The 115,343-nt window shown below is 27.5% G+C and carries 111 protein-coding genes and 1 riboswitch (2 of these 112 cut by a window edge); of the genes, 74 read left to right on the top strand and 37 right to left on the bottom strand.

Annotated features, from left to right (window positions below; translation table 11 throughout):
* The 3 genes in view from AELL_RS09105 to AELL_RS09095 are tightly spaced (at most 3 nt apart) and all read right to left on the bottom strand, a layout consistent with a single transcriptional unit that may run on beyond the window.
* Positions 1 to 708, bottom strand: partial view of an efflux RND transporter permease subunit gene (locus tag AELL_RS09105; RefSeq protein ID WP_118917644.1) — the 5' portion only. It extends 1,779 nt beyond the left edge of the window; only the first 708 of its 2,487 coding nucleotides appear in the window; its start codon is at positions 706 to 708; its stop codon lies beyond the left edge, outside the window.
* Between the two features lies 1 nt (position 709).
* On the bottom strand, positions 710 to 1,297 hold the full coding sequence (locus AELL_RS09100) for a Tgt2/MlaC family protein (protein ID WP_118917643.1): 588 nt from the start codon (positions 1,295 to 1,297) through the stop codon (positions 710 to 712).
* Between the two features lie 3 nt (positions 1,298 to 1,300).
* Entirely contained in the window at positions 1,301 to 2,032 is a 732-nt protein-coding gene (locus tag AELL_RS09095) for an MlaA family lipoprotein (RefSeq protein ID WP_118917642.1), read from the bottom strand.
* A 172-nt stretch (positions 2,033 to 2,204) separates the two neighbouring features.
* Between AELL_RS09095 and AELL_RS09090 the strand changes: the two genes are divergently transcribed.
* Positions 2,205 to 2,915, top strand: a complete 711-nt coding sequence (locus tag AELL_RS09090) for a YebC/PmpR family DNA-binding transcriptional regulator (protein WP_118917641.1) — start codon at positions 2,205 to 2,207, stop codon at positions 2,913 to 2,915.
* A gap of 22 nt (positions 2,916 to 2,937) precedes the next feature.
* Here the strand turns inward: AELL_RS09090 and AELL_RS09085 are convergent, their stop codons facing one another.
* From AELL_RS09085 to def, 8 genes are all read right to left on the bottom strand, one after another.
* Positions 2,938 to 3,762, bottom strand: a complete 825-nt coding sequence (locus tag AELL_RS09085) for a M48 family metallopeptidase (RefSeq protein WP_118917640.1) — start codon at positions 3,760 to 3,762, stop codon at positions 2,938 to 2,940.
* 3 nt (positions 3,763 to 3,765) lie between these two features.
* Positions 3,766 to 5,892, bottom strand: a complete 2,127-nt coding sequence (locus AELL_RS09080) for an alpha/beta fold hydrolase (protein WP_118917639.1) — start codon at positions 5,890 to 5,892, stop codon at positions 3,766 to 3,768.
* Complete coding sequence (locus tag AELL_RS09075) at positions 5,889 to 8,249, bottom strand: acyl-CoA dehydrogenase (RefSeq protein WP_118917638.1); 2,361 nt, start codon at positions 8,247 to 8,249, stop codon at positions 5,889 to 5,891. Before AELL_RS09075 ends, AELL_RS09080 begins: the two co-directional genes overlap by 4 nt.
* Positions 8,237 to 10,342 carry a 3-hydroxyacyl-CoA dehydrogenase NAD-binding domain-containing protein gene (locus AELL_RS09070; RefSeq protein ID WP_118917637.1) on the bottom strand — a complete coding sequence of 702 codons (2,106 nt, stop codon included), beginning with the start codon at positions 10,340 to 10,342 and terminating at the stop codon, positions 8,237 to 8,239. The genes AELL_RS09075 and AELL_RS09070 overlap by 13 nt, the downstream gene beginning before the upstream one ends.
* A 1-nt stretch (position 10,343) precedes the next feature.
* On the bottom strand, positions 10,344 to 11,618 hold the full coding sequence (locus AELL_RS09065) for a thiolase family protein (RefSeq protein WP_118917636.1): 1,275 nt from the start codon (positions 11,616 to 11,618) through the stop codon (positions 10,344 to 10,346).
* A gap of 8 nt (positions 11,619 to 11,626) precedes the next feature.
* Entirely contained in the window at positions 11,627 to 13,357 is a 1,731-nt protein-coding gene (locus AELL_RS09060; RefSeq protein ID WP_118917635.1) for an AMP-dependent synthetase/ligase, read from the bottom strand.
* A gap of 151 nt (positions 13,358 to 13,508) precedes the next feature.
* A complete protein-coding gene (locus AELL_RS09055; protein ID WP_118917634.1) occupies positions 13,509 to 13,688 on the bottom strand; it encodes a DUF6726 family protein in 180 nt (59 codons plus the stop codon).
* Positions 13,689 to 13,726: 38 nt separating this feature from the next.
* Positions 13,727 to 14,254, bottom strand: a complete 528-nt coding sequence (def, locus tag AELL_RS09050; protein WP_226805974.1) for a peptide deformylase — start codon at positions 14,252 to 14,254, stop codon at positions 13,727 to 13,729.
* 125 nt (positions 14,255 to 14,379) lie between these two features.
* Here def and AELL_RS09045 point away from each other — a divergent pair, with 125 nt between their 5' ends.
* Positions 14,380 to 15,375, top strand: coding sequence for a GGDEF domain-containing protein (locus AELL_RS09045; RefSeq protein WP_118917633.1), 996 nt, complete (start codon positions 14,380 to 14,382; stop codon positions 15,373 to 15,375).
* Here AELL_RS09045 and AELL_RS09040 read toward each other — a convergent pair.
* Positions 15,365 to 15,805 carry a thioesterase domain-containing protein gene (locus AELL_RS09040; RefSeq protein ID WP_118917632.1) on the bottom strand — a complete coding sequence of 147 codons (441 nt, stop codon included), beginning with the start codon at positions 15,803 to 15,805 and terminating at the stop codon, positions 15,365 to 15,367. The genes AELL_RS09045 and AELL_RS09040 overlap by 11 nt on opposite strands.
* Before the next feature lie 309 nt (positions 15,806 to 16,114).
* On the opposite strand from AELL_RS09040, the gene AELL_RS09035 reads away from it, so the two are divergent.
* The 15 genes from AELL_RS09035 (at position 16,115) to AELL_RS08965 (ending at position 36,078) form a co-directional block, all read left to right on the top strand.
* The gene (locus AELL_RS09035) at positions 16,115 to 18,691 is read left to right on the top strand and encodes a bifunctional aconitate hydratase 2/2-methylisocitrate dehydratase (RefSeq protein ID WP_118917631.1); all 2,577 of its coding nucleotides are present in this window, start codon (positions 16,115 to 16,117) and stop codon (positions 18,689 to 18,691) included.
* 114 nt (positions 18,692 to 18,805) lie between these two features.
* Positions 18,806 to 19,378, top strand: coding sequence for a class I SAM-dependent methyltransferase (locus AELL_RS09030; protein ID WP_118917630.1), 573 nt, complete (start codon positions 18,806 to 18,808; stop codon positions 19,376 to 19,378).
* Positions 19,379 to 19,467: 89 nt separating this feature from the next.
* Positions 19,468 to 20,061 carry a TetR/AcrR family transcriptional regulator gene (locus AELL_RS09025; RefSeq protein WP_118917629.1) on the top strand — a complete coding sequence of 198 codons (594 nt, stop codon included), beginning with the start codon at positions 19,468 to 19,470 and terminating at the stop codon, positions 20,059 to 20,061.
* Positions 20,051 to 20,944 (top strand): NADH-quinone oxidoreductase subunit B family protein, encoded by an 894-nt coding sequence (locus tag AELL_RS09020; protein ID WP_226805973.1) that lies wholly within the window; start codon positions 20,051 to 20,053, stop codon positions 20,942 to 20,944. The genes AELL_RS09025 and AELL_RS09020 overlap by 11 nt, the downstream gene beginning before the upstream one ends.
* A 2-nt stretch (positions 20,945 to 20,946) precedes the next feature.
* Positions 20,947 to 22,302: a nickel-dependent hydrogenase large subunit gene (locus AELL_RS09015; protein WP_118917628.1), complete on the top strand. Its 1,356-nt coding sequence runs from the start codon at positions 20,947 to 20,949 to the stop codon at positions 22,300 to 22,302.
* Positions 22,303 to 22,557: 255 nt separating this feature from the next.
* Positions 22,558 to 23,793, top strand: a complete 1,236-nt coding sequence (locus tag AELL_RS09010) for a hydrogenase small subunit (RefSeq protein WP_118917627.1) — start codon at positions 22,558 to 22,560, stop codon at positions 23,791 to 23,793.
* Positions 23,793 to 25,535: a nickel-dependent hydrogenase large subunit gene (locus AELL_RS09005; protein WP_118917626.1), complete on the top strand. Its 1,743-nt coding sequence runs from the start codon at positions 23,793 to 23,795 to the stop codon at positions 25,533 to 25,535. Before AELL_RS09010 ends, AELL_RS09005 begins: the two co-directional genes overlap by 1 nt.
* A 19-nt stretch (positions 25,536 to 25,554) precedes the next feature.
* Positions 25,555 to 26,232 (top strand): cytochrome b/b6 domain-containing protein, encoded by a 678-nt coding sequence (locus AELL_RS09000; RefSeq protein ID WP_118918642.1) that lies wholly within the window; start codon positions 25,555 to 25,557, stop codon positions 26,230 to 26,232.
* Positions 26,233 to 26,317: 85 nt separating this feature from the next.
* On the top strand, positions 26,318 to 26,908 hold the full coding sequence (locus AELL_RS08995; protein WP_118917625.1) for a HyaD/HybD family hydrogenase maturation endopeptidase: 591 nt from the start codon (positions 26,318 to 26,320) through the stop codon (positions 26,906 to 26,908).
* On the top strand, positions 26,892 to 28,424 hold the full coding sequence (locus tag AELL_RS08990) for a Kae1-like domain-containing protein (RefSeq protein ID WP_118917624.1): 1,533 nt from the start codon (positions 26,892 to 26,894) through the stop codon (positions 28,422 to 28,424). Before AELL_RS08995 ends, AELL_RS08990 begins: the two co-directional genes overlap by 17 nt.
* An 80-nt stretch (positions 28,425 to 28,504) precedes the next feature.
* Positions 28,505 to 29,386: a VIT1/CCC1 transporter family protein gene (locus tag AELL_RS08985; RefSeq protein ID WP_118917623.1), complete on the top strand. Its 882-nt coding sequence runs from the start codon at positions 28,505 to 28,507 to the stop codon at positions 29,384 to 29,386.
* Between the two features lie 137 nt (positions 29,387 to 29,523).
* Positions 29,524 to 30,924, top strand: a complete 1,401-nt coding sequence (locus AELL_RS08980) for a hypothetical protein (RefSeq protein ID WP_118917622.1) — start codon at positions 29,524 to 29,526, stop codon at positions 30,922 to 30,924.
* Between the two features lie 33 nt (positions 30,925 to 30,957).
* Positions 30,958 to 33,204, top strand: coding sequence for a carbamoyltransferase HypF (gene hypF / locus AELL_RS08975; protein WP_118917621.1), 2,247 nt, complete (start codon positions 30,958 to 30,960; stop codon positions 33,202 to 33,204).
* Between the two features lie 313 nt (positions 33,205 to 33,517).
* Positions 33,518 to 33,916 carry a hypothetical protein gene (locus tag AELL_RS08970; RefSeq protein WP_118917620.1) on the top strand — a complete coding sequence of 133 codons (399 nt, stop codon included), beginning with the start codon at positions 33,518 to 33,520 and terminating at the stop codon, positions 33,914 to 33,916.
* A gap of 65 nt (positions 33,917 to 33,981) precedes the next feature.
* Positions 33,982 to 36,078 (top strand): molybdopterin oxidoreductase family protein, encoded by a 2,097-nt coding sequence (locus AELL_RS08965; RefSeq protein WP_118917619.1) that lies wholly within the window; start codon positions 33,982 to 33,984, stop codon positions 36,076 to 36,078.
* A gap of 33 nt (positions 36,079 to 36,111) precedes the next feature.
* Here AELL_RS08965 and AELL_RS08960 read toward each other — a convergent pair whose 3' ends face one another.
* Entirely contained in the window at positions 36,112 to 36,507 is a 396-nt protein-coding gene (locus tag AELL_RS08960; protein WP_118917618.1) for a DUF3010 family protein, read from the bottom strand.
* Between the two features lie 151 nt (positions 36,508 to 36,658).
* On the opposite strand from AELL_RS08960, the gene AELL_RS08955 reads away from it, so the two are divergent.
* Genes AELL_RS08955 through AELL_RS08930 form a run of 6 tightly spaced genes read left to right on the top strand, consistent with a single transcriptional unit; the run spans position 36,659 to position 41,585 of the window.
* Positions 36,659 to 37,504 carry a universal stress protein gene (locus AELL_RS08955; protein WP_118917617.1) on the top strand — a complete coding sequence of 282 codons (846 nt, stop codon included), beginning with the start codon at positions 36,659 to 36,661 and terminating at the stop codon, positions 37,502 to 37,504.
* The gene (locus tag AELL_RS08950) at positions 37,501 to 37,848 is read left to right on the top strand and encodes a P-II family nitrogen regulator (protein ID WP_118917616.1); all 348 of its coding nucleotides are present in this window, start codon (positions 37,501 to 37,503) and stop codon (positions 37,846 to 37,848) included. The genes AELL_RS08955 and AELL_RS08950 overlap by 4 nt, the downstream gene beginning before the upstream one ends.
* A gap of 9 nt (positions 37,849 to 37,857) precedes the next feature.
* Positions 37,858 to 38,244, top strand: a complete 387-nt coding sequence (locus AELL_RS08945; protein WP_118917615.1) for a CBS domain-containing protein — start codon at positions 37,858 to 37,860, stop codon at positions 38,242 to 38,244.
* 3 nt (positions 38,245 to 38,247) lie between these two features.
* The gene (locus AELL_RS08940) at positions 38,248 to 39,729 is read left to right on the top strand and encodes a DUF1538 domain-containing protein (protein ID WP_118917614.1); all 1,482 of its coding nucleotides are present in this window, start codon (positions 38,248 to 38,250) and stop codon (positions 39,727 to 39,729) included.
* An 11-nt stretch (positions 39,730 to 39,740) separates the two neighbouring features.
* A complete protein-coding gene (locus AELL_RS08935; protein WP_118917613.1) occupies positions 39,741 to 41,195 on the top strand; it encodes a potassium/proton antiporter in 1,455 nt (484 codons plus the stop codon).
* A 42-nt stretch (positions 41,196 to 41,237) separates the two neighbouring features.
* Entirely contained in the window at positions 41,238 to 41,585 is a 348-nt protein-coding gene (locus AELL_RS08930; RefSeq protein ID WP_118917612.1) for a cupin domain-containing protein, read from the top strand.
* Positions 41,586 to 41,600: 15 nt separating this feature from the next.
* Here AELL_RS08930 and AELL_RS08925 read toward each other — a convergent pair whose 3' ends face one another.
* The 3 genes from AELL_RS08925 to AELL_RS08915 all read right to left on the bottom strand — a co-directional run bounded on the left by AELL_RS08925 (position 41,601) and on the right by AELL_RS08915 (position 42,490).
* Entirely contained in the window at positions 41,601 to 41,954 is a 354-nt protein-coding gene (locus AELL_RS08925) for a hypothetical protein (protein ID WP_118917611.1), read from the bottom strand.
* An 82-nt stretch (positions 41,955 to 42,036) separates the two neighbouring features.
* A complete protein-coding gene (locus tag AELL_RS08920; RefSeq protein WP_118917610.1) occupies positions 42,037 to 42,288 on the bottom strand; it encodes a hypothetical protein in 252 nt (83 codons plus the stop codon).
* Between the two features lie 10 nt (positions 42,289 to 42,298).
* Complete coding sequence (locus tag AELL_RS08915) at positions 42,299 to 42,490, bottom strand: hypothetical protein (protein ID WP_118917609.1); 192 nt, start codon at positions 42,488 to 42,490, stop codon at positions 42,299 to 42,301.
* A 138-nt stretch (positions 42,491 to 42,628) separates the two neighbouring features.
* Here AELL_RS08915 and thiI point away from each other — a divergent pair, with 138 nt between their 5' ends.
* Genes thiI through AELL_RS08900 form a run of 3 tightly spaced genes read left to right on the top strand, consistent with a single transcriptional unit; the run spans position 42,629 to position 46,395 of the window.
* Entirely contained in the window at positions 42,629 to 44,107 is a 1,479-nt protein-coding gene (thiI, locus tag AELL_RS08910) for a tRNA uracil 4-sulfurtransferase ThiI (RefSeq protein WP_118917608.1), read from the top strand.
* Positions 44,107 to 44,499, top strand: a complete 393-nt coding sequence (locus tag AELL_RS08905) for a DUF3465 domain-containing protein (RefSeq protein ID WP_118917607.1) — start codon at positions 44,107 to 44,109, stop codon at positions 44,497 to 44,499. The genes thiI and AELL_RS08905 overlap by 1 nt, the downstream gene beginning before the upstream one ends.
* 42 nt (positions 44,500 to 44,541) lie before the next feature.
* Entirely contained in the window at positions 44,542 to 46,395 is a 1,854-nt protein-coding gene (locus tag AELL_RS08900; RefSeq protein ID WP_118917606.1) for a hypothetical protein, read from the top strand.
* Positions 46,396 to 46,426: 31 nt separating this feature from the next.
* Here AELL_RS08900 and AELL_RS08895 read toward each other — a convergent pair whose 3' ends face one another.
* Complete coding sequence (locus AELL_RS08895; protein ID WP_118917605.1) at positions 46,427 to 46,891, bottom strand: DUF420 domain-containing protein; 465 nt, start codon at positions 46,889 to 46,891, stop codon at positions 46,427 to 46,429.
* The gene (locus AELL_RS08890) at positions 46,892 to 47,194 is read right to left on the bottom strand and encodes a DUF3817 domain-containing protein (RefSeq protein WP_118917604.1); all 303 of its coding nucleotides are present in this window, start codon (positions 47,192 to 47,194) and stop codon (positions 46,892 to 46,894) included. It abuts the gene before it with no gap.
* 82 nt (positions 47,195 to 47,276) lie between these two features.
* Here AELL_RS08890 and AELL_RS08885 point away from each other — a divergent pair, with 82 nt between their 5' ends.
* Positions 47,277 to 48,785 (top strand): B12-binding domain-containing radical SAM protein, encoded by a 1,509-nt coding sequence (locus AELL_RS08885; RefSeq protein ID WP_118917603.1) that lies wholly within the window; start codon positions 47,277 to 47,279, stop codon positions 48,783 to 48,785.
* On the top strand, positions 48,786 to 49,487 hold the full coding sequence (locus AELL_RS08880) for a DUF481 domain-containing protein (RefSeq protein ID WP_118917602.1): 702 nt from the start codon (positions 48,786 to 48,788) through the stop codon (positions 49,485 to 49,487).
* An 82-nt stretch (positions 49,488 to 49,569) separates the two neighbouring features.
* Here AELL_RS08880 and AELL_RS08875 read toward each other — a convergent pair whose 3' ends face one another.
* Positions 49,570 to 50,670, bottom strand: coding sequence for a DUF808 family protein (locus AELL_RS08875; RefSeq protein WP_118917601.1), 1,101 nt, complete (start codon positions 50,668 to 50,670; stop codon positions 49,570 to 49,572).
* A gap of 177 nt (positions 50,671 to 50,847) precedes the next feature.
* A riboswitch (guanidine-I (ykkC/yxkD leader) is annotated at positions 50,848 to 50,946 on the top strand.
* A 40-nt stretch (positions 50,947 to 50,986) separates the two neighbouring features.
* On the opposite strand from AELL_RS08875, the gene AELL_RS08870 reads away from it, so the two are divergent.
* From AELL_RS08870 to AELL_RS08800, 15 genes are all read left to right on the top strand, one after another.
* Complete coding sequence (locus AELL_RS08870) at positions 50,987 to 52,063, top strand: putative urea ABC transporter substrate-binding protein (protein ID WP_118917600.1); 1,077 nt, start codon at positions 50,987 to 50,989, stop codon at positions 52,061 to 52,063.
* A gap of 16 nt (positions 52,064 to 52,079) precedes the next feature.
* Complete coding sequence (locus AELL_RS08865; protein ID WP_118917599.1) at positions 52,080 to 52,892, top strand: ABC transporter permease; 813 nt, start codon at positions 52,080 to 52,082, stop codon at positions 52,890 to 52,892.
* Between the two features lie 2 nt (positions 52,893 to 52,894).
* Positions 52,895 to 53,635 carry an ABC transporter ATP-binding protein gene (locus AELL_RS08860; protein ID WP_118917598.1) on the top strand — a complete coding sequence of 247 codons (741 nt, stop codon included), beginning with the start codon at positions 52,895 to 52,897 and terminating at the stop codon, positions 53,633 to 53,635.
* Between the two features lie 97 nt (positions 53,636 to 53,732).
* A complete protein-coding gene (locus tag AELL_RS08855) occupies positions 53,733 to 54,455 on the top strand; it encodes an urea amidolyase associated protein UAAP1 (protein WP_192941188.1) in 723 nt (240 codons plus the stop codon).
* A gap of 10 nt (positions 54,456 to 54,465) precedes the next feature.
* Positions 54,466 to 55,083 (top strand): urea amidolyase associated protein UAAP2, encoded by a 618-nt coding sequence (locus AELL_RS08850; RefSeq protein WP_118917597.1) that lies wholly within the window; start codon positions 54,466 to 54,468, stop codon positions 55,081 to 55,083.
* A 102-nt stretch (positions 55,084 to 55,185) separates the two neighbouring features.
* Positions 55,186 to 58,782, top strand: coding sequence for an urea carboxylase (uca, locus tag AELL_RS08845; RefSeq protein WP_118917596.1), 3,597 nt, complete (start codon positions 55,186 to 55,188; stop codon positions 58,780 to 58,782).
* Positions 58,779 to 60,107, top strand: a complete 1,329-nt coding sequence (gene atzF, locus AELL_RS08840; protein WP_118917595.1) for an allophanate hydrolase — start codon at positions 58,779 to 58,781, stop codon at positions 60,105 to 60,107. Before uca ends, atzF begins: the two co-directional genes overlap by 4 nt.
* Before the next feature lies 1 nt (position 60,108).
* Entirely contained in the window at positions 60,109 to 60,510 is a 402-nt protein-coding gene (locus AELL_RS08835; RefSeq protein ID WP_118917594.1) for an allophanate hydrolase-related protein, read from the top strand.
* Positions 60,492 to 60,818 (top strand): DMT family transporter, encoded by a 327-nt coding sequence (locus AELL_RS08830; RefSeq protein ID WP_020848122.1) that lies wholly within the window; start codon positions 60,492 to 60,494, stop codon positions 60,816 to 60,818. The genes AELL_RS08835 and AELL_RS08830 overlap by 19 nt, the downstream gene beginning before the upstream one ends.
* A gap of 60 nt (positions 60,819 to 60,878) precedes the next feature.
* The gene (locus tag AELL_RS08825) at positions 60,879 to 62,114 is read left to right on the top strand and encodes a BaiN/RdsA family NAD(P)/FAD-dependent oxidoreductase (protein ID WP_118917593.1); all 1,236 of its coding nucleotides are present in this window, start codon (positions 60,879 to 60,881) and stop codon (positions 62,112 to 62,114) included.
* A gap of 71 nt (positions 62,115 to 62,185) precedes the next feature.
* Positions 62,186 to 64,015: a type I restriction-modification system subunit M gene (locus AELL_RS08820; protein ID WP_118917592.1), complete on the top strand. Its 1,830-nt coding sequence runs from the start codon at positions 62,186 to 62,188 to the stop codon at positions 64,013 to 64,015.
* Entirely contained in the window at positions 64,015 to 65,340 is a 1,326-nt protein-coding gene (locus tag AELL_RS08815) for a restriction endonuclease subunit S (protein ID WP_118917591.1), read from the top strand. The genes AELL_RS08820 and AELL_RS08815 overlap by 1 nt, the downstream gene beginning before the upstream one ends.
* A gap of 17 nt (positions 65,341 to 65,357) precedes the next feature.
* Positions 65,358 to 66,386: a PDDEXK nuclease domain-containing protein gene (locus tag AELL_RS08810; RefSeq protein ID WP_118917590.1), complete on the top strand. Its 1,029-nt coding sequence runs from the start codon at positions 65,358 to 65,360 to the stop codon at positions 66,384 to 66,386.
* A gap of 3 nt (positions 66,387 to 66,389) precedes the next feature.
* Positions 66,390 to 69,359 (top strand): type I restriction endonuclease subunit R, encoded by a 2,970-nt coding sequence (locus AELL_RS08805; RefSeq protein WP_118917589.1) that lies wholly within the window; start codon positions 66,390 to 66,392, stop codon positions 69,357 to 69,359.
* A 16-nt stretch (positions 69,360 to 69,375) separates the two neighbouring features.
* Positions 69,376 to 70,161 carry a lipase family protein gene (locus AELL_RS08800; protein ID WP_192941187.1) on the top strand — a complete coding sequence of 262 codons (786 nt, stop codon included), beginning with the start codon at positions 69,376 to 69,378 and terminating at the stop codon, positions 70,159 to 70,161.
* 9 nt (positions 70,162 to 70,170) lie between these two features.
* Here the strand turns inward: AELL_RS08800 and AELL_RS08795 are convergent, their stop codons facing one another.
* Together AELL_RS08795 and AELL_RS08790 are read right to left on the bottom strand one after the other, a co-directional pair.
* Complete coding sequence (locus AELL_RS08795; RefSeq protein ID WP_118917587.1) at positions 70,171 to 72,156, bottom strand: methyl-accepting chemotaxis protein; 1,986 nt, start codon at positions 72,154 to 72,156, stop codon at positions 70,171 to 70,173.
* Positions 72,157 to 72,277: 121 nt separating this feature from the next.
* Positions 72,278 to 72,922 (bottom strand): hypothetical protein, encoded by a 645-nt coding sequence (locus AELL_RS08790; protein ID WP_118917586.1) that lies wholly within the window; start codon positions 72,920 to 72,922, stop codon positions 72,278 to 72,280.
* A gap of 91 nt (positions 72,923 to 73,013) precedes the next feature.
* Between AELL_RS08790 and AELL_RS08785 the strand changes: the two genes are divergently transcribed.
* From AELL_RS08785 to AELL_RS08710, 15 genes are all read left to right on the top strand, one after another.
* On the top strand, positions 73,014 to 73,406 hold the full coding sequence (locus AELL_RS08785) for a NifB/NifX family molybdenum-iron cluster-binding protein (protein WP_118917585.1): 393 nt from the start codon (positions 73,014 to 73,016) through the stop codon (positions 73,404 to 73,406).
* A 120-nt stretch (positions 73,407 to 73,526) separates the two neighbouring features.
* The gene (gene hypB, locus AELL_RS08780; protein WP_118917584.1) at positions 73,527 to 74,345 is read left to right on the top strand and encodes a hydrogenase nickel incorporation protein HypB; all 819 of its coding nucleotides are present in this window, start codon (positions 73,527 to 73,529) and stop codon (positions 74,343 to 74,345) included.
* A gap of 123 nt (positions 74,346 to 74,468) precedes the next feature.
* Positions 74,469 to 74,750 carry a HypC/HybG/HupF family hydrogenase formation chaperone gene (locus tag AELL_RS08775; protein ID WP_118917583.1) on the top strand — a complete coding sequence of 94 codons (282 nt, stop codon included), beginning with the start codon at positions 74,469 to 74,471 and terminating at the stop codon, positions 74,748 to 74,750.
* An 11-nt stretch (positions 74,751 to 74,761) separates the two neighbouring features.
* The gene (gene hypD / locus AELL_RS08770) at positions 74,762 to 75,886 is read left to right on the top strand and encodes a hydrogenase formation protein HypD (protein ID WP_118917582.1); all 1,125 of its coding nucleotides are present in this window, start codon (positions 74,762 to 74,764) and stop codon (positions 75,884 to 75,886) included.
* A gap of 9 nt (positions 75,887 to 75,895) precedes the next feature.
* Positions 75,896 to 76,252, top strand: coding sequence for a nucleotide pyrophosphohydrolase (locus AELL_RS08765; RefSeq protein ID WP_118917581.1), 357 nt, complete (start codon positions 75,896 to 75,898; stop codon positions 76,250 to 76,252).
* Positions 76,253 to 77,251 (top strand): hydrogenase expression/formation protein HypE, encoded by a 999-nt coding sequence (hypE, locus tag AELL_RS08760; RefSeq protein ID WP_118917580.1) that lies wholly within the window; start codon positions 76,253 to 76,255, stop codon positions 77,249 to 77,251.
* A 43-nt stretch (positions 77,252 to 77,294) separates the two neighbouring features.
* Positions 77,295 to 77,636 carry a hydrogenase/urease nickel incorporation protein HypA gene (gene hypA / locus AELL_RS08755; RefSeq protein WP_118917579.1) on the top strand — a complete coding sequence of 114 codons (342 nt, stop codon included), beginning with the start codon at positions 77,295 to 77,297 and terminating at the stop codon, positions 77,634 to 77,636.
* A 92-nt stretch (positions 77,637 to 77,728) separates the two neighbouring features.
* On the top strand, positions 77,729 to 79,033 hold the full coding sequence (locus AELL_RS08750; RefSeq protein WP_118917578.1) for a sensor domain-containing diguanylate cyclase: 1,305 nt from the start codon (positions 77,729 to 77,731) through the stop codon (positions 79,031 to 79,033).
* A gap of 82 nt (positions 79,034 to 79,115) precedes the next feature.
* A complete protein-coding gene (locus AELL_RS08745; protein ID WP_118917577.1) occupies positions 79,116 to 79,529 on the top strand; it encodes a TerB family tellurite resistance protein in 414 nt (137 codons plus the stop codon).
* 50 nt (positions 79,530 to 79,579) lie between these two features.
* A complete protein-coding gene (locus tag AELL_RS08740; protein WP_118917576.1) occupies positions 79,580 to 79,780 on the top strand; it encodes a hypothetical protein in 201 nt (66 codons plus the stop codon).
* Positions 79,773 to 79,982: a hypothetical protein gene (locus AELL_RS08735; protein WP_118917575.1), complete on the top strand. Its 210-nt coding sequence runs from the start codon at positions 79,773 to 79,775 to the stop codon at positions 79,980 to 79,982. The genes AELL_RS08740 and AELL_RS08735 overlap by 8 nt, the downstream gene beginning before the upstream one ends.
* A gap of 430 nt (positions 79,983 to 80,412) precedes the next feature.
* Positions 80,413 to 82,260, top strand: coding sequence for a primosomal protein N' (locus AELL_RS08725; RefSeq protein WP_118917574.1), 1,848 nt, complete (start codon positions 80,413 to 80,415; stop codon positions 82,258 to 82,260).
* Positions 82,261 to 82,318: 58 nt separating this feature from the next.
* Positions 82,319 to 83,506, top strand: a complete 1,188-nt coding sequence (locus AELL_RS08720; protein WP_118917573.1) for a tetrahydrodipicolinate N-succinyltransferase N-terminal domain-containing protein — start codon at positions 82,319 to 82,321, stop codon at positions 83,504 to 83,506.
* A gap of 120 nt (positions 83,507 to 83,626) precedes the next feature.
* Positions 83,627 to 85,228 carry an oleate hydratase gene (locus tag AELL_RS08715; protein WP_192941186.1) on the top strand — a complete coding sequence of 534 codons (1,602 nt, stop codon included), beginning with the start codon at positions 83,627 to 83,629 and terminating at the stop codon, positions 85,226 to 85,228.
* 94 nt (positions 85,229 to 85,322) lie between these two features.
* On the top strand, positions 85,323 to 87,110 hold the full coding sequence (locus AELL_RS08710) for an ABC-F family ATP-binding cassette domain-containing protein (RefSeq protein WP_118917572.1): 1,788 nt from the start codon (positions 85,323 to 85,325) through the stop codon (positions 87,108 to 87,110).
* On the opposite strand, the gene AELL_RS08705 is transcribed toward AELL_RS08710, so the two are convergent.
* The 8 genes from AELL_RS08705 to AELL_RS08670 form a co-directional block, all read right to left on the bottom strand.
* Positions 87,107 to 87,916: a DUF234 domain-containing protein gene (locus tag AELL_RS08705; protein WP_226805972.1), complete on the bottom strand. Its 810-nt coding sequence runs from the start codon at positions 87,914 to 87,916 to the stop codon at positions 87,107 to 87,109. The two genes, AELL_RS08710 and AELL_RS08705, sit on opposite strands and share 4 nt — an antisense overlap.
* Before the next feature lie 81 nt (positions 87,917 to 87,997).
* Entirely contained in the window at positions 87,998 to 88,447 is a 450-nt protein-coding gene (locus AELL_RS08700; protein WP_118917570.1) for a YaiI/YqxD family protein, read from the bottom strand.
* Complete coding sequence (locus AELL_RS08695; protein ID WP_118917569.1) at positions 88,444 to 89,760, bottom strand: murein hydrolase activator EnvC family protein; 1,317 nt, start codon at positions 89,758 to 89,760, stop codon at positions 88,444 to 88,446. Before AELL_RS08695 ends, AELL_RS08700 begins: the two co-directional genes overlap by 4 nt.
* On the bottom strand, positions 89,753 to 90,571 hold the full coding sequence (locus AELL_RS08690) for an FtsX-like permease family protein (RefSeq protein WP_118917568.1): 819 nt from the start codon (positions 90,569 to 90,571) through the stop codon (positions 89,753 to 89,755). Before AELL_RS08690 ends, AELL_RS08695 begins: the two co-directional genes overlap by 8 nt.
* Entirely contained in the window at positions 90,558 to 91,220 is a 663-nt protein-coding gene (locus AELL_RS08685; RefSeq protein ID WP_118917567.1) for a cell division ATP-binding protein FtsE, read from the bottom strand. Before AELL_RS08685 ends, AELL_RS08690 begins: the two co-directional genes overlap by 14 nt.
* Positions 91,217 to 92,410, bottom strand: coding sequence for a tRNA (guanosine(46)-N7)-methyltransferase TrmB (trmB, locus tag AELL_RS08680; protein WP_118917566.1), 1,194 nt, complete (start codon positions 92,408 to 92,410; stop codon positions 91,217 to 91,219). Before trmB ends, AELL_RS08685 begins: the two co-directional genes overlap by 4 nt.
* Positions 92,411 to 92,424: 14 nt before the next feature.
* Positions 92,425 to 93,705, bottom strand: a complete 1,281-nt coding sequence (locus AELL_RS08675; protein WP_226805971.1) for a fibronectin type III domain-containing protein — start codon at positions 93,703 to 93,705, stop codon at positions 92,425 to 92,427.
* Entirely contained in the window at positions 93,653 to 94,639 is a 987-nt protein-coding gene (locus AELL_RS08670; protein WP_118917565.1) for an RluA family pseudouridine synthase, read from the bottom strand. Before AELL_RS08670 ends, AELL_RS08675 begins: the two co-directional genes overlap by 53 nt.
* Before the next feature lie 19 nt (positions 94,640 to 94,658).
* Between AELL_RS08670 and AELL_RS08665 the strand changes: the two genes are divergently transcribed.
* Positions 94,659 to 95,765 (top strand): FtsW/RodA/SpoVE family cell cycle protein, encoded by a 1,107-nt coding sequence (locus AELL_RS08665; RefSeq protein ID WP_118917564.1) that lies wholly within the window; start codon positions 94,659 to 94,661, stop codon positions 95,763 to 95,765.
* A 25-nt stretch (positions 95,766 to 95,790) separates the two neighbouring features.
* Here the strand turns inward: AELL_RS08665 and AELL_RS08660 are convergent, their stop codons facing one another.
* Together AELL_RS08660 and AELL_RS08655 are read right to left on the bottom strand one after the other, a co-directional pair.
* A complete protein-coding gene (locus AELL_RS08660; protein WP_118917563.1) occupies positions 95,791 to 96,492 on the bottom strand; it encodes a hypothetical protein in 702 nt (233 codons plus the stop codon).
* Between the two features lie 8 nt (positions 96,493 to 96,500).
* Positions 96,501 to 97,268 (bottom strand): energy transducer TonB, encoded by a 768-nt coding sequence (locus AELL_RS08655; protein WP_118917562.1) that lies wholly within the window; start codon positions 97,266 to 97,268, stop codon positions 96,501 to 96,503.
* 51 nt (positions 97,269 to 97,319) lie between these two features.
* On the opposite strand from AELL_RS08655, the gene hemL reads away from it, so the two are divergent.
* From hemL to AELL_RS08635, 4 genes are read left to right on the top strand one after another with little or no spacing between them, the layout of a single operon-like run.
* Entirely contained in the window at positions 97,320 to 98,603 is a 1,284-nt protein-coding gene (gene hemL, locus AELL_RS08650; protein ID WP_118917561.1) for a glutamate-1-semialdehyde 2,1-aminomutase, read from the top strand.
* A 42-nt stretch (positions 98,604 to 98,645) separates the two neighbouring features.
* A complete protein-coding gene (ppnP, locus tag AELL_RS08645) occupies positions 98,646 to 98,963 on the top strand; it encodes a pyrimidine/purine nucleoside phosphorylase (RefSeq protein ID WP_118917560.1) in 318 nt (105 codons plus the stop codon).
* Positions 98,964 to 99,275, top strand: a complete 312-nt coding sequence (locus AELL_RS08640) for an AtpZ/AtpI family protein (protein WP_118917559.1) — start codon at positions 98,964 to 98,966, stop codon at positions 99,273 to 99,275. It abuts the gene before it with no gap.
* On the top strand, positions 99,259 to 99,810 hold the full coding sequence (locus AELL_RS08635; RefSeq protein ID WP_226805970.1) for a hypothetical protein: 552 nt from the start codon (positions 99,259 to 99,261) through the stop codon (positions 99,808 to 99,810). The genes AELL_RS08640 and AELL_RS08635 overlap by 17 nt, the downstream gene beginning before the upstream one ends.
* 8 nt (positions 99,811 to 99,818) lie before the next feature.
* On the opposite strand, the gene AELL_RS08630 is transcribed toward AELL_RS08635, so the two are convergent.
* Complete coding sequence (locus tag AELL_RS08630; RefSeq protein ID WP_118917557.1) at positions 99,819 to 100,499, bottom strand: hypothetical protein; 681 nt, start codon at positions 100,497 to 100,499, stop codon at positions 99,819 to 99,821.
* A gap of 4 nt (positions 100,500 to 100,503) precedes the next feature.
* A complete protein-coding gene (rpoD, locus tag AELL_RS08625) occupies positions 100,504 to 102,390 on the bottom strand; it encodes an RNA polymerase sigma factor RpoD (protein ID WP_118917556.1) in 1,887 nt (628 codons plus the stop codon).
* Between the two features lie 176 nt (positions 102,391 to 102,566).
* Between rpoD and AELL_RS08620 the strand changes: the two genes are divergently transcribed.
* The 3 genes from AELL_RS08620 to AELL_RS08610 are packed head-to-tail and all read left to right on the top strand — an operon-like array spanning position 102,567 to position 105,107.
* Positions 102,567 to 103,067, top strand: coding sequence for a 3-isopropylmalate dehydratase small subunit (locus AELL_RS08620; protein WP_118917555.1), 501 nt, complete (start codon positions 102,567 to 102,569; stop codon positions 103,065 to 103,067).
* Positions 103,067 to 104,134, top strand: coding sequence for a 3-isopropylmalate dehydrogenase (gene leuB, locus AELL_RS08615; protein ID WP_118917554.1), 1,068 nt, complete (start codon positions 103,067 to 103,069; stop codon positions 104,132 to 104,134). The genes AELL_RS08620 and leuB overlap by 1 nt, the downstream gene beginning before the upstream one ends.
* A gap of 43 nt (positions 104,135 to 104,177) precedes the next feature.
* Positions 104,178 to 105,107, top strand: coding sequence for a DHHA1 domain-containing protein (locus AELL_RS08610; protein WP_118917553.1), 930 nt, complete (start codon positions 104,178 to 104,180; stop codon positions 105,105 to 105,107).
* Between the two features lie 9 nt (positions 105,108 to 105,116).
* Here AELL_RS08610 and AELL_RS08605 read toward each other — a convergent pair whose 3' ends face one another.
* Complete coding sequence (locus tag AELL_RS08605; protein ID WP_228255502.1) at positions 105,117 to 105,479, bottom strand: HIT family protein; 363 nt, start codon at positions 105,477 to 105,479, stop codon at positions 105,117 to 105,119.
* A gap of 262 nt (positions 105,480 to 105,741) precedes the next feature.
* On the opposite strand from AELL_RS08605, the gene rpmJ reads away from it, so the two are divergent.
* From rpmJ to guaB, 8 genes are all read left to right on the top strand, one after another.
* The gene (gene rpmJ, locus AELL_RS08600) at positions 105,742 to 105,855 is read left to right on the top strand and encodes a 50S ribosomal protein L36 (protein ID WP_014474483.1); all 114 of its coding nucleotides are present in this window, start codon (positions 105,742 to 105,744) and stop codon (positions 105,853 to 105,855) included.
* 5 nt (positions 105,856 to 105,860) lie between these two features.
* On the top strand, positions 105,861 to 106,229 hold the full coding sequence (rpsM, locus tag AELL_RS08595; protein WP_118917551.1) for a 30S ribosomal protein S13: 369 nt from the start codon (positions 105,861 to 105,863) through the stop codon (positions 106,227 to 106,229).
* 10 nt (positions 106,230 to 106,239) lie between these two features.
* Positions 106,240 to 106,632, top strand: a complete 393-nt coding sequence (gene rpsK, locus AELL_RS08590) for a 30S ribosomal protein S11 (protein WP_014474481.1) — start codon at positions 106,240 to 106,242, stop codon at positions 106,630 to 106,632.
* A gap of 10 nt (positions 106,633 to 106,642) precedes the next feature.
* Positions 106,643 to 107,269 (top strand): 30S ribosomal protein S4, encoded by a 627-nt coding sequence (rpsD, locus tag AELL_RS08585; RefSeq protein WP_118917550.1) that lies wholly within the window; start codon positions 106,643 to 106,645, stop codon positions 107,267 to 107,269.
* Positions 107,270 to 107,286: 17 nt separating this feature from the next.
* Positions 107,287 to 108,285, top strand: coding sequence for a DNA-directed RNA polymerase subunit alpha (locus tag AELL_RS08580; RefSeq protein WP_118917549.1), 999 nt, complete (start codon positions 107,287 to 107,289; stop codon positions 108,283 to 108,285).
* A gap of 13 nt (positions 108,286 to 108,298) precedes the next feature.
* Positions 108,299 to 108,649, top strand: coding sequence for a 50S ribosomal protein L17 (gene rplQ / locus AELL_RS08575; protein WP_118917548.1), 351 nt, complete (start codon positions 108,299 to 108,301; stop codon positions 108,647 to 108,649).
* 145 nt (positions 108,650 to 108,794) lie between these two features.
* Positions 108,795 to 110,156 carry an Asp-tRNA(Asn)/Glu-tRNA(Gln) amidotransferase subunit GatA gene (gatA, locus tag AELL_RS08570; protein ID WP_164967255.1) on the top strand — a complete coding sequence of 454 codons (1,362 nt, stop codon included), beginning with the start codon at positions 108,795 to 108,797 and terminating at the stop codon, positions 110,154 to 110,156.
* A gap of 20 nt (positions 110,157 to 110,176) precedes the next feature.
* Entirely contained in the window at positions 110,177 to 111,622 is a 1,446-nt protein-coding gene (gene guaB / locus AELL_RS08565; RefSeq protein ID WP_118917547.1) for an IMP dehydrogenase, read from the top strand.
* A gap of 27 nt (positions 111,623 to 111,649) precedes the next feature.
* Here the strand turns inward: guaB and AELL_RS08560 are convergent, their stop codons facing one another.
* The 3 genes in view from AELL_RS08560 to AELL_RS08550 are tightly spaced (at most 59 nt apart) and all read right to left on the bottom strand, a layout consistent with a single transcriptional unit that may run on beyond the window.
* Positions 111,650 to 112,069, bottom strand: coding sequence for an FKBP-type peptidyl-prolyl cis-trans isomerase (locus tag AELL_RS08560; RefSeq protein WP_118917546.1), 420 nt, complete (start codon positions 112,067 to 112,069; stop codon positions 111,650 to 111,652).
* 8 nt (positions 112,070 to 112,077) lie between these two features.
* Positions 112,078 to 112,572, bottom strand: a complete 495-nt coding sequence (locus AELL_RS08555; RefSeq protein ID WP_118917545.1) for a type II toxin-antitoxin system antitoxin SocA domain-containing protein — start codon at positions 112,570 to 112,572, stop codon at positions 112,078 to 112,080.
* A gap of 59 nt (positions 112,573 to 112,631) precedes the next feature.
* Positions 112,632 to 115,343 carry the 3' portion of an ABC transporter substrate-binding protein gene (locus tag AELL_RS08550; protein ID WP_118917544.1) on the bottom strand. It continues 507 nt past the right edge of the window, so 2,712 of the gene's 3,219 nt are visible here — the last part of the coding sequence; its start codon lies beyond the right edge, outside the window; its stop codon occupies positions 112,632 to 112,634.

Genomic DNA, 115,343 nt, shown 5'->3' with positions numbered 1-115,343 from the left:
TTCACCTTGATAGCTTTTGATAATATCTCTTATATTTTCAATCTCTTGGGCTTCTTGAATTCTTAAAATATCTCTATACTCTTTAAACTCTAAAATGGCTTTTTTTAACTCATCTTTTTCTTCTTTAGAGATAGTTTTATCTTTTTCTTTTTTTAATAATGCATTTCTTTTTTCTAAAAGTTCAAAATATTTTGTATCAGTTTTTAGATTTAAAATGATTGCAGTTGTTTTAAAATCACTACTTACAAGTGAGTTTGAATATAAAGGTGAGTGTAATAATTCATTTTTAACTAGATTTGTATCAAACTCTTTTGTTTCAAGGGAATCAACTCCTTCAACTAAATCAGAAATTGGTCTTATTGGAGATTGAAGTAAAGGTACATTTAAAATAGAAGTGATACTTTCAACATTTTGTACTTTTAAAAAATCATTAGATATATTTTTTATAGTTTCTAAACTTTTCTGAGATAATAGTTCTTCATTTTTTGGAGAAAAAGTAACTACTAAAAAATCAGAATTATCATAAGTTTTATTTACTTCTCTAAAAAATTGTAAATCTTTGTCATCTTCTAAAAGTAAAGTTTCAGCGGATGCATCTATTTCAAGCTTTGTGGCATAATATCCCAAAGTTGAAACAAATAACATCAAAAGTGTAAGAACAATTAATGGATACTTTAGGATTAAAGTATCATATATTTTTTTTAACATATTATTTTTCTAATAAAGCTAACATTTCATCAAATGTTTTTTCTTTTAATAACCCTGAAAATTGTTGTCTATAAGTTTGAATGATACTAACTCCAACTAAATCAACATCATAAATTAACCACTCTTCATTATCTTTAGATTTATTATAAAAATTATAATTTATTTTATAAATTCCATCTTTTCCTAAAAGTTCAGTTTCTAGCTGTAATCTTGTGTTATTGTGTGGTTTTAATCCAATAATTTTTACTTTTTGGTCATTATAAAGTTCAAGTTTTTCAATATATGATTTTTTTAATTTATTTTCAAAAACTTTTGTAAATTGTTTTTGTTTTTCAGGTGTTAATGTACTCCAAGTCTCTTTCCCTAAAGCAATTTTTGCCATTAATTCATAATCAAAAACATCATCAATAATTTTGATAATTTCATCACCTTTTTGTGCAAAAGTTTTGTCTTTTTTTTCTAAAATTTGTAAAACATTATCGATTCTTTTTGTCATTTCTTGTTGAATTTCATCTTGTTTTAGCGCATTTGCATGGGAAAATGTAACAAGTGTTAATAATAAAACTTTTGTAAAAAATTTTTTAATCATTTTTTATTCCTCTATTTGTCTTTTTCTTGCTTGTGAATAAATATCTCTTAAGAATGGATATAAATCTAAAGCATCTTTTTTTATTGTTTCATATTGGTCTGGATTTAATGATGTATTATTTACTACATCAAATGTTTTGATACCAAACTCTTCTAAATAGTTATTTGGAATTTTATACTCCATAGTATTTTCTCCTAATGTACTAATTGGAGAAAGAATATTATCACCAGCTAAACCAACCATATCTCTAAGATTTGATGGACCAAGAAGTGGTAAAACTACAGGAATTCCCTCTCCAACTCCATAAAATCCTAATGTTTGTCCAAAGTCTTCTTTGTGAGCTTTAATATTTAGTTCTGATGTTGCTAAATCCATAAATCCACCAAGTCCCCAAAGAGTATTTATTAAAAATCTTTCTAACTCTTCCAGTGAATTTTTAAATTTTAGTTGTAATAAATTGTTTGTAAATCTTACAGGAAACATTATATTATTGAAAAAATTATCTATTCCTGTTCTTGCTGTTTCAGGTACAACATAAGCATATCCTTTAGAAACAGGAACTACGATATTTAGAAAAACTTTATCATTAAAAGTCGTCATTAATCTATTGTATCCACTTAGTGGGTCAAATACTTCTTGTGGTTTATTTGAAAATTCTGAGTCAAAATCTTCATAAAAATCTTCGTTGGCATAACTTAAAATTGCAAATAGTAATATAAAAATAATTTTTTTCAAACTGATTCCTTTTTATAGTGAATAGGAATTATATTGAAATTTTGTGGAAATAATCTTTAAACATTATTTTCCTTTGAATAATAGTTTCTATTTTGACCATTTATTTATAAACATATTATTACAAACCTGCTATAATCTGCGAAAAATTTTGAAAAATAAATTGGGAGTGATTATGGGAAGAGCCTTTGAATATAGAAAAGCGGCTAAAATGAAAAGATGGGGAAATATGTCAAGAGTTTTCCCAAAACTAGCACGTGCTATTGAAGTAGCAGCAAAAACAGGAGTTCCAGATCCAGAAATGAACTCAGCACTTAGGACAGCAATTTTAAATGCAAAAGCTGAAAATATGCCAAAAGCAAATATTGATGCAGCTATTAAAAGAGCAAGTGGTAAAGATGCAGCAAACTTCTCTGAAGTAAATTTTGAAGGAAAAGGTCCTCACGGAGTTTTAATATTTGTTGAGACTGCAACTGATAACAATACAAGAACAGTTGCAAATATTAAAATGTATTTTAATAAAACTGGTGGACAAGTAGTTCCAACTGGTTCTTTAGAATTTTTCTTTGATAGAAAAGCAATTTTTGAATTTGCAAAACCAACAAATATGGAACTTGAAGAGTTAGAATTAGAACTTATTGATGCTGGACTTGAAGAGATTGAAGAAGAAGATGGTGTTGTTTTAGCTTATGCAAATTATACAGATTTTGGAAATATGAATAATAAGTTTGAAGAACTTGGAATTGCTTTAACTAAAGCTGAATTAAAAAGAATTCCAAATAACCCTCAAGAGTTTACAGAAGCTCAACAAGAAGATATTGGTAAATTAATTGAAAAGCTTGAAGATGATGATGATGTTCAAGCTGTTTATACAAATATCGCTTAATTAAATAGAGAAATTTCTCTATTTAATATAACTTTTCTCCTAATAAATTATTTACATTTTCTTTAGTTGGACTACTTTTTTGAAGCATAGTTGGATTATTTTTCATTTTTAAAATTAGTGCTTTAATGTCATTTATTCTTGTAGTTGAACTTGGATGAGTTGAAAAAAACTCTATGGTTTCATTTTTCCCTTGAGACATATTATCCCAAAATTTTAAAGCTTCATTAAGATCATATCCTGCTTGTGCCATTAAGTATATTCCAATTTCATCAGCTTCACTCTCTTGCATTCTTCCATAAGGAAGCATAACTCCAACTTGTGAACCAATTCCATAAGTTTGATTAAATAAGTTTTGATATTGAGGTGCTGTAACTCCTAATGCAATATTTCCAACAACTCCAATTCCTTGTTGAACCATAGAAGCACTCATTCTTTCAGCTCCATGACGAGCAAGAGCATGGGCAATTTCATGGGAAATTACAGTAGCTAATTGGTCATCATTTTTAGCAACTTTTAGAATTCCTGTATAAACAACAACTTTTCCACCAGGTAAACAAAAAGCATTTTGGCTATCATTTTCGACTAAATTAAATTCCCAGTTAAAATCATCTCTATTTGCTACTTTTGCTATTCTTTGACCAATATTGTTAATTCTATTAGCATCTTTTGTTCCAACAATAACTTTTGAAGTTGAAAGGGCATCTTTGTACGATTTTTCTCCTAAAGCTAACTCTTCTTTTTGTGATACAAATATCATTTGAGACCTATTTGTATATGGAGTTTTAGCTGTACAACCAACGATGAGTAAAGTAGTTAAACTAAATAAAAAAGTTTTTTGTAGTTTCATTTTTTATCCTTGTTTTATAAAATTTAAAATATAGGCAAATAATTCATTTCTATTTTTGTCTGTAACAATTACATGATTTTTTGCTTCAATCAAATGTAGAGTTTTATATCTTGATTGAATACTTTCGAAAATTTCATGGGCAGAACTTGGATTTACAACTGGGTCATCTTTTCCTTGAATTATCAAAATAGGTTTTTTTATTTTTGGTAAAATTTTTTTTATTTTATTCATTAATAAACTTAATTGTTCAATTGAATCAATATAGTGTTTATGGTAGTTTATATGGGGATTTTCAGGAAAATTATCAACATACTCTTTTGTATATTTATCTTCATGAAAAACCTTTACAATATCATTCCAAAATGAAATAGCAGGAAGTAAGGTTTTTATTCTCATATCATTTAGATGAAGAGCAGCATTTATACAAACTATACTTACAAACTCTTTATACTGTTTTTTTGTACTTAAAAGAGCCAGTAATCCACCTGTTGAAAAACCTATTATATAAACTTTTTTATATTGTAAAGAGGCTATTGTAATAGACCTTGAAACAGATTTATACCAATCTTGCCATGTTTTTGTTTTTAAATCTTCTGGAACTGTTCCATGACCTGCTAATCTTGGAGTTTGTACATTAAAATTGTTCTCATTTAAAAAAAGTGCTAATTCTTCCATCTCTTTTGGAGCTGAAGAAAAACCATGAATAGCAACTACACAACTAGAAGACTCTTTTTCTTCAAAATATTTACTTTTTCCAATATCTTTTGAAGCTAAATCTTTACTATTTTTAAATTTTTCGCAACTCTCTTCATATTCTTTATCCTCTTCATATTTAAGAATTTCAACAAGTTCTTTTATGTTTTCTTCTTCTTTGTTTGAAACAAGATTTTTTACAATATTGACACATTTTTCATGAACTAAAATTTCATTTAAAATTACTTTTAAAATATTTTTTATTCTGATTGTTTGATGGGTGAAATTATTTAAAAGATTTTTTTTATTGATAATATATTTATAACAATTAATATCATCAATTTGTAAAATTTTATCATTTATTGCAACTTCCAAAATATTGTAAAAAGCTTTGAATTTTTCATAAGAGATTAAATTTATTAAATCTTTATTTATATCATTATCATAAAAGATATTTTTTTCTTTTATTTTAAAAATTGTTATATAAATTAATCTTTTGAAATACTCTATTTCAATCTCTTTTTTTGGGAATAAAAAAAGAATCAAAACAAAAATATGGTCAAAATTTACAGTTAAAGATTCATAAATTTTATCCATAAAATTATGAGTAATTTCATATCTTAGTTTATTTATAATCTCTTCTTTTGGTAGATTTTTTTTGTAAAGTTTTTCTAAAATATTTTTTGTTGAAATTGGTTCTAAAATTCTAATAGTAATTTTTGAGTTTAATACGATGTTACTCTCTATTTCTATCTCTTCTTTGAAATGATTTCCCATATCTTCTAAAAGTTTATTGGTCATATCAACTAAAAAGTTTTTCCCATTTCTAATATTTGAATAACTGATATTTATTGGAACAATCATTGTTTCATTTTTATTAATATCAGTGCATTTATTTATAAAATACTCTTTGCTAAACTCTTCATAATTTTCAAGCTCTTTATCAAAATATTTTTGTCTAAAAAATTGAGAAAGTAGAGCAAAAACAGCAGCTCCTGTATGAACTCTTTGACAAGTTCCATCAATTTTTACACAAAAATTTTTGTCAATTTTTGAGATATCTTTTGATTTTACCATTATTCCTTCTGGAAAAATCATCCAATCTTTACATGAAGTTATTAAATCTCCAATAATATGTTCATTTCTATTTGGAGCACTTGTTTTTAATGCTCCAAGATTTTCTAAAAAATCTCCAAAAAAACTTTTAAACAAAGAATCAGCAGCAATAACTCCTACTTTTTTATTTGTAATATTGTATAAAGTATAAGGAACAAGCATTGCTTCTGTTCTTGTAAAATGATTTGCAACAAACATTTTTGGATTGTTTTTTGGGATATTTTCTATCCCAATTACTTCAATATTTGCATCTAAAATTTTTTGAAGTAAACTTAAAACATAACCATTTGTATTTATTAACAAATCATTTTTATCTATCATCTTAAAGCCTTATATTCCTTTGCATCAAATGAATCAACACTGATTATTTCTTGTTTTAAAGCATGAGCTTCAAGCATTTTTTCTATCTCTTCTTTCGATAAAAGATTTTTTTCTAAAAGTTCTTTTGTCATATTCTCTGGACTATCTTTTTTAATAGTTTCATTTTTAATTGCATCTTTTAAAATTTTAAATGAATTTTCACACTCTTTATTTAATTTTACAGCAAGTTGCAGTTTTGCTAATCTATCATTTTCATCTTTTGAGATAAACAAAGATGAAGTTAATTTTTGTAAATAATCTTGATTTGATAGATTTTTTACAATTTTTGCATTTAGTTTATCTTTTGCTTTAATTGAAAAAGGATTTATTTTTACTATTGGAAGTAAATAATCTAAATATCCAATATTTGTGATTATCTCTTCCCTTGCTATTTGAATTTCATTAAAACAATAGTTACAAATATAATCAACTAAAAGTTCATCTTCTTCATTTGGATTAACTTCAAATTCTCTCAAAGTCGCAGTTATCAAATAACAATTTGATAAAATATCTCCAAATCTTGCACTTATATTTTCTCTTTTTTTCAAAGATGGTCCTAAAATTCCTAAAGCAACATTTGTCAAAAGTGTAAATTCAGCACTAACCCAAGAGAGTTTTTGTTTATATCTTTGGAAATTTCCTTTTTGACAAGAGATTTGTCCTCTTGTAAGATAATATGCCAATGACTTACAAAATGCACTATATACCAAACCTACATGAGAAAAAAATACTTTATCAAAGGCTTCTACATTATTGCTATTTAAAGCCTCTATTTGTTTATAAATATATGGATGAGATTTGATTAATCCTTGACCAAATTGCATTAGATTTCTTGTTAAAATATTTGCACCTTCAACTGTTATTGAAATAGGTAAGGCAAAATAAGCGTGAGCTAAAAGGTTGTTTTCTCCTCTAATAATTGCACTTCCTCCTAAAACATCCATTGAGTCATTTATAACAGTTCTGAATTTTTCAGTTGCATGATATTTCATAATTGAGTTTATAACACCTGGTTTTACCCCATCATCAATAGCATCTAAAGTGTAGTTTCTTGAAGCATTTAACATATACGTAAAGGCTGCAATTTTTGCAATTTTTTCTTCTATCCCTTCAAAATGATTGATACTAAGTCCAAATTGTTCTCTAAGTTGAGAGTATGAAGCTACAACATTTAAAGCTAATTTACTTCCACCAAGACTAACACTTGGCAACGAAATTCCACGTCCTATAGATAAAGATTCAACAAGCATTTGCCAACCTTTTCCAATACCAGAAGTTTCACCTATGATATTTTCCATATTTATGATTACATCTTTTCCATAAAGTGGAGAGTTTACAAATGGAATTCCAAGTGGGTCATGTCTTTTTGAGTTATTTATACCTTCTAGTTTTGAATCAAAAACAGCAAAAGTAATACCTAAATCTTCATTCTCTCCAAGTAAATGTTCAGGGTCTTTCAAAACAAAAGCAAGACCAATTAAAGTTGCTACATTTCCTAAAGTTATATATCTTTTTTCAAAGTTTAATCTGATTTTTATTTCACCATTTTCATCTTTAAAAATCACACCATTTGAAGTAATAGAAGTAGCATCACTTCCGGCATTTGGTTCTGTTAAACCAAAACAAGGTACAAGTTTTCCATTTGCTAAATCTTTTAGATATTTCTCTTTTTGATTTATTGTTCCATGTTTTAGTATTAACTCAGCAGGTCCAAGTGAATTTGGCACCATAATTGTAATTGCTAAAACTTGTGACCTTGAAACTAATTTTTCTATTACTTTAGAGTGAGCAGTGGCAGAAAATCCAAGTCCTTCATACTCTTTTGGAATAATCATTCCAAAGAATTTTTTCTCTTTTATAAATTGCCAAACTTGTGGGCTTAAATCTCTATTTTGAAAAATCTCCCAATCTGTTGTCATATTACAAAGTTCATTTACTTCATTGTCCAAAAAGTTTTGTTCTTCTTGTGTTAAAGTAGTAACTTTTTGTGCATTTATAGCTTTAAAATTTACTTCTGCTTTAAAAAAATCAGCTTCAACCCAGTTTGTTCCAGCTTGAAGTGCTGCTTGTTCTGTTTGTGATATTTTTGGCAATAAACCATTTTTATTTATAAAATTTACAAGCTTTGAACTTATTAGTTTTATTCTAACTGATGGTGATAAAAAAACAAAAGCTAAAAGGGCAAAAATAACCCAAAATAGTGTTCCTACTTCAAAAAATATAACACTATAAAGTCCAACAGCTATAAAATAACTATAAAGTGGAAAGGAAAAAAATCCAAAACCTAAAACAATCAATAATAAAACTAATGCTTCCATAAACTCTCTCCTGTTTCAAAATCTTCATACTCTTCAACTAATTTAACTAAAAGATTTGAAGGTTTAAATCTCTCTCCATACTCTTTTTCAAATTTTCTTAAAGATTCTAAGATATTTTTTAGTCCAATTTCATTTGCATAACTTAATAATCCACCTTTATGTGCAGGGAAACCAGTTCCTGTAATCATTGCAAAATCGATAATTGAAGCATCAGTTACAATATTTTCTTCTAAACATCTACTAGCTTCATTTATCATAATATAAAGGCATCTTTCAAGAATCTCTTTTTCTTCAAAAATTCTACTATTGTTTTCTAGCATAGACGTAACATGAACGTTTGAATATTTATCTTTTGATTCATATTCATAAAAACCAGCTTTTGTTTTTACACCTAAAAGATTTTTTTCATACATTTTTTCTATGATTGAAGAAATAGGCATTCTACTTCCATAGGCTTCATTTAAAATTGTTGCAACTTTATATCCTATATCAATTCCAACTGTATCAGCTAAAGTAAATGGACCCATTGGCATTCCAAAATCTTTCATTATTGAATCAATTCTTTCAATTTTTGAACCCTCTTCAAGTATAAAAGCAGCTTCATTTAAGTATGGAAGTAAAATTCTATTTACTATAAATCCAGCACAATCTTTTACAACAATAGGTGTTTTCCCACAACTAATTAGCATTTCACAAACTTTGTTTATAGTCTCTTTTGAAGTATGTTTTGTAGGGATTATTTCAACAAGTGGCATTAAATTTACAGGATTAAAAAAGTGAACACCTAAGAAGTTTTCTTTATTTTTTATTTCACTTCCTAATTTTTCTATTGAAATTGACGAAGTATTTGTGGCAATAATTGTATTTTCATTTATAATTTTTTCTAGTTCTTTATAAGTCTCTTTTTTTGTTTTTTCATCTTCAATAATTGCTTCAATTATAAAATCAAAATTTCTAAATCCTACAAATTTATCAGTATAAGAGATTTTATTTAGTTTAAAATCGACTTGATTTTTTGTCATACTTCTTGATTTTATAGAGTAATCATAAATCTTTGCTACATCTTTTAAAATCTCGTGAGCTTGGCTTAAATCTCTTAGTTTGATTCTTACATCTTTTAGATATTTTGAGAATAGATAAATAATTCCTTTTCCCATAACTCCATTTCCAAAAACAACAGCATTTGAAATAGGATTTGAAGTTTTTTCATAGTTTTTATTTAGTTTCTCAAATAAGAAAAAGAGTTTTATCATATTTTTTGACTCTTTTGTAACAGCCAATTTTGAGAACTCTTTTGCTTCAATTTTTATTGAATCTTCTAACTCTTTATTTATAGTTGCTTTTATAACCTCAAGGGCAATATAAGGAGCTTTGAAATCTTGATTTACTTTCGCTTCTAAATTTTTATAAGCTTTTCTAAATATAAACTCATTAAATGGTGCATAATTTAAAAGATTAAAAGAGACTTTTTTTTCAAAAGTTCCATAAATAGCTTTTTTTACAAAATCTTCTAACATAAACTCTTTTTGTGCATCATCAAAAATTGTATCAGCAAGATTTATTTTATAAGCTTTTTTTGCATCAATTGTTTTTCCACTTAGAATTAAATCTAAAGCGTTTATTAAACCTATGATTTTAGGAGCTCTAATTGTTCCCGCAAATCCTGGGAAAATTCCTAATTTTACCTCTGGAAAGGCTATTTTTGTTTTTGGATTTGTAGTAATTATTCTATATTTACAAGCAAGGGCAAGTTCAAGTCCACCACCCATACAAGCACCATTTATATAAGCAATCGTAGGAATTTGTAAGTTTTCAAGTTTATTAAAAATTTCATGAACTTCCATCAAAGCTTCATAAACCTCTTTTTCATCTTTTAGTTTTTCAATCTCTTTTATATCAGCACCAGCTATAAAAATATCTTTTTTAGCACTATCAATTACTAAAGCTTTTATTGAAGAGTCTTCTTTTATTTGATTTAATTTTTCATCAAACTCTTTTAAGATTTCAAATGATAATTTATTTACCTTTTCATCTTTTAAATCAAAAACTAAAGTTGCAACATTTTGTTTGATTTCTAAATTTATATTACTCATTTTATATCTCCAATAAAAAAGATGCACCTTGTCCACCACCAATACATAGTGTTGCAAGTGCTAATTTATCGTCTCTTCTTCTTAATTCTTTTAACGCTGTTAAAACAATTCTAGCTCCACTCATCCCAACTGGATGTCCAAGGGCAATTGCTCCTCCATTTACATTTAAAATCTCTTCATTTATTTCTCCAAGAGCATTAGAATTGAAGGTTTTTTTACAAAAATCATTTGAAGCAAAAGCTTTTTGATTTGCTATTATTTGTGCTGCAAAGGCTTCATTCATCTCGATTAAATCTATATCTTTTAAAGAAACAGAAGTTTTATCAAATAGTTTTTTTGTAGCATAAACTGGACCTAATCCCATTCTATGTGCGTCAAGTCCTGCATAAGCATAATCTTTTATAAATCCAAGTGGTTCAAGATTTAACTCTTTTGCCTTTGATTCACTACAAACTATCAAACTACAAGCCCCATCTGAAACTTGAGAAGAGTTTCCTGCTGTTACAGTTCCACTTAATTTATCAAATATTGGGTTTAATTTTTCAAGTGCTTGGATATTTTGATTAAACCTAATTCCATCATCACTTGATAAAGAGGAGTTTTTTGTCATAATTGGATGAATTTCATCTTTAAATATTCCACTTTCAGTTGCTTTTTGAGCCTTTTGGTGAGATTTTAAAGCATATTCATCTTGGGCAGCTCTGCTTATTTTAAACTCATTTGCTAAGTTTTCAGCAGTTATTCCCATGATTTTTCCTGAAATTGGGTCTGTTAATCCTGAAAGTAAACCAATTGTAGGTTTTAAAAAACTAGGTCTAAATGAACTTAATAATTTTAATTTTTCAATAATAGATTTTGAATAGGAAAATTTTGTTATCAGATTTCTTAATTCATCGCTGTATAGTAGGGGAATATTACTCATAGATTCCATTCCACCAACTAAATATAAACTTCCTTGGTTTGAATGGATTTTTTCAATAGCACTTGAAATAGCTTGCATTCCTGAAGCACAATTTCTATGAACAGTATATGCAGGTGTATTTTGAGGAAAACCAGTTTTTATTGCCATAACTCTTGCGATATTTGCAGCATTTGCAGGTTGGGCAACATTTCCCATAATCACTTCATCAAACTCTTCATAATTAAGGTTATTTCTAAGAATTAACTCTTTTGAAATAATCGCTCCTAAATTATCAGCAGTAACATCATTTAGTTTTCCATTTGCTTTTGCTATTGGACTTCTAAGTCCATCTATTATGGCTATTCTTTCTTTCATTTTTGCTCCTAATACATACTATTTATAAGGTTTGCGTATTTTTGTTCTATCTTATTTCTTGCTATTTTTAAAGAGGGAGTTAACTCTCCTGTTTCAATAGAAATATCATTTGTAATAATTCTATAATCAACCACTCTTTCCCATTGATTCAAGCTTTTATTTAGTTTTTTTATGTAATTTGAAATATCTTCAATAATATCACTTCTTTTATAATACTCTTCTATTGTTAAGTTATTATTTACTTTTTTAGCAAGATTATATTTCTCTTTATCCACAAAAAGTAGGGCAGTTGTATATTTTCTATTTTGTGCAATAATAACTGCAAACTCTATATATCTATTTTTAGAGAGTTGATGTTCAATATCTATTGCATTTACATACTCTCCTGTTGAAGTTTTAAATATCTCTTTTACTCTACTTGTTATGTATAAATATCCCTCTTCATCCAAAAAAGCAACATCTCCTGTGTGTAACCAACCATCTTTATCAATAGTTTTTGCTGTTAATTCCTCTTGATTTAAGTAACCTTTCATAAGTGAAGGACCACTTACAAGTAACTCTTTATTTTCACCAATTTTTACTTTTGCACTTGGAATTACTTTCCCACAAGAACCAACTTTGTTTGCATTTGGGTAATTTGTTGAAATAACTGGTGAAAACTCTGTTAAACCATATCCTTGATAAACGGGAACTCCAATATTTACAAAAAATATTGCTATCTCTTTTGATAAAGGAGCCCCACCACTTACAAGTTTTTCAACCCTAGAACCAAATATTTCTCTAAATTTTGAATAAACCAATTTGTCATAAATCTTAAATAAAAAAGAACTTTTATCCAAGTTCTCTTTTAGGGCATAAGAAAATGCCAAAGAAGCGATGATTTTACTAAAAAAAGGTTTTTCTAAAATTTGAGTTTTTATTTTGTTAAATATCTTTTCAAGAAGTCTTGGAACAACTGTCATAATCGTTGGTTTTACAACTTTCATAAGATTTGCTACATTTAAAATATCATCTACAAAATAGATACTAATTCCACGACTTAGATAATAACTCATAACAGTTCGTTCAAAAATATGTGCTAAAGGAAGAAGAGAAAGTGCAACTTGACTTTGTGGTAAATCTATTAGTTTATTTATATCTTGAAGTTGTGAAACTATATTTTTATGTGTAAGCATAACTCCTTTTGGAGTTCCTGTATTTCCACTTGTATAGATAATAGAAAAGATTTCCTCTTCTTCTGCTTTGTGAGGAATAAATCCTTTTGAATCACAAATTTGTTGACCAATAACTAAAATCTCATCATAATTATAAAAATTTGGCTCTTTTATACAAAAGTTATGAGTAATAAAAGTTAGATGGGAGTTTTTTTCTTCTATATCTTTTAGTCTTTCTTGGGAGTCTATAAACATATATTTCATAGCTGAATCATTTATTTCAAAGTTAAGATTTTCAGTAGAAATATTTGCAAAAATAGGAACACTAATAGCTCCAACTTCATGAATAGCAAAATCAAAAATAAGCCAAAAAGGAGAAGATTTAGCAAAAATCCCAACCGTATCACCTTTTTGAATTCCCATATCCTTTAGTGCAAGACTTAGGCAAATAACTTTGTTTTTAAAGGTAGTTGTTGAAATGTTTTTGTAAGTTCCATTTGAAAGATAGTTTAAAAAATATTCATTATCTAAATTACAAATATGAGTGAAAAGCTCATTGTATGTTTTAAAGTTATAGTTTTCCACTGTATATCCTTTTTTCAAATATACAGTTTATTCTATAATGTTTATTATAATAATAGCTTAAAAAATAATTTTTTGAGAAGAATTATAACTCAATTGAGTTATTTTTTAACTAATAAAAACAGAAAACTTTAAAGTTTTTCTGTAATTATCTCTAAAAAGGAATAGCCGTATCTATTGCATCACCAACATCTGTAACAGAACCACCAATAGGGTCAGGTGTAACAACTTCTAACACAGCTCCTGATACTCTAAAAGGTAATGCTAAAGCATCACCAACTATACATCCATTAAATGTTAGAGCTATAATTATTCCAACAATATATTTAACCATAAACTATCCTATTCAAATTTTGTGAAATTGTAGCAAAATTATATTGTTTTAAAATAAACTTCTTCACTAATAATATCTTTATTTGTTTCAACTCTATCAATATAAACAAACCCTATTAAATGGTCATATTCGTGTTGAAAAATTCTTGCTATAAAATCTTTGAAAACAATAGTTTTTTTCTCATTTTCTAAAGTTTTGTATTTTACTTCTATTTTATTATATCTTGGAACTTTTGCTCTAATTCCTGGAATACTTAAACATCCTTCCCAATCTTTATTTTTACCTTTTGAAGTTTTTATGATTTTTGGATTTATTAAAACTAAATCTTTCATTATTGGGGCATTTGGATATCTACTATTTGGTTTTGAAGAGATAATCATAATTTGTTTAGAAATAGAAATTTGAGGAGCAGCAAGACCAACACCATTTGATTTTTTAAGGGTTTCAAGCATAAGTGAAACTATCTTTTTTGTCTCTTCACTTTTTACATCTTTTACTTTTTTAGCTTTTTTTCTTAAAACTTTTTCACCCAATTTTGCAATTTTTGTTTCAGTTATAATTGACATTTTTTTACCTTTATATTAAAAAAATAATATTTTATTAAATCTTATTTAATTAGATATATTATATATTACGCAACAATAGAAATTAGTGAAATTAAAATAATTTTCTAATATTTCAAAGGAAAAAGATGGATGAAATTGTAAATTATGAAACATTAGCTATTAAAACAGCAATTTTAGAAAAGGAAGTAAAATTTAATGACTCTTTTTTAAAAAAATTGTTTGATATTATTCCTAGCCCAATGTTTTATAAAGATAAAAATGGAGTTTATCAACACTGTAATGATGCTTTTTCAAAACTAATTCTTGGTATTTCTAAAGAAGAGATAATAGGAAAAACACTTTATGATTTAACTCATGTTATTCCCAAAGAGAATGCAGATATCTATTATGAAAAAGATAGAGAACTTTTTTTAGTACAAAAAGACCAATTTTATGAGGGAAAAGTAAAATGTGCAGATGGGAAAACAAGAGAGTATCAATTTTATAAATCATCATTTGTTCTTGATGGTGAAATAATAGGATTAGTTGGGTTAATGCTTGATGTAAGTGATTATAAAAAAGCTTTACGAGAACTTGATGAAAAAAACAGATTATTAAGTGAAATATCAATTACAGATTCTTTAACAGGTTTGTATAATAGACGATATTTTCAAGATATTTTAGAAGAAAAAGTTAATTCTTCGATTCGATATAATCATTCATTTTGTTTTGCAATAATCGATATAGATTTTTTCAAAGATTATAATGACTCTTTTGGACATTATAAAGGTGATTTAGTTTTAGAACAATTAGGAAAAGTTTTCAAAGAGAGTTTTTTAAGAACTACTGATTATGTTTTTAGAATAGGTGGAGAAGAATTTGCAATACTATTTGATGTTATTGATTTTAATGATGCAATTTTAATAATGGAAAATTTGAGAAAAAAAGTTGAAGATTTAAAAATAAAAGCTTCTTCAAATTCATCATATGAATATTTAACAATTTCTGTAGGTTTAGGAAATATAAAAGAGTTAAAAAAAGATGTAAATCCATCTATTCTTTACCATGAAGTGGACAAACTTTTATATAAATCAAAAAATGAAAATAGAAACAAAGTTACCGTAGCGGATATTATATTTTAATTACATAATATCCTATAAAATCTACACATACTTCATCATCTTCAATTATTTGTGATTTTATTTTTATTGAAGCACTTTTTTTTGTAAGAAGTTTATCTTTTAATATTTCTAATTCTTCTTTTGAAGGTTTTGTTGTAAAACAAACAATATCTTTAGTTACTGGTTTTTTATAAGAGTGTTCATTTTTTATAACAACAATATTATTACTAGTAAAACCTAATTCTTTTGAAATTAAGTAGCAAATACTCCAAGCAGAAATAATTGTCATTGTTGCTAAACTTCCTCCAAAAGCAGTTCCTTTATCATTTATATTTACATCAAGTGGGGCAGTTGTAATTAACTTATTTTCATTATAATCTAAAATTTTTAAGTTCATATATTTAGTTAATGGTATCTCTTTATGTAGCTTTTGTTCAAGTTCTTTTATCATTTTTTTATTATTTTCCTAGCTTAATCTGATGATAAAAATATACAAAAAAACAATTGAACAAATAATAAAAACAATGTACAATTTTTGTACATAAGAATAGAGGGTATAATTTAAACTTATTTTAATAAAAAAGCTTAAAAAGATGATTTTTAGAATATTTAAAATTAATTTAAAATAAATATAAAGATTTAGTGTAACTTTTGTTTACATAAATAAAAACTTGTACAATTCTTTCCAAAAATTGTACATACTTATTTTTTTCTTTGTGATATAATATATCAACTTTCTAAAATCAAGAGGAGATAATATATGAGTTTATTAGCAAACTATAAAGCACATTCACAAGAGAGACTTAATGAAGGTGGATTACCTGCATTACCTTTAACTGCTGAGCAAGTTGCTGAATTAGTAGAATTATTAAAAGCTAATCCAGTTGTTGAAGCTGAATATGCATTAGATTTATTCAAAAATAAAATCAATCCAGGTGTTGATGATGCTGCTTATGTAAAAGCTGCATTTTTAAATGATATTGTTCAAGGAAATGTTTCTTGTTCAGTTATTTCTAAAACTGATGCAATTGAAATTTTAGGAACAATGATGGGTGGATATAATGTACCACCATTAGTTGAAGCTTTAAAAATCCCAGAAGTTGCAGGTGCTGCTGCTGAGCAATTAAAAAATACTATCTTAGTTTATAATTCATTCAATGATGTAAAAGCTTTAATGGATGCTGGAAATGCAAAAGCTAAAGAAGTTATTGAGTCTTGGGCAAATGCTGAGTGGTTTACAAATAAACCAGCTTTAGAAGAAGAAATTACATTAACTGTATATAAAATTCCTGGTGAAACAAATACAGATGATTTATCTCCTGCAACTGTTGCATTTACAAGAGCAGATATTCCATTACACGCAACTGCAATGTTACAATCAAGAATGGAAAAACCATTAGAAATGATGGCTTCTTTAAAAGAAAAAGGTCACCCTTTAGCATACGTTGGTGATGTTGTTGGAACTGGTTCATCAAGAAAATCAGGAATCAACTCTGTTCAATGGCATATGGGAAGAGATATTCCAGGTGTTCCTAATAAAAGAACAGGTGGAGTTGTAATTGGTTCTATTATTGCACCAATTTTCTTCAATACAGCAGAAGATTCAGGATGTTTACCAATTCAAGCAAATGTTGATGCATTAGAAACTGGTGATGTTATCACTGTTAAACCATATGCAGGACAAATTTTAAAAGGTGGTTCAGTAGTTTCTGAATTTACTTTAGCTCCAAATACATTAACAGATGAAATGAGAGCAGGTGGAAGAATTCCTTTAATTATTGGAAAAGGTTTAACTGCAAAAGCTAGAGAAGCTTTAGGATTAGGTGCATCAACTGCATTTATTGCTGCTGAGCAACCAGCTAACAATGGTAAAGGTTATACTCAAGCACAAAAAATGGTTGGAAAAGCTTGTGGTGTTGAAGGTGTTAAACCAGGTATGTATGTTGAGCCAATCGCTACAACTGTTGGATCACAAGATACAACTGGACCAATGACTAGAGATGAGATTAAAGAACTTGCAGCATTATCTTTTGGTGCTGATATGGTTATGCAATCATTCTGTCACACAGCTGCTTATCCAAAACCAGCAGACATTAAATTAAGACACACTTTACCAGATTTCATCAACTCAAGAGGTGGAGTTACACTTAAGCCAGGTGACGGTGTTATTCACTCATGGTTAAATAGATTATGTTTACCAGATACAGTAGGAACTGGTGGAGATTCTCATACAAGATTCCCAATTGGTATTTCATTCCCAGCTGGATCAGGTCTTATCGCATTCGCAGGTGTTACAGGTATGATGCCTTTAACTATGCCAGAATCTGTATTAGTTAAATTCTCTGGAAAAATGCAACCAGGAATTACTTTAAGAGATTTAGTAAATGCAATTCCATATTATGCAATTAAACAAGGATTATTAACTGTTCCTAAGAAAAATAAAAAGAACATTTTTGCTGGAACAATTGTTGAAATTCAAGGTTTACCAGATTTAAAAGTTGAGCAAGCATTCGAATTATCAGATGCATCTGCAGAAAGATCAGCTGCTGCTTGTTCTGTTCAATTAAATAAAGAACCAATTATTGAATATTTATCTTCAAACATTGCTTTAATTGAAAAAATGATTGAAGAAGGTTACGAAGACGCTAAAACTTTACAAAGAAGAGCTGACAAAATGAAAGAGTGGATTAAAAACCCTCAATTATTAGAGCCAGATGCAGATGCTGAGTATTTAGCTACAATCGAAATTAACTTAGATGAAATTAAAGAGCCAATCTTAGCTTGTCCAAACGATCCAGATGATGTTGCTACTTTATCTGAAATCTTAGCTGATGAGTCAAGACCAAAAAATATTGATGAAGTATTCGTAGGTTCTTGTATGACTAATATCGGTCTATTCAGAGCTTTAGGAGAAGTATTAAAAGGTGAAGGTGTTGCTAAAGCAAAACTATGGGTTGCACCTCCTACAAAAATGGACGAAGCTCAATTAACTGAAGAGGGATACTATGCTGCATTTGCTGCTGCAGGGGCAAGAATTGAGATTCCAGGTTGTTCATTATGTATGGGTAACCAAGCTCAAGTAAGCGAAGGTTCAACAGTATTCTCTACATCTACAAGAAACTTCGATAACAGATTAGGTAAAAACTCTAAAGTTTATTTAGGTTCTGCTGAAGTTGCTGCTGTTGCTGCATTATTAGGAAGATTACCATCTGTTGAAGAATATATGGAAATCGTTTCTAAAAAAATTAATGAATCAAACAAAGATGGTGTTTATAAATACTTAAACTTCCACCAAGTTTCTTCAGACTATTTAACTACATTAGTATCTTCAAGATAATTTTAAAGCTTAGGAATTTTCCTAAGCTTTTTTTATCTCTTCTCTTTTTTTAATCTTTTCATTTTAATTTTCAATTTGCTATTATTACTTTTAAAATAAATAAAAAGATTTAATATGGCACTAAATGATAAAATAAAATGGGATAAAAAATATCAAGAAACGGCTTCATTAACTGAGGATAGAAATCCAAGTGAAAAATTAATCAAAATTGTTGAAAAAACCAAAGGTAAAAAAGCTTTAGATGTAGCAAGTGGAGTTGGAAGAAATTCAATATATCTTGCAAAATTAGGTTTTGATGTTCTTGCTTTAGATATTTCAAAAGTTGCTCTTGAAGTATTAAATAGTAAAGGATTTTCAAATATTAGTTGTGAACTTGTAGATTTAGATGAGTATGAAATAGCCAAAAATAGTTATGATTTAATTGTTATGACAAATTTTTTAGATAGAAACATAATTCCAAAACTTTCAAATGCACTAAAAACTGATGGAATACTTTTTATTGAAACTTATATGGAAGATGAAATAAATGAAAAACCATCATCTAATCCAGACTTTTTATTAAAAAAAGAGGAACTTAAAACTTTTTTTGATGATAGTTTTAAATTATTAGATTATGAAGAATTTTTAAATGAAGAGTGTGAAATCTACAGAATGAAAAAACAATTTATAGCAGTTCAAAAACTCTAATTGAAGCTATAAAGAAAATATTTTATAAAATTCATATTTTATTAACTAAAAATGTATTATCATAGAGAAATTTTTTTTAAGGAAAAAACATTTCAGCGTCAAAAGAAAACAAAAAAAATAATATCATAGAAAATGCTTTAAAACTTTTCTCTCAAAAAGGTTTTTATAATACTACAATTCCAGACATTGCAAAAGCAATGAAAATGAGTGTTGGAAATATGTATAATTATTTTGCTTCAAAAGAGGAATTGGCTAAATTTGCAATAAAATATTCAACAAATATTTTAGCTGATGAATTAAGAGAAGTTAATAATATGGATATTTCTTCAAAAGAGAAAATATATCTATTTGTAAAAAAATATTTAGAAAATGTTCAAAAATCTCCTGAAATCATTGAGTATTTTTTAAGAGTTTATCTATCAAACAGAGAAGTTTTTAAACAAGGTTGTGAAGGCTTTTTATGTGTTGGAGAGTTTGTAACAGAAGTTATGATTTTACTTGATGATGGTGCACAAAAAAAAGAGTTTAGAGAACAAGAATTTTTCCCTGCATTTGGTATGATTATGGGATGTTTAGGTGGATTTGCATTTTTAAGTGGAGAGAATGTACTTGATAAAGATTTATTAAGTTATTCAGATGCTGTTGCTGATAATATTTATCGAGCATTAAAGTATGATGTGTGAGTCTAAACCAACAGTTGTATGGTTTCAAGCAATAACTTGTAATGGAAATACGCACTCTTTATTGAGTGCAAATTCAAATAGGTTTGAATTATTCTTAAATAATTTCGATTTTATTTATCATCCAAGTTTAACAATTAACAAAACACTTGAAGATATTTTAGAGAATGAAGAAAAAATAGACTTTTTACTAATTGAAGGGTCAATTTCTTCAAATCAATATATATTTTCACTAACAAATAATTCTACAAAAACTTTATTAGAAAAATTAGCTTTAAAATCAAAATATATTATCTGTGTTGGTTCATGTGCCTCTTTTGGTGGAATTCATGCAAAATTTACTCAACATAATGATATCTCAAGTGTAAAAAAATCTTTAAAAAAATCAATTTTAGATAATTTAGAACATCAAATTATAAATCTTTCTGGTTGTCCTGTTCATCCTGAGTGGATATTTCAAACACTATTTATTTTAAAAAATTATGGAAAAATCTCTTTAGATGAACAAGGACGTCCAAAAGAACTTTATAGTTCTTTAACTCATCATGGTTGTACAAGAAATGAGTATTTTGAATGGAAAGTTGAAGGTGAATTTGGACAAAAAGAGGGATGCCTGTTTTATAATCAAGGATGTCGTGGTCCTATGACACATAGTTCATGTAATAAAATTCTTTGGAATGAAATTAGTTCAAAAACAAGAGTAGGAATGCCTTGTATTGGTTGTACAGAAGCTGATTTCCCAAGAACAGATTTACTTGAAACGAAAAAAAATATGGGAATACCACAAGATGTTCCTTTTGGAATTTCAAAAAGAGCTTATCTAACTATAAGTGGAGTTGCAAAAACTTTTAAAATAGATAGATTACATAAAAAATTAATGGAATAAAAGTGAAGACAGTAGATATAGTAGAAAGAATTGAAGGTGAAGCAAAACTTAACTGTTTTTGGAATAATGGAATTATTAGTGATGCAAGAATTGATTTTCTAAATTTTAGAGGATTTGAATATATTTTAGAAGGAAAATCACCTTTAGATGCATTGATTTATACTCCAAGAATTTGTGGAATTTGTGGACAAGCTCACTTAAAAGCTACCGTTGATGCTTTAGAAAATGTATATGAAAACATAAATGAAAAACTTGAAATTTCAGAAAAAGCTAAACTTTTAAGACAAATTGGTTTAAATATAGAGATTATTGATTCCCATATAAAATGGTTTTATTTATTTATTATGCCTGATATTATTAAACTTGACAAAAATGATTTAGGTATTTATGAACCTTTAAAAGGAAAAAGATGGCTTGAAGCTTGTAAAACTGCTAGTGAAACAATAAAAGCTTTAGCTGTAATTGGAGGGCAATGGCCACATAGTTCTTATATGCTTCCTGGTGGAGTTATGAGTGACCCAACTTTAATGGATTTAGTAACTATGCAAAATTATTTACAAACTGCTTTAAATTTCTTTGAAAAAGAGATTTCAGGTCTATCTTTAGAAAACTATTTGGCATTTGATAGTTTTAGTGATATAGAAAAACTTCAAAAAGATATGAGGTATTTTAAAGAGTTATCTTTTAAATATGAGCTGCATAATTTTGGAAAATCATATAATAGATTTATAACTTTAGGCGAATCAAATCTATTTAAAAATGGGAAAATAAAAATAAAATTGGTAAATAAAATTGATTTATCAAAAATAAATGAAAATGAAGAGTTTACTTTTTTATTGAATCAAGAAAATAATAGTGATAAAAAACATACTTGGAGTAAATCAGTATCTTATAATGATAATTTTTATGAAACAGGTCCTTTATCAAGAGCAATTATCTCAAATAGAAAATTTATAAAAGAGATACATAAAAATCTATCTGATAGTGTATTTACAAGAGTGATGGCAAGAATGGATGAACTTGCATTTTTAATTGATGATACAAAATCATTGATTTCAAAAGTAAATATTTCTGAAGAATCATATATTAAACCCAAAATTTCATTACTTGATATTGAAAAAGCAAATGGAAAATCTGCAATTGAAGCAACAAGAGGTTCTTTATATCATAATGTGAAGATAGAAAAAGGAAAAATAAAATCTTATGATGTAATAACTCCTACAGTTTGGAACTTAGGTCCTCAAAATAAAAAACAAAAAGGGATTGCAGAAAATGCAATAATTGGAGCACCATCAATTGATATTGCGAAAATTATTTTGAGAAGTTTTGACGTCTGTTCTGTTTGTACAACACATTAGTGAACGTTCATTCAAAAATAGTGTATATTAGTAACAGAGTTAAAAAAAACTGAATTAATATCTCACTTATGTAAAATAGGAACAGAAAAAACAAAGAAATACCATAAAATCAAAGATAATAACTTCAAATATTCTTACAAAAATCAAATTGTTATTTTAATGCTACTCTTTAGTAATCTTTATTAAGTAAGACCTAAGTTTCTTATTGTTACTTTACATTAAAGTAAATGAATATTCATTTTAAGGAGCAAAACTATGATTGATTCAACACAGATGGTAAAAAAATTTTTTACCCAAAAGTCAGGGCGAGTTGAAACAAATAAAGGTGAAGTTTATTATAACTCTTTATTTGAGAAAACTAAACAAAGATTAAAAGATTTAAGAGCTCAAGAACCTCTTAAAGATATTGATATGATGGATATAATTGAGAGTGAAGGAATAAATAGAAGAGATTTTATGAAGTGGGTTAGTGCAACAACAGCTACACTTATGCTTCCTCCTATGTTTGCTCCACTTGTTGCAGAAGCAACAGAACTTATGAATAGAGTTCCAGTTATTTGGATAGAGTTACAAGATTGTGCAGGAAACTCAGAAGCACTTTTAAGAAGTAGTGCTCCTACAGTTGATGATTTGTTATTTGATGTTTTAAGTTTAGAGTTCCACGAAACACTTCAAGCGGCAGCTGGATTTGATGCTGATAAACAACTTGAAGATGCTGTTCATCATTTCAAAGGTAAATATTTATTATTTGTTGAGGGTGCTATTCCTATGGCTATGAATGGTCAGTATGGAACTATTGGTGCTATGGGTGAAACTTTCCATGACCACCTTGTAAGAATGGCAAAAGATGCAGCAGCTGTTGTAGCTGTTGGTACTTGTGCTACATTTGGTGGAATCCCTGCTGCTGCACCTAATCCAACTGGTGCTGTTGGTGTTATGGATATAGTAAAAGGTAAACCAATTATTAATATTCCTGCATGTCCTGCAAATCCAGCTAATATGGTTGGAGTTATTTTACATTATGTATTAACTGGTCAAGTTCCTGAGCTTGATTCACTTTTAAGACCTAAATTTGCATTTGGTTATAGAATTCACGATAACTGTGAAAGAAGAGCTCATTTTGATGCTGGTGAATTTGTTGAAGAGTGGGGAGATGAAGGAGCTAAAAACAACTGGTGTTTATATAAAGTTGGTTGTAAAGGTCCTATGACATTTAATAACTGCTCAATCATTAGATATAACGAAGGTACAAACTGGCCTATTGGAGTTGGAAGAGGATGTATTGGATGTTCTGAGCCAGATTTCTGGGATAAATATGCTTATGAAAGACCAATGGCAACTGCAAAAATAAAAGCTCCAACTGGTGGAGTTGAAAAAACAGTTGATGAGTTTGGACTTGGATTATTAACAGCAACGGCTGTTGGTATTGGAGTTCATGCTGTTGCATCTGTAGTTGCTGGGAAAAAATCAAATGAAGGAGAAGAAAAATAATGGCACAAAAACATTTAGTAATTGACCCAATTACAAGGATAGAAGGACATCTTAGAATTGAAGCAATCATTGATGAAAACAATGTTGTTACAGATGCTTACTCTTCTTCAACTATGTTTAGGGGAATTGAGGAGATTTTAAAAGGAAGAGACCCAAGAGATTGTGGACTTTTAGCTATGAGAATTTGTGGAGTTTGTACAGGAACTCACTATCAAAGAAGTATTGAAGCTGTTGAACATGCTTTTAATATCACAATTCCAAAAAATGCAAGACTTGTTAGAAATCTAATCCAAGGTGCATTATATGTACATGACCATATTGTTCACTTCTATCATTTACACGCTCTTGACTGGGTTGATATAACAGAAGCTTTAAAAGCTGACCCAAAAGCAACAGTTTTAGAGGCTCAAAAATGGGCAAAAGTTTCAGGTCAAAGACCATGGAATGCAAATGAAGATGTGTATGCAGCTGTTCAAGAAAGAGTTACAAAATATGTAAAACAAGGAAGACTTGGAATTTTTGGAAATGCATATTGGGGTTCAAAAGGGTTTAAACTAACTCCTGAGCAAAACTTAATCGGACTTTCTCACTATTTAGATGCACTTGAATTACAAAGAGATTTAGCAAAAATGATGGCTATTTTTGGTGGTAAAAATCCACATCCACAATCTTTTGTTGTTGGTGGAGTAACTTGTGTTCAAGATATTAAAAATCCTGCAAGAATTGCAGAATTTAAACAAATCTTAAAAAGAGGTCAAAAGTTCACTAAAGAAGCATATTTACCAGATGTTTATATGGCTGGAACTATGTATGCGGATGAAGCTTTAGAAGGAATTGGTGGTGGTTTAGGAAACTATATGTCTTATGGTGACTTTAGATTAGATGACTTACCATTTTATGAGTCTTCAAAACTTTTCCCATCAGGAATTGTAAAAAATAGAGATTTAACAAAAGTTTTTGAAATTGACCAAACAAAAATTACAGAAGACGTAACTCATGCTTGGTATGAGGGAAATACAAATCTGCATCCATTTGATGGAGTTACAAAACCAAACTATACAGGATTTGGTAAAAAAGAGAATAATGTAGCTTATTTAGATACAACTAAAAAATACTCTTGGATTAAATCTCCACTTTATGATGATGAAAGAATGGAAGTTGGACCATTAGCAAGAATGATAGTTGGAGTTGCAAAGGGTGATGAAAGAATTTCTAAATATGTAACAACATTCTTAAAAAATGGAAATTTACCAACAAAAGTTTTATTCTCAACAGTTGGAAGAACAGCAGCGCGTGCTATTGAAACAGAACTTATGTGTGATGTTATGATGGAATGGGTTGATGAGTTAGCTTCAAATGTTGCACATGGTGATTTATCAACTTGGACAGAATTTAATTTTGATTCTGTTTCAAAAGATTGTCAAGGTTTTGGAATGGCAGAAGCTCCAAGAGGTGGGTTAGGTCACTGGATTAAAATTAAAGATGGAAAAGTAGTAAATTATCAAGCTGTTGTTCCATCAACTTGGAATGCAGCTCCAAGAGATTATAAAGGAAGAATGGGGGCTTATGAAGCATCACTTGTTGGTACAAAAGTAGCAAATCCAGACCAACCACTTGAAATCTTAAGAACTGTTCATAGTTTTGACCCTTGTATTGCTTGTGCTGTGCATATTATTGATACTAACGGTAAAGAGTTAGGAGTTTATAAAGTAGATCCAATCGGAGGAACTAGCCGTGCCTAAAATTAAAGAGGTTAAAAGAATGACAGGAACTATGAGAATCATACATTGGCTTAATGCTATATGTATGGTAGTTGCTGTTATAACCGGTTTATATATAGGTCATCCATATTATCAAACATTTATAGCTGATCCAGCAGTGGATAAGTATGTAATGGCTTGGAATAGATGGGGACATTTTATTGTTGCAATTATATTTGATGTAACTGCTATTTTAATTGGTTATTTATATTTCTTTTCAAGATTTGAAAAACCATATAAAAAATTGATTCCAACAGGAAAAAATATAAAAGAGTTTTTTGAAGTATTTTTAAATCTAATTACTTTTAATAGAAGAAAGAAATTTGATTCAAGCCATAGTGATAGTTATAATATTGTATTTTTTACAATATTCCATTTATTACTTGTATTTATGTTATTTACTGGACTTCAATTATATGTTCATGGATTAGCATCAGGACATAGTTCTATTGGAGCTTGGTGGCCAGCAATGCTTCATATTGCAACAGACTGGACATTAGATGTTTTTGGTGGAAATATGGGAGTTAGAATGGCTCATCATACATCAATGTATTTAATTTTAGTTTGGGTTATGTGTCATATTTATTACCAAATTTGGCGAACAATTTTCTGGAAAGAGGGTGATATCGCTATTGTTATTGGTGGAAGTAAATTCGTAAGAGAAAAAGAAGAGAAATAAGGCTAAGCTTCAAAGCTTAGTCTTATTAACTTTTTTATAAGTTTAATTACTAAATTTATAAAAGAGTTATAAAGGGTGTAATTTTATGAAAAAAAATATTGTTGTTGGTGTTGGAAATATGCTTTTCAAAGATGAAGGCATAGGAATTTATGCAAGTGAATATATTAAACAAAATTATGAGTTTGATGATAAAACTTTAGAGATTATTGATGGTGGAACATTAGGTTTTAAACTAATGGCATATTTTCAAGAGTATGACAATGTTATTATTTTAGATACAGTTTCTATTGAGGATACTGTTGGAGGTATTTATAGACTTCCAAGTGATGTTCTTTTAGGGCTTGGAAATTATAGAAAAACAGCTCACGAAGTTGAAATTGTAGAGATGTTAGAGATAGTTTCAGTTTTAGATTCTCATGCAAATGTGACAATTATTGGAATAATTCCAAAAGATATTGAAAGTGTTGAAATAGGTCTTACAAAAGAGATGGAAGATAAATTTGAAGAGTTTATTTTAAATGGAATTAAAGAGATAGAATCTTTAGGAATAAAAGCTACAAGAGTAAATAATATAAAAATTAGTGATGTTGTAAAAAGTATGATAGGAAGTTATAATGGAGAACATTTAACTAGAATCCCAAATGAGGAAGATTTCACACATGCAATTAATCTATAAAATAGAATTTAATACAACAAATTTATATTTTAAATATATTATAAACTCTTTAATAAAAGAGGCAAATGTAAATGCTGTTTGCAAACAATACAAAGGTTTTATATTAATTATTTTAGAAGAAACAGCTCAAAATATAGAGAGTTTTTTTGCTCTTTTAGAACAAAAACTTCCTGTTTCTATTTTTATTGGAAACTCTTATGTAGTTGAAAGTTATGATGAGAGTTTAGAAGAGTTGGAAGATTTTGAAATAAAACAAAATCTTCATTTACTTACAAATGATGAAATTAAAAAAATTATAGAAGAGAATAATATTGACTTTTTAAATGATATTGTAAAAATTTCAAAGGGAGAAATCTCAAGATTTGAAACTCATAATGGTTTAAAAGATTACTTTTTACCAAATAAAAGCATAAGAGAAGATTTTGAAAAAAGAGGTTTTGAAGTTAAACTTCTTATTACTGATGTGTCAAAATTAGATGAGCTTTTTGATTTGAATATGAAAGATTTTCAACTTTTATGTTCAATAGAACGTCCACTTGTAAAACTTAAATTTAAAGCCCTTAAAAATATAAATAAAGAGTTTAGTTCAACAAACTTTATTTATGCAAAAATTCCTGATGATAAAGAAGTAGTTTTATTTGCAAGAGCTTTAAAAGAGAATAATATAAACTATATTTTATATGTAAATGATGAAGTTTATCAAGATGGATTAAAAGTTACATATACAAAAGACCAAAATATTATAATCTCAGGAGATAAAGGTTTATTTCCAAAATATGATTTTATAGCAAGACAAAAATTCAATAGTTCAAAAGAGTATTTTGACGCAAATGGTGGAGTTTATAAAGCAATTCTAGCTCAAACTGCAAAAAGATTAATTCCAACTATTGGAGTATATTTTTCTTTAAATTCAAAAAATAGTTCTATTTCAATAAATATACCAACAAAAGGAATAAAACAGATTATTGAAATACCAAATATTCATAATAGTATTAAAAATTGTTTTGAAGAAATAGCTGATATTGATGAACATTGTGCAAGATTAATTACTAATTTTTCTAAAAAATTTCCAAAAGTATTAGAAAAAGATGTTCCTGCAAATGCTAATGGTTTTGAATCAATTATAAATTTATGTGCAATAGTTTTAGGAGTAAATGGTTCAAAAGAGTTTGAAGATACAGCTTTATATTCAAGTTTATCAAGTGGTATTCAAATAGATATGAAACTTATAAGTTTTAATGGAACAAATTATTTAGATTATAGAAAAATAGTACAATCTATTATGGCTTATAAAATGGCTGATGTAGATAATATTACTTTGATTTACTCATTTTATGAGAGTTTGAGTGAATTTATTAGTAATTATGTAAATGAAATAGCAAAAGAGATAAAAGCAAATGATGTTGTTTTATGTGGAAATATGTTTGCAAATACTATTTTACTTTCAAAAACTACAAAAGCTCTAAGTAAAACTTACAATCTTATCCTTCCAAAAGAGTATCCTTTAGATTATTAATAATAAAATTTATCTTTTAATATTCTTTTTTCATAATTATTGTAGTAATATGATAATTATGAAATAGAAAAGGAAATATTATGGATACTGCATTTGACACACAAAACTTAAAAAAAGCACTTAGACAACAACAAAATGAGATAAATGACCATACTATTTATAAAGTTTTAGCAACTTATCAAGATGATGAAAACAATAAAAAAATCTTTGAAAAAATAGCAAGAGAAGAAAAAGCACATTATGATTTTTGGGTAAAAATTACAAATAAAGAGATAAAAGCTCAAAGATTTGTAGTTTTATGGTTTATTGTTTTAGTAAAAGTTTTTGGAACTTCATTTGCTTTGAAATCTTTAGAAAAAAGAGAAGCGGGAGCTGAAGAGTTTTATAAAGAGCTTTTTGAAATTTATCCTGAATCAAAAAAAATTTATAAACAAGAAACAGAACACGAGTTTGAACTTATTGATATGTTAAATGATAAAAAGCTTTTATATGCAGGAGCTATAGTTTTAGGAATGAATGATGCTTTAGTTGAATTAACTGGAACATTAAGTGGAATTGCTTTAGCTTTCGATAAAAGTTTAGTTGTTGGATTAACAGGATTAATTATGGGAATAGCTGCTTCTTTATCAATGGCTGGTTCAGCTTATCTTGAAGCAAAAGAGAATCCAAGTGAAGATATAAATCCTTTAATTTATTCTCTTTATACGGGTGTTTCTTATATTTTGACAACTGCAATTTTAGTTGTGCCATTTTTTATATTTGATTCAATGATTGAATCATTGATAATGATGTTTATTGGTGCATTTATAGCTATTCTTTCTTACAATTTTTATATTAGTGTAGCAAAAGATTTAAGTTTTACTAAAAGAGTTCTTCAAATGTCAGCAATTACCTTTGGAGTTGCAATAATTTCATTTATGATAGGTTACTTAGTAAAATACTATTTTGGACTTGAAATATAAATAAGGTTTTTATAAAACCTTATTTAACTTTTTTTATAAAATGAATCTTTATTCATTTAGTCAAGAAAATTTAACCTAAAAGATTATAGAATGCTTTTAATAAAAAAGTGAATACTTATTCATAAAAGAGAGAAGCAATGGTTAAAGAACTTCCTAATAAAAGTTCAATTTCTTTATTTGAAGAGAAAAAAATCCCCTTTTGTCAGACTTGTTTAAAAGAAGTAGAAGAAGAGGGAAATAAAGAGTATTACAATGCTTTTAAATCTTGTAAAAACTGTACAGGATTTGAAGAAGCAAAATTTATTTTTGAAAAAAAAGAGATAGCTTCAAATAAAATATTATTTGAAAAACTTGCTTTATTGATAAATGAAGATAAAAAGATAAAAATAAAAACATTAAGTGGAATATTTATCTTTTCAAAACTAAAAAATATTGAAAATAGTTCAAAACTATTAGTAACAAATCTAAAAAATATTAATACTCTAGTTATTGAAAAAAAGGCAGAAATAGAGGTTTTATCAAGCGTAGAAAAGCCATCTATTGATTTTGAAATAAATGAGAGTTATAAACAAAAAAATAGTATAAAAAAAGAGAAAATTAATATCAGATTTTCAAATGATTTAACTTTATTTTTATTGTCAAAAGAGTTAGAAAAATATGAGATAAATTTTCTAAATATTGAAGAAAATGGTGAGTTTGACTATTTTTTAGATGTAAAATGTAAAAAAGATATTTATATAGATATTCCAAAAATCAAATGTTTTGATAATAAAAAATTGATTTTGGAATCAAATTCTTATCCAAAAAAGTTAGATTTAGTATTTGAAAAATTTAAAGAGAAAAATAAAGCTCAATTTATGACTGTTTTATGGGAGAATAATCTTTTTAAAGAGTCTATACTAAACTTTTATATAAGTTGTAAAAATAGCGATGGGATAAGTTATTATTCTGAAAAAATAGATGGATTAGTTGATATTATAGAGCCATTGTATATACCAAATTCTATAAAAGAGATATTTGAAGGAATAGAAAATAAACCTAGTGGTAAAAAGCTTATTTCAAGTTATAAAGAAAAATTTCCACAAGATTATAAAATAGCTTTAAATAGTTCAATCTCTTTTTCAAATAACTCTTTTTATACATATTTTCAAATAGCAAAAGTAGTTTTAAATTTTAAAAATGAGATTTTAGAAAATGTAACAAAAAGTTCCCTTGAAAAGGGTTCAAAACTTGACTATAAACTTCTTGATTCAAAAAAGATTTTTCATAGAAAATTTGATTATTTAGCACTGTTTAAAACGGCAATAAGTTTAAAACTTAAAGGTGTTGATGAAAGAATAATATCTTTAGGATTTATGGAAAGCTTAGCAAATTTTATAGGAAAAGAGATAGAGAATATAAATAGTGTTTATGGCATAACAGGAGTTAGTTTATGTGGAGATATGTTTACTAATGATAAGTTCAATTTTTTAGTGGAAAAAAGTATAACAAAGAGTTTTAAAATCTATTACAATAAAGAGTTTGTCATTCAAAAATAGGTATAGTTTTAAAATTGTACAAAAAGTGAAGTGATGATAAATTTAAAAATAGAAGTTACAGGTATAGTTCAAGGGGTAGGTTTTCGTCCTTTTATATATAATCTAGCGATAAAACATAATATAAAAGGTTGGGTTAATAATGACGAAAAAGGTGTAAATATTTTTCTTTATGCAAAAGAAGAAGATATAGAAAATTTTATAAATGAATTAAAATTAAATCCTCCCGTTTTAGCAAAAATAGATTCAATAAAAATTGAAAAAATAATTAAAAAAGAAGAGTATAAGAACTTTGAAATAATAGAGAGTTCAAGCTCAAATAATAAAACTACAATAATCTCTCCTGATATGTCAATATGTGAAGATTGTATCAATGAAATCAACGATATGTCTAATTATAGATATAATTATTGTTTAACAAATTGTACAAATTGTGGTCCTAGATATTCTATAATAAAAACTGTACCTTATGATAGAGAAAATACCTCTATGAGAGAGTTTAAATTATGCAAAAAATGCCAAGAAGAGTATGAAAATCCTACAAATAGAAGATATCATGCACAGCCAGTTTCTTGTGAAGTTTGTGGACCAAATGCAACTTTGTATAATAAAAAAAATATGGAAATATCTAACAACATAGAAGCAATTGAAAAAACAGCAAGTTTAATAAATGAAGGTTATATAATAGCTGTTAAAGGAATGGGTGGTTTTCATTTAATATGTGATGCAACAAATGATAATATTGTTAATAAATTAAGGACTATTAAGAGTAGACCAAAAAAACCATATGCGCTACTTTTTAATAATATTAATAGTATTAAAGAATATACAAATATAAATATTAGTGAAGAAAAGATTTTAAATTCTAAAGAGAAACCAATTGTTCTTGTAAACAAAAAAGAAAATAGCTCCTTATCAAAATACATAGCACCAAATGTTAATAAATTAGGATGCTTTATAGCTTATACACCTTTACACCATTTGTTATTTAGATATATAAATAAACCACTTGTTGCAACAAGTGCGAATCTTAAAGATGAACCAATAATTAGGTCAAAAGAAGAGATTTTTGAGAAGTTAATTGATGTTGTTGATTTTATTTTAGATTTTAATAGAGAAATTATAAATGCATGTGATGATTCTATTATACAAGTTGTTAAAAAATATAATATAAAATTAAGAAATGCTAGAGGTTATGCTCCAACTGCAATAAAATTAGATAAAAATGTTGATAAAAAGATTTTATCTTTAGGTGCAAATCAAAAATCTACTATCTCTTTAGCCTTTGAAAATAATTTAATTTTATCTCCTCATATTGGAGATTTGAACTCTATAGAAGCAGTTGAATATTTTGAAAGAACAATAAATACTTTTAAAAATTTTTATGATTTTGAACCAGAAGTTGTAATTTGTGATAAACATCCAAATTATGAATCAACTAAATTTGCTTTGAAATTAAAAGAAAAAAATCCAAATATCAAATTGGTTCAAATACAACATCATTATGCTCATATTCTTTCAGTTATGGCTGAAAATAGACTTGATAAAGAGGTTTTAGGATTTGCTTTTGATGGAACAGGTTATGGAGATGATGGGAATATTTGGGGTGGAGAAGTATTAATTACATCAAGAAAAGATTATAAGAGAATAAAACATATCAAGTATTTTAGGTTACTTGGTGGTGAAATGGCTGTAAAAGAACCAAAAAGAGTTGCTCTGAGTCTTTTATTTGAGACTTTTTCTTTGGAAGAAATTTTAATTTTAGATATTCCTACTGTAAAGGCATTTAAAGAAACAGAAATAAAAATGCTTTATACAATTTGGCAAAAGGGGTTAAATGCACCTTTATGTAGCTCTATAGGGCGTTTATTTGATGCAATTTCCTCTTTTGCTGATATTTTACATACTCAAACTTATGAGGGTGAAACTGGCTTACAAATAGAGCAAAACTATGATAGTTCAATAACTTCATCATATTCTTATGAAATAAATGAAAATGAAATAGATTTAAGACTTATGATTAAAGAACTTATAAAAGAAAATGATAAAAATTTAATTTGTTCAAAATTCATAAATACTATTGTAAATCTTATTTTAGAAATTTCAAATTCTTATAAAAATTTACCTGTTGTTTTAAGTGGAGGAGTTTTTCAAAATAAAACTTTACTTGAAATTTTAATTGATAAATTTGAAGAGCAGGGTAGGGAATTTTATATTAATATTGATATTCCATCAAATGATGGTGGCATCAGTATGGGACAAATTTATCATCAATACATATAAAGTGAAAAATATCAAATTTTTTGCACTTTATATAAAAATAAATATTATACAAAATATTAATTCTTAATATTTAAAATAATATATACAAAATGTAATAAAAATATTTTAAAATACTAAAAAATAGGCTTTTATAGAAAAAATAATTTTTTTAAAAAATCTATAAAATTTTAGTTTGAAAAAATCAAAATAAAATCAAAAATATATTATACAAATAGAATAATTTTTAATATATAAAATAATATACATAAATATAAATTAGTAGATGTAAATTTATTGTATGTTAGAATAAAAATAAAAATTAGGAAACAATTTTATGATTAGAACAACCTCGTTAATCTCAGATGAAAATGGATATAAAAAATATAATCTTTTTGAAATACATGAAACTTTACAAGATATAATTGCTGATGATTATCTTGAATATTCATCAAAAAATTTTAAGAAAGATTCATATTGTGAATTGATGTATAAAAAGAATTTTTATGATAAATATGACAGAGATAAATATAAAGAAGTTTATGAAAAATATATTGATAATGAAAAATTTGTTTATAGCATCATAGATTATGATAAATATGTAAAGTTTGTTGAACTTAATGAAACAATAGAAAATCCAAATGAATTGATTATTTCATATAGCGTTGTTGATAGTGATGGAGTAAAAGTAAATTTTTATAACATTGGAATTAGAGATATAGCTTTTGTTTTTTGATTTTACATAAAGATATTTTAGATAAAATCTTGTACTTTAAATAAATCTAACGTTGGAGATTGTTAATGCATCATAGCTCTGATATAAATTCTGTTTGTACTTATTGTGGTACTGGATGTGATATTACTGCTCAGGTTGAAGATAATAAAATCATAAAAATTTATGCTCAAAACGATGGTTATGTTTCTCAAGGTAAACTTTGTATAAAGGGTGCTCAAGGTTTTGGCTTTGTTGATTCACCCCAAAGAATACGAAATTCAAGGGTAAAAAAAGCTTTTATTGAAAAAAATATGGAAGAACTTCCACGGGAATTAAAAGCTAGAGCTAAAACTCTAAAAGAGTTTGATGAGTTTTATTATGAAGCTCCTTATGAGTTTGCTACTTCATTAGCAGCTTGGAAACTAATGGATATAAAAGAAAAATATGGAAGACACGCTTTTTGTGGAATGGGAGGAGCTAGAACTTCATGTGAAAGTTCTTATATGTTCCAAAAATTTGTAAGAGAGGCTATGGATTCTCCACATGTTGATAACTGCGCTAGGGTTTGCCATTCCCCATCGTTAAAAGGTATGAGAACAACTATTGGTGAGGGAGCTGCGACTAATCCTTTTGATGATATTTTTCAAACTGAAAATATTATAGTAATGGGTTCAAATACAACAGAAGCTCACCCAATAGTGGCAAATAGAATCATCAAAGCTGTTAGGGACAAAACAGCAACTTTAACAGTTATTGATGTAAGACAAATTCAACTTTCAAAATTTGGTGAACAACTAATCATCCCTTATGAAGCAAATCTTTTAGTTTTAAATATGATGGCTTATGTGATTTTGAGTGAAAATTTATATAACAAAGAGTTCATAGATGAAAGAAGTCATGGTTTTGAAGAGTACAAAAACTCAATTTTAAATGACCCTTTTGCAAATCCACAATATATGAAAAATATAGAAGGTTATGAGTCTTTAGCTGAACAAATTCCTCTTGTTGCAAGAGCTTATGCTACAAAAAAATCGATGTTTTTTTGGGGATTAGGAATTACTGAACATCTTGATGGAAGTTACGCTGTAATGGCAATAACTCATCTTGCGATGTTAACTGGAAATATAGGAAAAACAGGAACTGGACTTATGCCTTTAAGGGGTCAAAATAATGTTCAAGGAGCATGTGATACGGGCTGTTTACCATATTTTGGACCTGATTATACAACTCCAAAAGAGATAGGTTTGATGACTCCACAGTTAATTGAAGAGATGATAGTAGGAAATGTAAAAGCTATGTATGTAATGGGTGAAGATATTGCTCATATTCATCCAAATCAAAACAAAGTTCATAAAGGTTTAGAAAATTTAGAACTAATCATTTCAAATGAACTATTTATGAATGAAATCACAAAAATGGCAGATATTATTTTTGGAGTAAAATCAGCCTATGAAAAAACAGGTGTTTATGTAAATGCCATGAGAAGACTTCATCTTTCTCAACCTCTTGTAGATTGTGATATGCCTGATGATTGGGAAGTTTTAAGGGATATTGAAAATAAAATTAATGGTGAGTTTAACTATAAAGATAGTGAAGATGTTTGGAATGAAACAAAAGAAGCTGTTGGAAGTAGATTTTCAGGGGCAACTTATCATAAGTTATCAAAAAATAGAAATAGAGGAATGCTTTGGCCTATAAAAAAAGAGGATACTCCAATTTTACATGTTGATGGATTTAGAACAAATGATGGAAAAGGAACTTTCCATTATCATCAATATCAATTAAGAGAGCAAATCAAAAAGTTAGTAAACAAAGAAGAGTTCGCTTCAAATGAGTTCTATTTAACAACTGGAAGAACTATTGTTCAATACAACAACGCAGCCCAAACAAAAAGATGTGAACCGTTAAATTCAAAATATGATAAAGATGTGGTTTTAGCTTCAATTGAAGATAAAGATAGAATTGGAAGTAATGAAATCATAATGAGAACACAATATGGTGAAACAGCAATTTTACCTGTAAAATTTGTGAAAACTATAAAACCTGGAACTTTGTTTACAACATTCCACCACGCTGCATCAAAAGTAAATTATATTTTTGGTGATGAAGCTGATGAATTGATTATGACTGCTAAGTTTAAATCAATTAGAGTTGAAATAGAACCAATTTGTAATGCATCATAATAAAAGATAAACCTTTTAGGTTAGTCTTTTAGTTTAGATATTACAAAGAGCTGTTAAATAAGCTTGTTCTTGATATTTTTTTAACTCTTTTGGAAACTCTATTTGATTTTTCTTTTCAAAAGAGCTTATTGTTTGAGCTGAAACTAAATCAACAGAACAAAATGGATTTAGTTGAATCAATCCTTCAATTTTAAAGGTAACTGCACCACCTGAAAAAGCACCTTTTTTTGCTCGTTTTTTTATAAATACTTTTTCTATTTCATTTTTTTGTAAAAAATCTAAAAATTCATTACAAAATTTTCTAATATCTTCTTGTTTTTCATCATCTTCAACTATAATTTTTTTAATTTTTGTTTCTATATAACTACCATTTTTTAATATAACTAAAATCACATTATTAGCTTTTAATTCAATTCCACAAATATTCATTTTATACCTTGAGTTTTTAATATTAAACAAATTATAGTGAAGAATTTTTTTTTGGATTAATTTTATTGCAAATTGTAATAAAAAATATTAATAACTTTTGGTTAACTATTTTATTTTAAAATATAATAATTAAATAATATAGGGGTGCATAATGAATAAAAATAGAATATTAGTCTTAAGTGATCTTAAAGACTTTACTAAAATAGTTGCTCAAAAGGCTATATTTTTAGCAAAAAAATATGAAAATGAAATGGATGTACTTCATGTAGAAGATGAATCTTTTTTAAAGTTTTTTAAAGAAAAAACAGAGTGTTCTTTAAATAACAGTAAAGAGATTTTAAAATCAATTTATAAAGATGAAGCAAAAGTTTTTTCAAAATGCGGTGATTTTATAAAAACTGTAAAAGAACATATTAAAGAAAATAATATTTCATTAGTGATTGTAGGATTTAAAAGAGAGAGAACTTTGTTTGAAGATATTTTTAATGGTTCAAATTTAAGTTCAATTATTAGAAAAGTAGAGCTACCTGTTTTAGTTGTAAAAACAGAAGATAAACCAATATATAAAAATATCTTAATACCTACAGATTTATCAAAGGCTTCAAAAAAAAATATAGAGTATTTAACAACAATGTTCCCAGAAGCAAATTTTCATATTGAACACTACTATAAAGCATTTTTTGAAGATAGAGTTAAATTATATGGTTTTAATGATGAAGAGGCTCACGATTTTGTAGATTTTTATGAACAAGAGGCACAAAAAGATTTAGGTAATTTTGTTAAGAGTTTAGAAATTCCAAAAGAGACAAAGTTATTTGTAAAAACTAAAAAATATATAGATATAAAATCAATGGTTGATGAATCTATTGAATATAAAACAATTGATTTATTAAGTCTTTCAGTTGGAACAAGTCTTAGTATTTTCTCTTTTGATTTACTTGAGCACTCAACAAAAGATGTAATTATTTATAGAATTGATGAGGATGAAATAGCATGAAATTTGTTACTTTAATAGTAATAACATCTGCACAATATGAAGATACTTTAAAAGAAGTAGCAAAAGAAGCAGGTGCAGATGGTGCAACTATAATACAAGCAAGGGGAAGTAGCTCTGGTGTAAAAAGCTTTTTTTCCCTTACTTTTGAGGGAAATCAAACTGTTATTATTTATGCTTTGGAAGAGAAGCTATCAAAAAAAGTTTTAAAAGCTTTAAATAAAGAGATTTTAAATAATAAAACGGATTGTTTGGCTTTTACAATTCCAATTGCTCATATTGTTGGACTTGATAGAGAAGTGTTAAAAAAGTTTGAAGATACAATAAAAAAAGAAGATGATTTATAAGGAAATAATATGTTAGTTGAACAACTGATGAAAAAAAATGTAACAACAATAAAACCTTATGCCACTTTAAAAGAGGCTTTACAACTTATGAAAGAGAAAAATCTGAAATCATTGGTTGTTGAAAAAAATTCACCATCAGATGCTTATGGTTTGATTACAAATACACAAATTTTAAAAGCAATAGTTGCAGAAGATGGTGATATTGAGTTATTAAATGTTTATGATTTATATAAAAAACCAGCGTTTAGTGTCTCTTCAAAAATAGATGTAAAATATGCAGCAAAGATAATGATTGAACACAATATAAAAAGAGTTGTTGTAACTGATAATAATGAACTTTTAGGAGTTTTATCAATCACTGATTTAACACACTATTTAATGACTTGGGTGGAGTAAAATGTGAATGAGTTAATAAGGCAGTTTAGACACACCTTTGTCGAATCAGCTGTAAACTTAGTTCCTATTCTTCTTATTATTATTGGTTTTCAACTTTTTGTATTTCAAAGTGTTCCTGAAAATGTAATCTCAATTTGTATTGGTTTTTTTATTGTAATTGTTGGCGTTACATTCTTTTTAATGGGTTTAGAAATAGGGATTTTCCCTTTAGGAAATAATCTTTCAAGTGAATTTTTAGAAAGAAAATCTATATTTTTATTCGCTCTTTTTGGTTTTGCATTAGGTTTTAGTGCTTCTATTGCAGAACCTGCAATTATAGCTGTTGCTTCCCAAGCAGGAGAGATAACAAATGGAACGTTAGACCCTTTGACTTTAAGATTAATAATTGCTACAAGTGTTGGATTAATTACAGCTTTTGGAATAGTTAGAACAATTTTAGGTTGGAATATAGCAATTATTATTTTAACTGGATATGTAATTGTTTTAGTAATAACATATTTTACTCCACCAGCTATTATTGGACTTGCTTATGATTCAGGTGGAGTTGCAACAAATGTTGCAACCGTTCCTTTGATTGTAGCTTTAGGTATTGGAATAGCTTCTGCTTTACAAGGAAGAAGTGTTTTAAAAGATGGTTTTGGATTTGTAGCACTTGCTGCTATTACTCCAATGATTAGTATTCAACTTTATGGAATTTTTGCTCTTGGGAGTGATTTTGGAACACAGACTTTAGAATTTGTTTCAAAGGTGGAAGATGAAGCACATTATGAAAATGGTTTCACAATAATTAAAGTAATTAGTGATTTATTTAAAACTTTTTTAAATTTAGTTCCTATTATAGGTACTATTTTGATTTTTCAATATTTAGTTATTAAAAAACCTTTGGCAAATGTTTCAGGTATTATCTTTGGATTTATATTTTTAATTATAGGTTTATATGGATTTATAGTTGGAATTAAACTAGGACTTTTCCCTATAGGAGAATCAATAGCTGTTAATTTAGTTCAAATGAATAATGTATTTTTTATCTATTTATTTGCTTTTTTAATTGGTTTTGGAACAACAATGGCAGAACCTGCTTTGGTTGCTGTTATAAAACAAGCAGATAAAATGTCAGATGTTAGATTAAATGTTACTATGATTAGATTACTTGTTGCTATTGGTGTTGGATTTGGTATTTTATTTGGAGCTTATAAAATAGTTAATGGTTATAATATTTGGTTATTAATAACAATGCTTTATAGTATAGTTGTAATTTTAACTATATTTGCACCAAAACAAATAGTTGCTTTTTCTTTTGATTTAGGTGGTGTTACAACTTCTGAAATAACTGTTCCTATTGTTACAGCTTTTGGAATATTTTTAGCCACAAATATAGAAGGAAGAAATATTTTACTAGATGGATTTGGTCTTATCGCTTTTGCATCTGTGTTTCCGATGATTACTGTTATGAGTTATAGTATAATCACTAATTTAAAAAAATAGAAAAGGATTTTATGGAAACAATTGAATTATATCTATTAGTTGCAGCTTTTTTAATGCTTTTAAGTGTAGTTGCAAGTAAATTATCAAATAAATTTGGAATTCCATCACTTTTTATATTTTTAGGACTTGGAATGCTTGCTGGTTCTGATGGAATTTTAGGAATTCATTTTGATGATGTAAAACTTGCCCAAAATATTGGAACTTTAGCTTTGATTTTTATTCTTTTTGGAGGTGGTTTGGATACTGCTTGGAAAAGTATAAAACCAGTTTTAAAAGATGGTTTAGTTCTGGCAACTTTTGGGGTCTTTTTTACTGCATTTTTTGCTGCTATTTGTGTCTATTATGTTTTAAATTTTACTTTTTTAGAATCTTTACTTGTAGGAGCAATTATCTCTTCAACTGATGCAGCTGCTGTTTTTGCTATATTAAGAGCAAAAGGAATCTCTTTAAAGAAAAAACTATCTCCACTTTTAGAACTTGAATCAGGAAGTAATGACCCAATGGCAATCTTTTTAACAGTTGCTATTTTACAAATTTTGATGTTACCAGAAAGTTCAAGTGTTGGTGAATGGATTTTTAAATTCTTTTTACAATTTTTAATTGGTGGAGTCTTAGGTTATATTTTTGGAATATTATTACCTCAAATATTAAATAGAATCCATTTGAGTTTTTATGGGCTTTATCCTGTTTTAACAATTGGTTGGGTTTTACTTCTATTTTCATCTACTTCTCTTTTAGGAGGAAATGGATTTTTAGCTGTTTATTTAGCAGGAATTGTTGCAAATACAAAAGAGTTTGTCCATAAAAAAAATCTAATCGGATTTCACGATGGTTTATCTTGGATTATGCAAATCACAGTCTTTTTAGCTTTAGGACTTCTTGTATTTCCATCTGAACTTCCTGAAATTGCACTTTCTGGATTGATTATTGCATTTTGGTTAATGTTTGTTGCAAGACCTGCTGGAATCTTTTTGAGTATGATGTTTAGTTCTTTTTCAATGAAAGAAAAGGCATTTATCTCTTGGGTTGGATTAAGAGGAGCTGTTCCAATTATTTTAGCAACATATCCATATTTACAAGGTTTTGAAAAATCAAATTTGATTTTTAATATTGTGTTTTTTATAGTTTTATTCTCTATTTTAATTCAAGGAACAACTCTGCCACTTATGGCAAAATGGTTAAATGTAGAATCAAAAAGTAAAGATTTTAAACCTGAAAATGTTATTGCTTCTCCTTTGTTTTATCATACATTAAAACAGTTTTATATTGAGGAGAATTCAAAAGTTATAGGTTTAAGTATTGTTGAGTTAAATTTACCAGCAGATTTTTTGATTCTTTTGATAAAAAGAGAAAATGATTATATAAAACCAACTGGTTCTACGATTTTAGAAGAGAATGATATGTTACTAATTCAATGTAACAGTGAAAATAGATATAAAAAAGTTTTAAAAAGATTTAATAGTTAAATATTTTAAAAAGAGTTATAATTAGCTAAAAAAAGGAAAACTATGTATCTTAATAATTCGAAAAACTTTGAATCAACTTGTATTCCAAAGACTGTAAATGCATCAATTGCAGTTTTAACACCAAAAGAGGATAAAGATTTTATAGTTAGAAAAGTAACTTTAGCAAAAGATGGTTCAATGCCAAATCATATAAATGAGATTCAACATCAACAATACGTTTTAAGAGGTGAAGCAAAAGTTGTAGTGGGAACTGAAGAGTATCATGCAAAAGAAGGAGATTTTATCTATATTCCTGCTGGTGTTGCTCATAAATATGAAGCTTGTTATGGAAGTGATTATGAGTTTTTATGTATGATTACTACAAAAGAGGATAAAATCACAATGCTTTAAAAGATAGGCTTTTGCCTATCTTGTTAGATAGTTGTACTCTTCTTTTATTTTAAGTAGTTTGTCTAACATAGTTTTATCTCCACTATATAAACAATCATTTGTAAAAAAGCTAGGATTTATGTCATAAATCATAAGTAGTATAGCTTTTTCTTCATTTTCATTTAGAAATTTTTCATCTATACTTGTTAAACCATAATTTTTTTTAGAACTTATCCACTCTTGTTTTAGGTTTAAATCATAATCAACAGATTCTATATCAAAAGTGATTTTTGTGATTAAATGGTTTGATTTGTATCTTATTTTAAAATTTCTTTGTATCCTTTGTTTGAAATTATTTGTATAGATATAGGAAAATTCAAAATTCTTCATAATACTTCTTTTTTTAGGATTTCTACTATTCTATCTAAAGCTGTATAAATTATGATGAAATAAGTTCTAATATGAACTTATTTTAGAATTCTTCCTCATCATCTGTGTCACAACAGTATATACATTTCTCATCAAAGAAAGAGTATTCATCATAACAATAAAATTTATGACAACTTTCACATTTAAAACAATCATGCTCTTTTGATAAAATTTGTTCAAGTTTATCTTCACTTATTTTATGAACTTTTGCATACTCTTCAAAAAGTTCAATTACATTTTCATTTTCATCATTTTTTAACTCTTTTGCTAAATCTTCAAGTGTATCTATATCCATTTTTTCCTCTTTAATTTAATAAATCATTTCTCATTTTTGTGATATCAACAACCAGTCTTTCTTTCATCTCTTTTGTTATTGATGGGTTTGCTTCAAAAACTTGATTTATTATCTTTTCAAATTCATCTGTTGTTAACTCTTTAGTTTCAGCAATTAGTTTAAAAAATAATAATCTAATTTTTTCATATTGGTTTTCTTGCATACTTCATTCCTTTTTAACAAACCCGTATTATCTCAAAAAATTATTAGAAAAAAATAAAAAATCATATAAACTTTCCCTTTACCACTGTTATGTTATAATTCGCGCCAATAATTAAAACAAATAAGGTCTTCAAAATATATGGATAAATCACAAATCAAAACACAAAAATTTATTATCAAATACTTCACTGAAATTATGATAAAAGGTACAACAGCAAAAAGACAGATGATAGCTCAGGTTTATAATAATCTAGTATCTTTATTATCAAAGGTTTCAAGCGATATAAAAATAAAAAAGTTTTTTGATAAGGTAGAAGTAATTTGTCCCATAGAAGTGGTTGAACAAGTGCGAACAAAACTACTTGATACTCCTGGAATTGAACAAATTTTAGAAGCTATTCAAATTGATAATATGACTACAATAGACGAAATAAAAGAAAAAGTAAATGAAGTTATGAAAGATGAAATCATCGGTAAAACTTTTGTTGTTAGAGCAAAAAGAACTGGAACTCAAGAGTTTAAATCAATGGATATTGAAAAAACTGTTGGTGGATATATGCTTGCTATGAATGAAGGAAAAACAAAAGGTGTTGCTTTAAAAAATGCAGAAGTTACAATAAATATTGAACTTGAACATACACAGTTAAATATTATCACTCAAAAACATATGGGATTAAGAGGTTTCCCTATTGGAACTCAAGGAAGTGTATTATCACTTATGTCTGGTGGATTTGATTCAACAGTTGCTTCATATTTAACAATGAAAAGAGGAATAAAAACTCACTTTATTTTCTTTAATCTAGGTGGCTTAGCTCATGAAATTGGTGTAAAACAAGTAGCTTATTATTTATGGAATAAATTTGGAAGTTCTCATAGGGTTTCATTTATTAGTGTACCTTTTGATGATGTAGTAACAGAGATTTTTAAAAGTGTAAGTCAACCTTATATGGGAGTTATGTTAAAAAGACTTATGTTAAAAGCAAGTGAAAAAATAGCTGATAGTATGGGAATAGATGCTTTAGTAACAGGAGAGAGTGTTGCACAAGTATCTAGTCAAACATTAAGAAATTTAGCATTGATTGACCAATGTACAAATAAACTTGTTTTACGACCACTTGCTATGATGAGTAAACCTGATATCATTGATATTGCTTACAAAATTGGAACAAGAAGATTTGCTGAGTCTATGCCTGAATATTGTGGAGTTATTTCAAAAAATCCAGTAACTCATGGAAGTTATGAAAGAATGGAAAAAGAGGCTAGTCATTTTGATTACTCTATTTTAGATGAAGCTGTTAAAAAATCTGTATTTGTAAATGTAGATGAAATTGACCAAGATGTAAATGAAATAGGACAAATGGAGATAGTTACTGATTTAAAGAGTGGTGATTATACGGTTATAGATATTAGACAAACTCCTGATTGTATAGAAACTTCGTGCCAGACTTTAAAAATTCCATTTTATGATTTAAAAAATCAATTTAAAAAACTTCCTCAAGATAAAACATATCTATTTTATTGTGATAAAGGAATAATGAGCCAATTACACGCACAATATTTAAGAGATAGTGAAGGGTTCTCAAATATAAAAGTTTATAGACCAGAAGAGAGTAAATAATGAAAAAGTTTTTATTAGCACTTTTTACAACATTTTGTTTAGCAACAAATTTAGTTTATGCAAATCCAATTATAGATAAAGCATTTCATAATAAACAAAGTGATGTTCAAGTTCAAGGGGTAGGAAAAGTTATAAAAGTTTTAAGTGATGATAACAAAGGAAGCAGACATCAAAGATTTTTGTTAAAACTTCCTTCAAACTTAACAATTTTAGTTGCCCATAATATTGATTTATCACCTAAAATAGAAGATTTAAAAGTTGGAGATAGTGTTGAATTTTATGGAGAATATGAGTGGAATAATAAAGGTGGAGTAATTCACTGGACACATCATGACCCAAGAAAAAAACACAAAGATGGTTGGTTGAAGCATAAAGGAAAGATTTATCAATAAAATTTGGTAGAATATTATTTTTAGTTAATCAAAAGGGGAAATATGAAAAAGCTTGTCTTAGGTGCTGTTGCTATTTTAGTAGCAGTTATTGCTGTAGTAATTGGATTTAAAATAAAATCTGATAGTTTAATAAATGCAAAAATAGAAGAGTTGAAAAATAATGGTTTTGTTGTAAAACATCAACAAAGCTCAAACTATTTAAAAACAACTGGTAGTGGTCAAATAGAAGTTGTTTATCCAGATAAAGTAACAACTTATCTTTTTAGTAAAATAAAAAATGAAGAGATTAAAAAAACTTTAGAAAAACAATATAGTCTTCTTGAAACAGTAGAAAAAGTAGAAATTTTTGAAGGAATTACTTTTGATTATGATTTTGTTATCAATAATCTAAGTTTTGATGCAAATACAAATATTTATCTATCTTCATTATCAAAAAAAGCTATGTATACTCTTACTCAAGAGTCAACAAATATTGCATCTAGTAAATGGTTATTGGATTTTTTAAAGGATAAAAAATTAAAAGTAAGCATTGATAAAAATGCAAATTATAAAATTGCTGATATTGATACAGTTATTCCTGAATTAATGTTTTTAACTATTAGAGGTTTAGAGGGAAATAGTAAAAATATGAAATTAGGTTTATTAAAATTATCAGGAACTGAAAAATCAGATAAAGATTTTTTCCAATTAAATGATTTGAATGTGGATTATAATTTTGATGATAAAAAAGAGATTTCAAATTCAACTATAAAAAATATTGAATTTCAAGATTTTGACAACTCATTTAATATAAAAAATATTTTGATAAATTCAAATACTATAAAAGATGAAGTTAATATTTCAGGTAAAAGTGAAATTGGTTTTGATGAGGTTAATGTAAAAAAATATGGTGAAGAAGTTGCAAATCTTAAAAAAACAACTTTAAATTTCACAGTTGATAAATTACCAATAAAAAAATTAGATGAAATTACAAGTTATTTAGAAGATGAAAACTATAAAGATTATGTAAAAACATTATTTCAAAGTGGTATATCAGTATCTTCAAATGGAAGTGCAACAACTTATATGATAAAAGGTCAAAAAATCTTTGATACTTTAAAATATGATTTATCTTTAGGATTAAATAAAAATGGTTCAATTGAAGATGCAAAAAATGTTAAAGATATTTTTGAAACTATCAAGTTAGTAATTAATTTAGATAATGAAACAGCACAAAATTTAAAAAATCTTTTAAATCTAAAACAACCTGATTCTCAAGTAGATTTCATAGATGGAGAAAACAATCTAAAAAAATTTGAAGCAGAGTTAAAAACTGATGGTGTTTATGTAAATGGTAAAAAAGTATTAGAGGAAAAAGAGTTAGAACTTCCAAAGAAAAAAAGTTTTGATGATTCTCAATATTTAGGACAAAACACAAATGGCAAAGGTGTATTCTATGATTATGAATTAATTGGAGATAATCTTTTAAAAGTTACATTTAGATATGTTCCTGATATGAGCACTATTACAAGTGGTGGAATTTCAGTTTCTTTCCCTGAACTAAAAGATGCAACTAGAATAAAAAAACATACAACAAATAGTTTTGAGAAAATCAATTTTTATGATGCTGGAAGTGAAATCTGGAATGGTGGATTAGAAAAAAATATAATTTCATCATATTTATTAGTTGAAGGTTGGGATGAAAACTGGACTGATGCAACTATTGAAAAAGAGTTTAGTTTAGAAATTGATGTAAAAGATTTAGATGTTTTACAAATAAATTTAAGAGGTGGTGCTTTAAATGATACAAATAATGGTGAAAAAGCATCAGAAATAGTTCCTGTTGATGGAGAATTGGACCAACAAAATTATCCTATTCAAATAGCTGACATAGAAATTTATTCATTGAAAAAATAAAAAGATATTAAGGTTTTTTAAACCTTAATATTTAAAATACAAATAGAAAAAGATAGATAAAAATTCCCATAATTGAACTTACTGTCAAAGCAATAAATATAGCTTTTCCAATCTTTTTATGTTTTTTTCCATTAAAATTATGGTTAACATAATCTTTATAAGCTGAGATAAATAAAAATAACCAACCACCAACAGCAGCAATTGCTATTAAAATATGAATTATTAAAAAAACAATCATAAAATCATAAGAGATATTGCTAGCTTTTGAATACTCTTCAAAACCACCTGTTATTCTAACTCCAATTTCAAAAATAACTATGATGAATAAAGTAGCACCAAGGATTATTGCTTGAGAAACTAGATGTTTTTCATACATCTTTTGTTTTGCAAAATAGATACTAAAAGCTAACAAAAATGGAAGTATTGCGAAATAAATAGTTGCTAAATCTAAATAAAATGGTGCCTTAGTTCCTAAAAATCCTTCTGTAAAAAACATCTATTTTAACTTTTTTGGAGGAGTTTTCATAATAATTTTATCAATTAAAAGAAATCCAAATGGAATAAGTGAATATACAAATAACTGAAAAGATAAAAACTTCCAATTGTATCTTTTTGAAGCCATAAATAAAGCTATAAAAAATAATATAAATAAAATACCGTGAGTCATTCCAGCAACTTTTACAGCAATTGGACAATCTGCCAAATATTTTAAAGGCATTGCAATAAATACTAAGATTAGATAAGAAAGTCCTTCAACAAAAGAAATTACTCTAAATCTAGTAAAGGTATCGTTTAACATAAGTCTCCTTTTTTTAAAGGTGTAGTATATTGAAGTTTGGTTTATAAAAGGTTAATATAGCGACATTATGTTACAATCGCGAATGAAAAATATTATACTTACAACATTAAACGCAAGGTACTCTCATACATCTTTAGCTTTGAGATATTTATATGCAAATTTAAAAGAATTAAAAGAAAATGCAAAAATTTTAGAGTTTGTTATAAACTCATCGAATCAAACAATAGCAGAACAAATATTAGAACATAAACCAAAAATTGTTGGAATTGCAGTTTACATTTGGAATGCAACTGATGTTGCTGAACTTGTTCAAACTATTAAAAAAGTATCACCTGAAACGATAGTTGTTCTTGGAGGTCCAGAGGTTAGTTATAAGCCTTTGAGAGTAAATTTTGATATGGCTGATTATATAATCACAGGTGAAGGGGAAGTTAGTTTTTATAATCTGTGTAAAGATATTTTAAATGGAAATTGTAAAGAACCAAGAGTTATAAATTCACCAAAAGTTGATTTAGAAAATATCATTTTACCTTATGATGATTATACAGATTTTGATATCAAAAATAGACATATTTATGTGGAAATGGCAAGAGGTTGTCCTTTTGAATGTGAGTTTTGTTTATCTTCAATCGATACAAAAATGAGATATTTGTCTATTGAAGTTTTTTTAGAACAAATAGACAAATTATGGCAAAGAGGTGCAAGAAATTTCAAATTTATTGATAGAACTTTTAATATCAAAATCTCTTATGCAAAAGCTATTTTAAACTATTTTCTAGAGAAAGAAGAGGAGTATTTTTTACACTTTGAAGTAATTCCAGATAATTTCCCTGAAGAATTAAGAGAATTAATCAAAAAATTTAAAGCTGGAAGTTTACAACTTGAAGTTGGTATTCAAACTCTAAATTTGGATGTAGCAAAAGAGATACATAGAAATCTAAGAATTGATAAAATCAAAGATAATTTGAAGTTTTTATCTCAAGAAACCCACGCTCATATGCATATAGACTTAATCATTGGGCTTCCTAGTGAAACTATTGAGAGTTTTGGGAAAAATCTTGACTTACTTTATACTCTTTCAACTGGAGAGATTCAAGTTGGGATTTTGAAAAAATTATCTGGAACAACGCTAGATAGACATGATAAAGTTTATGGTATGGTTTATTCTGATTTGCCACCTTATGATATTTTAAAAAATGATTTAATAAGTTTTGAACAAATGCAAGAGATGAAAAGATTTGCTAGATTTTGGGATATTGTTTATAACAGTGGAAATTTCCAAAAAACAACAGCCTTACTTTTTGAAAATGGAAAAGTTTTTGAAAACTTTTATGATTTGAGTAAGTGGTTATATAGAAGAAGTGAATCTACTTATAAAATCTCACTTGATAGAATGGCTGAGTTTTTATTTGAATATATGAGTGCAAAATTTGATAAAGAAAAGATTGCAAATATAATTTTGGAAGATGTTATGAAAGTAGGGGGAAGAAAAATTCCACCATTTTTGAAAAAAATCATTCCAGAAAACTATGATTTTGCTCAAAAAGATGTTTCAAAAGCAAATAAAAGACAAGAGTTAAGGAAAGAGTAGATGAAATTGATAAATAAGATTTGTATTTTATCTTTAATTACTTCTTCATCTTTTGCTTTAAGTTTTGATAAACATTTAGAGTTATCTTATGTTCAAACAAGTGGAAATAGTAATACAAGCACTTTTTCTGCAAAACTTGAAGCAACAACTAAAATAGATGAAGATAGTAATTTTAGAGCAAAAGGTAGTGTTTTATATAGCGAAAATGATGAAAATACTTCAGCAAATAAATATGATGTTGAATTAGATTATAATCATATGTTAGGTGAAAAAGTTTATTCATATATTGGAACAAATTATATAAAAGACCAATTGTCTGATTATGATTATAGGCTAAATGTTGGACCTGGTATAGGTTATAAATTTATTGATGATGAAATACAAACATTGGATATTCAAGGTGGTTTGGATTACGCTTTTGATAAATATAATGACAATAGAAAAGATGAGTATATCGCTCCTAGAACAGAGATTGATTATAGATATAAATTTGATGAAAATATTGAATTCAAACAGATGTTAAATTATTTGATTTCTATTGAAGATAGCGAAAAATATTTTATGTCAAGTGAAACATCAATGGGTGTTAGAATGACAAAAAATTTATCTTTGGGTGTTAGTTATAGAATTGATTATGTAAATAAAACTGAAAAAGAGAATACTGATAAAAAGTTTTTAACTTCTTTGATTATGGATTTTTAAACAATTTTAGTTAAGATAATCTTTATGAATTACAATAAGATTATCTTTACTTTACTAATGCTTTATATCCTAGCAGATATTATTAAGAGTTACTTTTTTTAAATAGTTTTGAAAAAATTGGAACTATTAAAACAACAATATATCCAACAATTGCACCTAAAATAATCTCACTTAAAAATCCACCAAGTGGAATAACTTTTAATGTTTCATCAAAAGAGTGTAAGATATGTGTTTCGTGAGAGATAATTCCACCACCAACAGCAAGCATTGCAATTGTTCCCAAAACACCAATAGTTTTTATAATATATGGCATTGCTTTTACAAAACTATTCCCAATAGTTTTTAAAAGAGCACTTTTTTTCTCTTGTAAATAAAATCCAATATCATCAAGTTTTATAATAAATGCAACAATTCCATATACAAAAACAGTTGTTAAAATTCCAACAAGAATTAAAACAGAAAGTTTTGTTAAAAAATCACTATTTCCCATCAGACTAAGACTAATTACAATAATTTCAAAAGATAAAATAAAATCTGTTTTAATTGCACTTTTTACTTTTTCATCTTCTAATTTTTCACTTGAAAGTTCTTTTATAGTCTCTTTTTCATCAGCAACTTCATGGTGTCCAAATTTTTCTAAGATACTTTCAACTCCTTCATAAGCCAAATAAGCTCCCCCTAAAATCAAAATAGGAGCAATCGCCCAAGGTGCTAAATAACTTAAAAGTAAAACAACAGGAATAATGATAAATTTATTTTTAAAACTTCCAAGAGCAATTTTATAAACAATAGGAAGTTCTCTTAATGCTGCTTTTCTTTTTGCTTCAAGAATTGCTAAATTTCTAATATTTTCAAGTTCTGCTAAAATCTCTTTTTGAGCCTTCTCGTCTAGTTTTTCAACATTTTCTTTAAACTCTTCAACAGACTTTGCTTTTTCTAACTCTTTTTTCAAAATATCAGAAGTTGTTTCATTTGTAAAATTTGCAATAGCAGCTAAGTCATCAACTAAAAGACCACTAGATTTTACACTTGCAAGTTTTGTGTAAGTTGCAATATCATCAAACAGTAATCCTATATCATCAAGTGATGTTGCTAAAGTTTTGGCAGTTGTTGCCATAGTTTTTCCAGCAAGTGAACCTATATCATCTGCTAAAACTGATAAATAGCCTAATATTCCAGCCAATTAAAATCCTTCAAAATAATTTAATATGTAATGATATTTAATAGTTACTTAGAAAGATTTTTTATTAAAAAATTTATTTGTATATTTTTTAAACAATAAAACTATTCAATAAAGATTAATTTTTATTTATAATTACTTTATCAAACATGTCAGAGGCAATTTCGTCTCTTGAAGAACTGCAAAGATGGCTAGGGTTCCGAACTTTTTAAGTTGACTGGTCCGAGAGCTATCGACTCTTAAATTAGAGTTACACGGAGGGATAAAAGCCCGGGAGGTGAAAACCTCTTACGTGTTTAATTTTATTTAGGAGTAATACATGAAACTTTCGATTTCAAAAATCTTTAAACTATTGTCATTGGCTGTTCTATTTTTAGGATTAACATCAACTTCGCTTTTTGCTGGAACAAAAAAAGATTTCAAAGTTGCTTGGAGTATCTATGTTGGTTGGATGCCTTGGGATGTTATAGAATCTCAAAAAATCATGGATAAATGGGCTAAAAAATATGGAATTAATGTAGAAATAGTTCAAATAAATGATTATATAGAATCAATCAATCAATATAGTTCAGGTGAATTTGATGGTTGTGTGATGGCAAATACTGATGCATTAGGAATTCCTGCTGCTGGTGGAGTTGATTCAACTGCTTTAATCATTGGAGATTATTCAAACGGAAATGATGCTGTTATTTCTAAAACTGCAAAATCAATCAAAGATTTAAAAGGAACAAATATAAATCTTGTTGAATTATCAATCTCTCACTATTTATTAGCTCGAGCTTTAGAGAAAAATGGACTAAGTGAAAAAGATTTAACTGTAGTAAATACAAGTGATGCTGATATGGTTTCTGCTTATGCAACTGCTGATGTTACAAGTGTTGTTACTTGGAAACCACAAGTGAGTGAAATTCAAAAAATGCCAAAAGCTAATACTATTTTTGATAGTTCAAAAATCCCTGGTGAGATTATAGATTTAATGGTTGCTAACACTCAAACTTTAAAAGAAAATCCAGAATTTGGAAAAGCATTAGTTGGTGCTTGGTACGAAATGATGACTTTAATGACTTCTAACTCAAAAGAATCAATTGAAGCTAAAACAATTATGGCAAAAGCTTCTGGAACTGATTTAGCTGGATTTGAAGATCAATTAAAAACTACAAATATGTATTACACACCTGCAGAAGCTGTAAAATTTAATAACAGTGATGAAATAGTAAAAACTATGGAGTTTGTTGCTAAATTCTCATTTGACCATGGTTTATATGGTGAAGGTGCAAGTGATTATGGATTTGTAGGAATTGAGTTTCCAAATGGGAAAGTTATTGGAGATAAAGGAAATATCAAACTTCGATTTGATGATACTTTCATGAAAATGGCTGCTGAGGGAAAACTTTAATTTTTAGGGAAAAAATATGAAAAGGTTAATAAATGAAATTCCATCAAAAACAACAAATATTTTTTTGGGATTATTACCTTTTCTATTAATAGTGATAGTTTATATAGGTTCTTCAAATGCTAGACTTGCTGAAAATCCAAATGATAAACTATTGCCATCAATAGAAAAATGTATTGAAAGTATTAGTAAATTGGCTTTTGAAGAGGATAAAAGAACTGGAAGTTATATCCTTTATGATGACACAGTTTCAAGTTTAAAAAGATTGGCTTTAGGTGTAGGAATTAGTGCAGTTATTGCTTTAGTTGTTGGTATTTCAATTGGAGTTATTCCTATGATTACTTCAACTTTATCGCCACTTATTTGGTTTTTTTCACTAATACCTACAATGGCAATTTTACCGATACTTTTTATAGTATTTGGTTTAGGTGAGATTTCAAAAGTAGTTTTGATTATTTTGGGAATTACACCAATTATGATAAGAGATATTTATCAAAGGGTAAGAGAGATACCAAGTGAACAAATCATAAAAGTTCAAACATTGGGAGCTAATACTTGGCAAATAATTACAAGAGTTGTAACTCCTCAAATATTTCCAAGATTGATTGATTCTATTAGATTGACTTTAGGAACTGCTTGGATATTTTTGATTTCAGCTGAAGCAATAGCTGCAACTGAAGGTTTAGGTTATAGAATATTTTTAGTACGAAGATATCTAGCTATGGATGTGATTTTACCTTACGTTGTATGGATTACACTACTAGCATTTTTAATAGATTTTGTTTTAAGACAATTTAATCAAAAACTATTTCCTTGGTTTGGAAAGGAGTGATTATGGGATTAATTAAAGCAAAAAAAATTTGGAAAAATTATGGTGATAATATAATCTTAGAAAAAGTAAATTTTTCAATGAATAGTGGCGAGTTTTGTACTTTGGTTGGACCATCAGGTTGTGGTAAAAGTACATTTTTAAGAATGTTGCTTGGGATTGAACAACCCTCACGAGGTGAGTTGTTTTTTGAAGATAAAGAGTATCCAAAAGAGCCAAGTGATGATAGAGGAATAGTATTTCAACGATATTCAACTTTAAGTCACTTAAATGTGATTGATAATGTGATTATTGGTTTAGAGTTTAAAAAGTCGCCATTTTTTGGAAAACTTTTTGGAAAAGCAAAAAAAGAGGCTTATGAAAAAGCTGATGAGATTTTAAAAGCAGTTGGTTTATACCACTCAAGAACTAAATATCCACATGAGTTAAGTGGTGGAATGAAACAAAGATTATCTATTGCTCAATCACTTGTAAAAGAGCCAAAACTTTTACTTTTAGATGAGCCATTTGGTGCGCTTGACCCTGGAATTAGTAAAGATATGCATGAATTACTTTTAGATATTCACTCAAAACTAAACTTTGGAGTTGTGATGGTAACTCATGATATTAGTGAAGCTTTTAAATTAGGAACAAGAGTTTTGGTATTTGACAAAATAAAAGTTGACGAGGATTTCCCAAATAGATATGGGTCAACAATAGTAAATGATATAGATTCGAGTAAAAGAGATACGAGTATCTCTCTTTAGGGTTTGCTACTTTAGCTGTAATTTATTACGGCGTTAAAAGTAGTTTATAAATGAGTAGGTTCCTTTTCAAAATGGAACATTTTTAAAGGATGAAAAGATGATAAAAAGTAATAAAGTTGTTTTAAACGAAATTTTCCCTTCAAGTGTAAAATGGTCAAAAATTATAAAAAGAGGGCAAACAATACAACTAAAAGCAAAAGGTGACAATGCAAGTTTAAGTGCTATGTTTTATAACGCTTCAAATGTAGCAGAGAGATTTAATAGTGCAGATACAGTAAAAATCCAATGGAATGCTTTTTTAGGAAAAGAAAAAGTTCTATTTTCAGAAATGGGTAGGGTTTTATTTGCAATTACAGAAGATTCTACTGATGGTTTATTTGATATTTTAGGTGGAATTTCAAATGAAAGAACTATCAAAGAGAACTTTGGAGGAGAGGCAACTTATCAAAGTTGTAGAAATGGTTATTATAAAAGTGATAAAGAAAACTTTTTAATTGAACTTGGAAAATATGGAATGACAAAAAAAGATTTAATTCCTGCACTGAATCTATTTAGAAAAGTTGATGTTAAAGAGGGTTCAAAACTTGTATTAAGTGATAGATGTGCTGCACAGGGTGATGTTATAGAATTAACAGCACATATGGATGTTTTACTTGTATTATCAAATACACCACATGCTATGGATAAAAGTGGAGTTTATGAGCCAAGTGATATTGAAATTACTATTTTTGATGCTGTTGCATTTGATGATGAAGATTATAAAACTTATAGTGATGAAGCAAAAAGAGGCTTCATAAATACTAACAGATATTTTGTTTAAGGATTAAAAGATGTCAAAAGATACAAAAAACGCAATTTATAATGAAAAATTACCATCAGGACTTCCATGGGCAGGTGTTATAAAAAAAGGACAAACTTTTAGAATCGTTGATTTAGAAGGATGCCAAGCTGTTGATACACTTTTTTATAATAATGACAATTTAAACGATAGATATAGTGCAAATGATACTATAAGAGAACAAGGAAGTATTTTTATTACTACTGGAACAAAACTTATTTCAACTGATGATAATGTTTTGATGGAAATAGTAGAAGACACTTGTGGAAATCACGATACTTTAGGTGGACATTGTAGTGCTGAGAGTAATAGTGTTAGATTTGGTTTAGATAAAAAATATATGCACTCTTGTAGAGATAATTACTTAACAATTGCGGCACAACTTGAAATGAGTCCAAAAGATATTACAAACAATATTAACTTTTTTATGAATGTACCAGTTGAAGAAAATGGACATTTAGCAATAGTTGATGGTATTTCAAAACCAGGTGATTATGTGGAAATGGTGGCACACATGGATACTTTAGTTTTAATATCAAATTGCCCACAATTAAACAATCCATGTAATGGATATAACCCAACTCCTATACAATTAATTATTTGGGATTAATTTTAGTTAAAAGCCCAAAAGAGCTAATCTTTTTATCTTATTAGACGACTTATAAGATATATTCATTTGGGACGGCCCAAAATTATACTTCAAGGATATAAAGTGTTTAAAAGAGTATTAATTGCAAATAGAGCTGAGATTGCAAATAGAGTAATTAGAACTTTAAAAAAGATGGGTATTGAGTCCGTTGCAATTTATAGTGAGGCAGATAAACACGCTTCATTTGTACGAAATGCAAATATTAGTGTACAACTTCATGGAACTACACTAGAAGAGACTTATCTAAACTATAAAAAAATTATTGAGATTTGTAAAGAGTATAATGTTGATGCTATTCATCCAGGATATGGGTTTTTAAGTGAAAATGTAAATTTTGTAAAAGAGTGTGAAAAAAGCGGTATTGTATTTATTGGACCAACTTCTAAACAAATAGAGGATTTTGGATTAAAACATACAGCACGTGATATTGCAAAAGCAAATAATGTACCACTACTTGAGGGAAGTGAACTTCTTACTAGTTTAGAAATGGCAAAAGAGATTGCAAATTCTATTTCATATCCAGTTATGTTAAAAAGCACAGCAGGTGGTGGTGGAATTGGAATGAAACTATGTTTTAATGAAACAGAGTTAGTTCAAGCTTATGAGAGTGTAATAAAACTAGCAACTTCAAACTTTAGTAATGGTGGAGTTTTTTTAGAAAAATATATAGAGACTGCACGTCATATTGAAGTTCAAATTTTTGGTGATGGAAATGGAAATGTAAAAACTTTAGGTGAGAGAGATTGTTCAATACAGCGAAGAAACCAAAAAGTTATAGAAGAAACTCCTGCTCCAAATATTAGTGATGAGTTAAGAACTGAATTGTTTGAAGCTTCAAGAAAATTAGCACTTGCAGTAAACTATAAAAGTGCTGGAACTGTTGAGTATATCTATGATACAAAAACAAATAAATTTTACTTTTTAGAAGTAAATACAAGATTACAAGTTGAACATGGAATTACTGAAGAGGTTTGTGGAGTTGATTTAGTTGAGTGGATGATAAAAATAGCGTATGGTGATAATAAACCACTACTTGATTATATTCACAATCCAAAAGGTCATGCAATTCAACTAAGAGTTTATGCAGAAGATACAAGTAAAAATTTCCAACCTAGTACTGGACTTATTACAAAAGTTGAGTTCCCAAAAAATCTTAGAATAGATACTTGGATTGAAGATGGATGTGAAGTTAGTCCATTTTATGACCCACTTTTAGCAAAATTGATTTCATATAGTGATACTAGAGAAGAAAATTTAACAAAACTACAAGAGGTTTTAAAAACTTCAAAAATTTATGGAATTGAATCAAATCTTTCATACTTGCAAACTATTTTAAAACAAGACTTTTTCGTAAATTCAAGTTTTTATACAAAAGTTTTAGAAAAGTTAGAATACAAACCTTTTAAAGTTGATATTTTAAAATCAGGAACAATGACTACTATTCAAGATTATCCAGCACGACAAAATTTTTGGGCAGTTGGTATTCCACCATCTGGTGCAATGGATAATCTAACACCAAGACTTTTAAATCATCTATTAAAAAATGATGAAAAAGCTGCTTTTATAGAAATGACTTTTATAGGAGCAACTTTTAAATTTAGAAATTCTACAACTATTGCATTTGGTGGAGCAAATATGCAAGTTACACTAAATGGAAATAGTGTAGAGATGTATAAAGCTATAAATATAAATGAAAATGATGTTTTAGAGTTTAAAAAAGTTGTTGGAAATGGAAATAGAACTTATCTAGCTATAAAAGGTGGCTTTGATGTGGCTTCATATCTTGGAAGTGCTTCAACATTCACTTTAGGTGAGTTTGGTGGACATGGTGGACGAGCTTTAAAAGCTGGGGATGTATTAAACTATTTTGAAACTAAAGATGAGGTTTATGAAGAGTTAGTAAACAGACTTACTTTAGTAAATGAGTGGGAAATTGGTGTTGTTTATGGGCCACATGGAAGTCCTGATTTTTTTACAAGTGTTGATATAAAAGAGTTTTTTGCTACTTCTTGGGAAGTTCACTTTAACTCAAGCCGAACAGGAGTTAGACTAATCGGACCAACTCCAAAATGGGCAAGAAATGATGGAGGAGAAGCTGGACTTCACCCTTCAAATATACATGACAATGCTTATGCTTTTGGAACAATAGATTTTACAGGAGATATGCCAGTTATTTTAGGACCTGATGGTCCAAGTCTTGGTGGATTTGTTTGTCCAGCTACGATAATTTCTTGTGAATTACATAAAATTGGTCAGCTTAAAACAGGTGATAAAATCAAGTTTAAACCAGTTAGTTTAGAAAATGCAGATTTGATGAACAAAGTTTATGAAGAAGCTATTAAAACAAATAGTCTTTTACCAAAACTAGAAGATTTTATAATAGATTTTGATGAAGAAAATGCAACACCAATTATAAAAACAATCAAATATAAAGAGTTAGATTTAGATATTGTTATTAGAAGTGCTGGAAATGAGTTTGTTTTAGTTGAAGCTGGAGAGTTAAAACTTGATATTGAACTTAGATTTTTTATCCATGCTTTAATGAGTTATATTGAAGATAAAAACTTAAATTCAATTATTGATTTAACTCCAGGTATTAGAAGTTTACAAATACATTTTAACTCTTTAAAACTAGATAGAAATGAAATTTTAGAGTTAGTGGAAAATGCAATAAACTCTTTAGGAGATATTGAAAATTTAGAGGTAAATTCAAGAACTGTTTATCTGCCTCTTTCATGGAATGACCCTTCAATTCAACTAGCAATTGATAAATATCAGCAAGGAGTACGACCAAATGCACCTTGGTGTCCTTCAAATATCGATTTTATTAGAAGAATAAATGGTTTAAAAGATGTAAATGAAGTTCAAAAAATTATCTTAGATGCTTCCTATTTAGTTATGGGATTAGGTGATGTTTATTTAGGAGCTCCAGTTGCAACTCCACTAAATCCAGCCCATAGAATGGTTACAACAAAATATAATCCAGCTAGAACTTGGACAGCTCAAAACTCTGTTGGAATTGGTGGGGCTTATATGTGTGTTTATGGTATGGAAGGACCAGGAGGTTATCAACTTTTTGGAAGAACTTTACAAATGTGGAACACATATAGAACTACAAATGAGTTTACTAAACCTTGGTTATTAAGATTTTTTGACCAAGTTAAATTTTATTTAGTTTCAAGTGATGAGTTACATGAGATTAGAGAGAAGTTTTTATATGGAAAATATCCTTTAAAAATTGAAAATGGAACATTTAAATTAAAAGAGTATAAAGAGTTTTTAGAAAACAACAAAAAAGAGCATACAACTTTCCAAGATATGAGAAAACAAGCTTTTGAAGATGAAAGATTGATGTGGAAAGAAAAAGGACTAGATAAGTTTAATGTTCAAACAGAAGTTATTGAAGTAAAAGATGAAATCATTTTAAATGAAAATGAAGAAGCAGTTGAATCAATCATGTCTGGAAATATTTGGAAAATTGAAGTAAAAGAGGGTGATAAGGTAAAAGTTGGTGAAGTTTTAGTTATCTTAGAATCAATGAAAATGGAAGTAGATATTGAGACAAATATTAGTGGAACTGTAGAAAAAATTCTTTTTAAAGAGGGTGATAATATAAATTCTGGTGATGTTCTAGTAATAATCAAAAAGGATGAAAAATGAATCTAAATATAAAAGATTTAAAAGCAAAATATTTAAGTGGTGAAACTACAGTAAAAGAGGTAGTTTCATCTATTTTTTCAAAAATAGAACAAACAAGAGATTATAATATTTGGATTTATACTTTAAATGAAGAAGAATTAAGCTTTTATTTAAAAAATCTTGAAGATAAAAATATAGAGGATTTACCACTTTATGGTATTCCTTTTGCCATAAAAGATAATATTGATTTAGTTGGTATTCCTACAACTGCTGCTTGTCCTGAATTTTCTTATATTCCAAAAAAATCAGCTTTTGTGGTTGAAAAATTAATCCAAGCTGGTGCAATTCCAATAGGAAAAACAAATCTTGACCAATTTGCAACTGGACTTGTGGGAACTAGAAGTCCTTATGGAGAGTGTAAAAACTCAATAAACAAAGAGTATATTTCAGGTGGTTCAAGCTCTGGAAGTGCTGTTTCAGTAGCTCTTGAAATGGCTAGTTTTTCACTAGGAACTGATACAGCAGGAAGTGGAAGAGTACCAGCAGCTTTTAATAATCTAATAGGATTAAAAGCTACAAAAGGAGTTCTTAGCACTTCTGGAGTTGTTCCAGCTTGTAGAAGTTTGGATTGTGTGACAGTATTTGCAAAAGAGCTAGATAGTATCAAAGAGGTATTTGAAATAGTAAATGCTTGTGATGAAGAAGATATTTATAGTAGAGTTTATGAGAAAGTAGAGTGTGAAGAAAAAGCAAAATTCTCTTTTGCAATTCCAAAAAAAGAGCAACTAAAATTCTTTGGTGATGAGGAAGCAAAAAAACTATTTGAAGAGGCTGTTAAAAAGTTTGAATCACTTGGTGGAAAGGCTTTTGAGATTGATTATGAGCCATTTAATGAAAGTGCAAATTTACTTTATAGTGGACCTTGGGTAGTTGAGAGATTTATAGCTATAAAAGATGTTATTACAAAAACTCCCCAAATTGTTGAGCCAACAGTTAGAAAAATTATAAGTGGTGGAGAAAATATAAATGCTATCAACTATTTTGAATCAGAATATATCTTGAAAAAAAATAGAAAAAAAGCTGAGAAGTTGTTTGAAGAGTTTGAATTTATGCTAACACCAACAACGGGAACGATTTATAAAATAGAAGAAGTAAACAATAATCCAATAGAACTAAATACAAATCTTGGATATTACACAAACTATATGAATCTACTTGATTTATCTGCAATTGCAGTTCCTGCTGGAAATAGAACAAATGGTTTACCTTTTGGAGTTACAGTTGTAGCAAAAAACTTTGAAGAAGAAAAACTATTAAGTTACGCTTCAAAATACTTAGGAGTTTAAGATGAATGAAAATGAGATTTTAATAGGTGTTTGTGGAGCTCATATGAGTAGTTTGCCTTTAAATTGGCAATTAACTGAGCTTGATGCAACTTTTGTAAAAAAGTGTAAAACAAAAAAAGGTTATAGACTTTTTTTACTTGAAAACAAAACTCCAATCAGACCTGGTATGATTTATGATAGTTCTGTTAAAAGCCAATTAGAGCTTGAAGTTTGGTCTATGAAAGTAGAAAACTTTGGAAAGTTTATGAAACAAATAGCAAGTCCACTTGGAATAGGAACTGTTTTTCTAGAAGATGAAAGTAGTGTTTATGGCTTTTTATGTGAAGCAGATTATGTAAAAAACTCAAAAGAGATAACAAGTTTAGGAAGCTGGAGAAACTTCTTATGTCAGCAACAACAGTAGCTTGGATTTATCTTTTTATAGCTGGACTTCTTGAAGCTTTTTGGGCAATTGGTTTGAAATATAGTGAAGGTTTTTCAAAACCAATTCCTACTATCTTGACTTTATGTTTGGTAGTTTCAAGTTTTTTCCTTCTTTCAAAAGCGATGAAAGTATTACCAGTTAGTTTTACTTATGCAATTTGGTGTGCAATAGGAATAGTTAGTTTGGTTTTAATAGAGTATTTTTATCTAAATGGTGTTTTGAATTTTCAAAAAATCATCTCTATACTTTTTATTTTGATTGGAATTGTAGGCTTAAAAATATCATAGTATTAAGAAGATGCACTTAAAGCTTTATATATAATACGAAAAAAATATAAAGAGATTAATTTGAATGATATTTATGATTGTATAGTACTTGGTGGTGGACCTGCTGGAATTTTAGCAAGTATTAGTTGTGCTAGTGAAAAGAACTCGGTTTTACTTCTTGAAAAACTTCCAAAAATTGCAGCTAAATTAAAAGCTACTGGTGGAGGGAAATGTAATCTTACAAATACTTTATCAACTGAAGAGTTTATGGCAAAGTTTGGTAAAAATGGTCGTTTTATGAGTCATGCTTTGGAAGTTTTTAATGCAACTGACTTAAGAGATTTTTTTGCTAAAATTGGAGTTGAAACAATAGCTAGGGATGGTTTTAGAGTATTTCCTGTAAATCACAGTTCAAGTATAATTTTAAGTGCTTTAGATGAAGAACTAAAAAGAGTTGGTGTAGATGTTGAATGTTCAGTTGCTATTGAAACTATAAAAAAAGAAGAAGATATTTTTATCATAACTTCAAAAGACAAAACCTATAAATCAAAAAATATCATCATAGCAACTGGAGGTTTGGGTTATCCAATTCTTGGTGCAACTGGTGATGGATATATCTATGCAAAAGATTTTGGTCACAGTATTACTTCAACTCATCCAGCTATGATGCCACTAATGACAAAAGAGAAAAACTTTGCTTCTTGTAAAGCTGATACAATCGCAAAAGCTATCTTAAAAGTTAATATTCCAAAGTATAAAAATTTAAAACTTGTAGGTGATTTGATTTTCACAAAAGAGGGTTTAAGAGGTCCAGTTATTTTGGATTTTGCTAGAGAAATTACTCCTATTTTAGAAAAATACAATGAAGTTCCACTTTTGATAAACTTTTTAAAAGGTAAAAATGAAGAAGAGATTTTTTCTCATCTAAAGAATGAAATAGCAAAAAATCCAACACATACTATCTTAGAAAATTTAGAAACTCTACTAGCAACAAGTGTAGCAACTGAAATTTTAAATATTTGTGAAATTGATACAAGTTTACGATTTAAACAAATTGAAGGGTTTAAAAGAGAAAAATTAGTTAAAACTTTGGCTTGGACACCTTTTACAATCATAGGTCATGAGGGATTTAAAAATGCTATGATTACAAGAGGTGGAGTAGAACTAAAAGAGATAGATTCAAAAACTATGCAAAGTAAAATAATAGATGGTTTGTACTTTTGTGGGGAAGTTGTAAATATAGATGGACCTTGTGGCGGATATAATCTCCAATGGTCTTTTTCTAGCGGCTTTTTAGCAGGAAAATTGGGAAAATAATAAAAAAATAACTTTATATTTACTTCTAAAACAATATAATAAATACTAATTAATGAAAAAGAGAATAAATAGTGATAAATTTCAACGATAAAATAAATCTAATATGGCAAATAGCAGAGAGTTTAAGGGGAGTTTACAAACCTGAAAAATATGGTGATGTAATCTTACCTATGTGTGTAATCAAAAGATTTGACGAGATAATCTCTGAAAAAAAAGAGGATATTTTAAAAGCTTATAATTTATATAAAAATATTCCTGAACAGTCCCAAGAAGAACTTATCAAAACAGAACTTGATGGGCTTGATTTTTACAATATTTCAGCTTTTGGTTTTGATAATTTATGTGATGACCAAGACCATTTAAAAGAGAACTTCATAGCTTATTTACAAGGTTTTTCTTCAAATATTAAAGATATTATCGCTCACTTTGATTTCAACAAAGACATAGACAAACTAGCAAAAAACAATCAACTTTATCATGTAATACAAGAGTTTAAAAACGTAGATTTGCACCCAAATAGAGTGGATAATCAAACTATGGGTTATATCTTTGAAGAGCTTATAAGAAAGTTCAAAGAAAATGCAGAAGCAGGAGACCACTACACACCAAGGGAAGTAATCGAACTTTGTATGAAAATGCTTTTTATGGGGAAAAGTGATGAGATAAAAACAAAAGGGAAAGTTATCTCAATAGCTGACTTTTGTTGTGGAACGGGAGGCATGTTATCTGTTGGGCAAAAGTATATTTTAGAGCAGAACAAAGATGCCAAAGTAGAACTATACGGACAAGAGATAAACGACGAATCTTATGCGATTTGTAAAGCTGATATGCTTATAAAAGGGCAAGATACAAACAACATAGTTTTTGGAAATACACTAACAGATGATGGACACAAAGGTAAACATTATCGGTATTTGATTTCAAATCCACCTTTTGGAGTGCAGTGGAAAAAAGAGCAAAGTTATGTAACAACTGAACACACAACTTATGGATTTGCAGGAAGATTTGGTGCAGGAGTTCCTAGAGTTAGTGATGGTTCGCTTCTTTTTTTACAAAATATGATAAGTAAAATGGTAGATGATGAAAACGGAAGTCGAATAGCTATCATCTTCAATGGTTCACCTCTTTTTACAGGTGATGCAGGTGGAGGTGAGAGTAATATCCGAAAATGGATAATCGAATCTGATATGTTAGAAGGAATCATCTCACTTCCAACTGACCTTTTTTATAATACGGGAATTTCTACTTATATTTGGGTACTTACAAATAAAAAAGAGGAAAAAAGAAGAGGAAAAATAGAGCTTGTAAATGCAAGTGATTTTTCAAAGCCTATGAGAAAATCCCTTGGAAGCAAAAGAAAGTTTATAGATAAAACACAAATAGATGAAATAGAAAAAATCTATCAAACTTTTCAAGAGTCAAAATATTCAAAAATCTTTGATAATAGTGATTTTGGATATACAAAAATCACAATTGAACGACCAAAAAATCTTGAAGAGTTAAAAGATGATGAGAAGTTTGAAAGCTTGGATAAAAAAGAGGAAATAGCAAAAGTTTTACAAAAAATAGAAGATGAAAAAATAGAGTTTAGTTCACGAAATGAATTTGTAAAATACCTAAAAATCAAACTAAAACCAACAGAACTAAACCTACTAATAGCAAAAGATACAGAGTCAATACCTCTTAAAAAAGATATAAAAGAGTATTTTAAAGAAGAGGTAAAACCTCACTTGGTTTCAGCTTGGATGGATGAAAGTACATTTGAAAATATTGGATATGAAATACCCTTTACAAGACACTTTTATGAGTACAAAAAACTTGAAAGTTTTGAAGATATTATGAAAGAAATTAGAGAACTAGAATCAAGTATAAATGATGATTTAAAAGAGTTATTAGCCTAATGAAATATCGTATTAGAGAACAAAATGAACTAAAACCAAGTGGTGTCGAGTGGTTGGGGGATATTCCAAAAGATTGGGAATATCATAAAAATAAATATATTTTTAAAAGAATTAGTAATAATGTAGGTGATAATTATGACAATTATAAAGTATTATCATTAACTTTAAATGGTGTTATAGAAAGAAATATGAATAATATGGGAAAAATGCCAAGTAGCTTTAGTATATACCAAATTGTTGAAAAAGATTCATTAATTTTATGTTTATTTGATATTGATGTAACACCTAGAATAATTGGATATGTTAATACACAAGGAATTATTTCATCTGCCTATACAAATTTGATTGTAAAAAATTTGTATTCAAAATATTATTACTATTGGTTTTTAACACTAAATAATCAGAATATTTTATTGAACTATACAAAAAGTTTGAGAAATACAATTAATAATGAAAATTTTATGAGTTTAGAAAGTTTAGTTTGTTCTTTTTTTGAACAACAAAAAATAGCAAATTTTTTAGATGAAAAAAGCAAAATCTTTGATGAAGCTATTTTAAAAAAAGAGCAACTTATCTCAAAACTAGAACTAGCAAAACAATCTTTGATAAGTGAAGTTGTAACGGGAAAACTAAAAATAGTTGAACAAAACTCAAAACTTCAAACTATCAAAAGAGAAGAAAATGAACTGAAATCAAGTGGTGTAGAGTGGTTGGGTGATATTCCTAAAGATTGGAAATTAACAAAGTTGAAGTATTTAGGAGATGCTATTATTGGACTAACTTATTCTCCTACTGATGTTGTTGATAAAAATGAAGGTATATTAGTTTTAAGGTCATCTAATGTTCAAAATAAAAGAATAACTTTTGAAGATAATGTTTATGTTAAAAGTGTAATCCCTAAAAAATTATTAACAAAAATTGATGATATCTTAATTTGTTCACGAAATGGAAGTAGAAATTTAATTGGAAAAAATGCCTTAATAACGGAAAAATCACAAGATTTGACATTTGGTGCTTTTATGACAATTTTTCGGTCAAAGTATAATAAGTATTTATTTTACATATTTAATTCTGATATATTTGAAGCACAATCAGCAAGTTTTTTATCATCTACAATTAATCAATTAACAACAGGGAATTTAAATAATTTTAAAATTGTTTTACCATCATTAGAAGAACAACAAAAAATATCAAAATACCTAGATGAAAAACTTATCCATTTTGATAATACTATTGAAAAAACAAAACAGAGTATCACAAAACTAAAAGAGGCAAAAGAGGCATTTATTAGCCAAACAGTTACAGGGAAAATCGAAGTTTTATAATAAAAAAGGAGTCAAATTTGAGTGAACTAATAGAAAATAAAAACTTAGTTGTTGAATTGAAATCTTTAATAGCATCTACAAAAGAACAAGTTGCTATTAGTGTAAATTCATCTTTGACTTTGATGTATTGGCAAATAGGTTTTAAAATCAATGAAGATATACTTAAAAACTCAAGGGCAGATTATGGAAATGAGATTGTACACTCAGTGAGTAGACAATTGGTAGCAGAGTTTGGAAGTAGTTTTTCAAAAAGAAATATTTTTCATATGATTAAATTTTATAAAGTTTTTAGTGATGAAAAGATTGTGTACTCACTGAGTACACAATTGACATGGACACATATAAGAAGTTTAATAACAATTGAAGATGAGTTAAAAAGAACATTTTATATAGAAATGGCAAAACTTGATAAGTGGAGTACAAGAACTCTAAATGATAGAATTGACTCAATGTTATATGAAAGAACAGTTTTATCAAAAAAGCCTGATGAACTTATATCTTATGAAATAGAAAAACTAAAAGAGGGAGTTGTAACTCCTAATATGGTTTTAAAAGACCCTTATGTTTTAGACTTTTTAGAACTAAATGATAGATATTTGGAAAAAGATTTAGAAGATGCGATTTTAAGAGATATTGAAAACTTTATTTTGGAGCTTGGAAATGGATTTTCTTTTATAGCACGACAAAAAAGAGTTCAAATTGGAGAAGATGACTTTTATATAGATTTACTTTTTTATAATCGAAAACTAAAAAGACTTATAGCACTTGATTTAAAGCTAGGAAAATTTAAAGCAGAGTATAAAGGGCAAATGGAGTTGTATTTGAAATACTTAGAAAAGTATGAAAAAGAAGAAGATGAAAACACACCTTTGGGAATCATACTTTGTAGTGATAAAAATCAAGAACAAATAGAACTTCTTGAACTAGAAAAAAGTGATATTCATGTGGCTAAATATCTTACGATTTTGCCACCAAAAGAGGAGTTTGAAAAACGACTTCATAAAGCAATCCAAAACGCAAAAGAAAAGTATCAAATCAAAGGTTAGAATATGGCACATATAAAAGAAAAAGATATAGAAGAAGCGATTCAAAATTCACTTATAAAAAGTGGGTTTGCCCAAAGTGTTAGTAGTGATTTTGATAGAAAAAGTTGTATAAATAAAATAGAACTTTTTAGATTCTTAGAAACAACTCAAAGTGAGCTTTTGGAAGAGTTTAAAAAATTTCGTCCTACAAACTGGGAAGAAAAACTTCTTGATATGATTGATACGAATATCAAACAAAAAGGTTTGATAAGAGTTTTAAGAGAAGGTGTTGAAGATTACTCTTTATCTTCAAATTTAAGGCTTGTTTATTTTAAACCAAACAACAATAAAAATCAAGAAACACTAAAGCTTTATAACTCAAATATCTTTTCACTAACACGCCAACTTTACTTTGAAGAGAGTGCTAAAACTTCTATCGATTTGGTAATTTTTTTAAATGGTTTTCCAATAGTTGTAATTGAATTAAAAAATAAATTTACTGGACAAAATATTGAAAATGGAAAAGAGCAATTTAAACTTGATAGAAGTTATCGAAGTAAACTAAGTGAATTTAACACAAGAACATTGATATATTTTGCAGTTGATAATGATGAAGTAAGTATGACAACTGAGCTTAAAGGAGAAGATACTTTCTTTTTACCATTTAATAAAGGTTTTGAGCAAGGTGCTGGAAATCCAATAGTTGAAGGAAAATTTAGAACTTATTACTTATGGGAAGAGATTTTGCTTCAAGATTCACTTTTAGATATTTTTAGAAATTTTTATTTTATTCAAGAAGATGAAAAAGACCCAAACAAAAAAATAGCAATATTTCCAAGATACCATCAACTTGATGTTGTAAAAAAAGTAGAAAAAAGAGTTAAAGAGGAAAAACAAGGGAAAAAATATCTAATCCAACATAGTGCAGGAAGTGGAAAAACAAACTCTATTTCGTGGTTGGCTCATAGACTTTCAAAACTTCACGATGAAAACGAAAATCTTATTTTTGATAGTGTGATAGTTATAACTGATAGAAAAGTTTTAGATAAACAGTTACAAGATGCTATTTATCAACTTGATAAAACAAAAGGAATCGTTGTAAAAATAGATAAAAATAAAAACTCAAATGATTTAGCTCTTGCGTTGCAAAAGAAAGCAAAGATTATCATAACAACTATTCAAAAATTTGCCTATGCTTATAAAAAAATAGATAGTTTAGATAAAAATAATTATGCAATTATTATAGATGAAGCACACTCTAGTACAAGTGGAGAAAATATAAATTATTTGAAATTAGCACTTAGTGGAAAAGATTTGGATGAGGCAAAAGAGTTTGATAAAAAATACGAAACAAATAGTGAAGATGATGTAAATAAAATGCTTGAAGCTATCACAGATACAAGGCATTTGAGCTTTTTTGCATTTACAGCAACTCCAAAAGATAAAACTATGCAAATTTTTGGAAGAGTTGGTGATGATGGAAAACCACATGAATTTCATCTTTATTCTATGCGACAAGCTATTGAAGAGGGATTTATACTTGACCCACTTAAAAACTATATGATAAGTGATACATATTTTAAAATAGGAAAAAAGATAAAAGATAATCCAATCTTTGAAAAAAGAGGAGCAAATAAAGCTATTGGAAGTTTTATAAATCTACATGAACATAATATCAAACAAAAAGTAGAAACTATTGTTGAAGATTTTATGACAAATAGAGTTTTTTGGCTAAAAAACAGAGCTAAAGCGATGGTAGTTACGAGTTCAAGACTTCATGCATTAAAATATAAATTGGCTTTTGATGAATATTTAGCAACACATTATCCAAGTGTTAAATCTCTTATTGCCTTTTCAGGAGAACTAGAAATTGATGAAGTTAAATACACTGAAGAGAGTCTAAATGCTATAAAAGAGAGTGAACTACCTGAGGTTTTTGATAGCGTTGATAGTATTAAGTTTTTGATTGTTGCTGATAAATACCAAACAGGTTTTGACCAGCCAAAACTTTGTGCTATGTATGTGGATAAAATGCTAAATGGTGTAACAGCAGTTCAAACTCTTTCAAGACTTAATAGAGTTACAAAAAACAAAGATAATACTTTTGTATTGGATTTTGTAAATGATGTTGATACGATAAGAGACTCTTTTAGTAGATATTATACAAGTTCAAATATTGAAGAAATGACAGACCCAAATATTGTATTTGAGTTTTATCATAAAATTGATGAGTTTCATATCTGTTATGAAGAAGAGGTTAAAGAGTATTGTAAACTTTATTTAAAAGAGCAAAGAGATTCAAATGATATAGCAAATATGGATAATCTTGTAAATGTAGCAATAGAGCGATTTAAAAAGATAAAAGAGATTGAAAAACAAGATGAATTTAAGACTTATGTTATTAAGTTTTTTAGAGCTTATAATTTTTTAATACAGATTTATCCTATTAAAAAAACAGCACTTTATGAGATGTATATTTATCTTGGTGGGCTTATTAAAAAATTTCCAAAAGATATGATAAGTAAAGTTGAACTTGATAATTTACTTAGCCTTGATTTTTATAAACTAAAAAGAATGAATGGTGATGAAACAAACGGAGAAGATATATCTTTACAAAAGGGTGATGAAAAAGATTTAAAAGGTTTTTCATCAGGTGGAAGTAGAAAAAAAGAGAAAGAAGAGGTTGATTTAAATAGTTTAATTCAAAGAATTAATGATTTATTTGGACTTGATTTAAGTGATGAGGATAGATTGGCTTTTTTTGACCAACCGCTTGAAGCACATAAACAAAATGAAGATTTAAAAGATATAGCAAAAGTAAATAGTTATGAAGAGTTTGAAGAACAGTTTAAAAAAGGGTATTTTTTGAAAATGATATTGGATAAAAGAAGTACAAATGAGGAGATTTTTAATAAGATTTTTACAGATAACTCTTTTAAATCATATTTAGTAGAAAATATGTCTAAGGAATTGTATAGACATTTTAATTCGTAGAAACACAATGAAAAGTTTGACTAAAGAAATAGTAGATGAAACAAACATCTTTTTAAAATTATCTCAATTAGCCTATTTTGATGATATAAGTAGAGTTGAAAATGAAATAAAAACAAAATATGCTTATGATGAAGTTTATTTTTTTGATAAAAAAAATCACAAAAAGATTTCAAATAATCTTTTAAAAAAGATATTTTTTAAACTTAGGTCAAAGTATGATTTAATCGATTTGCAATTTATCGTTGCCATAAAAAAATCAAAAGAAAATGAAAAAGGGCAAATTTCTATTATATTTAGGGGAAGTCAAGAAAAAGAGGATTGGCTTACAAATTTTAGTTTAAAATACTCTACTCATAATAAATTTAAAAAGTGTGTACATTCAGGATTTTATAGAAGTTTCAAAATTTTTAGAAAATCAGTTAAATCAAAAAAAGATGATAGACAAATAGATTTTTTAGCAGATATTCAATTTATAAATAATAACTATGAACTCTTTTTATGTGGGCATAGTTTAGGTGGAGCCATAGCAACTATAGTTGGATGTTATTTTTATGATGAGGGAATAAACAAAAAAAATCTCTCTATTTTTACTTTTGGAGCTCCTCCAATTGCAAAAAAAGAGTTTTGTGACTATTATGAAAATAGTTTTAAGATTTTTCGTTTTGTAAATAAAGAAGACCCAGTTCCAAATATTACAAAGTTTACAAAACTAGAACATATAGGAAAAACTATTTTATTAAATACAAAAGAGGTGAATTTTCACTCTTTGAAAGATTATGAAAAGATATTAAAAAATTTGTAAGGACAAGTTTTAAAAACTTGCCCATTCATCATCGTCAGTTGTTGTTGATTTTATCTCTTTTGTAGGTTTATTAACTACTGTTTCTTTTGTTTCTGGTTGTTTTTTCAAGTTAGGTTTTTTGATATTCAAAATTGATTGATTTACACTACTATCGTCTAAAGTTTTAGCTTTTACTTCATCTTTTCCTATAAACTCTTTTGCATTTGCATTTGAAACAATAAGTTTAGCAATAGTATCTGTTTGTGTTGCAACACTATATGTTTGTGAAGCTATTTGTGCATTTTGTTGAGTTTGTTGGTCTAAAGAGTTAATTGCATGATTTATTTGTTCAATTCCAGCAAGTTGCTCTTTACTTGATGATTCAACACCTTTTATTAAATCAATAGTTTGAACAATACTTTCATTTAATGCTTTATACCCACTTATCATATCTTCAGAGATTTTTTTACCTTGGTCAGCTTTTTTTGTAGCATTTTCAACTAATTCTTTTATCTCTTTAGCAGCTTCTGCACTTCGTGAAGCTAGATTTCTAACCTCTTGAGCAACAACAGCAAAACCTTTTCCAGCTTCACCAGCAGTTGCAGCTTCAACAGCAGCATTTAAAGATAAAATATTTGTTTGGAAAGCAATTTGGTCAATTACAGTTATGGCTTCATTTATTGCATTTACTTCTCTATCAATTTCATTCATAGCTTCAGTTGTTTGGCTTGCAAGTGTTTCACCTTTTGTTACAGAGTTTGTAACACTTGAAGCTAATCTTGACATTTGAACAATGTTATCTGTGTTATTTGAAATATTGCTAGAAATCTCTTCTACTGCAGCAGCTGTTTCTTCTAAAGCGGCCGCAGCTTCATTTGAGTTTTTGTTTAAAACATCTACATTTGTTAATAAAATTTCACTACTTTTATCTAGTGTTAAACCATTTGATTTATTTTCAACAAGCATTCCATTTATAATATCAGCTAAGTTATTTAATCCAACAGTAACACCACTATTACAACCTTTGATTCTATGTGTAAAATCAAGTTTTGCATATCTTTCTAGGGCATAAGAGATATCATTGATATTTGTACAAACTCTTAGTTGTAAACTTTGCATCATTTCATTGATATGAACTCTAAGTTTTTCCATACTTTCTGATTCAACTTTATTATCAAGTCTTTTGCTTAGATAACCATTTTTAACGACTTGAGCCATTTCATTTATTTCAGCTAAAAATTTATTATCAGAATCAATAGTTGTTTTTGTTTTTCTAATATTTTCATTTACAACTTTTGCCATATTTCCAAATTCATCAGTTGAACTATCATCTAACATTTCAACAGAAGAACTCTCTTTATTTACATAACCAAAGAAACTCAATAATCCTTTTTGGAAATTATTTAAAGAATTAATTAATTGATTTGATAAAATAAGTGAAAAAGTAACAAAAAATAGTATAGATATTATTGCAATAATAACTAAAACATTATCCATAGTTTTATCTGCTGAATTTTTTAACTCAATAGCATTTTCATTTATATGAGATAATTTTTTTTCAAGCTCTAATCCTATTTCTACCATCTCTTTTATGATAGCTTTAATCTCTTCATTTTCTTTTAAAATATCGTTATTATATTCTTTGATTTTTTTAGAATAAAACTTATCAAAACTATTTATATAACTTTTTGATAAATCTGTAATTTCATTAGCTAAATCAATATTTTCTTTTTCAGTTAATTTAGGTTTTAGAGCTTTTACATACTCATCAAATTTTTTAAACTCATCTCTTACGCTTTGTGCGCTTTGTTCAGTTGGAATTCTTAAAAATTGATAAACAGAGATACGACCCTTTAAAAGTTGTTGTACAAATAAATCAGTTTGAGAAGCAACATGAATTCTTCCATTTGAAACACCATTGAAATAACTATAAACTAATGCTGATACAATAACAATAATGATAAATGATATTGGTAAAAGTAGAAGTTTCTTTTTTGTAGAGAAATTTTTTAACACAAGAAGCCCTTTGTAGAAAAAATAAAATAATCAAGCAATCTATAGAAAAGAAACATAAATATAGCTTAAATGGTAAAGAAAAATTTATGTTTTTTATAAAAAAATATTATCCGAAAATATTCTAATTATGAAAAAATAATTTATTTAATATAATTATTTGTTCTTCTTTTGGGTAGTTAAATTTGAATTCATACTCTTTTAGATAAAAAAAGAAGTTGTTTTCATCTATTCCTTTGTATTTTCTCAAATTTGTTTCAAGATATTTCCAAAATAGATTTAATTTTGTTTGATGAGAATTTTTAGAGTGAATTTTATACCAATTTAGATATTGAATAAATCCATCTTCCATATCAAAAGCACGATTTCCAACCTTTGGCATTAAAAGTGTATAAACTCTTTCATTTGAGTAAAAACCTATTATATTAACTGCTTCACTTAAAGATTTTCTTTTTTTCTTTTTTTCTCTTTCTTTAATATAATAAAACTCTTCATACTCAGTATAGTCTTTTATTGAGTTATGGTATTCCTCTTCTAAAAAAATAGCTATTTTTTTCCTAAATAAATCAAATCTATCTTTTACAGTTTTATAGTTTAGTTCTAGTTCTTTTGAAGTTTCAAGGGCATTTTTATCTTCACAAAACTCTTTTATTATAGTTTTGTCTTTTTCTATTTTTTTTAGAGATAATTTTTTTGCACAAGTTTTACATTTGATATAATCATTAGCTAAGGAATAAAAAGAAATATTGTTACAGTTTGGGCAAATCATGGTTTTATTTTAGCATTTTTATATTATAAATAGATATTGATGGAGTGATAATTGCATACTTCAAATAAAAAAATAATCAAAGGTGGTAAAAATGAAAATAGCAATTCCAGTAAAAGATGAGAATTTGACATTTTTTAGTAATGCAGGACATACTCCAAAGTTTGCAATTTATGAATTAAGTGGAACGGGGATGTTTCGTTCATTTAATCTAAATTCAATAATAAAAAATCCAAGAACAGATATTGACCACGACCATGCTGAGGAAGACCATGAGTGTAATCATGGACACTATGATGAAGAACATATAAAAGAACACAATAAAATGGGTATTGCTTTAAAAGATTGTAGTTATATTGTAGTTAAAAAGGCTTGTAAAAATACAGCAAACTCTTTTACTTCTCAAGGTATAAAACTTGTAAAATACAATGGTGAAGCATTAGATGTAAATATTATATTAAAAGAGACTTCTAGTTCTTTTAAATAAGAATTGTTCTAAAAATATATAAGTGATTAAGTTTTGTCAGATATGATTTAGACTTTTTGGGTTAAACTATTTAAAATGAATAAATATTCACAAAAATAGTTTAAACAAAAAGGAAATAATATGTGTAAAGATTGCGGTTGTACAATAGCAGGACAAGAATATCATCACCATCACGATGAACATGAGCATGGAATTGTTCATGACCATGACCATCCACATGATAATATGCTTTGGAGTGCCTCACACCAAGCAGCTCACGAAACTCTACATCATAACCCACAACTAAATGATGCAAAAACAATCTCTGTAATCAAAAAAATCTTAGATAAAAATGACCATGAAGCATCTCACAATAGAGCTCATTTTGACCAACATAAAGTTTTAGGAATAAATCTTATGTCAAGTCCTGGAAGTGGGAAAACTACACTTTTAGAAAATCTAGCTGATATGGTGGATTTTAAATTTGCAGTTGTTGAGGGAGACTTAGAAACTTCAAGGGATGCAGATAGATTAAAAGCAAAAGGAATAAATGCTGTTCAAATACAAACAGGAAGTGCTTGTCACTTAGATGCATTTATGGTTCATAAAGGTTTACACGATATCTCTTTAGATGATATTGATGTTTGTTTTGTGGAAAATGTAGGAAATCTTGTATGTCCAGCATCTTATGATGTGGGAACACACTTAAATATTGTTTTAGTTTCAGTTCCTGAGGGAGAAGATAAAATAGCAAAATATCCAGTTATGTTTAGAAGTGCTGATTTAATACTTATTACAAAAACAGATTTACTTCCATATTTTGATTATGATATTGAAAAGGAGAAGATGGAAGCTAGAAAACTAAAACCAAATGTGGATATTTTAGAAGTAAATATTAAAGATAAACAATCACTTCAAAACGTAATTGATTGGATTAATTTCAAAAGAAAGATGAGATGATATTTGTAAAATCAATTTCATTCATTTAGGCTTCACGGTGGGTACCCAAAAATCAAAGATTTTTACCCTTCCGTTGCAGAATCATTCATAAAATTGTTTTACAAATAAAAGGAGAATAAAAGGATGTGTTTATCAATACCATCAAAAATAAAAAGTATAGATACAGAGATGAATACTTGTGTAGTTGATACTATGGGAGTTGAAAGAAGTGCTAGTTTAGATTTAATTGACCAAGATGTAAAAATTGGAGATTATGTTTTAATTCATATTGGTTTTGCTATGAATAAAATAGATGAAGAGGATGCTTTGGAATCACTCAAAGTTTACCAAGAAATCATAGATAAAATGGAAGAGAACGACCGCTTAGCAGCTATTGAAGAACCTGAAAACTGTCCAAATAAATAAAGTAACATAATATGGAAAAAGAACTACAACTAAAAGATTTATATGATGGTTTTAGAGATGCTAAAACCATAAAAGCATTTAAACAAATCATTGATGAAGAGCTAAAAGATTATGATGGGATTATAAATATTATGGAAGTGTGTGGTGGACATACCCACACTATTATGAAGTATGGAATCCCACAATTAATAAATAAAAAAATAAACTTCATCCATGGACCTGGCTGTCCTGTTTGTGTAATGCCAAAGGATAGAATAGATAGTGCTTATGAGTTGTGTTTACAAAAAGATGTAATACTTGTAACACTTGGAGATATGATAAAAGTTCCAGGAAGTAAGGGAAGTTTACAAAATGCAAGAAGCCAAGGTGCTGATGTAAGATTTGTTTATTCTCCAATGGATTGTTTAAAAATAGCAGATGAGAACAAAGATAAAACAGTAGTATTTTTTGCAATTGGTTTTGAAACAACAACTCCAATGACTTGTGCATTACTAGAGCAAGTAATTAAAAACGATATAAAAAACATCTTATTTCATATAAACCATATTACAGTTCCAGAAGTGATGCAAGTTTTAGTTCAAGATGAAAACTGTAAAATTGATGCTTTTTTAGGACCATCACATGTTAGTGTTATAAGTGGAAGTAAAATATATGAAGAGTTTCCAAGAGATTATAATAAACCAGTTGTTGTAAGTGGATTTGAACCAGTAGATGTGATGCAAAGTATCTCTATGATAGTAAAACAGTTCAAAGAAAAAAGAGCAAATTTAGAAGTAGAATATAAACGACTTGTTTCTTATGAGGGAAATCTAAAAGCACAAGAACTAATAAACAAATACTTTAAAAAAGTTCCTTTTAAATTCAGAGGAATTGGAGAAGTAGAAAATAGTGGTTATGAACTAAAAGATGAGTTTGATAAGTATAATGCAAAAATAGTATATAAAGAGATACTTCCAACACAAGAAGTAAAAGAGAATAAAGCTTGTAAATGTCCTGAGATTTTAAAAGGAGTTGCAAAACCAACTGACTGTAAAATCTTTGGAAATGTATGTACTCCAACAAACCCTATTGGTTCTTGTATGGTTAGTAGCGAGGGTGCTTGTAGTGCTTATTATAAGTATGGGAATTTACTATAAAGAGATAACATGGATATAGAACAAATAAAACAACGAATACAAAAATTTTCAGATGATAGAAATTGGGAGAGTTTTCACAATCCAAAAAATCTAGTTATGGCATTAAATGGAGAAGTTGGTGAATTAAATGAGATTTTCCAATGGCTAAATTTTGAAGAATGTATGAACTTACCAGAAGATGTGAAAGAACATACAAAAGAAGAGGTTGCTGATATTGCTATTTATCTTATAAGAATTTGTATGAAGTTAGATATTGACTTAGAAGATGCCATCATGAATAAAATGACAAAAAATGAAAAAAAATATCCAGTTGAAACATCACAAGGTGGAAGTAAAAAGTATAGTAAAAGTAGGGAAGATAAATAAATGACAAAAACAATAACACTAGCGCATGGAAATGGTGGAGCTGAAAACAATGAACTTATAACTAAAGTATTTTACAATGCTTTTAAAAATGAGATATTAGAAAAAAGTGAAGATGCAGCAGTTATAGAAAATGGAAAACTTGCTTTTAGTACAGATAGTTTTACAGTTAGTCCACTTTTTTTTAATGGAGCAAATATAGGAAAACTTTCCATTTGTGGAACTTGCAATGACTTAGCTATGATGGGAGCAAAGCCAAAATATCTTACTTGTTCAGTTATTATTGAAGAGGGGTTTGAAGTTGAACAACTTGAAATCATAGTAAACTCAATGAAAGAAGAGTTAGCAAAAAATGACGCGATTATTGTAAGTGGAGATACAAAGGTAGTACCACGTGGTGCAGTTGATAAAATCTTCATAAATACTACTGGTATTGGAGAGATACTTTATAGTGGAATAAGCTCAAACAATATTACACAAGATGACTTAATACTTGTAAGCAGAGATATAGGAGCTCATGGAGCTACAATATTCACTGCACGTGAGGGTATGGATATGCACTCAAATTTAAAAAGTGATTGTAACTCTTTATATCCTCAAGTAAAAGCTTTAATTGACTCAGGGATTAAAATAACAGCTCTTAGAGATGCCACAAGAGGTGGAGTTAGTGCAGTGTTAAATGAATGGGCAAAACAATCAAATATTTGTATAGAAATAGAAGAAGAGAATATTCCAGTTAGTGATGAGGTAAAAGGAATTTGTGAAATGTTAGGTTTTGAAGCTACAAATTTAGCAAATGAGGGAACATTTGTACTTGCAATTCCTAAAAATGATGCAGCACATGCAATAGAAGTTTTACATAAATTTGAAGAGGCTTCAAATGCTTGTATTATTGGAAAAGTTACTTCTCAATATCCACAAAAAGTTATTTTAAATAGTTCTTGGGGAACAAAAAGATTTTTAGATACACCAACTGGTGAACTTCTTCCAAGGATTTGTTAATTGGTTCCTTTAATAAATGGAACATTTTTAAAGGAGAAATTTTATGCATGAGTATAGTGTAGTTCAATCATTATTGGAAAGCTGTGAAGAACACGCAAGGGCAAATGAAGCAAAAAAAGTTACAAAAGTAGTTGTTAAAATTGGAGTTTTAAGTGGAGTTGAGCCTGATTTACTTCAAACTGCTTTTGATACTTTTAAAGAACAAACAGTCTGTCATGATGCACAGTTTATAATAAATCATCAAAAAATAGTTATTGAATGTTTTGATTGTAATACCCAATCAACTTTAGAAAAACATGAGTTTTGCTGTCCAAAATGTGAAAGTGTAAATATCAAAGTAATTGATGGCGAAGATATGTATCTGATGAGTTTAGAAATGGACTAGAAATTATTTTTTATTAATAATATCAAAATAGTACTATTTTCTAATAAATTTATGATATTATTTTTTTATTGTGTCTATCATAAAGGAGTCACATGAAAAAAATAACATTGGAAAGATTACTATATAGAAAATATTTAAAAACATCTTTTATATCTATCCTTTTTATTGGTTTGTTTTTAATATCTTTTTATTTTATTGTTAATAAAAATGTTGTAAATAAAAGTAAAGAACTAATTTTAAATAACCTCGAAACTTTTGTTGCTTTGATGGTAAATAATCAAACAAAAATAAAAACTGAACAATTTTTAGAGTATCTCTCTTCTAAAACTTTTCCTTATGATGGCAAAATATTAATTTTCGATGAGAAAGGGAAAATTGAATTTGTAGATGAAGAGATAAAAAAACTATTGAAAATCAATGAACAAGATAATATTTTAAAAAATAGTAATTATAAAATAAATTACTATTTTAAAGATATTATAGATGAAAAAAGAATTGATAAAATAGTTTTAGAAAACAAAAATTATTTACTTTTCCCAAAAAAAATATCAAATTCTTCTTTTTATTTAGTTTGTATAGTAGATGAAAAAAATATATTAAAAGAGATAAATACTTTAATTGAATATTGTAAAAATTTAGAGTATGTATTGATTACGGGAATATTGATTTTTTATCTATTATCTTTTTTTTATATATCTTTTAATGCTAAAAATTTTGTTTATAAAATCAATAAACCTTTGTCTAAAATAGTTGCATTTACAAAAGTTTATGGTAAAAAAGATACTCCTTTAGAGCTTGAACCATGTGGTATTTTTGAAATTGATAGTTTAAGTTCAAACTTTAAAAAAATGCTAGAAGAGTTAGATAACAGAACTAAAAAATTAATTATCGAAGAGACAAAACGAGCTTATCATGAAAGTCTTGCAAATACTGATGCTTTGACAGGTGTATATAATAGAAGATATCTTTATACTTTTTCAGAACAATATTTGAAAATAGTAAAAAGAGAGAATAAAAATCTTGCTTTACTTATATTGGATTTAGATGATTTTAAAAAAATCAATGATACTTTTGGTCATGAAATAGGGGATTTAGTAATAAAACAGTTAGTGGAAATTGCTAAAAATTCTATAAGAGAAAATGATTTGATTGTAAGATTTGGAGGAGATGAATTTATTATTTTATTACCAAATACACAAATTGAACAAGCAAAAACTGTTGCTTTAAAAATTATTGATAAAATTGATGAATATAATAAAGATAAAGAGTTTAATTTTACTATAAGTGTTGGAGTTTCAAGTTATCAAAAGGGTGATGAAACTATTGATAACTTGATATCAAGAGCAGATGATGCTTTATATCAGGCAAAAAAACTAGGAAAAAATTGTATTGTATGATTTAACAGAAAAATATTATTTATAGATTGTTAACTTATTTTTATTATAATATCAAGATATATATAATTTAGGAAATTTATAAATGTTATTAATGAAATTAGAATCAAAAGAGAAGTTTTCATTTTTGCAATTAGCTCACTATTTAGCAAGAATTGATAATAAATTTGGAGAGAGAGAAGAAGAGATTATTTCTGAATATTGCACAGAAATGGGAATTGAAAATTTGGATTCTTTTGATATGCAAACTTTTAGTTTAGATAAAATATTAAATGATTTTAAATCAGAAAAAAGTAAAAGAATAGTAATTTTAGAACTAATGATTTTAATTCATATTGACCACAGTTTTAATATAAATGAACAAATATTGATGGAAAAGATATCACAAAGTTTTGGTATAGATTTAGATGATGTAAATGACTATTCTCAATGGGGAAAATCAGTTGCTATGTTATATGAAGTTGCAAAAATATTTATAAATGAGAAAAAAAAGGTTTAATAACAATTTTTTAAACTAAAATAATAAGAAATTTTGGATAAAATCTTATTATGGAAATAATAGAAACATTAAATAGTAAAATTGATAAATTAATTCACGACTATGATAAGATAAAACTTGAAAATCAAGCATTGATTCAAGAATTAGAAAATCTAAAAAATGAAAATGATGAATTAGTGCGAAATAATCAAGATATGTTTTTAAGAATTGACAGTACATTGACATTAATAAAGGCACAAAAGGGTGAATAGAGAAGTTACTTTTCATATAAACAATATGGCTTATACTGTAAATGTTAATGATAATATATACAAAGAATTAAGTAAATATTTGGATTTAAGTAAAAACAACGATACAAAAGATTTGTTGATTGCTTATCTTCATTTATCTCAAGAATATCATCTTTTTAAAAAAGATGTTGAAGAGATTACCAATAAACTAGCAAGGTTTTAAAAATTAAAAGTTTTTCTTTATTAGAGATTATTATAGCAATAGTACTTATAGCTATAATAGGCTCTTTTGCTATTCCAAAATTTACACAAATAAATGATAAAACTTATCTTTCAACTTTAAAATCTCAATTTTCTTTAATTCAAGTAGGAATAACTAAACAAAAAAGTAAAAATGTACTTTTATCAAATTCTGATGAATTACTCTCTTTAGATGAAGCATCAATAGATAAAAAAAATGAAGAACTTTTTTCAAAAGTTATAGAATTTCCAATAATTTCAACAAATTCAAATGAAAAAAAGCTTGGAAATTGGGCAAAACTTTCATCTAAAAGTTATAGTTTTTATTTACCTTCAAGTTCTGTTTTATTTGCTCTTGAAAATGGGAATTTTGTTTGTAAAAGTGAAGAGAATATTTGTAAAGAGGTAGAATAGTGTATTTTTATGAAGTTGCAATTTTAAGGTCACCTTTAAATAATTTAACATATCAAAGTGAAAATAAAATTGAAATTGGAACAAAGGTTTTAATAAAACTAAGACAACGAAAGGTTTTAGATGAAGCTGTAATCATAAAGGAAGTTGAAGAACCAACTTTTAAATGTAGTGATATAAATGAAATCACAAATGAATTTTATGATGAAAAAATGCTTCAAATTTCATCTTTTGTTTCTCAATATTATGTTTGTTCACTTGGTGAAGCTTTAAGTGTTTATAACGCTTTTGATAAAAATATAAACAAAATTGAAATAGAAGAAAAATTTGACAGTAAAATAGTTTTATCTCCTTTACAAGAAAAAGCAAAAGAGTTTTTAAAAGAGAAAAAACAAGCACTTTTATTTGCAAATACAGGTGCAGGAAAAACAGAGATTTATATAAAAAGTATTGAAGAACATCTAAATTTAGATGAACAAGCTGTTTTATTGATGCCTGAAATTTCTTTGACTCCTCAAATGCAAAAAAGATTAGAAAAAGTTTTTGGGAAAAGTGTAGCTATTTGGCACTCAAAAATTACTAAAAAAAAGAAAGTAGAGATTTTAAAAGGTTTACAAGAAGGAAGTATAAAACTAATAGCAGGTGCTAGATCTGCACTTTTTTTACCTTATTCAAACCTTGGAGTAATTGTAGTTGATGAAGAGAATGATGACTCATATAAAAGTGATTCAAAACCAAGATTTCACACAAAAGATTTAGCAATTTATATAGCAAAAAAGTTTGAGTTACAACTTATACTTGGAAGTGCTACTGTATCAACAAGCTCTTTTCATAAAATTCCATTTTTTAGACTTGATGAGACTTATCACAAAACAAAAAAACTATATAGTTTTGAAGATAGTGATGCAAATTTATCTCCAAAAATTATAGACAAAATAGATAAAACTCTAAAAAGTAATAATCAAGTAATTGTATTTTTACCAACAAGGGCAAATTTTAAATATCAGATTTGTACAACTTGTGGAAAATCTGTTGAGTGTCCATTTTGTTCTGTTTCTATGAGTTTACATAAAAATGATTTGGCTTTAAAATGCCACTATTGTGGATATACTCAAAAAATTCCTGATTCTTGCCCCTCTTGTAATAGTGGAATTATTCATAATTTAAGAGTTGGAACTGCTCAAATTGAAGAGGAGTTAAAACTAATATTTCCTGCTAAAACTATTAAAAGATTTGATAGAGATGAGATAAAAACTGATAATCAATTAAAAACAGTTTTAAATGATTTTAATGATGGAAAAATAGATATCCTTGTTGGAACTCAAATGCTTTCAAAAGGGCATGATTATCACAATGTAAAACTTGCTGTTGTTTTAGGAATTGATTCTGTTTTAAATATGAATTCATATAAAGCAAGGGAAAAAGCTCTCTCATTACTTATTCAAATAGCAGGACGAAGTGGAAGAAGTGGAGAAGGTGAAGTTATAATTCAAACAAAAAATCAAGAATTTTTTAATCACTACTTAAATGAGTCAAATTATTTAGAGTTTTTAGAAGAAGAACTTGAATTTAGAAAAGATTTTTATCCACCATTTTTAAAACTTGCAAAAATTATATTTTCCCATTCTAATGGACTTAAAGTTAAAGATGAAATGGATTTTTATGTAAAACTTTTCAAAGAAAATAAAGATATTGAAGTCGTTGGATTTGGTCAAAGTCCTATTTTTAAAATGTCAAATAAATATAGATATGAGATACTTTTACGTTCCTCAAATATTAAAGCATTACTTCAAGCTTTACACTCAGTTCAAACAGCAAATGCCATTATTGATATGGATACAATTTATTAATTAACCTAAAATTAGTCAACTTTATTGTAAAATACGGCAAAAATTAATAGGAGAACTAATGGCTTATACAAAAGATGAATTTAAACAATTAGTAGATGATATTCAATCACAATCTTGGTACAAAAATCCAATTGGATTTGGTATTGCAAAGGTTGATAGAGGACAAATAAATAAAGATAAAATACTTCAAGCAACTTTCCCTGTAATAAATTGGAATGAAAATTTTGGAAGTGCAGCAGTATTTTTAAATGCTTTAAAAGTTGCTGGAGTTGATGTTGATACATCAAAATCAGAATTAGTATGCAAAATTTCAGATGAATTTTTAACTTCTTGTATTGAAGCTTTTAGACCATTTATTCCAGAAGCAAAAGGTGATGCACATAAAAATGTTCAAGTTGTTTCAACTTTAGCTTCACTTCCAATAGATTCAGGATTAAGTGCTGATGATTATAGAGTTGTATTTATTTTTGAAGATGTAGCACCTGAAAGTACAGAAGCTGTATATTTAAAACTTTATGCACTTTCAACTGGAAAAGCAGCATTAAGAAGTCTTAACTTAAATGGTGCATTTGGAAAATTACACAACTGCGCTTGGATTGGAAATCAACCAATTGAATTAGATTGGTTAAGAGCAAATGAGATTGTATTAAAACTTTCAGGAAAATATCCAAATATTGATTTTGTTGATAAATTCCCAAGATTCTTACAACACATAATCCCTGCTGATAATACAAGAATTTTAGAGTCTTCAAAAGTTAGAATGGGAGCACAATTAGCTGCTGGAACTACAGTTATGCCAGGTGCTGCTTATATTAACTTCAATGCTGGAACTTTAGGTTCAGTTATGGTTGAAGGAAGAATCTCTTCAAGTGCTGTTGTTGGAGCTGGTTCAGATGTTGGAGGAGGAGCTTCAATTTTAGGAGTTTTATCTGGAACTGATGGTGTACCTGTTACTATTGGAGAAAACACACTTTTAGGAGCAAACTCTTGTACAGGAACAACTATTGGTGATGGTTGTATTTTAGATGCGGGGGTTACAATTCTTCCTGGAACTAAAATCGCATTATCTGATAAAGCTGTTGAGCAATTAAAAGAGATTAACCCAGGTAAAACTATTACTAATGTTATGAAAGGTAGTGATTTTATTGGAGTAAATGGAGTTCACTTTAGAGTTAACTCAAGCACTGGTCAAACTATTGCTATGAGAAGTACAAGAGAAGTTAAGTTAAACGCTGATTTACACTAATCTTTTATTTTATATTTTTAAAAAGGCAAGGAACATTTTGTTTCTTGCCTTTTTTTATGGTCAAAAAATAAGTATAATGACCTATTAAAGAAATAAAAATTCTATCTAAAGGAAAATATTATGGGTAGGGGAAAAAAGATAAGTACAATAAATACAAAAGTTTATTTAGTAGGAAGTGGAATATCTTCTCTTGCAAGTGCAGTTTATCTTATAAAAGATGCAAATATTAAACCTAATAATATTTTTATTTTAGAACAGAGTGATATTTCAGGTGGTGCTTGTGATGGAGCAGGGGATGAAGAGAACGGTTTTGTGATTCGTGGTGGAAGAATGCATGAAGAGCATTATAATTGTTATTGGGATTTACTTTCAAATATTCCTTCGTATGATAACCCAAATATTTCAGTTAAAGATGAAACTTTTGAGTTTAATAAAAGATTTGTTTCTAATGAACAAGCAAGGTTGTTAAGAAAAGGTCAAAAAATTGATGTATCAAGTTATGGATTATCTTTAGTTGACCAAGCAGATTTATTAAAACTTCTTTTTACTCCTGAATCTATGTTGGACACTTTAAAAATCGAAGAGTGGTTTGGTGCTGATTTTTTCAAAACAAATTTTTGGTATATTTGGTCAACAACATTTGCTTTTCAAAAATATAGTAGTTTAATAGAGTGCAGAAGATATATGAAAAGATTTATTCATTTAGTTGATGGTTTAAATAGACTAGGTGGAATAATGAGAACAAAATATAATCAATACCACTCTGTTATTTTGCCAATCAAAAGATATTTAATTAATTTAGGTGTAAATTTTGAAATGAATACACAAGTTGTTGATATTGATTTTTTTATAGAAGAAGAGAAAAAAAGTGCAACAACTTTACATATATTAAGAGATAATCAAAAAGAAAAAATAGAGTTAGATGATGACTCTTTTATTTTTATAACAAATGGTTCAATAACTGATAGTTCGGACCAAGGAAGTTGGACAAAAGCACCAACTTTAAAAGATAAGTCAAGTTCAGCTTCTTGGAAACTTTGGGAAAATATAGCAAAAAAAGACTCCTCTTTTGGTAATCCTTCAGTTTTTTGTGACCATATTGATTTACAAAAATGGTATTCCTTTACAGCAACACTAAAAGATAGCACTTTTCATGATTATATGGAAAACTTTTCAGGAAATGTAGATGGAACAGGAGGTTTAGTAACTATGATTGATTCAAATTGGATGATGTCAATTGTAATTGCAAGACAACCACACTTTCCAAATCAGTCAAAAGATGTAAAAATATTTTGGGGATATGGTTTGTATCCTGATAAAGAGGGTAATTTTATTAAGAAAAAAATGTCTGATTGTAATGGAAAAGAGATTTTAGAAGAACTTTTTTATCATCTAAATATTCAAGATATTATGACTCCAATTATAAAAGAAGGAAAAATAAATTGTATTCCAGTTTCTATGCCTTTTATAGATAGTTTGTTTATGCCAAGAAGTTTAGGTGATAGACCAAAAGTTATACCTTCAAATGCAACTAATTTTGCTTTCTTAGGGCAATTTACAGAAGTTGAAGATGATTGTGTTTTTACAGTTGAATATTCAGTTAGAACTGCACAAATGGCAGTTTATGGATTATTTAAAACTAATAAAGAGGTAAAACCTGTTTATGATTCAATTCATAACCCAAAATATTTATTAAAAGCCATTAAGAGTTTTAGCTCTTAAAAATAAGAGCTATTACATAAACTCTAATCAACATATAACCACATATATCGTATAATCCCATCCTTAAAAAATATAATACAATAAAAGAAGAATTATGATAGAACTTGTAAATATATCAAAAAGTTATCCAACAAATGACCTTTACAGTAATTTAGATTTAAGATTAAATGCTGGAAATAAAGTTGGACTTGTAGGAAGAAATGGAAGTGGAAAATCAACACTTTTTAAATTGATTCTAGGTGAAGAACAACCAGATAGTGGAGAAATTGCACTTCCAAAAAACTATAAAATTGGTGCTTTAAAGCAATATTTTGATTTTACAGAAAAGACTTTGTTAGAAGAGACAGCTCTTGCTTTAGGTGAAGATGATAAATATAACATCTATAAAGCTGAAAAGATTTTATTTGGACTTGGGTTTACTGAAAGTGATTTAGAAAAAGCTCCAAAAGAATTTTCAGGTGGTTATCAAATTAGAATTAACTTAGCAAAACTTCTTTTAACAGAACCAAATATGCTTTTACTTGATGAGCCTACAAACTACTTGGATATCTTATCTATTAGATGGTTAAAAGCATTTTTAAAATCTTTTGAGGGAGAAGTAATTCTTATCACTCACGATAGAGATTTCATGGATAGTGTTTGTACACATACAATGGGAATTATTAGAAAAAGTGCTTTTATGGTTCAAGGAAGCACACATAAATTTTATGAACTTTTAGCTTCAAATGAAGAACATTATGAAAAACAAAAAATAGCTCAAGAGAAAAAAATCAAAGAGCTTGAAGAGTTTATTGCTAAAAATAAAGCAAGAGCAGCAACTGCAACTTTAGCTCAATCAAAAGTAAAAATTCTAGAAAAAATGGAAGTTATGGAAGACTTACAATATGATTCAAGTTTAGAATTTAACTTCAATTATAAAGATACAGCAGCTAAATTTTTACTTGAAGTAAAAGATGTAAGTTTTGGATATACACCTGATAATCTTTTATTTAAAAATATCTCTTTTGCATTAAGTAAAGGTGAAACTCTTGGAATCATAGGAAAAAATGGTAAAGGTAAATCAACTTTACTAAATGTAATTGCAGGAGAATTAAAAGCTTTAACTGGAACTATTGATTATCATACAAGTACAGTTTTTGGACACTTTGGGCAAACAAATATTTCACACTTAAATAAGAACAATACAATTATGGATGAAATTCACTCTACAAATGTAAAACTTCCAGAGTCAACTATTAGAGGAATTGCTGGATTGATGATGTTTAGTGGTGATAATGCTAAAAAGAAAATTTCACTTCTATCAGGGGGAGAAAAAAGTAGGGTAATGCTTGGAAAAATCATAGCAAAAGATGTAAACTTACTTTTCCTAGATGAGCCTACAAACCACCTTGATATGGATTCTATTGATGCACTTACAAATGCAATTAAAGCTTTTGAAGGTTCTTGTATTATTGTAACTCACAGTGAAGATTTATTAAGAGCTGTTTGTGATAGATTGATTGTATTTACAAATGATGGAGCTGACTATTTCAATGGAACTTATGATGAATTCTTAGAAAAAATTGGTTGGGAAGAGGATGAAACTGTTGAAAAGAAAAAAGTTGAAAAACCAAAAGTAAATAAAAAAGAGAGCAAAAAATTAAGAGCTGCGATTGTTTCTGAAAAAAGTAAAGCAACAGCACCACTTAAAAAACAGATGCAAGAGTTAGAAGAAGAGATTGCTAAACTTGAAGATGCACTTGAAGATGCAAGAGTAAAACTTTCAAGAGATATTCCTAAAATTGAAAAAGAGATTGAACAAAAATTTGAATTACTTGAAGCAACTCAATTCAAACTCGATGATATGAATAAAGAGTTTGAAAGAAGAATGAACGAGGTTTAAGCTAATAATAGCTTAAAGCTCTTTGGCGTAAATAGTCTTAAGGAATCACTTTTTAGTGATTTTAACTCATTTGAAAAGCCATTTTTACTAAAGATTACAAAAATATCTACATTTAAACCAGCACCTTTACAATCATCCATTAGTCTATTTAACTCATTTTTTTTGATTTTAGAGTTTATATATTTGCAATTACCAGCTATGATTTTTCCACTTGTTGTTTTTGCAACTAAATCAATTTCTCTTTTTTCATCCCAATATTTTCCAAACTGTTTTATATGGTCTTCACTTAATAAATCTCTGATAAATTCCATTGATAATTCTTCAAATACAAAGTTTCCAAATTCAGCTTGTTTATTTTCAAAAAGAGTGTAAAACTCTTCATAGTTTTTCTCTTTTATACCTTTATATATTGGAGAAACAAAAGCAAACCAAAATCTCAAAAAAGGTGTAGTAAATAGAAGTTTTCTTGCAACCTTATCATCACCTCTTTTATTTGCTAGATGATGTTGAGAAGATTCAATTTCAATAATTCCTCTTTCAACTAATTTTTCAACACATTTAGAACCCTCTTCAAAACTAACAAATGCTCTTTTAAAAGAAGAGTTAGTTCTTCTATCTCCTTGAGCTATTCCTGTTAAAACTGCATGGTCAACTTTATAACCACCTGTTAAATTATGAATTTCATTTCTTAATTGTAAATAGTTATTTAAAATATGTTGTTCTATTAGTTCTAGTAATGGTTTTGTTGTATCTATTTTTATATCATAGCCACCAAATACTATAAAATATTGAACAGCTTTTTCCATATCTGTGATGTTATTTTCTTTACAAAAAATTCTAAATTGATTTTTTGTTGATTGGTCTATTAAAATTATGGTAAATCCTTATTATTTGTAATTTTTTTGCAAAAAAGCATTAAATGAATTTGCAAATTGTTGGGCATCTTTTTGACTAAAAGGAGCTGGACCTTTTGTCATCTCTCCACTATCTCTTATCTCTTGCATTAAATTTCTAATTGCAAGATACTGTTTTATATTATCTGGCGTATAAGTTGCACCTCTATGGTCTATTGCATGGGCATTCTTTTGTATTGTTCTATCAGCTAGTGGAATATCTGCTGTTATTACAAGGTCATTTTCTTGCAACATTTCAACTATTTTATCATCTGCTTCATCTTGTTTTGTATCAACAATTATATATTTTATATAATTAGAAGTGCCTATATTGATTTTTTTATTTGCAATCACAATTGTATCTATTTTTTGTTTTTCAATTGCTCTTAATACTATTGGTTTTAACAAATTTGGAAAAGCATCACCATCTATAAAAAGTTTCATATTTTAAACAAATCTTTTGGATCAATATGGGATGAATCTTTTGTTACTTGGAACATTAAACTATCATCAACCCTTCCAACAACATATCCTTGTTTTATCCATTTTCCTACAACTAAAGTTGGCGAGATTTCATCTAAATGTGAATAAATAGTATGTAATCCACCTTCATGTTGAATTATTACAACATTATCAAGCATACCTGCATTCTTTTTGGCATAAACAACTTTTCCATTTAAAACAGAAACAACTTTTGATTGAGGTTCTGTACTTTTTAAAACAATTGATTCATTAAATAGTTTTATTTTATAAATTGGGTCATAATATGTTCCAAAATTTTTAACTACTTTAAATGATTTTAATGGAGCAATACTTTTTGCACCAGTATATCTTACTATTTTAATACCATCAGTTGAAGAACCAATTTTTCTTACATCAAGATTTAGATTTTTTGCATATTTTTGGTTTCTTACTTCTGATGTTTGAATTTCATTTTCATCTGTTTGTTCTTCTTGTGGTGAAGATGTTTTATTCTTATTATTTAAAAGAGCTTGTAATTTTTGTTTTTTCTCTTCCTCTTCTCTTGCAGCTATTTTTTTCTCTTCTTCTTCTTTTAAAATATTTAATTCAGAAAGTAAACTTTTTAAAGATTCTTGTTGTTTAACAACTTTATTTAACTCTTGTTGATAAGCTTTATGTTGTTCTTCAAGATTTGATAAAGAGCTTGAATGTTTTTGTTTTAAACTTGTCAATTTATCTTTTGTTTTTTGTCTATCTTGAATATAAGAAGAGATTTTTTCAATATCTTTTTGATTAGTTTTTGTATTGTTATAAACAGCATTATATGTACTATTTAATTTTGTAACTTTTTCTTTTGAATGTTCTGATAATAAAGTATAAATTTCATTATCAATTAACTCTTGTAAAGAGTTTTCAGAAGCTAATTTAAGTGCCATAGAAATTGAAAACTCTTCTATAATTGTGTCAACAATTTGTTCTTCACTTGAACTTTTTTCTTTTATTAGTTGAGTTGATTTAGATTGTAACTCTTCAAGTTTTGTTTTTGAATCTTCAAGTAATTTTTGATGTTGTTCAATATCTTCATTAACTTGTTTTATATCTTTTTCAATACTCATAATATTTGTATTTTGAGCTTCTATTTTATCAGCAAGTTCTTTTATTTTTAGATTAGTTGTCTCTTCTTTTTGTGTAGTATTGTTTAGTATCTCTTTATTTTGTTTAATTTTTTTGTCAATATTAGAAGCGGCAAGAATTAGATTGCTTGTTAAAAATAAAATAAAAAATATCTTAGTCATTTGTAATCTTATATTTTAATAATACTCCAAAAATTGTGAAAATAGAGATACAAAAAGATAATAAAAATATTTTTAGTAACTCTAATGGTAAATTTATTTGTATATCTATAATATCGTGTAACTCTAAAGGAAATAAAACTTCCATATTATTTGAAACATAATATAAAAAACATGTTGTTATTAAAAAGGCTAAAAATGAACTAAGTAGTGCATAATTTAATATTGAAGAAGCACTATATAAAATAGAAGCACCATGTAGCCTTAAAATAGATATTTTTATATGTTGTTCATGGAACCATAATTTTATCTGTTTAGCAATAATAATAATTGCAAAAAGAGTAATTATAAAAAATAAAATAAATGAAACACTATTTAATAAAAGTAGTAATAGATATACTTGATTATGGTTTTTATAAAAAACTTCAACTTTTTTAATATTTTTATTTTGTAATAAAGTTTGTTTAATCTCTTCTAATTCACTACTTGTTGGAAATATTTCTAAGTAGATTTGATAAAAATTTGGAAGTTTTTGTTTTAACAATTCAATAGAATTATCAGATAAATTAGTTTTTATATTATCAATAATTTTATCATTTGGTAAAGCTTGAATTCTTTCTACTTTTATTCCTGCAAGTTCATTTATATTATCTTTTTCAATTGGAGCAGTTGTAACAATCACTATTGAATAATCTCTTGAGATTTGAGTTTTATAATTATCAACTACATTACTTATTAACAAATAAATAGAAAATGCAATAAGCATAGATAATAATGGAATTAAAAAAGCAAATATATTTTTAAGAAACTTCATAAATAATTCCATCCTCAATAGATAGTTGTCTAAACTTAATCCCTAAATTCTTTGGAACTCTATGAGTTACAACTACAACTGTAATTCCAAGTTGCTCATTCGCACCTTTTAGTAAATTCCACACAACTTCAGCAGAATAATCATCAAGATTTCCAGTTGGTTCATCAGCAATTATAATTTTTGGATTATGAGCAAGTGCACGTGCCACAGCAACTCTTTGTTGCTCTCCACCACTTAATTCATTTGGATAATATCCTGCACGATGTGTAAGTCTTACATGGGCTAAAAGTTTGTTGGCTTGGTCTCTTGAAACTTCGTGAGAATAACCATTGATTTTAAGTGGAATCATAATATTTTCTTCAATAGTAAACTCATTTACAAGTTTATAATCTTGAAAAATAATACCAATATCTTTTCTTAAAAGTCTTAGTTTTTTACCTTTTATTCCAAAAACTTCTTGATTTTCAATTTTTAAGCTTCCATGTTTTAAAGGAATATCACCATAAAATGATTTTAATAAAGTTGATTTCCCACTACCTGAGTTTCCCCCAATAAAGATAAACTCTTTAGGTTTTATGGCAAAATTTCCTTTTTTTATAATATATTTATTATCATCATAAGTTAGGTAAATATTCTTAGCTTCTATCATTTACTTAAAATCTCTTTTAATTTTTTATGTGCATTTATATTTGAACTTGTAGGAAGGGGATCCCCTTGATAATATTTAATTTCTCCATTTTCCACAAGTAAATATTTAGTAACAGGTCTATCAAAATTTCCCATTGTAATTTTTATTAGTCCAGAATTATCTTTATTTTCAATTGTATATATCTCTTCAACATGAATAAAATATCCATTTTCAATAAGTGATTTAGTTGGAATTGTTTTTATTGTTTTATAAAAATCAATTTTAAAATCAAATGAAAAATCATAATCTAAATTTATATTTTCATCTTCATTCCAAGCTTCTAAAACTACATCATAGATATTTTTACCTTGTTTTTTCCATCTATCTTCATATTTACTAGAAACTGCTAAATCTTTATTAATATCAATAGTTATTCTTCCTTTTGGAAGATTCGTTAAAACTTGCGTACAAAAGTCAAAATATTTTCTACTATCTGTTCTAAGCTCTAAAGTTCCACCAATTTTTAAAACTCTTAATGCTTCATTTACAAACTCATTTGAGTAAATTCTTCTATGAGGTTTTTTATCCCAAGGAACAGGGAAATGTACAAAGATTTTTCCAACTTTATTTGATTCAATAAATTCCATAAATAATCTTGCATCATAATTTACAACTAAAACATTTGTAATATTTTGAAGTTCAAGTTGTTTTAGAAGTTGTTCAATTGATGGATAATGAATTTCAAGACCAATAAATTGAACATCTGGATTTGTTTTTGCTTGATGTAAAAGATGTCTTCCACTTCCAAAACCAATCTCTATTTGAATCTCTTTGTCTGTTTTAAAATCGCTAACAAAATAGTTGATATCTTTTAGATATTCATGTTTTGTCTCTTTTTTTACTTGAAGATTATTTGTATTTGAAAATAATACATTTGCTTCATTTATATTTACATAAGCATTTAAAGCATTTTTTACAAGAGTTACTGGTGATAATCTTGTAACTTTATCTGCTTTTATCATAAAGTTCTCATCTTTAGGTTTTAAAGATAATAAAAACTCTTTTCCTTGGTTTATAACAGCAACTCTATATTCTGTTTTTCTCTCTTTTTGAGTAAAGTTATATGATTTAGCAATAAACTTAAACTCAACATCATCTAAATTTGATGGTATATTAATTAACTCTTTTCTTTCAAATACTATATGTGGCATTTAATCTTTTCTTATTATTTTGAATTTGTTTTTGGAATTGTTAATGATGCTTCATTTGTTTTTTCTGATACTAATCCAAACTCATCATTTGCTTGAACTGTATATTTATATTCTACTCCACTTACAATATCTGTATCTTCAAATCTCGTATCACTAATATTATTAAATTTTACTTCTTTATATTCAAAGAAATTTTGTTTTATTTTTTTCACAACGTTATACGAAACAGCTCTATTATCTCCAGCTTTCCAATTTAAAATAGCTCTATTATTTTGAATTTGCGCAAGAGTTAATACTGGTTTTGCAGGTTTTGGTAAACTTATTCCTTTTGTAGGATTTACATCAAAAGAACTCTCTAAACCATCTTTCCCTACAGCAATAACTTTATAATAATAAACTCTTCCATCATCGTCTGTTTTATCTGTATATTCAAGAACATTTGAATTTACAGTTCCAACTTTTTTATATCCAAAAGATGTATAAACACTTCTATGAATATCGTATTTTATAATATCTTGTGTTTGTGAAGCATCCCAAGCTAAAAATATTTTTTTAGGAATATTATTTGATGCTCTTATATTAGATGGTCTAATTGGAAGAGGTTTTGTTTTAGCTACCACTGGTTTTGAAGTTGCTGATTCAACATCATTAAATGTAAATGCTTTTACTCTATATTTGTAAGCTGTATTATTTTCTAAACCTGTATCAATATATTCAACTGATAATCTTTGATTTATAGTTTTTAAATAAATCCATTCATTTAAAGTTGTATTGAATTTTTCAATTCTATAGTATTGAACTCTTGGGTCTGGATGTGGTCTCCAAATGATTTTTATTCTATTTGGTAAATCAGAAATTGCTTGAACAAACTCAACTGCAGGAAGTCTTTGTAATGTTTGTACTATATACGCATCAGTTGTAGGAGATTCACTTCCATCTGCTAATCTTGCAGATATTTGGTAAGCATATTTTGTATTTGGCTCTAAATCTTTATCAACATAGTGTGTAGCATATCTGTTATCAATTGATTTTATAAGTCTTAAAGTTTTTCCATCTTTTTGTAAATCCATTCGATAAAAGTTATATCCTACAACTTTTGGGTCGTTTGATCTTTGCCATTCAAATCCAATTGAAGTCATATCTGGAATAGATTTTATAGAATTAAAATCTACAGTTTCAACTGAGTTATTAATTTTAGGTTTTGTTGGTGTATTTAGATTATCAAGTATATTATTACAACCACTAAATAGAAAAAGTAAAACTGCTAATGATGTAATTTTCATCAATTTTATCATCAATATTCTCCTTTTGGAAATTGTTATTTAAAAAATTATTTATGTCTTCTGGTAAATTTGCTTTGAAACTCATTTGCTTATTTGTTATAGGATGAGTTAAATAAAGATAATAAGCATGCAAATAAAATCTATTTATTTTATTTAATTCGCCCTTAAAACCATATAAATTATCTCCAAGTATATGCCTATTTATCGAACTTAAGTGAACTCTAATTTGATGAGTTCTTCCTGTAAATAGTTTACATGCAATTAATTCAAATTTTTCATTATCACTTAAAGCAATTTTTGAAAAAGCTGACTTTGCAAATCTACCATTTTCTTCAATTGACATTTTTAATCTATTATTTGGATTTCTTCCAATAGGTTTTTCAATAATTGTATTTTCTTTTAATGGCATATCAATTATTGCAAGATAATATCTTCCCATAGATTTTTCTTCAAGTTGTTTTGATAATCCAACATGAGCTTCATTTGTTTTTGCAACTACCATAACACCACTTGTACCTTTATCAAGTCTATGAACAATTCCGTGTCTTTCTTCTCCACTTATTGTTGAAAGTGAAATATTTTTTAATTTTAGCCAATCAACTAAAGTTGCATCTTTTACACTTGGTGCATCATGAACTGTAAGATTGTAAGGTTTATTTATTACAAGAATATATTCATCTTCATAAATTATTTCTACCTCTTTATTTTCTAAAGAGTTTATAATAAACTCTTCATCTTTAGTTGTATTAAATTCAGCTTCTGGAAAATGAACATCAATTACTTGATTTTCTTTTAATTTTAAACCTGTTTTGCTAACTATTTTACCATCTACTTTTACGTACTCTTTTTTAATTAGTTGTTCTATTTGATTTCTTGAAGCTTCAATTTTTGAAGCTAAAAATTTATCTAGTCTATTTGTTTCAAAAACAATAAAATTTTTATCCATATTTAGATACTCTTTCACTATGCGTTTATTTGATAAAAGAATTATTTCACATTTTGATTATTTGTTAATAATATTTGTTTTACCTTTGATATTCTTATCATACCATTTAATTAGTGAAACAAACGAACTATTGGCCAATAAACAATTGGTATATTTTACAATTTCTATATTTGTATTTTTTTTAGTTTTTATGTTACCTATTAGAAAAAGATTAAGATTAGTACCAACTTTATATTGGATAGGAATAATTTTATTAATTGCAGTAGAGTTTATTGGAATCTCTAAATTAGGTGCTAAAAGATGGATATATATTCCTGGACTTGGTACAACAATTCAACCATCAGAACTAATCAAACCTGTATTTATTTTAATGTTAGGTTATTTAATACAACATAAGCCACCTCCTAAAAATGGTTATAATTTAAAAGATTTTATATATTTTTCATTTTATATTTTATTACCATTTTTTCTAATTGCAATAGAACCTGATTTAGGGACAGCATTAGTTTTACTTTTTGTTGGATATGGAATATTATTTTTAGTAGGGGTAAATTGGAAGATTTGGGCTTCAATCGTTTTAGTAATAGGTATCTCTTCACCTTTTATTTATACCTATTTAATTAAAGATTATCAGAAAAAAAGAATTACAGATTTTATTTCTGAAAAACCAAGTTACCATGTTCAACAATCAATTATAGCTATTGGTTCAGGTGGACTTACTGGAAAAGAGAGTGAAGAAGCTACACAAACTCAGTTAAAATTTTTACCAATTGCAACAAGTGATTTTATTTTTGCTTATTTTGTAGAAAGATATGGTTTTTTAGGTGCTTTAGGATTAATCTTTTTATATTTATTGATTATTTTACATCTATTATCAATGAACTATTTTTTTAAAGATGATTATGTCATTAGAGCCTTTGCTTCAGGGCTAGGGCTTTTGATATTTTTTAATATGAGTATAAATATTTTGATGGTAATTGGTTTTGCTCCAGTTGTTGGACTTCCTTTACCACTGTTTTCCTATGGGGGAAGTTCTTTTATAAATTTTATTGTGACATTTGCTATATTAGAGAATTTATTAGCATTTAGATATATGAATTTATATAATTATGAAAGAAAGTTATAAGAAGTAAATAGAGTTAAATCTCTATTTATACCCCTTGTTGTTTTAATAAACTATTTACAATATCTAAATCATAAATAGATTCTCCACAATCCTCTTTTTTAGTCTGTATATCAAGTAATTCTTCATCATTTTCATTTGTATATTTATAGGCTAAAATGTAATCTTTTTTTAATAGTGCTAAAGTTGTTTCACTTTCACAAAGAGAATCTTTAATTTGTTTTGTAAACATATTTTTTGTTTTTTCATTACTCAAATCTATCCCAAATAGAGTATATTTATAAAAAATACTTTTTTCTTTTTTATAAATATCAATTAAAACACTATTTAAGTCAACTTGAATAGGTAAATTTTGTTTAAAATCTTCAATATCTTTTTCTATATAATAATCTTCTAAAAAATAGTATTTATAAGTTTCAACAAAAAATGCAATAGAAAAAAATAGATTTAAAGTTACTATTGTTTTTGCAGAAAATGACCAAAATTTCGAACCTTGATATTTATTTGCACTTTTAAAAGTTATGAAAAATACAAATATTGAATATGATAAAATTAAAAAATATATAAAGAGTTCTAAATAGATATTTTTATTGTTAAATTGAAATCCAACTTGCATAAATGTTTCTATACAAACAGATATAAAAATAAACCATAACCAAAAAATAACAACTAATGGAACATCTCCATTTATTAATTTACTTAAATAAATTCTAATTCTTTCTAAAATCATTAATTTTCCTAAAATAGTCTATAAAATACTTTAAATCTTAATTTTGTTGTAGTTGTTGGTTTTGGATAATCTTTATATGCAATTTCAATTAATTCTAAAGTATATTCGTCAAGTACAGCGTAACTTGAAGAGTTTATAATTTTTAAATCTGTAATACTTCCATCAGGATGAAACATAAATTCAACAATATTTATTCCACCAATTTTAAGTTTGGCTGCAAGTTTTGGATAACCTAATCTATCTAAAACTCTTTGGGTAATAACTTGAAAATTATTAAGATTTTTTTCTAAATATGCTTTTTGAACTTTTGTAAAAGTTTGATACTCTTCTCCATATAATTTTTCTAGTTCTGTTAATATCTCTTTATTTACTGGCTCTTTTTGTGATAAAAAATTCTCTAAAGTTTTTTCTTGTAAAGAGTTTTCATTTTTTACAATTTGTTCTTTTAATAGATTATCTTGAAGTTTTTTTGCTTTTTCAAAATTTACTTCTTTTTTTCTTTCAACTTTTTTTTCTATATTTTTAACTAAAGGTTTAGTCTCTTTTATCTCTTTTTTTACTGCCTCATTTTTTTTAATCTCAACAGGTTTTTCAATTGGTTCAATTTTTGCTTCAGCAATTTCTTGTTTTTTAATTTTGACAAATTTTACATCAGATTTTTTTTCTACAAGTTCATTATTTGAATTATTTTTTGCTAATTCATCATTCTTGTATTTTTTCAAAAAAAGTAAATGTAAAGATATTGAAATAATAAAAGCTAGGATAATAATTTTCATAAGCGGGATTATAGTACAATTCCGCTAATAAATGATTAATTAGGAATGTGAATGTTTGAAAAATCAATAAAAGCTTATGAAGAAGCTTGTAAAGTAATACCAGGAGGGGTTGATTCACCTGTTCGTGCTTTCAAAAGTGTAGGGGGGACACCACCTTTTATTCAAAAAGGTGAAGGAGCATATTTATATGATATAGATGGAAATAAATACTTAGATTTTGTTCAAAGTTGGGGACCTTTAATATTTGGTCATTGTGATAAAGATATTGAAGAAGCTGTTATAAAAACTGTAAAAAATGGATTGTCATTTGGAGCACCAACAGAACTTGAAACACAATTAGCAAATGAAATTGTTGAAATGTACGATAATATCGACAAAGTTAGATTTGTAAGTTCTGGTACAGAAGCTACAATGTCTGCAATTAGATTAGCACGTGGTGTTACAGGTAAAAATGATATCATCAAATTTGAAGGTTGTTATCATGGACATTCGGATTCTCTTTTAGTACAAGCAGGTTCTGGAATGGCAACATTTGGAGCTCCAAGTAGTCCAGGTGTTCCAGCTGATTTAACAAAACATACTTTAGTTTGTGAATATAACAATATTGAAAACTTAAAAAAATGTTTTGAAGATAGCTCTGATATTGCTTGTATTATTATAGAACCAATTGCTGGAAATATGGGATTAGTTCCTGCAACTGAAGAGTTTTTAGCAACTTGTAGAGAATTATGTGATAAATATGGTGCACTTCTAATTTTTGATGAAGTTATGTCAGGATTTAGAGCAAGTTTAAAAGGTGCAAGTGGAATTTTAAAAACTCAAGGTGATATTATCACATTTGGAAAAGTAATAGGTGCTGGTATGCCAGTTGGTGCTTTTGCTGCAAGTAGAGAAATTATGGGACATTTGTCACCTGAAGGTAAAGTTTATCAAGCTGGAACTTTAAGTGGTAATCCAGTTGCTATGGCTGCTGGATTAGTAAGTCTTAGAAAATTAAAAGCAAATTCAGAACTAATTTATGCTGATTTAAGTGCGAAAGCTAATAAATTAGTAAATGGTTTAAAAGATATAGCAACAAAATATAATATTCCTATGCAAGTAGATACAAGAGGAAGTATGTTTGGATTTTTCTTTTGTGAAAAAGCTCCAAAAAATTTTGCTGAAGTAGGGCTTTGTGATTTTAAAAGATTTGCAACATTCCATCATGAAATGTTAAAAAAAGGTTTTTATTTCGCTTGTTCTCAATACGAAACTGGTTTTATTTGTACAACAATTACAAATGAAGATATAGATGCATGCTTAAATGCTGCAGATGAAATTATGAAAAACTTATAAGAACAACTAAAAAAAATTTAATATTAAAAAAAAGGAAAAAAAATGCCAACAATTAAAAATGTAGAATTAACAAAAAAAGCGAATATCTATTTCGATGGAAAAGTTACAAGTAGAAGTTTTGTAGATGAAAATGGAGTTAAAAAAACTTTAGGTATTATGATGCCAGGTGAATACACTTTTGGAACAAAAGATGCAGAACATATGGAAATTATTGCAGGAAAAGTGGAAGTTTTAGTTGCTTGTGGTGATAGTAATTGGGAAACTTATAGTGCAGGTGAATATTTTGAAGTTCCTGCAAATTGTTCTTTTGATATAAAAGTATTAGAAATAACTGATTATTGTTGTACATTTATTGGATAAATGATGCAAGAAGAACTAGAAGAAAAACCAAAACATCAAGATAAAATAGCTGCTTTAGATAATCTATCTTTAGGAATTTCTATTGTAGCAGCTATATTAATTGGTTTTGGTATAGGATATGGTTTAAAACAATTAACTGGATATACTTGGACTTTATGGCTTGGAATTGCATGGGGAATATTTGCTGCTGGTTTAAATGTTTATAAAGCATATAAAAGAGCTCAAAAAGTGTATGAAGGATTAGAAAATGATCCAAGATATGCTCATAGGGCAAAATATGGAGATAAATCTTTTGATGAAGATGAAAATTAATCAAGAGATTATAAAATTTGCAAAGGTTTTTATTTTTTTAAATCTTTGCATTTTTATTTATGCACTAATTTTTCAAGATAAATTATGGCTTTTAAATACTCAAGTTGCTTTTTTTTCATCTTTGTTTATTACTATTGCTTCTTTTATTTCTTACAAAAAAAATATTGAAAATAGATTATCAAATTTAGATTTATCACAAACTTCTAAAACTGAAGATAGAGATAAAATAGATGAAATTGATGATCCTTATGATTTATATAGTGAATATGAAGAAGTTCCAGAAACAGAATTAACACCTGAAAAAATTAAAGAAATAATTAATGATGAAAAATCAAAAGTAAAAAGAAATACTTTTAAAAATACATTATTTGCTACAGGTGGATTTTTATCTATTTATAGAGTTTTAGGTTATGGGTTATTGATTTTTGGTTTTTTTGCTTTAAATAATAATAAAATATTTATACCAATAGCTTTTATCGTAGGATTAGGAATTGTTCCTATTGGAGTTTTAATTTCAAAGCTAATCAAAAAATAGCTTTGAAATTATAAAATTAGAGGTAAGTCGATAGTCACTTTATTTTCATCTGCTGTTAATATAAAAGAGTGATTATCTTTTAAATTTATTTTTGAAAATTCATTATTTTCATCAGATGTGATTTCAATACTAATTAAAGAGTATTTTTTCCCATCAATTTTGATATATTCTCCAATTTTTAATAAAATTGAACATGATACGTTTTTACTTTCACTAAATGCTTCAAAAATCTGATTTAATGTTTTTATAAATGCACTTGCATCGAGTTTAAATTCTGGAATAGAAGGGTCGTAATTTTTTGTAAAATTAATATTTGTTTTAATTTTACTTGTAGAAATTGCTAAATCCACCAATGTAAAAATATTTGTTGTATTAATATTTTTAATATTTAGTTTTGATTCTTTTTTAACCATTGCACTTTTATAAAGTTTCATATGAATTTCATCTTCATTTTCATACATAACAGTTATTGCATAAAAAGTGTAATTTTTAATAGTTAAATCAATATAAGAAGTTAATGCTCCAAATGTTTTTGGAGCATAAGTTAATGCTAAATCAAATAGTTCTTTAGGTTTAATTCTATTCAATAAAAACTGTGCTTCTGAATTAGAATATAAAATTTTAGAACTAGATGAAAAAGAAAGTACAGGATTTAAGTCTAATTCAACCCATTCTTCGAAAAAACTCATATTATTAACTTTCTACGTAATTTTTAAGATTTTTACCAACTTTTGGATGCTTTAACTTTTTAATAGCACTTGATTCAATTTGTCTAACTCTCTCTCTTGTAACAGAAAGTTCTTTTCCAATCTCTTCTAATGTTCTATCACTTGCATCTTCCATAAGACCAAATCTCATTCTAATAACAGCTTGTTCTCTTTCATTTAATTGACCTAAAATTTGATCAATTTGACCTTGTAAATCTTCTTTCATGATATTATCAACTGGTGTTGGAGCTTTTTCATCAGGAACAAAATCTCCAAATTTACCATCATCATCACTTCCAATAGGAGCTTCTAAAGATACTGGCTCTTTAGTGATTTTGATAACTTGTTTAACTTTATCAACAGGAAGTCCAACTTCTTTTGCGATTTCATCCACATCAGGCTCTCTTCCATTTTCTTGAATACCTTTTCTGATGATCTTATTAATTCTATTAATAGTTTCAATCATATGAATTGGAATTCTAATAGTTCTAGCTTGGTCTGCAATTGCTCTTGAAATAGCTTGTCTAATCCACCATGTTGCATAAGTAGAGAATTTATAACCTTTTTTGTATTCAAACTTATCAACAGCTTTCATAAGACCAATGTTTCCTTCTTGAATTAAATCAAGGAAAGGTAAACCTCTATTTGTATATCTTTTTGCAATAGATACAACAAGTCTAAGATTTGATTTTGCCATTCTTGTTTTAGAAGTATCCGTAATTTGTTTACCTCTTTTAATTTGTTCAAGAACGTCTTTTAACTCTTCAGGAGTTAAATCAAATCCACCTTTTGAAGCTTCTGCTGTTTGGAACAGTTTTTTAATTTCCATATATGTAGAAACCATTGTAGCTTCTGGAACCATAGATGTAATTTGTGCTTTTGATAAATTAACAATATTATCTAAAATCTTTTTGTGATTTTTTAATAAAGTTTCATTAAATAGAGGTAACTTATACTCTAATCTTTTTAATTCACTTTCAAAACCAGTATCAGATTTAAGTGCAGTTTCCATTGCTTTTACGATTTCAGTAATTAATTTAGAAGTTGGACCTAAATCTAATAAAGCTTCTTTTAAAATTTTCTTTTTAAAAGCAACAGCTAAATTAAAAGTCATTTGATCTGTTTCATCATCAGATTTCGCAGTCTCTTTAACTTGGAATTTAAGCCAATCTTTTTTAGCTTTTTCTAAATTTTTAAATGCTTCAATAATAGTTTGAGCTCTTTTATCAAGCTTTTTCTGTTTTTTTCCGCTATTTTTTTCTTCATCAGAATCATTATCTTCTTCGTCTAAATCTTCATCTAAATCTTCATCTAATTCTTCATCTTCTTCTTCAGCTTCTGAATCTTCGTCATCATCAAAGTTTTTAAATAACTCTTTTACTTTTCTTTCTCTATTTACTAAAGGTTCTTTGTACTCTAAAATAAAATCAATCAAATAAGGTACATAACAAATAGCATCAAGAATAATATCTTCACCAGTTTCAATTTTTTTAGAGATTTCAACTTCTTCTTCTTTTGTTAAAAGAGGAATTTGCCCCATTTCTCTAAGATACATTCTAACTGGAGAATCAGATCTTGACCATTCAAGTAGTTCTTTGTTTTTTAATAAATCGTAAACGTCATCTTCGTTTTCAATTAATTTTTCTCTTAATTCTTTTCTTTTTTTAGCTTCTTCAGCATTCATTCTTTTTGCTTGTTCTTGAGAACTAATTACAGTTACATTATATAATTGTATTAATGCTAAAAGTTTTTTGATGTTTGGACCTGAAGGTGCTTTAGGAAAGATTTTAATAATTTTCTCATATGTAAGCACAGAGTCTTTATACTCTTTTACCAATTGCTCGATAGTTTTATTTATATCTTTTACGCTCATTGTGTTAGGAAATCCTCTTTATTAAGATGGTCGGATATTATACCCAAATTAGTTAAACATCTTATTAAAAAAAGTAGATTTAAACAAATATTACTAAAAAATTGGCTAAAATGCATTTTTTTCGAAAATATTTTATTTAATGAATTTGAAATTTATTGAATACAAGGACATATATTATGAGTAAAATTACTGGAAAAGTGTGGAATTTTGGAGCAAATATCGATACAGACGTTATCATAGCTGCACGTTACTTAAATAGTTCAGACCCTGAACATTTAGCAAAATATGTAATGGAAGATGCAGATCCTGAATTTCCAAAAAAATTACAAAGAGGTGACATTATTGTTGCTGGAGAGAATTTTGGATGTGGTTCAAGTAGAGAACATGCACCAATCGCATTAAAAGCTGCTGGTGTTGCTGCTGTTGTTGCACCTTCATTTGCAAGAATTTTTTATAGAAATGCATTTAACATGGGATTACCTATATTTGAATTACCTGAATCTTTAGAAATAAAAGAGGGTGAAGAGATCTCTATTGATTTAGATAAGGGTGAAATTACAAATAATACTACTAATAAAACATATAAATTTATTCCAATTCCTCCATTTATGCAAGAGTTAATTGCAAGTGGTGGATTAATAAATTATGCAATTGAAGAAATGAAAAAGGCTAATTAATGAAAAACTATAATATATCAATAATCAAAGGTGATGGGATAGGTCCAGAAATTGTTGATGAAGCAATAAAAGTATTAAACGCAGCTGCAAAAAAATGTGATTTTGAATTAAATTATAAAGAATACCTAATGGGTGGAATTGCTATTGATACTACTGGTGTTCCACTTCCAGCGGAAACTGTTGATGGAGTTTTAAACTCTGATGCTTGTTTGTTTGGTGCAATTGGTGGAGAAAAATGGGATACACTTCCTAGAGAATTAAGACCAGAAACTGGATTATTAAAATTCAGAGAAGAAATGGGTGTATACGCAAACTTAAGACCTGCAATTATTTATGACGAATTAGTAAATGCATCAACTTTAAAACCTGAAGTAATTCAAGGTGTTGATATTATGATTGTAAGAGAATTAATTGGTGGAATCTATTTTGGAAAACCAAGAGAGAATGATGGATTTAAAGCATTTAATACAATGGTTTATACAAAACCAGAAATAATTAGAATTGGTAAAACAGCATTTGAACTTGCAAGAAAAAGAGATAAAAGAGTTTGTTCTGTTGATAAAGCAAATGTTTTAGAAGTTTCTCAACTTTGGAGAGATACTATGAACGAATTAGCAAAAGATTACCCAGATGTTGAATTAACTCATATGTATGTAGATAACGCAGCAATGCAACTTGTAAGAAACCCAAAACAATTTGATGTTATCGTAACAGGAAATATCTTTGGTGATATTCTTTCAGATACAGCTTCAATGGTAGTTGGTTCAATTGGATTACTTCCAAGTGCTTCAACAGGAGATAAAACAGCAATATATGAACCAATACATGGCTCAGCACCAGATATAGCAGGAATGGGAATAGCAAATCCAATAGCAACAATCGTAAGTGCAGCAATGATGCTAAGATACTCTTTAAATGAAGTAAAAGCAGCAGATATGATAGAAGAAGCAATAAAAGCAGTATTAAAAGATGGATATAGAACAAAAGATTTAGCAGCATTTGATGCAAAAGAGGTGTTAAATACAACTGCTATGGGTGATATTATAGTTAAATATATAAATAAATAATTTTTTATGATAAAATAGAAAATTATAATTTTAGGATTTAGATATGAATGAAAAAAAATATAGATTAGTTACTAGAAGCGATATGGATGGTTTAGTTTGTGGTACTTTACTTAAATATTTGAATATTATTGATGAAATAGCTTTTGTTCATCCAAAAGATATGCAAGATGGAAAAGTTCAAATTACAAAAGATGATATTACTACAAATCTTCCATACGTTGATGGAGTATTTTTAGCTTTTGATCACCATTTTTCTGAAACATTAAGAAATGAAAAAAAAGATAATCATATAATAAATCCTAATGCACCAAGTGCAGCACAAGTTGTTTATGAATATTATGGAGGAGATGAAGTTTTCCCTGGATATTTTACAGCTATGATGAATGGTGCAAATAAAGCAGATTCAGCTGATTTTGATATTGATGATATTTTAAAACCAAGAGGATGGGCACTACTTAGTTTTTTAATGGATTCAAGAACAGGTCTTGGAAGATTTAGAGATTTTAGAATTTCAAATTATCAATTAATGATGGATTTAATAGAGTATTGTGCAAGACACAATATAGATGAAATTTTAGATTTACCAGATATTAAAGAAAGAATAGATTTATATTTTAAATATGAAGAGAATTTTAAAGAGCAATTAAAAAGATGTACAAAAGTTGTTGGAAATCTTTTAATTATTGATTATAGATATGAAGAGATAATTTATCCTGGAAATAGATTTATGGTATATGCTATGCATCCAGAACAAAATATCTCTATTCATGTTGTTTGGGGTAAAGATAAACAAAATATCGTATTTAGTACTGGAAAATCAATTATCAATAAATCTTCAAATACAAATGTTGGTGAATTAATGCTTAAATACAATGGTGGTGGACATAAAGCTGCTGGTGGATGTCAAATTGATACAGATAAAGCAGAAGTTGTATTAGAAGAGTTAATCGCTAAAATAAATCAAGATGGATAAAAAAGAAGTTTAAAACTTCTTTTTTATTATTTCATAAAAATCGTCAAAAAAGGGTAGGTTTAGATTTGCTTCTCTTTGTTTTTTTCCCCACATTGGTTCAGGGAAAAATGAATCCTCTTTAAATCTTGCCATAATATGAAAATGAACATGAGGAACATAGTTCCCAAAAGATGCAATATTTATCTTTTCTGGTTTAAAATAAGATATCATCTCTTTTTCAATTAAATCTAAATATTTCCAAATCTCTTTTTTAGTATTTTCATCACAATGTGAAAATTCTTTTATTGGTTCATTTGTAAATATTTTTAGCCATGGAATTTCAGATGGTTCAATCTCTATTTTTATTAAATCATTTTTAAAAAGTAGTGACAAAATAAATCCTTTCTTTATCATATAATATTACGTAATATTATAATAAATATGATTAAATAGTTATTCTTTTATATATTCAACTTCTTTTAAGTAAAAATTAATTATAATCCGAATCCATTTTTTCAATCATTGAGGAAGTTTTTATAAAATATACATGTTTTATTTTATAAAGAGTTGGTAAAAGCTTAAAGATAAGATATATTATTTTTTAGGGCTTTTTCCTGTTGAAAGTGGAAAAAAACACAAAGAAGAGGACAGGCTTATGAAAGTAAGAGCTTCAGTAAAAAAAATGTGTGATAAATGTAAGGTTATCAAAAGAAGAGGTGTCGTAAGAGTAATCTGCGAAAACAAAAAACATAAACAAAGACAAGGATAAGACACATGGCAAGAATCGCGGGTGTTGATTTACCAAACAAAAAGAGAATGGAATATGCTTTAACATATATTTATGGAATCGGATTACATAACTCTAGACTAATTTTAGATGCTGTTGGAATTGATTATAACAAAAGAGCATTTGAACTATCTGAAGACGAAGCAGCGACTATCAGAAAAGAAATCCAAGAAAACTACCTTGTAGAAGGGGATTTAAGAAAAAAAGTTGCTATGGATATTAAAGCTTTAATGGATTTAGGATCATATAGAGGTTTAAGACATAGAAAAGGTTTACCTTGTAGAGGGCAAAAGACTAAAACTAATGCTAGAACAAGAAAAGGTAAAAAGAAAACTGTTGGTGCAGCAACTAAATAAGGGATTGTAGATGGCAAAAAGAAAAGTTACTAGAAAAAAAATTGTAAGAAAAAATATTGCTGACGGTATCGTACATATTGCTGCAAGTTTTAACAATACAATGGTTACAGTTACGGATAATGCAGGAAACGCAATCGCATGGTCAAGTGCTGGAAACTTAGGATTCAAAGGTTCTAAAAAATCAACTCCATTCGCAGCACAAGCAGCTGTAGAAGATGCTATGAATAAAGCAATGGAACATGGTATTAAGAATGTAGGTATTAAAATTCAAGGACCAGGTTCAGGAAGAGATACAGCTGTTAAAGCAGTAGGTTCTATGGACGGAGTTAGAGTTACTTGGTTAAAAGATGTTACACCATTACCACACAATGGTTGTAGACCTCCTAAAAGAAGAAGAGTGTAAGGGGTAAATAATGGCAAGATATAGAGGACCAGTAGAAAAAATCGAAAGAAGACTTGATGCGGATCTTGGATTAAAAGGTGAGAGAAGATTATCAGGTAAAAGTGCTTTAGAAAAAAGACCATTTGCTCCAGGACAACACGGACAAAGAAGAGCTAAAATTTCTGAGTACGGATTACAATTAAGAGAAAAACAAAAAGCTAAATTTATGTATGGTGTTTCTGAAAAACAATTCAGAAAATACTTTAAAGAAGCTGCAAGAAGAGAAGGTAATACAGGAGCAAACCTAATTACTTTAATTGAGCAAAGATTAGATAACGTTGTATTTAGAATGGGATTTGCTACAACTAGAGCAAATGCAAGACAATTTACAACTCATGGACACGTTTTAGTAGATGGTAAAAAAGTTAACATTCCTTCTTACTTAGTAAAACCTGGACAAAAAATTGAGATTAAAGAAAAATCAAAAACTAATCCTCAAATTGTAAGAGCATTAGAATTAACAAATCAAACTGGAATGGTTGATTGGGTTAATGTAGATAAAGATAAAGTATTTGGAATTTTCACAAGAATACCAGCAAGAGAAGAAGTTGTTATCCCTGTTGAAGAGAGATTAATCGTAGAGTTATATTCTAAATAATAAATAAAAGGTAGCTAATGAAAAAATTTGCAGAAACTCCGTTTTTACCAACTGAAGTTGAAATAGAGGCTATCAGTGATAATGAGGCTAAAATATCAGCATATCCATTTGAGGATGGTTTTGCAATTACTTTAGCACACCCTTTGAGAAGACTTTTATTAAGTTCTTCGGTTGGTTATGCACCAATTGCAGTAAAAATTGAAGGTGCTTCTCATGAGTTTGACTCATTAAGAGGTATGCTAGAAGATATAGCTATTTTTGTTATAAATTTAAAGAATATTAAGTTTAAAATAAATGGTGATAAAGAGCAAGTTGTAGTTGAGTACTCTTTCAATGGACCAAGAGAAATTAAAGGTGAAGATTTAATTAACTCTGACGTTGAAGTTGTATCAAAAGATGCTCATTTAGCAACGATTAATAGTGATTGTAATTTAACATTCTCTGTAATTATCCAAAAAGGTATAGGATATATGCCTTCTGAAGATATTAGAGATATTGTTGGACCAGATTATATTCCAATTGATGCTTTCTTTACACCTGTTAAAAAAGTGGTTTATGATATTGAAAAAATGTTAGTTGAAGATAATCCTAACTTTGAAAAAGCTGTATTTACAGTACAAACAAATGGACAAATTTCTCCAATTGCTGCTTTTAAAGAAGCAGTATCTGTTATGTATTCACAAATGTCAGTATTTAACAAAGTATTTGATTTATCAGAAGTAACAGTAAGTGATTCTGGAGAAGAACCAGTTGAACTTAAAGAATTAGTTATCAAAATTGATGATTTAAATTTAAGTGCTAGAAGTTTCAACTCTTTAGATAGAGCTGGACTAAAGTATTTAGGTGAATTAGTACTTATGAGTGAAGTTGAAGTAAAAAATATTAAAAATCTTGGGAAAAAATCTTATGATGAGATCGCTGAAAAGTTAGAATCTTTAGGATACCCAGTTGAAAATACACTTCCAGAAAATGTTGCTTCTGCATTAAGAAGAAAATTAGAGCAACTAAAAGCATAATTAAGGGTTTAATATGAGACACAAGCATGGATATAGAAAGTTAAGTAGAACTTCTTCTCATAGAAAAGCATTGTTAAAAAACATGGCAATTGCTATTATCGAAAGAGAAAAAATCGAAACAACTGTACCTAAAGCAAAAGAGTTAAAAAGATACATTGAAAGATTAGTTACAACTGCAAGAAATGCAGATTTTAATACTCACAGATTAGTATTCGCAGAATTACAATCTAAAGAAGCAGTTAAAAAACTGATTAATGAAATCGCACCAAAATATGTAGATAGAAATGGTGGATATACTTCTATAATAAAAACTAGAATTAGAAAAGGTGATGCAACGCCTATGGCATTCATCTCATTTGTATAATAGATTTTATTTACTTTAAAAGGGATAGAACAAGTTTCTATCCCTTTTTTTTATTCTTAAAAAAGCCTTTTTCTAACCTTTTTTTAATTAACTTTTTGATATTATTTCGCGCAATACTACAACTGTAAAATCATAGGAGAACCGATTGATAACCCTAAAAGAAGCACTAACTTTAGCTAGTGATGATATAAAAAAATTAAGAGACGATCTAAATCAAAAAATAAAAGAAAACAATATAGGTGCTTATGTAGAGCAATTAACTTCAAGTGAAATTTCAAAATCTGGTTCAGGTATTCCAATAGCTATTAAAGATAATATAAATGTAAAAAATTGGGAAATTACTTGTTCTAGTAATATTTTAAAGGGTTATATCTCACCATATAATGCAACTGTAATTAATAATTTAGAAAAAGCTGGATTATCACCATATGGTAGAACAAATATGGATGAGTTTGCAATGGGAAGTTCAACTGAATCTTCTTGTTATGGAAAAACATTAAATCCAATTGATAATTCAAAAGTTCCAGGAGGAAGTTCGGGTGGTTCAGCTGCTGCTGTTGCTGCTGGAATTGCAATTGCAGCACTAGGAACAGATACAGGTGGAAGTATTAGACAACCTGCAGCTTATTGTGGTTGTGTAGGGATGAAACCAACTTATGGAAGGGTTTCAAGATATGGAATAACTGCTTATTCATCTTCACTTGATCAATGTGGACCAATTACTCAAAATGTTGAAGATGCAGCAATTTTATATGATATTATTTCAGGATATGATCCAATGGATTCAACTTCTGCAAATATTGAGTATGATGCAGTTACTCCTAAATTAAATTCAGATAGAAAATTAACAATTGCTGTTATTGATAACTTTGTATCACAAGCAAGTCCTGCAATTCAAAAAGGTTTTGAAAAGGCTGTAAAAGCTTTAGAAGAGGCTGGGCATAAAATAATTCACAAAAATATGTTAGATACACAAAAAATAGTTTCAACTTATTATATCGTTGCAACAGCAGAAGCATCTGCAAATCTTGCAAGATTTGATGGTGTTAGATTTGGAAACAGAAAAGGTGATGCTGGATTAAAAGATATGTATGTTCAAACAAAATCACAAGGTTTTGGTAGTGAAGTACAAAAAAGAATTATGTTAGGTTCTTTTGTTTTAAGTTCTGGATATTATGATGCATATTATATCAAAGCTCAAAAAGTTAGACATTTAATTAAAGATGAATATTCATCAATTTTTAGTGAAGCAGATTTAATATTATCTCCAGTTGCTCCAACAACTGCACCAGAATTTGGTTCATTTAAAACATCTTTAGAGATGTATTTAAGTGATATTTATACTATTTCTATAAATCTTGCAGGACTTCCAGCTATTTCATTACCAGTTGATAAAGATGAAAATGGAATGCCAGTTGGATTACAATTTATTGCAAAAGCATATGATGAACAAACTCTATTTGATGGTGCTTTATCTTTAGAAAAAGCTATTAACTATACAAAATAAATATTAACTAGGATTAAAAAATGAGAATTAAAAAAAGAGCATTAACATTTGATGATGTTTTATTAGTACCTGCAAAATCAGAAGTATTACCAAAAGAGGTTTGTATTAAAACTAAACTTACAAAAAAAATTGAGTTAAATATTCCTTTTGTAAGTGCTGCTATGGATACAGTAACTGAATATGAAGCTGCAATTGCAATGGCAAGACTTGGAGGAATTGGAATTATTCATAAAAATATGGATATTGATGCTCAAGTATTACAATGTAAAAAAGTAAAAAAATCTGAATCAGGAATGATTATAGACCCAATTACAATTAAACCAGATCAAACATTACAAGATGCAGAAGATATAATGGCATCTTATAAAATTTCAGGTGTTCCTGTTGTTGATGATAACAATATTTTAGTTGGAATTTTAACAAATAGAGATATGAGATTTACTAAAGATTTTTCACAAAAAGCTAAAGATAAAATGACTTCAATGCCATTAGTTACTGCAAAAGAGGGAACGACTTTAGAAGAAGCAGCTGATATTATGCATGCAAATAAAATTGAGAAATTACCAATTGTTGATTCTAATAATAAATTAATTGGTTTAATTACAATTAAAGATATAAATAAAAAAAGAGAATATCCAAATGCTAATAAAGATGAATTTGGAAGATTAAGAGTTGGAGCTGCAATTGGTGTTGGACAACTTGATAGAGCAAGAGCATTAGTTGCTGTTGGTGTTGATGTTTTAGTATTGGATTCAGCTCATGGTCATTCAAAAGGTATTTTAGATACAGTAAAAGCTATTAAAGCTGAAATGGATGTTCAAATTATTGCTGGAAATGTGGCAACAGCAGCTGCAACTGCTGATTTAATAGCTGCTGGTGCTGATGCTGTTAAAGTTGGAATTGGACCTGGATCTATTTGTACAACAAGAATTGTTGCAGGTGTTGGTGTTCCTCAAATTTCTGCAATTGATGAATGTGCAGAAGAAGGTAGAAAAACAGGAACACCAATTATCGCTGATGGTGGTATTAAATATTCTGGAGATGTTGCAAAAGCTTTAGCTGTTGGTGCTAGTTCTGTTATGATGGGAAGTGCTTTAGCTGGAACTGATGAAAGTCCAGGTGAAGTTGTACTATTCCAAGGAAGAAAATTCAAAACTTATAGAGGAATGGGTTCAATTGGAGCTATGACTAAAGGAAGTACTGATAGATATTTCCAAGAAGGAACAGCAGCTGATAAACTTGTACCAGAAGGTATTGAAGGAAGAGTTGCTTATAGAGGAAGTATAGCTGATATTATTCATCAAATGGTTGGTGGATTAAGAAGTTCTATGGGATATTTAGGTTCTAAAGATATTCCAACATTCCAAGAAAGAGCAGAATTTGTTGAAATTACAAGTGCAGGACTTAGAGAGTCTCACGTTCATGATGTAACAATCACAAACGAAGCTCCAAACTATCACATCTAAAAAAAGAGAGTTTTGACTCTCTTTTTTTTAAACTATTTTATTTATAACAATTTTAAAATCTAAATCATTTCCAGCTAAGGGATGATTATAATCAACAGTTACATCTTCTTTTGTTACATCTGAAACAGTTGCTTTAAAAACTTCTCCATTTTCACCTTCTGCTTCAAGAATCATTCCTATTTGTAAATCTATTCCTTCAAATTCTGAAATAGGTACGATTTCACATAAAGTTTCATCATAATTTCCATAAGCTTCAACAGCTGGAACTGTTATCTCTTTTGTTTCACCTTCAATCATATTTGCAATTCTTGTTTCAAGTCCTGGAACTATATCTCCACTTCCAAAAACAAATTCAATAGGATCTGCTTGAAGATTTGATTCAATTAAATTTCCATTTACTTTTAGTTCATATTGCATTGATACAACTTGATTATTTTTAATTGCCATTTTTTTCCTTATATAATAATTTCATTTTTTGCTGTTGCTCTTACAACATCTATTTTAAAGCATTCATTTGCAATATTTCGTGGAGTTGTATCTAAATATTGACTAACTATTTTATGTATAGTTTTCATTTCATCTTTTGAAAATAAAGTTTCATCAAAATCCTCTTCCATTTTAATAAAACTTAATTCTATAAAATTCTCTTTTTCAATACTTCCAATATCTAAATAATCTAATAATTCTTGCATTAAATAGATTCTTTCATCATCTTCTTCTAAATCTTCTTCATTTGCAATAATATCAAAAAGCTCACTAAGGACAACAGGTTCAGGATGTCTTGAACCTTTGATATACTCTTCATCAAAAATCTTTTTTCCACAATGTTTTTGATGGCTGTAATCCATCAAAAAAAGTAGTATAGATACTTTCTTATCATTTAGATGTTTTACTTGTTTGTGTAGCATATATAAGATTACATTTGCTACTTTTGTCATATTTATATTCACATAATTCCTTTTTTTAGCTTTGCGAAGTATATAATATAAAAAATAAATTATCTATATTACTATTTATTTTCTATAAATTTAAAAATTGCTCCCTTTTCTCCATTTGTTATAATCATATTTTTATTATTTTTCTTAGCAATCTCTTTTGACATTTTAATTCCAAGACCTTTATATTTTTCTTGATTAATCTCTTTAAAAAGTGCTTCATCTATTTTTCCACAATTATCTTCAAAAATAATACTATCTTTACTCAGTTTGATTTCTATTATAGGATTTTGAATCCCTCTTTTTATAGAAATATTTATTGAATTTATTATTAGATTTATCCAAACTTGCATCCATTCATTTCTAATACCTTTGATTTTTATATCAAAATCTCCTTTAAATTCTATATGCAAATTATTATTTTTTATTTTTGTATCAATAATACTTAAAGCACTTTTTATTGAATCATAAACTTCAAACTCTAAAACATTTATAGAAGGTTTATAATAATCTAAAAAGTTTTGCATCGTTTCTGACATAAAATCCAAACTTTTTTCAATTTCAAGTGTGCTTTTATCTAAAAAATCTCTAGGTACATCTTTGTTTTGTAAAAGCATTGCTCTTAGATTTAGATTTATATAACCAATTTTTGTGAGTGAATCTCTCCATTGATGGGATATATTTCCTATTAAATTTCCAAGTTCAGCTTTTTTGTTTTGTTGAAACATTAAATCTTGTTGTATTGAATTTTTCTCAATTTCAATTGCAATTTTTTTTCTTAGTTGATAATTCCATAATAAAATTATTATAATTATCAAACTAATGAATATTAAAACATAAATAATTAAAGAGAGATATTCTGAATTATCAGGAAGTTTTATTGATACATGATTATTTATTATTTGTTCTTGTTCTTTTTTAGATATTTCATTTATAGCTTTATTTAAAATATCTTTTAAAATAATATCCTCTTTTAAAACACCAATTCTTAAAACATTTTTGTATTTTAAAGGTTGAGCTACAATTTTGAGATTAAATAAATTCTCTTTTTTTATAGTGTAAGCTGCAATTATTAAAGACCTAACAGTCATATCAACTTTTTTATTTTCTACTAAAGAAAAAGCTTCTGCTTCTGTTTCAACTGGAACGATTTTAAGATTTGGAAAATCTTTTTCAAATAATTCATACATAGCTGTATTTGAAGGAATGGCAATAGTTCTGTTTTCTAAAAATGATAAATCTTTTGGAGTTTCAAACTCATTTCTTGTTACTATTACATTTGGGTCTTCAAATATTGGTTTTGTGAAATTTAACCACTCTTTTCTTTTTGGTGTTTCATTTAAAAAACTTAGAATATCACACTTTTTTTCTTTTGAAAAGATTATACTTTCATCCCAATTTTTTGTAGGAATTACTTCTATTTCTACTCCTAATTTAGAAGATATTAATTTAATTAAATCAGCTGCAATTCCAATATGTTTATTATTGTTATCTAGTCTTTCAAAAGGTTCCCAATCGGGATCTACACACATTGTAATAACTTTTTTATTTTTTAAATATCTTTCTTCTTCTTTTGTAAAAGGTATATTTGAAGCTGCTTTATTTTGATTTGATTTAATCCATTTTTTTTTCAAATTTAATAACTCTTCTTCTGTGATTAAATCTTTACCTTTTTCTAAAATATTTCTTAAGATTTCATTTTCTTTATTTGTTGCCATAGCTAAATCTAAATTAAACTCTTCATCTTTAACTTCAAAAGCAGGTTTTAGATTTGAAATTAAATTATTTGTAATAAAATAGTTAGCAACAGCAAAATCATCTATAAAACTATCAGCTTCACCAAATGCAACTTTTTTCAGTCCAGCCAATGAATTTTCAACACTTAATAGTTTTATATTTGGATATTTCTGTTTTAATAATTCTTCTTCGTAAAAACCTCTTATTACAGCCATTTTTTTGCCATTAAAATCACTTAATTTTTTAAAATTATTTGTGCCTTCTCTTACATAAACTATATCAACTGAGTGAATATAAGGAGATGTGAAAATAAAATGATTTTCTCTTTCATTTGTTTTTGCAATGTTTAGCATTACATCAATTTCATTATTTTTAAGTTTTTCTAAATACTCTTTCCACGTAAAACCTGAAATATATTCAACACTTATTCCTATTTTTGAAGCTATTAAATTCATATAATCTATTGAAAAACCTTTTGGAGTATTGTTTATATTGTAATTAATTGGAGCCCAATTTGCTTCATTGTGTACTTTTATTATGTGTTTATTTTCTAAATAGTTTTTTTCTTCAATTGTTAATAAATTTTTTATTTTAGTATTTGGGTCAAAGTAATACTCTTCAGATATTTTATTTATATCAAAATTTCTATCTACTAATCCTAACTTTGAGAATATTTCAGCATTAAGTTTTATTAATTCAGGAGTAATTGCTCCAATTCTAAAGATATTAGTTTTAAATAGTTGTTCTGTTTGGTTGGCTTCAAATAATAAAGCCTCTTTAGATTTTCTTTTTGAATATTTTTCATAAATTAAATCAATAATTTCTTGTTTATTTTTAAAGGCATATTCCCAACCTTTATTTGTTGCATTTACAAAGTCTCTAACTTTTTTTGGATATTTATTTATCATCTCTTCACTTGTAAAAAGTTCTACATCATAAGAATAAATCCCAAAATTTGCTGGATTTAGTACGTTATATTTTATACCTAATTTATCCAATTCAAAGAGTTGCGAAGTTATAAAAATACTCATAGCATCAATTTCACCATT

This window comes from Arcobacter ellisii (assembly GCF_003544915.1).
GTDB classification, from domain to species: Bacteria; Campylobacterota; Campylobacteria; order Campylobacterales; family Arcobacteraceae; genus Aliarcobacter; species Aliarcobacter ellisii.
Note: the sequence above shows the minus strand (reverse complement) of the source record. Positions and strands in the feature narration are given on the sequence as shown.

Excerpts from the sequence above, each read along its gene's own strand:
- AELL_RS09100 (WP_118917643.1), bottom strand. The coding sequence starts at position 1,297 with ATGATTAAAAAATTTTTTACAAAAGTTTTATTATTAACACTTGTTACA.
- AELL_RS09090 (WP_118917641.1), top strand. The coding sequence starts at position 2,205 with ATGGGAAGAGCCTTTGAATATAGAAAAGCGGCTAAAATGAAAAGATGG.
- AELL_RS09085 (WP_118917640.1), bottom strand. The coding sequence starts at position 3,762 with ATGAAACTACAAAAAACTTTTTTATTTAGTTTAACTACTTTACTCATC.
- AELL_RS09080 (WP_118917639.1), bottom strand. The coding sequence starts at position 5,892 with ATGATAGATAAAAATGATTTGTTAATAAATACAAATGGTTATGTTTTA.
- AELL_RS09075 (WP_118917638.1), bottom strand. The coding sequence starts at position 8,249 with ATGGAAGCATTAGTTTTATTATTGATTGTTTTAGGTTTTGGATTTTTT.
- AELL_RS09070 (WP_118917637.1), bottom strand. The coding sequence starts at position 10,342 with ATGAGTAATATAAATTTAGAAATCAAACAAAATGTTGCAACTTTAGTT.
- AELL_RS09065 (WP_118917636.1), bottom strand. The coding sequence starts at position 11,618 with ATGAAAGAAAGAATAGCCATAATAGATGGACTTAGAAGTCCAATAGCA.
- AELL_RS09055 (WP_118917634.1), bottom strand. The coding sequence starts at position 13,688 with ATGGTTAAATATATTGTTGGAATAATTATAGCTCTAACATTTAATGGA.
- def (WP_226805974.1), bottom strand. The coding sequence starts at position 14,254 with ATGTCAATTATAACTGAAACAAAAATTGCAAAATTGGGTGAAAAAGTT.
- AELL_RS09045 (WP_118917633.1), top strand. The coding sequence starts at position 14,380 with ATGGATGAAATTGTAAATTATGAAACATTAGCTATTAAAACAGCAATT.
- AELL_RS09040 (WP_118917632.1), bottom strand. The coding sequence starts at position 15,805 with ATGATAAAAGAACTTGAACAAAAGCTACATAAAGAGATACCATTAACT.
- AELL_RS09035 (WP_118917631.1), top strand. The coding sequence starts at position 16,115 with ATGAGTTTATTAGCAAACTATAAAGCACATTCACAAGAGAGACTTAAT.
- AELL_RS09030 (WP_118917630.1), top strand. The coding sequence starts at position 18,806 with ATGGCACTAAATGATAAAATAAAATGGGATAAAAAATATCAAGAAACG.
- AELL_RS09020 (WP_226805973.1), top strand. The coding sequence starts at position 20,051 with ATGATGTGTGAGTCTAAACCAACAGTTGTATGGTTTCAAGCAATAACT.
- AELL_RS09010 (WP_118917627.1), top strand. The coding sequence starts at position 22,558 with ATGATTGATTCAACACAGATGGTAAAAAAATTTTTTACCCAAAAGTCA.
- AELL_RS09005 (WP_118917626.1), top strand. The coding sequence starts at position 23,793 with ATGGCACAAAAACATTTAGTAATTGACCCAATTACAAGGATAGAAGGA.
- AELL_RS09000 (WP_118918642.1), top strand. The coding sequence starts at position 25,555 with ATGACAGGAACTATGAGAATCATACATTGGCTTAATGCTATATGTATG.
- AELL_RS08995 (WP_118917625.1), top strand. The coding sequence starts at position 26,318 with ATGAAAAAAAATATTGTTGTTGGTGTTGGAAATATGCTTTTCAAAGAT.
- AELL_RS08990 (WP_118917624.1), top strand. The coding sequence starts at position 26,892 with ATGCAATTAATCTATAAAATAGAATTTAATACAACAAATTTATATTTT.
- AELL_RS08985 (WP_118917623.1), top strand. The coding sequence starts at position 28,505 with ATGGATACTGCATTTGACACACAAAACTTAAAAAAAGCACTTAGACAA.
- AELL_RS08980 (WP_118917622.1), top strand. The coding sequence starts at position 29,524 with ATGGTTAAAGAACTTCCTAATAAAAGTTCAATTTCTTTATTTGAAGAG.
- hypF (WP_118917621.1), top strand. The coding sequence starts at position 30,958 with ATGATAAATTTAAAAATAGAAGTTACAGGTATAGTTCAAGGGGTAGGT.
- AELL_RS08970 (WP_118917620.1), top strand. The coding sequence starts at position 33,518 with ATGATTAGAACAACCTCGTTAATCTCAGATGAAAATGGATATAAAAAA.
- AELL_RS08965 (WP_118917619.1), top strand. The coding sequence starts at position 33,982 with ATGCATCATAGCTCTGATATAAATTCTGTTTGTACTTATTGTGGTACT.
- AELL_RS08960 (WP_118917618.1), bottom strand. The coding sequence starts at position 36,507 with ATGAATATTTGTGGAATTGAATTAAAAGCTAATAATGTGATTTTAGTT.
- AELL_RS08955 (WP_118917617.1), top strand. The coding sequence starts at position 36,659 with ATGAATAAAAATAGAATATTAGTCTTAAGTGATCTTAAAGACTTTACT.
- AELL_RS08950 (WP_118917616.1), top strand. The coding sequence starts at position 37,501 with ATGAAATTTGTTACTTTAATAGTAATAACATCTGCACAATATGAAGAT.
- AELL_RS08945 (WP_118917615.1), top strand. The coding sequence starts at position 37,858 with ATGTTAGTTGAACAACTGATGAAAAAAAATGTAACAACAATAAAACCT.
- AELL_RS08935 (WP_118917613.1), top strand. The coding sequence starts at position 39,741 with ATGGAAACAATTGAATTATATCTATTAGTTGCAGCTTTTTTAATGCTT.
- AELL_RS08930 (WP_118917612.1), top strand. The coding sequence starts at position 41,238 with ATGTATCTTAATAATTCGAAAAACTTTGAATCAACTTGTATTCCAAAG.
- AELL_RS08925 (WP_118917611.1), bottom strand. The coding sequence starts at position 41,954 with ATGAAGAATTTTGAATTTTCCTATATCTATACAAATAATTTCAAACAA.
- AELL_RS08920 (WP_118917610.1), bottom strand. The coding sequence starts at position 42,288 with ATGGATATAGATACACTTGAAGATTTAGCAAAAGAGTTAAAAAATGAT.
- AELL_RS08915 (WP_118917609.1), bottom strand. The coding sequence starts at position 42,490 with ATGCAAGAAAACCAATATGAAAAAATTAGATTATTATTTTTTAAACTA.
- thiI (WP_118917608.1), top strand. The coding sequence starts at position 42,629 with ATGGATAAATCACAAATCAAAACACAAAAATTTATTATCAAATACTTC.
- AELL_RS08905 (WP_118917607.1), top strand. The coding sequence starts at position 44,107 with ATGAAAAAGTTTTTATTAGCACTTTTTACAACATTTTGTTTAGCAACA.
- AELL_RS08900 (WP_118917606.1), top strand. The coding sequence starts at position 44,542 with ATGAAAAAGCTTGTCTTAGGTGCTGTTGCTATTTTAGTAGCAGTTATT.
- AELL_RS08895 (WP_118917605.1), bottom strand. The coding sequence starts at position 46,891 with ATGTTTTTTACAGAAGGATTTTTAGGAACTAAGGCACCATTTTATTTA.
- AELL_RS08890 (WP_118917604.1), bottom strand. The coding sequence starts at position 47,194 with ATGTTAAACGATACCTTTACTAGATTTAGAGTAATTTCTTTTGTTGAA.
- AELL_RS08885 (WP_118917603.1), top strand. The coding sequence starts at position 47,277 with ATGAAAAATATTATACTTACAACATTAAACGCAAGGTACTCTCATACA.
- AELL_RS08880 (WP_118917602.1), top strand. The coding sequence starts at position 48,786 with ATGAAATTGATAAATAAGATTTGTATTTTATCTTTAATTACTTCTTCA.
- AELL_RS08870 (WP_118917600.1), top strand. The coding sequence starts at position 50,987 with ATGAAACTTTCGATTTCAAAAATCTTTAAACTATTGTCATTGGCTGTT.
- AELL_RS08865 (WP_118917599.1), top strand. The coding sequence starts at position 52,080 with ATGAAAAGGTTAATAAATGAAATTCCATCAAAAACAACAAATATTTTT.
- AELL_RS08860 (WP_118917598.1), top strand. The coding sequence starts at position 52,895 with ATGGGATTAATTAAAGCAAAAAAAATTTGGAAAAATTATGGTGATAAT.
- AELL_RS08855 (WP_192941188.1), top strand. The coding sequence starts at position 53,733 with ATGATAAAAAGTAATAAAGTTGTTTTAAACGAAATTTTCCCTTCAAGT.
- AELL_RS08850 (WP_118917597.1), top strand. The coding sequence starts at position 54,466 with ATGTCAAAAGATACAAAAAACGCAATTTATAATGAAAAATTACCATCA.
- atzF (WP_118917595.1), top strand. The coding sequence starts at position 58,779 with ATGAATCTAAATATAAAAGATTTAAAAGCAAAATATTTAAGTGGTGAA.
- AELL_RS08835 (WP_118917594.1), top strand. The coding sequence starts at position 60,109 with ATGAATGAAAATGAGATTTTAATAGGTGTTTGTGGAGCTCATATGAGT.
- AELL_RS08830 (WP_020848122.1), top strand. The coding sequence starts at position 60,492 with ATGTCAGCAACAACAGTAGCTTGGATTTATCTTTTTATAGCTGGACTT.
- AELL_RS08815 (WP_118917591.1), top strand. The coding sequence starts at position 64,015 with ATGAAATATCGTATTAGAGAACAAAATGAACTAAAACCAAGTGGTGTC.
- AELL_RS08805 (WP_118917589.1), top strand. The coding sequence starts at position 66,390 with ATGGCACATATAAAAGAAAAAGATATAGAAGAAGCGATTCAAAATTCA.
- AELL_RS08790 (WP_118917586.1), bottom strand. The coding sequence starts at position 72,922 with ATGATTTGCCCAAACTGTAACAATATTTCTTTTTATTCCTTAGCTAAT.
- AELL_RS08785 (WP_118917585.1), top strand. The coding sequence starts at position 73,014 with ATGAAAATAGCAATTCCAGTAAAAGATGAGAATTTGACATTTTTTAGT.
- hypB (WP_118917584.1), top strand. The coding sequence starts at position 73,527 with ATGTGTAAAGATTGCGGTTGTACAATAGCAGGACAAGAATATCATCAC.
- AELL_RS08775 (WP_118917583.1), top strand. The coding sequence starts at position 74,469 with ATGTGTTTATCAATACCATCAAAAATAAAAAGTATAGATACAGAGATG.
- hypD (WP_118917582.1), top strand. The coding sequence starts at position 74,762 with ATGGAAAAAGAACTACAACTAAAAGATTTATATGATGGTTTTAGAGAT.
- AELL_RS08765 (WP_118917581.1), top strand. The coding sequence starts at position 75,896 with ATGGATATAGAACAAATAAAACAACGAATACAAAAATTTTCAGATGAT.
- hypE (WP_118917580.1), top strand. The coding sequence starts at position 76,253 with ATGACAAAAACAATAACACTAGCGCATGGAAATGGTGGAGCTGAAAAC.
- hypA (WP_118917579.1), top strand. The coding sequence starts at position 77,295 with ATGCATGAGTATAGTGTAGTTCAATCATTATTGGAAAGCTGTGAAGAA.
- AELL_RS08750 (WP_118917578.1), top strand. The coding sequence starts at position 77,729 with ATGAAAAAAATAACATTGGAAAGATTACTATATAGAAAATATTTAAAA.
- AELL_RS08745 (WP_118917577.1), top strand. The coding sequence starts at position 79,116 with ATGTTATTAATGAAATTAGAATCAAAAGAGAAGTTTTCATTTTTGCAA.
- AELL_RS08740 (WP_118917576.1), top strand. The coding sequence starts at position 79,580 with ATGGAAATAATAGAAACATTAAATAGTAAAATTGATAAATTAATTCAC.
- AELL_RS08720 (WP_118917573.1), top strand. The coding sequence starts at position 82,319 with ATGGCTTATACAAAAGATGAATTTAAACAATTAGTAGATGATATTCAA.
- AELL_RS08715 (WP_192941186.1), top strand. The coding sequence starts at position 83,627 with ATGGGTAGGGGAAAAAAGATAAGTACAATAAATACAAAAGTTTATTTA.
- AELL_RS08710 (WP_118917572.1), top strand. The coding sequence starts at position 85,323 with ATGATAGAACTTGTAAATATATCAAAAAGTTATCCAACAAATGACCTT.
- AELL_RS08705 (WP_226805972.1), bottom strand. The coding sequence starts at position 87,916 with ATGGAAAAAGCTGTTCAATATTTTATAGTATTTGGTGGCTATGATATA.
- AELL_RS08700 (WP_118917570.1), bottom strand. The coding sequence starts at position 88,447 with ATGAAACTTTTTATAGATGGTGATGCTTTTCCAAATTTGTTAAAACCA.
- AELL_RS08695 (WP_118917569.1), bottom strand. The coding sequence starts at position 89,760 with ATGACTAAGATATTTTTTATTTTATTTTTAACAAGCAATCTAATTCTT.
- AELL_RS08690 (WP_118917568.1), bottom strand. The coding sequence starts at position 90,571 with ATGAAGTTTCTTAAAAATATATTTGCTTTTTTAATTCCATTATTATCT.
- AELL_RS08685 (WP_118917567.1), bottom strand. The coding sequence starts at position 91,220 with ATGATAGAAGCTAAGAATATTTACCTAACTTATGATGATAATAAATAT.
- trmB (WP_118917566.1), bottom strand. The coding sequence starts at position 92,410 with ATGCCACATATAGTATTTGAAAGAAAAGAGTTAATTAATATACCATCA.
- AELL_RS08675 (WP_226805971.1), bottom strand. The coding sequence starts at position 93,705 with ATGATAAAATTGATGAAAATTACATCATTAGCAGTTTTACTTTTTCTA.
- AELL_RS08670 (WP_118917565.1), bottom strand. The coding sequence starts at position 94,639 with ATGGATAAAAATTTTATTGTTTTTGAAACAAATAGACTAGATAAATTT.
- AELL_RS08665 (WP_118917564.1), top strand. The coding sequence starts at position 94,659 with ATGCGTTTATTTGATAAAAGAATTATTTCACATTTTGATTATTTGTTA.
- AELL_RS08660 (WP_118917563.1), bottom strand. The coding sequence starts at position 96,492 with ATGATTTTAGAAAGAATTAGAATTTATTTAAGTAAATTAATAAATGGA.
- AELL_RS08655 (WP_118917562.1), bottom strand. The coding sequence starts at position 97,268 with ATGAAAATTATTATCCTAGCTTTTATTATTTCAATATCTTTACATTTA.
- hemL (WP_118917561.1), top strand. The coding sequence starts at position 97,320 with ATGTTTGAAAAATCAATAAAAGCTTATGAAGAAGCTTGTAAAGTAATA.
- ppnP (WP_118917560.1), top strand. The coding sequence starts at position 98,646 with ATGCCAACAATTAAAAATGTAGAATTAACAAAAAAAGCGAATATCTAT.
- AELL_RS08640 (WP_118917559.1), top strand. The coding sequence starts at position 98,964 with ATGATGCAAGAAGAACTAGAAGAAAAACCAAAACATCAAGATAAAATA.
- AELL_RS08635 (WP_226805970.1), top strand. The coding sequence starts at position 99,259 with ATGAAGATGAAAATTAATCAAGAGATTATAAAATTTGCAAAGGTTTTT.
- AELL_RS08630 (WP_118917557.1), bottom strand. The coding sequence starts at position 100,499 with ATGAGTTTTTTCGAAGAATGGGTTGAATTAGACTTAAATCCTGTACTT.
- rpoD (WP_118917556.1), bottom strand. The coding sequence starts at position 102,390 with ATGAGCGTAAAAGATATAAATAAAACTATCGAGCAATTGGTAAAAGAG.
- AELL_RS08620 (WP_118917555.1), top strand. The coding sequence starts at position 102,567 with ATGAGTAAAATTACTGGAAAAGTGTGGAATTTTGGAGCAAATATCGAT.
- leuB (WP_118917554.1), top strand. The coding sequence starts at position 103,067 with ATGAAAAACTATAATATATCAATAATCAAAGGTGATGGGATAGGTCCA.
- AELL_RS08610 (WP_118917553.1), top strand. The coding sequence starts at position 104,178 with ATGAATGAAAAAAAATATAGATTAGTTACTAGAAGCGATATGGATGGT.
- rpmJ (WP_014474483.1), top strand. The coding sequence starts at position 105,742 with ATGAAAGTAAGAGCTTCAGTAAAAAAAATGTGTGATAAATGTAAGGTT.
- rpsM (WP_118917551.1), top strand. The coding sequence starts at position 105,861 with ATGGCAAGAATCGCGGGTGTTGATTTACCAAACAAAAAGAGAATGGAA.
- rpsK (WP_014474481.1), top strand. The coding sequence starts at position 106,240 with ATGGCAAAAAGAAAAGTTACTAGAAAAAAAATTGTAAGAAAAAATATT.
- rpsD (WP_118917550.1), top strand. The coding sequence starts at position 106,643 with ATGGCAAGATATAGAGGACCAGTAGAAAAAATCGAAAGAAGACTTGAT.
- AELL_RS08580 (WP_118917549.1), top strand. The coding sequence starts at position 107,287 with ATGAAAAAATTTGCAGAAACTCCGTTTTTACCAACTGAAGTTGAAATA.
- rplQ (WP_118917548.1), top strand. The coding sequence starts at position 108,299 with ATGAGACACAAGCATGGATATAGAAAGTTAAGTAGAACTTCTTCTCAT.
- guaB (WP_118917547.1), top strand. The coding sequence starts at position 110,177 with ATGAGAATTAAAAAAAGAGCATTAACATTTGATGATGTTTTATTAGTA.
- AELL_RS08560 (WP_118917546.1), bottom strand. The coding sequence starts at position 112,069 with ATGGCAATTAAAAATAATCAAGTTGTATCAATGCAATATGAACTAAAA.